The organism is uncultured Paraglaciecola sp., from assembly GCF_943787955.1.
Classification (GTDB): domain Bacteria; phylum Pseudomonadota; class Gammaproteobacteria; order Enterobacterales; family Alteromonadaceae; genus Paraglaciecola.
The window spans coordinates 115,344-230,686 of record NZ_CALSOK010000013.1; the positions used below are offsets into that span (position 1 = coordinate 115,344).

Sequence of the window (115,343 nt, forward strand, 5' to 3'; positions counted from 1 at the left end):
AGTAAACCTAACACAGTCATCGCTTTAGCCGCTGCGTTAAAGCAAGCCTGTATTTGGTTAGAAAGTATTCCAAATCGATTTGAGGCTGCACGTTTGTTGAGTTCAGAACAATATTTAGATGCGTCTGTTGATGTGATTACACCATCTTTAATTGGCAGTTGCCTAACTCATATTACTATGCCACCTCGTACCATACCTTCATATAATCAGTTCTCAAAATCTAGCAATGGCTCAATTAATGTGCCTGAATACATCCGAGGTGAATGGTTAATTAGTCAAATGAGAAGTGCAGGACAGCTGAAAAATATTAATGTTCCGGCTGAACTAGTTAGGGATGTATTTAGACCCGATATATATCAGCAAATGCGACTGAAACTTGAAGACCAAGCAGTGCAATTTTTTCGCCGCTCAGGTTAAAAAGTACTGGGTTTAGACTTGACTATTCTTGTGTGTGGTTTTTTATGATTTGTGAATGTCTTTAAAATAGAACCCTTAGAAGAAAATTGTTTATATTTCCCGTCTAAATCAGACACCACATAAATACAATGGCACTTTGATAGTGCAAGGTATGCACTCCTATGACAACAATGCTGTGTGATAAAATTGATGTGTATTCATTAAGTTATTGAAATTAAACAAAAATAATAGTTGGCATTGTTACTGCTAAACAGTGAATGAGTGACCTACTACTTATAACAATGATAATTGTCCTCAATAATTAGAAGACAATAAGTGTCATAATGCTTTAAACAAAAAATTGTAATTATACGACGTAGTGTTGTTACAAATAGGCAATGCAGCCCGCAAAGATTTTCCGTGTCCTGGAGTCTTTGTGGGTTTTTTTTTGGCTAATAAAAATAGGAGTAAGAAATGAATAACCTGACGTTATTAAGTTCGTTAAAACTAGCTGTTACATCTCTCAGGCTCGGCTTGATATCAACAATTTTAAGCGGTTCAGTGATTGTAACCGGTGTTGGTGCAAAAGATTTGGGATGGCCAGAGAAGGAAGAATTAAAATTTGGATTTATTAAATTAACTGATATGGCACCGCTAGCGATCGCCTATGAGAAAGGTTATTTCGAAGATGAAGGCCTTTACGTCACCCTTGAAGCACAAGCAAACTGGAAAGTATTACTTGACCGAGTGATTGATGGACAGCTTGATGGCGCTCACATGTTGGCTGGTCAACCTTTAGGTGCAACTATCGGTTATGGCACTAAAGCAGATATTATTACTGCGTTTAGCATGGACTTAAACGGTAATGCCATCACAGTTTCCAATGATATTTGGAAAGAGATGAAAAAGCATGTTCCCCATGAAGGCGGAAAGCCAGTTCATCCAATCTCGGCGGATTCCCTTAAGCCTGTAGTAGACGATTTCAAAAGCAAGGGTAAACCTTTCAAAATGGGTATGGTGTTTCCCGTTTCTACCCATAACTATGAATTACGTTATTGGTTAGCGGCAGGGGGTATTCACCCTGGATTTTATGCACCCCATAAAGGCGACACTAGTGGCCAAATTGATGCTGATGCTTTGTTATCTGTTACGCCTCCACCACAAATGCCTTCTACTATGGAAGCCGGTACTATCCATGGCTACTGCGTAGGCGAGCCCTGGAACCAACAAGCGGTGTTTAAAGGTATTGGTGTGCCAGTTGTGACCGATTATGAAATTTGGAAAAATAACCCTGAGAAAGTATTTGGAGTCAGCAAAGGATGGGCTGAAAAAAATCCGAATACGCATATTCGAGTGGTTAAGGCGATGATCAGAGCTGCCATGTGGTTAGACGAAAATAACAATGCTAACCGTCCAGAAGCAGTGAAAATTCTATCTAAGAGTCAATATGTTGGAGCGGATTACGAGGTTATCGCAAACAGCATGACAGGTACCTTTGAGTACGAAAAAGGCGATAAACGCGATGTGCCGGACTTCAATGTGTTCTTCCGTTATAACGCAACTTATCCCTTCTACAGCGATGCTATCTGGTATTTGACGCAAATGCGCCGCTGGGGACAAATTTCTGAGCCTAAACCTGATTCTTGGTACAAAGATATAGCCAAACAAGTTTACCGTCCTGATATTTATGCTCAAGCCGCTAAAGCTTTGATTACAGAAGGTAAAGCCAATGCGGTTGACTTCCCTGAGTTTGCAACAGAAACAGGTTTTAAACCTCCTCAGACAGAATTTATTGACAAAATTGTGTATGACGGTAGTCAACCTAATGCTTATTTAGAAAAATTTGCTATCGGTCTTAAAAATGACACTAAAATCTAACTAGCTATGTAAGCAGACTGGGGCAGGATGCCCCATCTAGCGTGGAGTGTTCCAGATGAGTAAACAACAAACGGTTCCTATTATTTTTAATCACGTGAGAGACATGAACTGGCCAACCCTTAATCAATTCTTAACTGCCACAGCACTGCCTATTGTTGGAATTGTAATATTCCTCGGGTTATGGAGCTTAATGGCAAAAAATATTGATACGTCTTTGGGTCAGTTCCCTGGACCAGGCTCTGTATGGCAGCAGACGAAAGTATTAGTGGCTGAGCACAATACGCAGATGGACAAGGCCGACAAGTTTTATGCTCGTCAAGATGACCGTAATGCCGCACGTGTTGCAAAAGACCCAAGCTATGAGCCTAAAATTAGAGCTTTTACTGGTGCGCCGACTTTTTTTGAGCAAATCTGGACCAGTTTATATACTGTGATGGTGGGGTTTATTGTGGCCTCACTGTTAGCCATTCCTCTTGGGATTTTATGTGGTTTAAGTAAAAATGCTTATACGGCTATTAATCCTCTGATCCAACTATTCAAACCAGTTTCACCTTTAGCGTGGTTGCCTTTGGTCACTATGGTGGTAAGTGCGGTGTATGTCAGCTCTGATCCCATGTTTTCTAAATCCTTTATTACATCAGCCGTGACGGTTTCATTGTGCTGTTTGTGGCCGACTTTAATTAATACTGCTGTTGGTGTATCAAGTATTGATAAAGACTTACTTAACGTAAGTAAAGTACTGCGTCTTAACGGCTTGTCTCATGTGACTAAAATAGTCTTGCCTTCTTCTATTCCAGCCATATTTACTGGCTTACGTTTATCCCTAGGGATTGGTTGGATGGTACTAATTGCTGCAGAAATGCTTGCCCAGAACCCGGGTCTAGGTAAGTTTGTTTGGGATGAATTTCAAAATGGCAGTTCCGAATCATTAGCCCGTATCATGGTGGCAGTATTAACTATTGGTGTGATTGGATTTGCCTTAGACAGATTAATGTTAGCGCTACAGAGAAAGTTTAGTTGGGATAAGAGCGCGGTATTGCGTTAAGTCACTCGTTTAGACAGCTAGTATCAAAAAGTATATTTGAGGATAAAGTAATGAGTAACAAGCATCATTTAGAGCTGACACAAGTAGGGATGGAATTCCCAACAGCTAAGGGGCCATTTAACGCTTTGCAAGACGTTAACCTACGGATCGATAAAGGGGAGTTTATTTCATTAATTGGTCACTCTGGTTGCGGTAAGTCTACAGTTTTGAACATTGTCGCGGGTTTATATGAAGCCACTAAAGGTGGTGTTATCTTGGATAATCAAGAAGTAAACGAACCAGGCCCAGAGCGAGCCGTGGTATTTCAGAATCACTCGTTATTACCTTGGTTAAGTGCTTATAAAAATGTTGAACTGGCGGTTAAACAAACCCCAAATGGTCGCTCAAAAAAGGAAATGAAAGAGTGGGTTGAACATAACCTAGAACTGGTTCATATGAGTCATGCTGCTGACAAGTTACCCGCTGAAATATCAGGTGGTATGAAACAGCGTGTTGGTATTGCACGAGCATTAGCAATGGAGCCTAAAGTATTATTGATGGATGAGCCTTTTGGAGCGCTTGATGCCTTAACTCGTGCCCACCTTCAAGACTCAGTTATGGAAATTCATGCGCAGTTAGGTAATACCGTTATTATGATTACCCATGATGTGGATGAAGCTGTGTTACTTTCAGACCGAATTGTAATGATGACTAATGGCCCTGCGGCATCTATTGGTGAGATTTTACCTATCGAATTAGACAGGCCCAGGAACCGCATCGAATTAGCGGATAACCAGCAATACAATCACTATCGTCACGAGGTACTAAAGTTTTTATACGAAAAACAGCGCAAGGTGGAATCCGTTGATGAACACCGTAAAAATCGATCCAAAAATAAGGTAGAGGCGACTCAAAGTAATGTGGCCTAGTCACAAAAGAATAACCACTTAGTCCTAACTTTTTATTTAATAAATTTAATAGCTACTTACAGAACTCGTTCTGTGACAAGAAACAGTTATGCTTAAAATTAGAGAGAGAACCATGAAAATAAACAATAATAAAATGAATAAGCAAGCTATCAACATTGCTTTAGCAACCTTAATTATTGGTAGTGCGACTAGCCAGATGGCCTTCGCTGAAGGCTTGTCTGAAGCTCTGTCATCAGGCAAAGCAAGTGTTGATTTTAATTTGCGTTATGAAGATGTTGAACAAGATAACGCCTTGGATGATGCCAGTGCACTAACATTGCGCACCTTGTTAGCCTATGACACAGGAAGCTATAAAGGGTTTTCAGCTAAAATAGAAATGGAAGATACCCGGATTGTTTTAGGCCAAGGTGATTACACAGTTGGACCAAGTGGCTATAACCTGGGTCAATATTCGGTCATCGCTGATCCTGAACACACCGAATTGGATCAAGGTTATATTCAGTATAAAAACGGTACTTTTAGCACAAAGTTAGGTCGTCAAGTTATCACTATGGATGGGCATAGGTTTGTTGGCCATGTTGGCTGGCGTCAAGATAGGCAAACCTTTGATGCTTTGTCTGCTAAATATGCTCCTGTAAAAGACCTAACCTTGCAATATGCTTATATTACTCAACGAAACCGTATCTTTGCACAAGACGCTGATTTGAATGCGAAAGACCATTTAATCAACGCGTCATATAAAACATCAGTGGGAACATTGACCGGTTATGGCTATTTGCTTGAAGTTGATAATAGTACTGCGAATGCTTTAAATACCTTTGGTGTTAGCTTTGCAGGAAGCACTAAAGCGGGAGATACAAAAATATTGTATCGCGCAGAGTATGCTAGCCAGAGCAGTGAGACTGCGGCGGCTGATTATGATGTTGATTATATAAATTTTGAAGCCGGAGCTGTGTTTAGCGGTATCACCGCTAAAGTGGGTTATGAAGTGCTGGGTTCTGATGATGGTGCTTTTGGGTTTTCTACACCTCTAGCCACACTCCACAAGTTTAACGGTTGGTCTGATCAGTTTTTAGGCACACCTTCACAAGGTTTAGTTGATACTAATATCACATTTGCAGGTAAGGCATTGGGGGGAGGGTGGAAAGTGATCTATCACAACTTTGAAGCTGATGATGCCAGTGTTACTGTCAGTGATTTAGGCAGTGATACTGTCAGTGATTTAGGCAGTGAACTCAACTTGTCTTATGTGAAAAAATTCGGCAAACATTACTCTGCAGGCATTAAATATGCCGCTTATTCTGCAGGTGATATTAAAGTCGATGCAGATAAACTTTGGGTATGGCTAGGCGCCAAATTTTAACCATTTTGAGTGGTGTATATAAAAGGGCCAACATTTCAACAATGTTGACCCTTTTTGATACCTGATTTAACAAGAAATTAGATTTATAAGAATAAACACCTTAGGGCTTATGGGTTATTCGATTATCCAGACTGAGCCAACCTGTACCTATGCTGGAAACCATTAGCAGTCCAGCCATTATTCCCATGTTTTTAAAGAAATTTTGCGTTTCGTGAGTACGTGCTAATCCTTCAGCCATAGTCCAGAAATCGTGCATGTAAATACTTATCACTAGAGTTAATCCCGCTAAAATAAAGGCTGATAGTTTGCCTTTAAAGCCAATAATAATGGCTAAACCTAAAAGAATTTGAATAACAATAGTAACAGGCAATAATAATTCAGCTGCAGGCACACTATGAGCAAGCATATAATCTGTTGTTCCTTGATAATTGGATATTTTACGCAGGCCAGGCAGAATAAAATAAGTGCCCATCAACAGACGACCTAATAACAAACAAAAATTTTCAATTATTCGCATTCTTTATCCTCAAATATAGATAATTTTAGTGCATTATTGCACTAACATCTTGTTAACATAATGCGATAAACAAGAGGAGAATACTATGAGCCAACACCATAAAATTAATTATATTGAAATCCCAGTTAAAGCTTTAGCTTCAAGTAAAGCTTTTTTTAATCACGTCTTTGGTTGGGAATTTGTAGATTACGGGGACGATTATGCAGCTATTATTGGAGCTGGAATAGATGGTGGTTTATACGTTTCAGAACATAACGTGTCTGCGGATAAGGGCAGTGTATTAGTTGTCTTATACAGTAATGACTTAGTGAAAAGCCAAGATCTAATAGTATCAGCTGGAGGCACAATCAAAACGCCTACCTTTGAATTTCCAGGTGGACATAGGTTTCACTTTTGCGATGGAAACCACAACGAATATGCGATGTGGAGTGACAAGTAGTTTTAAGTTACCTATCACATTATTAACCCGAGTTGGGATCGCTAGAGGGTTAGCCAGAAAAGCCACTATCATCGGGCATGTTTTTACCTTCTGCTGCTTGACGAGCAAGTTGGTCACAAGCTTCATTTTCAGGATGACCAGAGTGACCCTTAACCCAGAACCAACGCACTTTATGTTTACCAACTTGTTGGTCTAAACGTTTCCATAAATCGACATTTTTGACTGGTTTTTTATCTGAGGTACGCCAGCCATTTTTACGCCAATTTTTAATCCACTGATTAATCCCATTTTTAACATACTGACTGTCTGTCGTTAGGTTAACAGAGCACGTCTCATTTAAAATAGCGAGTGCCTCGATAGTCGCCAGCAACTCCATTCTGTTATTGGTGGTATGTTTAAACCCTTGACTGAGTTCTTTGCGATGTTGTTCAAAAATCATCACTGCACCATAACCACCAGGACCGGGGTTGCCTAGGCAGGAGCCATCGGTAAAAATTTCTACTTGTTTCATATTTACTTAACTCTGAGTGTATACACAGATAAAAATCATGAATTTTAAATTTAGCGCAGTATAATGCCAAGATTGTTAATGCCACAATATTTTATAAATTATAAAGAGCCTAAAATGCGCCAAATTGTATTAGACACCGAAACCACTGGACTAGATCCTAAACAAGGACACCGCATCATTGAAATTGGGTGTGTGGAAATGATTAACCGTCGTCTCACGGGTAACACCTTTCACGTTTACGTTAATCCTCAGCGGTTGGTTGAACAAGAAGCGATAGGGGTGCACGGGATCACCAATGAATATTTGGCAGACAAGCCCATATTTAAAACCATAGCCAAAGAATTTATAGATTTTATTCGCGGTGCTCAACTGGTGATCCACAATGCACCATTTGACATTGGCTTTATGGATCATGAGTTTAATAGGCTGTCAGGTTTGGCAGTCAAAGCGTCTGCTGAAATGTGTACTGTGCTTGACACGTTAGATTTGGCAAGAAAGATTCATCCTGGGCAAAAAAATAATCTTGATGCACTGTGTAGACGCTATGGTATAGATAACTCACATCGAGAGAAACATGGCGCGTTATTAGATGCAGAAATTTTGGCTGACGTGTATCTAATGATGACAGGTGGTCAAACTGACCTAAATTTAAGCGGTAAGGCTAGTGGCGAAGGTGGCGTTCAAACAGAAACTATTCGTCGGTTGTCTACACAAAGAAAACCGTTAAAGGTTGTTATGGCAACGGCCGATGAGTTAAAACAGCATGAAACTAGATTAGACTTAGTGGCTGAAAAAGGTGGCGCCTGCATTTGGCGTGAATAGAGACAAATATTGACAAAGCAGTGGGTTGAGTAAATATGTTAAAATGGGCCGTATCTGCTCTAATTTTGTGGTTTTTTGCTTACGTGAGCTTGTCTGTTCAAGCTACTGCCCAGGAACAGCAGGATATTGCACCATCTTCAATTAACCAAGAAATTCTTCAAGGTCTTGATTCGCCTATTACCCAATTAGGTTCTGATTACCAAAATAGTATTGAGTTATTGCAAAACCGTTTTAGAGTCGATTTCGAAGTTGAAGAAATTACCATGATATTTTTTCGTGACTTCGGTTCCGCACCTATCGTTCTAGTGCAGCCAGATGGCTCCAAAATTTTTAAGTCTAACGCTGATGATAGCAGTATTTTTTGGTTTGATAGCTCTACTTACGACATGATAAGCATAAAAAATCCCGTGCCAGGCCCATGGCAAGCTGTTGGTCAGATTTCGCCTGAAAGTCGAGTTATGGTGATCAGTGATCTAGCATTACATACTAATCCTTTACCCAATATAATTTTTTCTGGTGAAATCCTTAAACAAACAGCCTACTTAACCAACAATGGTATGCCAATTGATTACACTGCATTTAGAGATGTGGTTGAACTGACTATTTCATTGTCGAGTACAAATAATCCCAATTTTAATAATTTTGGTGCCAATAAAGAACGCATCGCATTTTTTGAAGACAACGGTAAAGGCATGGATGAAATACCTTTAGATGGGGTATTTACTGGGCAGTTTAATCTTGCCATTGCAGATGGAGAATGGATCCCCACATTTACTGTATCTACACCTATGTATAGCCGTGAAAAGATCCACCCCTCTATTAAGTTAATGACCAATCCAATTAAAGTGAACGTTGAGATTGATGGCGGCGGCGATGGCTACCATAAACTTAAAGTGGATGCTCAGCGTGAATTTGTGGATATGTCTACATTACTGATTGATGGGAAAATTCGCTTTCCAAATGGCGATACTCAGAGCTTTTCTATTACAGATATGTCATCTGAAGTGCGTGAATATTTATTTGCCAATTATGATTATGGCCTATATCGCATCAAGTTAACTGCTTATGGAAATACTTATGAAGGCAGAGAATTTATTTTAGATGTGCCTGAATATAGCTTTCTATCAGAAGAACCAGAGCTGGCTGTGGTTGCTGTTGAAAAAGGTGTTCTGGATACCGCCATAACAGATAGTACTAATGAAAAAAGTGTCATGCCTAAACAAGAAACAACGTTAACAGATGAGAAAATGTCAACCTCTAGTCTTGTCGCGTTGATTGTGAGTATTAATCTGTTCATTTTGGTAGTCGGTGGGGGGGTAATTTATTGGTTAACCTTAGAAAAAAAGCCAGATTTTAATTTTATCAAAAAATTTAAGATAATTGCTGATGTCAATAAGCGTGTCGATGGAAATGGTGTTGGAAAAATAGTTGGGCTCTTTGCAAAAATCTTCAAACGTAAAGCCAAACCCAAAGAATCAACATCAGAAAAAAACTGAGTCCCGCTCTAATTTAATGCATATATCCCTCCCTAAAGAATGAATGTATGCAGGTATAATCGACAATTTGTTCAATACTACAGCAATCAATGATTTTAACTGAATTTCGTGCTAAAAAGCTATTGACTAGTATGGGGTGAACCCGTATTATCTGCGCCGCGGTTGAGAAGGGATATCCTTTATTTCTTATCTAACCGCTTGATAACATTAAATATTGTGGAGTGGTAGTTCAGTTGGTTAGAATACCGGCCTGTCACGCCGGGGGTCGCGAGTTCGAGTCTCGTCCACTCCGCCAATTTTAATGTTGTCTAATTACTTAAAATAAACGCTTTTAACCGTAAAGTTTAAGTGTAGATATATAGAGTAACGTTTTGATTACGGCTGGAGTGGTAGTTCAGTTGGTTAGAATACCGGCCTGTCACGCCGGGGGTCGCGAGTTCGAGTCTCGTCCACTCCGCCAACATCAAAACAAAAATACAGTTTATATGCGGAGTGGTAGTTCAGTTGGTTAGAATACCGGCCTGTCACGCCGGGGGTCGCGAGTTCGAGTCTCGTCCACTCCGCCAATAAATTGTTTATTATCCTGTTCTTGTTTAAAACCCCTAATTGTTTCCATTAATACTACGCTATCTGCTCATGGTTTGATAAGCTTGTATTATGCCTCTTTTCCAAACCTATATGATGCTATTGACGCCATACTCTGAGATTTAATTTCTATGTTTTTGTTGTTGTTATATATCGTTATCGCGTTAGGCTTTTCATTTGTTTGCTCTATTGCAGAAGCGGTTATCCTAAGTATTTCCTCTGCTTATATTTCTGTACTAGAAAAAAGTGGTCATCCGTCTGGGAAGCTGTTAAAAAATCAAGTCAGCGATATCAACCGGCCACTTGCTGCTATTTTGAGCTTAAATACCATTGCTCATACTATGGGAGCTGCTGGTGCTGGTGCTCAGGCGGCGGTAGTGTTCGGTGATGCTTACCTTGGGATTGCCTCGGCTGTATTGACTTTATTGATATTGGTATTCTCAGAAATCATACCGAAGACTCTTGGAGCAACCTATTGGCGCAAACTTGCACCAGCTACGGCTTATTTTTTAAAGTATTTAATCATTGTTTTGTGGCCATTTGTTCAAATGGCCCAGAAAATGACATCTAAACTTCAGGACGAGTCGCCTCTTAGTGGTTTGAATAGAGATGAATTGTACGCCATGACCGCATTGTCTTTTGAAGAAGGTCAAATTGCTGCAAGCGAGGCGACAGTGATGCAGAACTTACTTAGTTTAAAGCAAGTTAAAGTTCGCCAAGCAATGACTCATAGAACCGTCGTTTTTTCGTTACCTGATACCATGTCCGTTAAACAGTTTTTAGATCACCACGCAGATGTGTCATTTTCACGGATACCTATCTATGAAGATGGTGAGCCAGAGAAAATTACCGGCTATGTGTTAAAGTCAGATTTATTATTAGCGTATACCCGTGACAATAAAGATCGAGAGCTCAAAACTTTCCAAAAGAACATGGTCACTATATTAAGCAGTATGTCATTAGCCAATGCATTTGCGCCTTTGCACTCACAACGAGGAAACATGTTACTTATCGTAGATGAATACGGGGGTTTAGAAGGAGTATTAACGGTTGAGGATTTAGTTGAGAGCTTGTTTGGTATTGATATCATTGATGAAAGTGACCAAGTGGTAAGTATGCGAAAATTAGCAAGAATATTGGCTAAAAGACGGGAAAAGAAACGTCTGCGCATGTACCAGAAAACAAACAGTTCAAATTCAAACTAGGGAAATGTGCTGATTATGAGTGAGTTACTCAGATGTACCAATCTAAGTAAAGAATACAACGATGGTGAAAATAACGTTAAGGTGCTTAAAAACATCAACTTCTTTATTAATAAAGCCGAGCAAGTTGCCATTGTAGGAAGTTCAGGCTCTGGTAAAAGTACACTACTGCACTTGCTAGGCGCTTTGGATAAACCGACATCAGGCCAAGTAACGTTTGAACAACAAGATATCTTTTCGTTTAGTAGCAACCAACAAGCTCAATTTCGAAATCAATCCCTTGGATTTGTTTATCAATTCCATCATTTATTACCCGAGTTTAATGCGTTAGAAAACGTTGCTATGCCTTTATTAATAGCCAAAGAACCCATAAAAAAAGCACATGAACTGGCGATGGCCATGTTAGACAAGGTTGGATTGTCGCATAGGTACACGCATAAACCTGCTGAATTATCTGGTGGCGAGCGTCAACGTGTGGCAATTGCCAGAGCCTTGGTAACCCAACCTAAGTTGATACTTGCTGACGAACCGACAGGGAATTTAGATCAAAAAACTGGTGAAAGTATATATCAGTTACTCAGTGACTTACGCGAGCAAATGCAAACCAGTTTTGTAGTGGTAACTCACGATACTCAATTAGCAAACAGATTAGATCGCTCTTTATACTTAGTCGATGGCTGTTTGACTGATGCACCTGCCCAATCTGTGGCGAGTCAAATTTAGTGCGTCTAGTTTGGTTGCTGGCTTGGCGTTTTCGTACAAATAAACGTCAAAACGGTTTTATTTCCTTTATTTCCGCTTCTTCAACCTTTGGTATTGGCTTGGGGTGTTTTGTGCTTATTTTATTGTTGTCGGTAATGAACGGTTTTGAAAAAGAATTAAAAGACCGATTATTGTCTGTTATTCCCCATGCAGAGTTTAAATCAGTTTATGCAAATGGTATTAAAAACTGGCCTTTGCAAGTAGATGCTTTAAAACTTCACCCTGAAGTGGTCTTTGTTGAACCCTACGTTAAAGCTACAGGTATGTTGCAAAAAGGCAATCACATGAAGGCTGTGGAAATGACGGCTTTAGATCCTCTTTACGCCGCGGATGGGGTCATACCAAGTTTAGTGACAACAGAGCAGTGGCAGCAATTCAAAACAGATGAAAGTGCCACTATGCTTGGCATAGGCATTATGCAAAAGTTAGGTTTGGTGGTCGGTGATAAAGTGCAGATTTTATTGCCTCAGTTAACGGAAGATTGGACTTTAAGTGCGCCAAAAACGTTACGACTTAATATTATAGCGAGTTTAGATATGGGCGGCGAACTCAGTAATCATATTGGCTATATGCACATGTCCTTAGCTGCACAGGCACAAAATATTAAGCATGGTGCACAGGGCATTCGTTTAAGGTATCGCGATGCTTTTGTCGCTCAGGAATTAACCCGTGAAATTGGCTATGAACTAACATCTGAAGTATATATGTCTGATTGGACTATTAACGATGGTAATCTCTATCAAGACATTCAGCTGGTACGGGCAGTGGTTTATATCGCATTAAGTTTGGTTATTGCTGTTGCATGTTTCAACATAGTGTCGACTCTGGTGATGGCGGTAAACGAAAAACAAAGTGAAATTGCCATGCTTAAAAGTATGGGCGCAAAAAATAGCCTCGTTATCTCAGTGTTCATGTTGCAAGGTACATTCAATGGCTTGATTGGCACAATAGTAGGTGTAATCTTAGGCGTTTTGACGGCGGTTAATTTGGCGGCTATTGCACGTTTTATCGAAGATTTATTAGGCGTGCAATTTTTATCTGGTGATGTTTATTTTATCAATTTTTTACCTTCACAGTTAAACTGGAATGAAGTGTATCTTACCGCTGCAATCGCCATATTATTAAGTGTTCTAGCCACGCTTTATCCTGCAATAAAAGCCGCCAGAATTAATCCCGCAAAAGTATTGGGGCATTAATTTTTTTCTCCGCAAGATCAGTAAATATTGACTTAATCATATTAGTCGCAAGGCAATATTGCTTTTTATGAGTTTGGGTTATTTTAGATGTCAAAAAATACTATTGATGTAAAAAACTTGCAGGTGACCAATCAAAAAGACTGGGCGGCAGGTGTAACAGCTGTTATGTCAGCATATAAAAATGTTAGTGCTAAAGCCGGACCTATCAGAGGCACTAAATTACTGACTCAACTAAATCAAATTGAAGGCTTTGACTGCCCCGGTTGTGCTTGGCCTGATCCCTTGTTAAAACGTTCAACCTTTGAGTTTTGTGAAAATGGTGCCAAAGCTGTCGCTGACGAGGCAACCTTAAAGCGGGCAACGGCTAATTTCTTTGCCAATCACAGTATTGAGAACTTAAAAAAGAAGTCTGATCGTTGGTTAAATGATCAAGGTCGTTTAGTTGAACCTTTATTTTTAGCCGAAGGGGCAAGCCACTATCAACCAATAAGTTGGTCAGAGGCATTTCATCTAATTTCACAAAGCTTAACTAAACTCGACTCGCCCAATCAAGCTGCTTTTTATACTTCAGGGCGCACAAGTAATGAAGCTGCATTTTTATACCAGTTATTTGTGCGCCAGTTTGGAACTAATAATCTACCTGATTGTTCAAATATGTGTCATGAATCCAGTGGTGTTGGATTAACAGAAACCATTGGTGTGGGCAAAGGTACTGTGTCCTTACACGACCTAGAAAATAGCGAAGCCATTTTTATTTTTGGGCAAAACCCTGGTTCAAACCATCCACGTATGCTGACTTCATTACAAGCAGCTAAACGCCAAGGTGCCAAAATTGTCGCTATTAATCCGTTGGATGAAGCGGGTTTACAGCGTTTTAAAAACCCTCAAGAAGTAGAAGGGGTGATTGGTGCTGGAACGGCATTAAGAGATTTGTACTTACCGGTAAAAATAAATGGTGATGTGCCTTTTCTAAAAGGATTATGTAAAGCTTTAATAACAAGAGATGATGCTGGGAAGAAAGTGTTAGATCATCAGTTTATTGCAGAATATTGCCATGGTTTTACTGCTTTTAAACAGGATATCTTAGACACCTCTTGGGCTGATATTGAAAAGCATAGTGGATTAACTCAGAGCCAAATTAATCAAGCTGCAGATATTGCTTGTGGCTCAAAAAAGACCATCTGTTGTTGGGCTATGGGTATGACCCAACATAAAAATGCAGTAGCTAATGTTCAGCTGATAACCAACTTTTTGATGTTACAAGGTAATTTGGGTAAACCCGGTGCAGGTGTCTGTCCAGTGCGTGGTCATAGTAATGTGCAGGGTGATCGTACTATGGGAATTTGGGAGAAACCGTCAGCGACTTTTCTTAATGCCTTACAACAAACGTATGATTTTGATGTACCCAGAGAACATGGCTACGACACCATAGAAACTATTCAAGCTATGTTGCAAGGACAGGTTAAAGTACTGTTTGCTTTAGGGGGTAACTTTTATCGTGCTACACCAGATCATACAGCCACGAAACGCGCTTTAGCCAACTGTGAATTAACGGTACAAGTTTCGACCAAATTAAATCAATCTCACCTTCACACTGCTAAAAACGCGCTAATATTACCAGCACTTGGTCGTACTGAAATTGATGAACAATTATCAGGAATTCAAACTGTTACTGTAGAGAATTCTATGGGCGTGGTGCAAACCTCCCATGGTAAAATACCGCCTGCTTCGAACCTACTCAAGAGCGAGGTTGCCATTGTAGCTGATTTAGCCACGTTGACTTTGCCGGGTAGCAATATTAACTGGCAACAAATGAAAAACGACTATAAGTTAATCCGCGATGGTATTGCTCAAGTAATACCTGGCTTTGAAGCTTTTAATCAACGAATCGAAGAGCTCGGCGAATTTGAATTGCCCAATATGGTAAGAGATCAACGTCAGTTTGTGACTAACAACGGTAAAGCCAATTTTGTCGTGCATAAAATAACATCCATTCATGTGCCACAAGGCTGTTTATTAATGATGACTATCCGTAGTCACGACCAGTTTAATACCACTGTGTACACTAATAATGATAGGTATCGAGGTATTCATGGCGGTCGCCGGGTGATTTTTGTAAATAGAGAGGACCTAAGAGATTTAGGTTTAAACAAAGGGCAACAAGTTGATATTCACAGTCATTGGCCAAACGAAAAGCGACAAACTAGAACTGCAGAAAATTTTACTCTAGTTCAATATGATATCCCACGAGGATGTGCAGCCGCTTATTACCCTGAAACCAATGATTTGATCCCCCTTAGCAGCGTTGCTGATAAAAGTAACACACCTGCTTACAAGTCAGTGGTGATTAGTTTGCATAAGAAAACAGACCATGAAAACTAACCACAGAGGGTAAAGAGATAAGCAAAAAGTGTTTTTGTTTATATTATTAACTTTTTAATCTGATTATCCCTCTGTGTGACAAAGTTTTGGGTGCACTTTATCCGTTATGCTGTGCGGTGGCTGGTTTTTGACTTTGAGCCTAAGAATCTGCGCGACCCATAAACTTACTTTCAGCTGTATTCACTTTTATCTTTTCACCGCTGGCAATATATTCAGGTACTTGAATTACTAAGCCTGTTGCTAATGTTGCGGGTTTAGAACGAGCACTAGCCGATGCACCTTTTATAGAAGGATCGGTTTCAGTTATAATCAAATCAACAGAAGCAGGAAGTTCAATGCCCACAGGTTTTTCTTCAACCAATAAAATTTGCAGGCCTTTAGTATTTTCGGTGATGAAAGGTAGTTCTTCGCTGATGGTTTCAGAGTTCAAAGAATAGGATGAATAGTCTTCGTCATCCATAAACACATATTCGTCACCATCCACATAAGAAAAACTCACTTTATTTCGATGAAAATCTACTAAATTGAGCATTTCATCTGCTTTAAAGCTTTCGTCTGCCTTGGCGCCTGTGCCTACTTCATACAAACGCATTCTATATAAACTGGCACCTGCGCGGCCGCTTGGTGTCATCTTATTGATATCTTTCACAATATAAGTTTTGCCATTAAGTTCAACGGCGGCATTTTTTTTAATTTCACTGGCTTTAGGCATGGAGCGCACTCTTTTATATTTTGTGGCAAAAAATACCATGAAAATAAAATTAGGCAAGGAAAGTTGTAATTTATAAGGAACAACTTTCACTCGTTAGTTGTCATGCTTTTTGGCATAATCTCCACTTACGTTTTTTCACTTTCATTATTTACTAAGGCGCTATGTCCAAAACATCATCTTTGTTTGCTGTTGATGGTAAGTTATCTGAGGCTATCGACGGATTTGTTCCGCGCCAAGCACAAACTGATATGGCAGTTGCCGTTGAAAATACCATCAAAAATAAAGCTCCTCTTATTGTTGAAGCGGGTACGGGAACCGGTAAAACCTTTGCTTACTTAGCACCTGCACTATTGTCTGAAAGAAAAACTATTATCTCCACTGGGACCAAAAACCTGCAAGAGCAACTGTTTCATCGTGACTTACCTCTGATAAAGGAGGCGTTAGGTTCCAACAGTAAAACTGCTCTGTTAAAAGGCCGAGCCAATTATTTGTGTTTACACAGATTAAGACAACATGGTGGAAATAGTACGCTAGTTGATAGACAAACACTCACCGAACTCACACAAGTTAGAGAATGGGCTTCGAGTACTAAAACCGGCGATATGGGCGATATGAGAACGCTAGCAGAAGACGCTAAAGTGTTACCATTTGTTACCTCTACAGCGGATAACTGTTTGGGTAAAGATTGCCCAGATTATGAAGACTGCTATATGATTAAAGCGCGTCGTAAAGCCTTGGATGCAGATGTAGTTGTGGTTAATCATCATTTGTTTTTTGCTGATATGGCTTTAAAGGATACCGGATTTGGTGAGCTCATCCCTGAAGCGGATCTCGTGGTATTTGATGAAGCTCATCAAATACCTGATATTGCCAGTGAGTATTTTGGCGAGACGTTTTCGAGTAGGCAAATGCAGGATATTAGCCGCGATGTTGAAGTGGTGTATCGCACTGTACTTAAAGACGCTAAACAATTACAAAGTGCTGCTGAAAAGTGCAAAATGATCGCGGCAGATTTACGTATTTTATTCCCTGAAAATCCCGCCAAGGGTAACTGGCGTCAAATGTTAACTAGGAACGACGTACAAACTCAGATCAGTAAATTAACTGATAGTCTGAACGTATTGTATGAGGTATTAAAATTACATGTTGGCCGAGACAAAGACTTAGATAATATTTTTGAACGAGTGTCAGAAGCTAGAGGTAAATTAGCGCGTTTAACGGATACCACACAATTAGGTGTGAGCCTATGGTACGAAACCACTCTTCGCCATATTGTGTTGCATTTAACCCCTTTAAGTATTTCGCAGAAATTTGCCGATTTTATTGCAGAGCCAAAACGCAGTTGGGTCTTTACGTCTGCCACCTTGATGGTAGATGGCGGTTTCACACATTTTCAACGACAAATGGGTTTAAACAATGCGACGACTTTGTCCTTAGACAGCCCATTTGATTATCCTAATCAAGCTATGCTGTGTGTTCCACGTTTTTTGCCAGAGCCTAACGCCCGTGAAATGCGCGCCACCTTGTTAGATATTTCTATCAAATTAGTTAAAGCCAGTCGTGGCCGTTGCTTTTTGTTGTTTACTAGTCATGCCACATTAAATGCCATTGCCAGCCAGCTAGTAGATGAAATCGACAATCCTATTTTGGTTCAGGGCTCAACTACCAAGCGCGCATTATTGGAAAGTTATATAGAAAACAAAGATGCGGTGTTGTTGGGCACAGGGGCATTTTGGGAGGGGGTGGATGTACGAGGTGATGATTTGACTTGTGTGTTAATTGATAAATTACCATTTGCTTCACCAGATGATCCGTTATTGCAGGCAAGGATCGAAGATTGCCGAAAAAGTGGCGGCAACCCTTTTGTACAATTACAAATTCCTCAAGCTGCTATTGCTTTAAAACAGGGGGCAGGGCGCTTGATCCGTGATGAAACCGATAAAGGTGTGTTGGTCATTTGTGATAATCGTTTGGTTACCAAAGACTATGGCAAAATCTTTATGGGGAGTTTGCCAGACATGCGCCGCACCCGAGACTTACAAAAAGCAGTGGACTTTTTACAATACATTCACAGAGACAAAGATGAAGTGGAAACTCAATCATGAATATTTTAATTATCGATACTGCTACCGAGGCCTGTTCAGTTGCCCTTGAGGTCAACAAACACGTTTTCAATCGTTTCGAAGTCTGTCCACAGCAACACAGTCAACGTATATTGCCGATGATTGATGATGTCTTAAAAGAGGCGAATGTGACACTGCAAGACTTAGACTACTTAGCCTTTGGACGCGGCCCTGGGAGCTTTACTGGGGTGCGTATTGCGACTGGTGTGATACAGGGATTAGCACTAGGTACCGGTCATAAAGTGCTTAGCATATCTACATTAGCCGCAATGGCACAGCAAGCTTATGTGCAAAATAAGAGTGAACAGGTGACTGCAGTAATAGATGCGCGTATGTCAGAAGTATATTTTGGCCAGTATAAACTTAAACAAAAAGTCATGGCATTGATTGGGGAAGAGCAAGTGATACCGCCAGAGGATGCATTAGTATTACTCAATAGTAACGTTGAAATGGCTGGCGTTGGAACTGGATGGCAGGCATACCCAGAATTAAATGCGGCAGCCAACGTTGATGTGATTTCCGGTGTTTTGTATCCTAATGCTGTGTATATGTTGCCCTTAGCTAAGGCTTTAATTGCCGATGGACATGCTGTTGAAGTAGAAGACATCCAACCGGTTTATTTGCGTGACAAAGTAACCTGGAAAAAATTGCCAGGACGAGAGTAGATAATTAATAGAACAATCTGGAACAATTCTTGTATATTTTGGATTTTTGGGTTTGTAAATTATTGTTTCTAATGATTAGGAAAAGTTGTTGAGTATAGAGTCACTATCTTCATTAAAAGCATCTGATATTCCCCGTTCGTCTCGGGACAAGCTCCGTGAGCTTAAATCAGAAAAAATCAAAGATGACAATCTAGTCACTACTCAAGCATCTATTATTCGCAGCGGTGACACCCAAATATTTGAAAAAGCAGCATCTTTTAAACAACACTCCGCCACACTTTCTAGCAATAGCTTAAATGAAAAGTCAGCTATTGCAGCTTATAAGAGTATGGATAAGGAGCAGCAACGTCAGAGCATACAATTATTATTGGGTGTCGACACCTTTGTTTGATCTATTCTCCGTTCTGATAGATACAAAATAAACAAAAAATTCAGTAATTGTTCAGTTATTATAAATAAAATAACAGATTAACTTATCTTGTTTGCTCTATCTGAGGAAAAATCATGAATATTCGTATATGTACTTTATTAGCAGCTGTGTTTCTTTTTGGCTGTTCAAATTTTCCTGATAAGCTTCAGGTTGATGATACTACCCAGTTAATCACTTATGAGGATGCTGCATCAAAGGCTGAACAGGTCAAAGGTAAGATGCTACGTTGGGGAGGAGCAATAGCAAAAGTCGAAAATAAACCTGACTCCACTGTTTTTGAAATGGTTTATTACCCGTTAAATGGTTATGGCCGACCTGTATCAAGTGAAGAAAGTATGGGGCGTTATCGTATTGTTATTGACGGTTTCATGGATCCTATGGTCTATCAAGTTGGACGTTTGATGACATTTACTGGACAGCTTAATGGTTTAGAAAATGGTTTGGTAGGTGAACATGAATATGTGTTTCCAACCGCCACTGTTGGAGCCTATTATTTATGGAAAAACGTTCAGCGAATTGATATTAGTGGTGTACATGTGTGGCCATTTCGATATTGGAATGGACATTATCCACGCCCTTATCATAGAAGTTTAATCATTCGTGGCTCAAGCGACAATAGCAGTCATAGGGTTCCGTCAACACGTCCAAGCGGTGCGATAAGTTACCCTAAACCTGTCAATATAAAAAGATCTAAAAAATAACGGATGTATTTTGCCAAGCAGGCAGAAAATAGCTGATTAAGCGGCAAAGTATTGCCGCTTTTTTGTATTTAAAAAGGAACGTACGTGCAACAAGCCCTTGAATTTCCTCTTGCCAACATTACTCTTCACGCTATTGGCTATGGAGATGCTACCAAACCAATGATTTTGTCACTGCATGGCTGGTTAGATAACGCAGTAAGTTTTCAGCCTATTGCTGAGTACCTCACTGATTATTATATTCTAGCGCTAGACATTACTGGTCATGGGCTGTCTTCTCACAGAAGCGATGGTGCTCACTACCACCTCATTGATTTTGCTTACGATTTACATGAGTTAGTAGATTCACAAGGTTGGCAGTCATTTATATTGATGGGCCACTCTATGGGGGGGATCATTTCAACTATTTATGCTAGTTGTTTTCCTGAATATGTGAGTAAACTTATCTCAATTGAGTCGTTTGGGCCTATGACCAAAGATACACAAAGTAGCCCATTCCAACTCAGGGACTCAATTCTTAGCAGGTTAAAAGCTCAACAAAGTGAAGCTAAACACCCTAGCAGTATCGAAAGAACAATCGAAGCTAGAGCAAAGATTGGGGATATTGCATTAGAGTCAGCTAGATTATTGATAACTCGAAATATTCGTGAGGAAAATAAACAATTATTATTTAACACTGATAGGCGTTTGAGAACCTTTTCATCACTTAGAATGACAGAGCCACAAGCAGAAGCTTTTATGCGTAATATTCAATGTCCCACTTTGGTCATAACGGGCGATAAAGGATACGAATCAATGCGAACCACTGTACAAAAGAGGCTGGACTGGGTTGAAAATTTAACTACGGCAGAATGTGATGGGCATCATCATTTGCATATGGACAATCCCCAGCCAGTCGCCAATAAGATTATTGTATTTTTAAACTGATCATGAGCGGGTCTTAGTTGTTAATCAATTGTTGATTTATTTTTGAAGACGCTTTAGGTAGACTCTGTTGGGATTTTATTAATTTATTATAATAATACGTTAGTTTTTGCACCCTTATCAAGGGGCCAGCTTAAAACCGACAGCTTGGAGGCACAGTGGAAAAAATCTGGTTGAAAAATTATGACCCTAGGGTTCCTGTCGATATCGATCCTGATCGTTATTCATCTATAGTCGACATTTTTGAACAATCCATTGAAAAATATTCAGATAATGTCAGTTACATCAATATGGGGAAAAGTATTACCTTTGCCGAGTTGGATGAGCTTTCTCGTGACTTCGCTGCATATTTACAACATTCGGGGCTGAAAAAAGGTGATGCGGTGGCCATTATGATGCCTAACCTTATCCAATACCCCGTGGCTTTATTCGGCATACTTCGCGCAGGTATGACAGTGGTAAATGTTAATCCTTTATACACCCCAAGAGAGTTACAACATCAATTAACAGACTCAAACGCAAAAGCTATTGTTATTGTTGAAAATTTTGCCTGTACTTTGAGTGGGGTAATGAATAATACCGCTTTAGAAACCGTGTTAATAACTTCTGTAGGTGACATGTTATCACCTCTGAAAAAAGTCATCACAAACCTCGTACTTAAACACGTAAAAAAAATGGTCCCCGCTTATGACTTACCCAACGCGGTAAGTTTTTTAAAGGCAGTAAAGCAAGGTCATAGACAACTTTATCAGCGTCCTGAGGTGACTGGCGAAGATTTGGCTTTTTTGCAATATACAGGTGGCACAACAGGTTTGTCTAAAGGGGCTATGCTAACTCATAGAAATATAGTGGCGAATTTGGAGCAAACTTCGACAATACTAGAAAACGAAGTTGAAATGGGTAAAGAGTTAATAGTTACGGCTTTACCTTTGTATCATATCTTTGCTTTGCAAGGTAATTGCCTGACATTTGTTAAATTTGGTTGTCCTAATTTATTGATCACAAATCCACGTGATATGCCTGGTTTTGTGGCTGAGTTAGCCAAGTATCCATTCACAGTTATAACAGGTGTAAATACATTATTTAATGGATTGCTCAACACTCCTGGCTTTGCTGATTTAGATTTTAGTGGATTAAAATTTGCCTTAGGTGGTGGTGCTGCTATCCAGAGAACTGTTGCTGAACGTTGGCAAAAAGTAACTGGACTTGTTTTGCTTGAAGGTTATGGATTAACCGAATGTTGCCCAACTGTGACTATCAACCCACCACAACTTCAAGCCTATAAAGGCTCAATTGGTATGCCCATTCCTTCGACTGATATAAAACTGGTGGACGAAGATGGAAACGAAGTTCCCATGGGAGATGCCGGTGAGATGTTAGTTAAGGGGCCGCAGGTGATGAAAGGTTACCTTAATAGGCCTGATGCAACGGATGAAATGATAGTCGATGGTTGGTTAGCTACGGGCGATATAGCGACATGTGATACAGATGGTTACTTTTATATTGTTGATCGCAAGAAAGATATGATTTTAGTGTCGGGTTTTAACGTCTTTCCAAATGAAATCGAGGAAGTCGCTGCCATGCACGATGACGTTGTAGAGGCTGCTGCAATTGGTGTGCCCCACGAGGTCTCTGGCGAAATTGTTAAGTTGGTAATAGTGAGTAAAAACCAAGAGCTGTCAGAGAAAGACATGATTGATCATTGTCGTAAACACCTTACGGGTTATAAAATACCAAAAATAGTTGAGTTCACAAACGAGCTTCCTAAAAGTAATGTTGGTAAGATACTGCGCAGAGAATTAAGAGATAAATAGCCCAACCGTTTACATTTATGTAAAAAGCCGGCATTAGCCGGTTTTTTTTATGGTTCTTGTTACCACTAATTTGGAAATCCATGCAATACAACTTTATAACCAGTAATCAAGCACTCGCAGATTTTTGTCAACAAGCCAGTCAGGTAGAAGCCATTGCCGTTGATACCGAGTTTGTCCGCACAAGGACTTTATATCCTCAGTTGGGGCTTATCCAGATTTATGATGGAAAACAATGTGTATTGGTTGACCCTTTAGCGATTGATGATTTTTCAAGTTTAACCGAGTTACTAACAAATCCAAATGTGGTAAAAGTATTGCATTCTTGCTCTGAGGATTTGGAAACTTTTTGGCATGCATTTAAAGTCATGCCTAGTCCAATTTTTGATAGCCAGTTTGCTGCTAGCATAGTCGGTATGGGACCCGCTTTAGGGTATGCCAAGTTAGTAGAAATAATGCTTGATGTGATAGTCGACAAAGGCGAGTCACGCACTGATTGGTTAGCTCGACCTTTACGTGATGAACAGTGTGATTATGCAGCTAAAGATGTGCTGTACTTGTTTCAACTATATCCAGAGCTTAAAGCCCGTGTAGAAGCACAAAACAAACTCTCGTGGGTGTATGCTGAAATTGACCATTTATCAGCAAAGAAACAAACATCAATACCACTAGATTCAGTGTATTTAACAATTAAAAATAACTGGAAACTATCAAATAAAGCAGTATTTATTTTAAAAAAGTTGGCTGCTTGGCGCATCTCTACCGCAAGGCTGCGTGATATGGCTTTAAACTTTGTGGTGCGTGAAGAAAATTTAGTCTCTATTGCTATGCTACAACCATCAAGTAAAAATGAATTACGCGCAATTCAAGGAATGAATTCTCACGAAGTGAGGATCCACGGTGATGTGTTATTGGCTATAGTCGCTGATTGTCAAAAAGTAAGCGAAGAGGCTTACCCGCCAATGGTAAAGCGATTAAATGATATTGAAAACTATAAAAACACTGTCGCTAGCGTTAAAAAATTATGTATTAGCATTGCCGAAAAGTATGACATTCCACCAGAATTGGTTGGTTCTAAAAAACAGATAAATCAATTGCTTAAGTGGTGCTGGTTCAATCAAGATGAAACTCGAGATATGGGATTGCAACCTGATTTATTGAGTAGTTGGAGACGAGCACTTTTTGTTAATGAACTCGTGAAAATTGAGGCTCTAAATTTGTCGAGTGAATTGCTTGAGGAACACTTATAATGTTGTGTGCGGTTTATAAGAGCAGCAAAAAACAAGAAACTTATTTGTACGTGCCAGGCAGAGACGACTTTTCTAAGGTTCCGGAGGCTTTGTTAAAAACATTTGGTGCCCCAATATTTATAATGATTATGCCCCTTAAAAAAGACCGTGAACTAGCAAGAGTGGATATTGATAAGTTGCGAACTGAGCTCAAAATACAGGGCTTTTATTTACAGCTCCCCCCTGCGACTGAAAACTTACTAAAAACGCATTTGCAACAGCAGAACACAGATTAATGTCTATAAAAAATAGCGGTCTCTTGTTGTTTATCCTAATACTTTTAGTCAGTCAAAACCTGAGTGCAAAACCTACCTTTGAACAATATTTAGCTGACCTTAAGATACAAGCCTTTGAACAAGGTTATACCACTGATTTTGTTGACCAAGTGTTTGCAGATGTCAGTTACCATAAAAAAGTTGTCACAGCTGATAAAAATCAGCCAGAAGCGAAATTAACATTAGATAAATACTTAGCTACCCGTGTACCTGATTGGAAAGTTAAAAAAGCCGTTGATTTAATGGCGCAGCATCAAGTGTTATTAGACCAAGTAGAACAACAGTTCGGAGTTCAAAAGCGTTTTATCGTGGCGCTGTGGGGCAACGAAAGTAACTTTGGCAATATTATGGGCAAACACTCGGTGATTAATTCATTAGTGACGTTGGCATACGAAGGAAGGCGAGAAGCTCTTTTTAAAAAACAGTTATTTGCCGCCTTAAAAATACTTCAACAAGGACATGTTGAACTTGAACAATTTGTCGGCTCATGGGCGGGTGCTATGGGGCAGAGCCAATTTATGCCGACTTCCTTTTTAGACTATGCAATAGACTTTGATAACGATGGTCGAAAAGATATATGGAACAGTAAAGCTGATGTATTTGCATCTATCGCTAATTTTTTAAAGTCAGAAGGTTGGAGTAATCAAATTACATGGGGGCGTCAAGTTACAGTACCTGACAATTTTGATTTTAGTTTGACGGGCCTTAAATTTTCATCAAAGCGTTTGCTATCAGGCTGGCAGGCCTTGGACGTTAGGCGTTATGATGGTGGAAATTTACCCAACTTGCCTATCAAAGCATCATTGATCGCCCCTGACGGTGAAACAGGGCGTATCTACTTGGTTTACGAGAACTTCCATACATTAATGAGGTGGAATCGTTCGAGTTATTTCGGGGTGTCGGTAAGCTATCTATCTGATCGCATTCGAAAAGGATCCTGAAGCCTTGTTTGAATATAAACATATTGATAGTGAGTGCAAAAAAATTGATTTGCCAGTAGGAAAAGTAGTCTGTGTTGGGCGTAATTATCTGCAGCACATAAAAGAATTAGATAATGATGTACCAAGTACCCCCTTGTTGTTTAATAAACCTTCAACGGCTTTAGTGCCGCTCAATAGTCCTGTTGTAATACCTAAAAATTTAGGTCCTTGCCACAACGAATTAGAAGTGGCTGTATTAATTAAGACCAGACTCTGCCAAACCTCGATAAAAGATGCAGAGGCAGCAATCTGGGGGGTTGGTTTAGGTTTAGATCTGACTTTAAGGGAAGTGCAAAACACATTAAAAAAGCAAGGGCATCCATGGGAACGCGCAAAAGCATTTGATTGTAGCTGTCCTATGTCGCAATTTATCGCTAAAGAACAACTAGACAATTTATCCAATATAGACTTCAGTTTGAGTGTGAATAATGAATTAAGACAGCAGGGTAATAGTCAAGAGATGTTGTTCCCTATATTAAAACTACTAGTCAATATTTCAAACACCTTTACTCTTCTGCCTGGAGATATAGTGATGACAGGGACACCAAAAGGTGTGGCAGCTTTATTAGTTGATGATCATATAACAATAGAATTAAATGGGCACTTTTCAATCAGGACATATGTTGTATAAATAATGAGATTTTCATTTGAGGTTATAACAGACCCAGTTAATCAATTATTTTCTGTGGAGATTTTGTCAATATTTAAGATGTATTTGATGGTGAACATACGATAAGAACTGTCGTAATATTGGTAGGAAAATAAACTGAAAAATCTTGTGATGAATAGCACTCAATTAAAAGTTTTCTGCTTTAACCCAAAAATAGCAAAGCTGTTGGAAATCACCCAAAAGAACGATTGGCTTGGTAATCTAATATCGCTATGATCATCACACTCAATCTCTTTATCTATAATGTAATGGAAAGTCTAGGCCTAAAGATATTGTTGTTGATTAAAAATTTTGTAACACCAAGCAATGTTTTGGTTGTAGTTTCATAAAGTATGAGAAGAACATAGATGATTAATAAATATAGGTACTGTCATGGATAAGTATTGGGAAACGACCCCCCTTGAAAATATGACTGAAAAACAATGGGAAGGTATTTGCGATGGTTGTGCCAAATGTTGTTTGCACAAGTTCATCGATGATGAAGCAGTCACTGAAGCAGCACCTACAAGCCATATTCAACAAGGTGAAAAGATTCATTACACTAATATTGCATGCGGATTACTGAACACCAAAACGTGTGCGTGTACACAATACGCTGAGCGAACCATACTGGTTCCAGAATGTGTCAAACTGACCAAAGACAATCTACAAGACATCTTTTTTATGCCTCACAGTTGCAGTTATCGTAGACTTTACGAGGATAGGGGATTGCCCACTTGGCACCCACTGCTAAATAAAGGCAAAAAATCAGTTATGCATAAAGCAGGCATGTCCTTAAGGGGCAAGACTGTTGCCGATCATGATGTTGATTTAGAGCAGTTTGAAGATTATATCGCAATGTGGCCAATGGAAGATTTGGATTAGAATTTTGAGCTGCGAGCTATTGTTGAGCCACAACCGAATAATTAGCATTATGCCCTACACCTTTATTATCTATTCGGGACTTTCTTGATTGAAAAATGGCTAACTGATATCACCAGAATTGTCTGTGGCACCATAATATCCTGCGGCGATTTGTGAAAAACACTTATTTCATGAATTATTAGAGTAATAGATGTAATCCATACGCTTGAGCATTTAGATTACATCTCATAAAACCTAAAACAAAGATGATTGAATCAGTCCCAATAGTGTGTATTAACTGTTTTTATCAAAATGTTCAAAATCGATTTCTTCGCTCTTTATCCCAGCATCGGGATCGTTATACACTTCAATATCTAGTTCGTTCTCACTTTTGCCCACTATGCAGGCCACCATGCAGTCGCCTGTGACATTAACGGCTGTGCGGGTCATATCTAACAACCTATCCACGCCAATAATAAGAGCAATACCTTCAACTGGTAAATTAACTTGTTGTAACACCATAGCAAGCATAATAAGACCTACACCTGGGACACCAGCAGTCCCGATAGAAGCAAGTGTTGCAGTCAAGATGACCATCATATAATCACTCAAACTTAAATCAACTGCGTAAACTTGGGCGATAAATACAGTCGCAACACCTTGCATGATAGCGGTACCATCCATGTTAACCGTAGAGCCAAGGGGAACCGTAAAAGAAGCAACAGAACGTTTGACACCAAGCTTTTTAATCGCTGTTTCCATTGTGATAGGTAACGTTGCGCTACTGCTCGAAGTGCTAAAAGCAAATAGGGCGGCATCACGCATTTTTCTGAGCAACATTAATGGGCTTAAGCCGCTTAGAGCTTTTAAAATTATAGGGTAGGAAACAAACGCGTGAATTAACAACACAAATACAACCAGTAAAAAAATACTTGATTAGACTGGCAATAGTGTCAAAACCTATGGTAGCAAATAACTTGGCCATTAAGGCAAATACGCCATAAGGTGCAAGATTCATTAAGATAGTGACAAGCTTCATAATAACAGTACTTAAGTCTTCAAATACTGCGGTTAACCTTTTACCTGTATCGCCTGTCATAGCCATGGCGATACCAAAAAACACTGCAAACACAATAATCTGTAACATGTTGCCTTGGGCCATCGCATTAATAGGATTGGTTGGCATCATATTAATGATGATTTGCCCTAGTGAAGGTGCTTCTTTTGCAACATAAGTTGATTCGGTCGACAGATTTAACCCTTCACCTGGTGCCACCAATAATGCAAATGAAACAGCTAAGCTGATAGCAATGGCAGTGGTGCCTACGTATAAAAGTATAGATTTACCCCCTAATCGACCTAACTTCGAAGGGTCAGACAAGCTCGATGTGCCACATACCAAAGAAACAAAAACCAGAGGTACAACTAGCATTTTTAAGCTGGCGATAAAAATACTTCCGACTATATTAAATATACCTTCGACTAAAAGTCCATACGTTGAAACATGCATGCCTAATACACTAAAAGAAAAATCTCCGCTATCATCAAACAGCCATTGCAATAAAGCTCCGATAATTATTCCGGCAATCATGCCTATAAAGATCCTAGCGGTTAGTCCGAGTTTTCGTGAAGCGGGTTTTTGTGATAACGAGTGCGTTGATGTGGTCATGTAAATCCTAAGCTTTATTATTGTTAAAAGTCGCGGGTATTAGTGCTATGAATTTGGTTATCTCGTATAACCTAAACCTAGATTAGCAAGATTGTTGGTCAAGCTGAACTATTAAAATGAATTTGCCATCACAGTATGGCTCATGTGCATAGGAAAGGATTATGATTTTACGTTTAAGAACGCTGTTTGGATTTTTGGCTCTGGTTAGCCTCTTCTCATGTGGAGGGGGAGGTAGTATCTCCCGTGATGACACCCCTGTCGATAATGGCGGTGGATCTGGTACGATTACCATCAGTATGCAATTGGCGCTTACCGATGCTGACGGGCAGCCATCATCGTCTCTCAGTGAGTCCACTCCTTTAACGCTCACTGCAACAGCAACAGACTCAAATGGTGATCCCGTTACTGATACTTTAGTCACTTATACTTTCCAGCCTGAAGATTTGGCTATTTTCGGTAATGATTCTGGTACTGCCTCTACAGATGCTAACGGAGTGGCAACGATTCAAATACTGGTTGGCGAAAACTCTGGCGCTGGGGAAATAGTAGCGGCTCTCAGTTCAGGCGAAGAAGCAACGACTACATTTAATTCGACGGGTAATTCCGAAGTCGGAGGCTCTCGAAGCATTCAGTTGGCATTAACAGATCAACTGAACGGTGAAGCATCAACTGAATTGAGTCCCACGAGTCCATTAAAATTAACTGCGATTGTAAGTGATTCAAATGGTGATCCAGTCACTGGTAACGTCATCACCTATACTTTTGAGCCAGAAGGATTAGCGGTATTCGGTAACGATTCAGGTACTGCGCTAACCGGAAGTGACGGTGAGGCCATTATTGATATTTTAGTTGGCGAAAACTCTGGTGCCGGTCAAATAACCGCCACGCTAAGTTCTGGTGAAACGGCTATAACCACCTTTAATTCAGCAGGTAATTCTGGAGGCGGAGGCTCTCGAAGCATTCAGTTGGCATTAACAGATCAATTGAACGGTGAAGCATCAGTTGAGTTGAGTCCCGCGAGTCCATTAAGATTGACTGCGATTGTAAGTAATTCAAATGGTGAACCTGTTGCCTCTACTTTAATCACTTATACTTTCCAGCCCGAAGGCTTGGCTACTTTTGGTAATGATTCAGGCACTGCGTCAACCGATGCGAATGGTGTTGCAACAATTGAAATATTAGCGGGAGAAAACTCTGGCGCCGGCGAGATAGTAGCCAAACTTAGTTCTGGTGAAACGGCCACTACTACTTTTGACTCAGCAGGCACAACACTCGTAGGTGAACAACCTGCTTCATTGGACTTGTTTGGCAGTTCCACTCAATTAGCTTCTAGTGGCTCAGACGAAATTGAACTTATTGCTATTGGTGAAAGATGTCAATAATGTGCTTTTGGAAGGGATTGATGTCACTTTTTCAGTTAATTCTGAGGCAACTATTCAATTGGAAAATAGCGGGAATGTTGCTGTAACTGGAGCTGACGGTATTGCCAGAGCTTTTTTGAACACTCAGAATAAACCTAAAAATAGAACGATAACCGTGACCGCCACTGCTTCAGGTTTGTCAGAGCCTAAAACCCTCGATGTAAGAGTTGTAGGAACAGGCATTTCTGTAAATGCACCCCCATCGGTTATTTTGGGTTCAGAAGCTGAATTAACTATTTTCTTATCAGACTCAGATGGAAAAGGTATAGCCAATACAACCGTGCAGATTAGTTCTGAGAATGGCAATCTATTCTATAATTTTGATAGTCCACCCGAACTTGTCACCGAGCTTGTCACTGATGGAGAAGGGCAGGCCACAGTGACTTATATGCGCAAATAACTCTGGCATAGATGTGATCACTGCGACAGGTATTAAACGGCTGAGGGTGTTCCTGAAAATGTCATGTGTTCAACATGATCAGTTTAGTTTCACTATTGTTACCAGCGACGATATTAATTTAGGTGAGTTAAGCACACTGGAGTTGGACTTGGTTAAAAGAAAATTCTCCCCTTTCCAATGGTGCCATAACCCCTAACCACTACGAGAGGTACGTTAAATACTAGCAGTGTTGCTACAGACGCAGACGGTAAAGCGAGTTTTCAAATTTCATCTGCTAACGCCGGTCGTGCTGTGGTTTCGGCGCAAGGTAAAGATATCAATGACAATATAGTCAATGCCAGTGCATTGGTAGAATTTATCGCGACTGATGTTAATAACATTATTTTATCTGCCAGCCCCAGTTCTATTGGACCATCTGGTCAAAAAAGCACTATTACCTGGCGGTATTACCGTGATTCAGACGGCAATCTAGTTAAAGGTAAAACGGTTAACGTTAATGCCGACGATTGTAAGCGGTGGTGAAATATCCCCTGCATCTGCAGTAACCGACAGTAATGGCTTGGCTTCAACCGTTATATACCTCGTTAATATGTGACAACAGAGAATGGCAATTACTATCTCAGCGACAGAGCCTAGATTCTGGAATTGATGTAAGTATTGAGCTGACAGTTGCTAACAGAGCTCAATTTATTTCAATTGGTACAGGAAATCTAATTGAGGCGCAAGATGAAACCAGTTACCTGAAAAAGTTTACTGTTTTTGTTACGGATGCCAATTCAAACCCTGGTGAGCGATGTTGAATTAAGTGTGACCGGAACCCCTGTAAAGTATACGGAACTTCTTGAACCCAATGCTGAGCCCGTCGACCCTAATTATCAAGTTATTCGTCCAGCTTTCTATAAGGGGTTCTGGAGTGCATTCCCGAGTATTGAATGACTTTGAATTATTGGGTTTGCCGTTCGCACTATTGGTTGTGCAAACGAGGATGTAGATGGCGATGGTATTGAAGACCCTAATGAGAATTTAAATGGTGATGGCGGGTTAACACCTGTTAACATTGTGTCGATTGACGGAGATATTGTTACGGATGAAAATGGTCAAGCTATTATCGAATTACGATATGCTAAAACATTCGCTGCTTGGGGGGAGATCAAGATAACTGCAAGTACCCCAGTATCAGGCAGCGAGTCACAAGCCAGTCAATTTTTCACCTTATCTGCATCCGCAGCTGATTTGGTTTTGGAAACGACTCCGCCAAACAGTAACCCCTTTGGTACTGGATTAAATTCAGTTGAAGATCCAGCTAATCCTGGAACATTTATAGATGATGGTGCAAATTTAACCTGCGATAATGCTTTGTAGATGTTTGCCATCCCAAAAAATATTGGGCTGGCTAATAAATTCTTCAACAATAAATTAGACTTGCTGAAAATGGTAAACCGAACCCAAATTTAATAACTGGGTTAACTCATCTAACGCCGTTCTGGACTCAATCAATAATTGCGGATCGCTCAAATCATCTACATGTAGAGTGTCGCGATAATGTTTGTCCACCCAAGCATTTAATCGCTCAAACTGTCTATCGTTGATTAAGGTACTTTGATTAACCGCTGCATATTCTTTGTCGATCATGGCGACTCTTAACCGCAAACAAGCCGGTCCTCCACCGTTACGCATACTCTCTTTCACATCATGGTAGTACACCTGTTTAATCGGTGTGTTTTGTGCAACCAGATTTGTTAAATAGGCCGATACAGCAGGGTTTTCTTTACAGTCGGTCGGCGCAATAATGGCCATGTCACCATTGGCCAGTGTGATAATTTGAGTGTTAAACAAATAAGTTTTGATGGCGTCTTGCACACTCACTTCATCGGTTTTTACACAAATTAAGTGCAAGTCATCACCCACAAATTTTTGTTTGATTTCGGCTATCGCATGTGATGACTGATAGAACGCTTGTTCGTGATAGAACAATACATTTTGATTACCAACAGCGATGACATCATTATGAAACACTCCCTGATCAATTAGATTGGGGTTTTGTTGAACATACACCACATTGTCATCATTAAGTCCATGTAATCTCACCACGGCCTGACTCGCCTCTATGGTCTGACGGGCAGGGAATTTTTTAGGTGCGGGTTTACTTGTATTAAAAGCATGGCGTCCGTAAACAAACATTTCGAGACCTGTTTTGCCATAGTCGCTGCAAAGGCGGGTATGGTTAGCCGCGCCTTCATCCCCAAAATGTTCGTTATCAGGTAAGTGGAGATGATGGGCAAAGTGTTGTTTGTTGGCAAAGGTTGCTTGCAGAATTCTACCTGTAACCTGAGGCTCTAGTGAACGATGATACTTATTTGTCAAATTTGCTGGAGTAAAGTGAATTTTTCCATCACTTGTATCAGCACTGGGTGAGACAGTTGCTGCATTGGCAGTCCACATACTTGAAGCTGAGCAACATGCTTGAAAAATAGCCGGTGCCTGTTTTGCAGCCATGGCTAAAACATTAGCATCGGTTCCGCTGAAGCCTAATCTGCGAAGCGAAGCAATGTCAGGGCGCTCCTGCGGCGCCAGAACACCTTGAACCATACCAAGGTCAGCTAGGGCCTTCATTTTCTTTAGCCCTTGCTTGGCGGCCTGTTTAGGGCTGCTTGATGCGCTTGCATTATTTAGTGACGCTACGTTTCCATATGATAACCCTGCGTAATTATGGGTGGGTCCTACTAGTCCATCAAAATTGGCTTCAAACTGTTTCATTTACACCTCTCCTACTTTTTATTTTTCAATGACAATTGGGTGATGTAAAACCGATATATATTGTTTGAAATCGCTTTTAAAAAACCAATGTGTGAGCATTATACTGTTTTAGTTTGTTATGCCAATCCAGCTGTTCGAAAAATGAGCGATGTAAGCTTCTGAAAAAAAAGAATATTAGATAAGTATGAAAAAGAATATTAGATAAGTATGAAGAAGAACTTGTTTTCTATTCATTTTGTCGATATATGTTATAAAGCATTTTTAAGAGATAAACGCGACTTTGCGTTTGTCTGACCAATAAATACCTGTAAAATCAAAGGTTAAAACCAATTTATGGCAAAGCATCTAGTCATTGTCGAATCACCGGCAAAGGCAAAAACGATTAATAAATATCTCGGCAAAGATTTTATAGTTAAATCTAGTGTCGGTCACGTTCGAGATCTTCCTCACAAGGCTGTGGGCAAAGTTGCGCCTAAAAAACCCGCAAAAGAGCTCAAACTTCTCTCCGATAAAAAGCGTGAAAATTATTTACGCGATTATGAATATAAAAAACTTGTTGATCGTATGGGTATCGATCCTAAACATGATTGGTATGCACATTATGATGTGCTTGAAGGCAAGGAAAAAGTAGTTAACGAACTCAAAAAGTTGGCAAAAAATGCTGATACTGTCTATCTTGCGACGGATTTGGATAGGGAAGGGGAAGCCATTGCTTGGCACTTACGCGAATTAATTGACGAACCCGGCAAAAATTTTCAGCGTGTGGTATTTAACGAAATTACTAAAAATGCAATTCAAGAGGCCTTTTCTAAACCAGGTGAATTGAATATTGAAATGGCGAATGCCCAACAAGCCAGACGTTTTCTGGATCGCGTTGTAGGTTTCATGGTCTCGCCATTATTGTGGAAAAAGGTCGCACGTGGCTTGTCTGCAGGGCGTGTTCAGTCTGTTGCTGTACGATTAGTTGTGGAACGTGAACGCGAAATTAAAGCTTTTGTACCTGAAGAATTTTGGGATCTACACGCGGATTTAAATACCTCAAAACAAACCAATTTGCGTATGCAAGTTGTCAGAGAAAATGGTGCAGCATTTAAACCCGTCAATAAAATGCAAACTCACAAGGCAGTAGATTTCTTAAAAAACGCAAGTTATCAAGTGGTGAGTCGCGAATCTAGACCGACTAAAAGTAAACCTTCGGCGCCCTTTATTACTTCTACTTTACAACAAGCCGCAAGCACCCGTTTAGGCTTTGGTGTGAAGAAAACTATGATGATGGCACAGCGTTTATACGAAGCAGGTCATATAACCTATATGCGTACTGATTCGACCCATTTAGGTAAAGAAGCGGTAGATGGCTGTCGTGATTATATTACCGACAATTTTGGTGATAATTATTTACCGGAAAACCCCATTAAATATGGGAGTAAAGAAGGTGCGCAAGAAGCGCATGAAGCCATTCGTCCGTCTAATGTATTATTAAAGTCTGAGTCGATTAGTGATGTAGAGCGTGATGCTCAACGCTTATACGAATTGATTTGGCGTCAGTTTGTTGCCTGTCAAATGACAGTTGCAAAATATGATGCAAGCACTATTAGAGTTAAAGCGGGTGATTTTGAACTGACTGCTAAAGGTCGTGTTTTGAAGTTTGACGGTTGGACTAAAGTACAAAACCCACAGCGTAAGAAAGGTGAAGAAGATTTATTGTTGCCTGATGTTAAAGAAGGCGAAAATTTAGCCCTTAAAACCCTAGATCCGAAGCAACATTTTACCAAACCTGTAGCGCGTTTTAATGAAGCATCTTTAGTAAAAGAATTAGAAAAACGTGGCATCGGTCGTCCTTCTACTTACGCCAGTATTATCTCTACTATCCAAGATAGAGGCTATGCAAGAATCGAGAGTAAGCGATTCTATGCTGAAAAAATGGGGGAGATAGTCAACGATCGTTTGATGGAAAATTTTGATGATCTAATTGGTTATGATTTCACTGCGAATATGGAACAGCAGTTAGATGCAATAGCCGAAGGAAAAGCCTCATGGAAAGGAGTACTAGACAATTTTTATGTGGATTTTGAGCAGAAATTAAGAGTTGCAGAAAAATCTCCTGAAGAAGGCGGTATGCGTTTAAATCAAGCCATACCTACTGATATAGCTTGTGGTAAATGCGAGCGTCCAATGAATGTCCGCACCGCGAGCACAGGGGTGTTTTTAGGATGTTCTGGTTACAGTTTACCCCCTAAAGAACGATGCACTGGCACCATGAATTTGACCTCAGGTGATGAAGTCACCAAGGTTGAAGATGAAGACGAATTAGAGACCGAAGTATTACGCTCAAAACGCCGTTGTGATGTCTGTGGTACAGCTATGGATAGTTATTTGGTGGATGAATCTCGTAAGATTCACATATGTGGTAACTCACCATCATGTGAAGGGATTTATGTGGAAAAAGGCACCTTTAAGATAAAAGGTTACGAGGGGCCTATTATTGAATGTGATAAGTGCCAATCTAACATGGAATTAAAGAGCGGTCGCTTTGGTAAATATTTTGGTTGTACTAACGAAGAGTGTAAAAATACCCGTAAGTTACTTAGAAATGGCGAGGCGGCTCCACCTAAGGAAGATCCTACTGACTTACCAGAGCTTGAGTGTGTTAAATCAGATGCTCACTTTGTACTAAGAGATGGTGCATCTGGTATTTTCTTAGCCGCCCACAACTTCCCTAAATCAAGAGAAACCCGTGCCCCAAAAGTTGAGGAACTTGCTAAATTTAGGAACAGGATTTCGCCAAAATTTTATTATTTGGCAGATGCGCCTGCCAAAGATCCTGATGGTAGTCCGGCTATTGTGCGTTACAGCCGTAAAACCAAACAGCAATATGTGATGTCAGAAAATGAAGAAGGCAAAGCAACTGGCTGGTCTGCATGGTGTACCGACGGAAAATGGATAGCAGAAGATAAGCGCAAGAAACCTAAAAAATAAATTTGAGTTTCGCTTTTACTCTTTTACGGCAGCTTTAGGCTGCCGTAGTATTTTAAAATTAATCAAAATGGCATTCAATTATGGCCCTCTCATTACAAGAACAATTACTGAAAGCTGGTTTAACGAATAAGAAAAAAGCTAATCAAGTTCGCCAACAAAAAAACAAACAAGTCAAAGCGCAAAAAAACCACAATGTAGAACAAACCAACGAAGCAAAATTAGCTGCTGAAAAAATAGTGGAAGCTAAAAAAGTTAAAGACAGACAACTGAACCAAAAAACCAAACAAGAAGCTGATAAAAAGGCACTTGTGGCGCAAATTAAACAGCTCATTGAAGCCAATAAACAACCAAAATTTGGTGGCTCTGGTCGCAAAGAAGAAGTTACCTGTAACTTTACTGATGGCACATTGATCAAACGTATGTTCGTCAGTCAAGTCACTCAAAAACAAATCAGCCAAGGTAAGCTCGCAATCGTAAAGTTTAATGATAGATATGAGTTAGTACCCATGCCAGTTGCCAATAAAATTGCTGAGCGAGATGGGGGTATTGTTGTTTATCGCGCCGACAATATTAGTGATGCGGATCAAAAAAGTAGCGAAGACGATGACTGGTATGCAGACTATGATATTCCAGATGATTTGAACTGGTAGGTGGACGTAATGTTTAACACCAACGTTTTTTGTAAAGGAACCTTTAGAGGAGATAATGCATGTTTTTATGTGGTTTGAATGGCAACTTTTAGTGAATAGAAGTAGTGATCATTTTTAAATTACAGCGTACTCTCAGGTTTTTTACACAATTGAAATGCGAAATTATCGTCGAAAACTTGTGATAAGTCGCTGATTGAGCTCACCAGTATCACTTGCCAGCCATTATTTAAGACAAATATTGCATGATAGCTGATAAGCGCAATATCAATTTTTAACCTTTAACCTTTAACCTTTAACCTTTTAATAGTCTTATTGTTCAAATGACTTGACTCCATTGCTCCTGAACCTAGTCATTACAAGGCGTCATAGCAACGCCAATAGATAAATGTACACACAAAGAATATTTAAAAGATCTTAATCAAAGCACTAGAATGAAGTAGATTTAGTGTGATTTTAATTGAGCAACGCTGAATAAAGTTTTTAAAACTTCACCCAAAGTAAATGTCCTAGCGTATTTCGTCCTACGTCCGCGCTTCTTAAAATACTAAGTACATTGAGGGTCTAAGTTATTTATTTTAATGTGAATAAAGAGAATAATAATAATGAAACATTTCAAAAATAAAGTAGCGGTTATAACGGGGGCTGGCTCAGGTATTGGTCAGGCATTAGCCATTGAATTAGCTGGAAAAGGATGTCATTTAGCCTTATCTGATGTGGATCAAAAGGGATTACTAAAAACAAAGTTGATCATCGATTCTGGACCATCTGGTGCAAACGTTAAAACCTACATATTAGATGTTGCTGACAAGTCATTATTTTTCGATCATGCAAAACAAGTGAGTGAAGATTTTGGTCATATTAACCTATTAGTGAATAATGCAGGTGTTGCTTTATCGGCAAAGCTAGATGAGGTTAAGCGTGAGGACTTCGATTGGCTAATGAATATTAATTTTTGGGGGGTGGTGAATGGCACTGAGGCATTTTTACCTTATTTAAAGCAAAGTGGTGACGGCCATATTGTGAATATATCTAGTGTGTTCGGCATGATCAGCTTACCTTCTCAGGGTAGTTATAATGCCTCTAAATTTGCAGTTAGGGGCTACACAGAAGCACTTATCCAAGAAATGATTGCAGATGGTCATACTGTAGGGGTGAGCTGTGTTCACCCAGGTGGCATTGCAACTGATATCGCGAGAAATGCACGGGTAAGTCATAGTGATGATAAAGAGTTGATGACCAAAAATTTTGATAAGTTGGCCAGAACAACCCCCACACAAGCAGCACAAACTATTTTAAAAGGGGTGTTAAGAAACAAAGCCCGAATTATGATTGGGGCTGATGCCCATGTGATCCACTTCTTGGTTAGGTTGCTGGGTTCTGGTTATCAAGTATTAACTCGGAAATTGATGGGCAGTATGAATCACTAATCCGTGGGTTCATTATAGGAATGTAATGAACCGTCATTGGTGAATAAAAAAGAGACTTAGCCAGCTAGTTATTGAATTATTGCCCCCACAACACTACTGCACCTCTGGGAAGCAGGTCATGTATTTATAACAAAGCGACTTATTTTAGAATAATAGAAGCCAAAGTAATCACCTGCTTGTTTTGCGTGTAGCTACCAGAGCATTAAACATTATAATAAATTTTATGTTTATTAATACCTTGAACTTGGTATTTAACAAGCAGTTATGGCAATAGCACTGCAATGCTTTAAGGAAATATTTAGTTAATCATCTGCCAATCCATCTTGTATTACTAGATGCTTTGCAACAAAAACCTCATCAACTAAAAATATCTGATGTTGTAATGTATCCCAAACCGATTTGCCAATATCCGATATAACAAGATCAATATCTTTGTATCTCCCTTGAAATAAATTTTCTATTCGGTGTTCTGATTCGCCTATTGTATAAAAACACCCTTTAATTTGCGTATCCTCTGGAGCTGCTCAGCATCCTGTGTCACAACAAAGGAGGAGGGATAAACATTAAACAACACGCTTAGATAACCCAATTGAAGCGTTCATAAAAGTCAGATGAAATCGAGGATTAAACTCAAAGTCATCATTCTGGAAATAGATTTGATGATATGTCACGATAGAACTGTCACAAGGTGAACTTGGATGGGTCATAAAAACGGGATCGGTAGCACTTTAATAACCATAGAATCTAGCTTCTGGCGCTCTTCCACAGAAACATCATCTTCAAAAGATATTTCATCAAAATACTGCGCCGGACTGCCATGACTAAGCAGATACATGGGAGTGCATTGAATTATTATTTTAGACACCGCTTTGTTAAAAATATTTACAGAATTTTGTTTAAATTTTTTCGAAACCCCCAGCTTAATCGAAGTAACATTCGGTGGAATCCGCTCTATGATGTCATTATAAAGGTGAGAGCCATGTTTGAGATCACCAAACTGTGGCTGACTATTTACTTCGCACACAATCGTATTGTTTGTTCGCCATGGTTCTGATGCATCCTCTGAAATAAGGTCAACACCACTTATATTAAGGCTTAATGTTTGAGTAGCTTGCACGCATAGCTCTGCATTCTGTGGATGCAGAAACGAAAGAAAATCTTGGGATGTACCACCGCGACTTTCGTTTGAAGTTGCTGCTAATATAATTTTTTCACCATTACTGGGAATGGAGCTTAGCGTCAGACCTAATTTTTTCAAATTTAAAGTAGTAACATTGTCGATAGGTATCGGCTTCAGAGATGTATTTATAGAATTATGCTCTGGCGTCATATTTCTAACATTGATAATATCTCTAATGGATGAATTTCCATCGCCTATGATACTAGCTGGTTCCATTTTCCATACATCCATTACCTTTCCATGATGCACATGTACACGGTAGGAAAATCCTTTAATGAATTTTTCCAGTATTAAACTTTTATAATTAGCCGAAGCATTATCGAAGCATTGCTTTAGCTCAGTTTTATCAATAATATTTGCAAATACTCCCCGACCTTGCTCTTCAGCTTCAGGCTTGAGAACGACTGGGTAACCGATTTTTTCTGCAAAGGACACTGCTTCCTCAACTGTGTTAACACGCGCCTGCTCAGCAACAGGGAAGCCAGACATTTTCAATAGACGGTTCGTATCAACTTTACTTTTTGCCAGTGTGACGCCAATGGCACTTTCTTGGTCGGTGATCGAGCTGCTGAAGATACTTGAGCCACTTCCATAGCCGAAGATGATATAGCTCTGGTTGAATATATTGAATGGAATTTTTCGCTCGGCGGCAGCAGCAATAAAGTTGCCTGCGTTAGTTCCTGCTGGTAGAAAACGGCGCGCTTGTTTCTTCTGTTTGTCTGCAAATTCAATAATATCTTCATGTATCATACCTCGGCCCATGTTTGATAATAGGGGCTGTAAGGCGTTGGCGTTAAATATACTCATGGCGGGAGAAAGTGTTGGGATGGCAAAGCATAATGCGCCTCCCTCCTCAAACAACTTAATGGGCGTAAACCTTTGGTCCCCGCAGTGGTGGTTCAATATATCAATTATTATGACATAGATTGCTGGGGCTGTGTCAAGGTCAACCAGTAAACTGTCAGCTGAAAACCGGTTGTCGTCTTTAAAGGAAGGCAGGCTTTCTCTCAATTCCGCAAGTCGTATAGTAAGTATGTCTGTTACTGATGGAGCATCACTGAAACGCAAGATAAGCGAAGGCTGTATCGCGCCATATGCGTAGCCTTTTATCTGCTGTCTTTCAATCTTCATAAACCGCGGCCCTCTAGTACATGTAAAAATAAAAAATCACTATTTTTCACAACTTGAAAATATATAATGCATCATGTTTTCCGTATTTACTTGTCTTTTATGTCTTTGAGGATGTGAAAGTTGGCTAATTTTCGTTTACTAATCATATGTTTTCAAATAATTTAGAATCTAAAATAAGCGCTTACCGTTATTACGTAGACCAGCTCTGAATATTGCTTTACGCAAATATGAAGAAACTTATCCACGCCAAGGTATCAAAAAATAAGGTAACTTTAGCTTGTTGACATGCGTCACCTCTTCAAACACCACACCAATCTGTGCCAAGGCAGCTAAAGCTAGTGAGTCAGAGCCGATGGAATGTCACCCCTTGGTAAAATCGATATTTTATTATCGACAAACCGACTGCCCGATTTCTCAGTACACTTGGTGCAGATGGCGTCGTTACTGATTGGCATCTGACCTCTCATTGTAGCGCGTCAGGCTTAATTGAGATCTATTATCAATAAGTGATAGATATTTATCTTTTCAATGAATCCGCAATTTTCTTTTTCCCTGTGTTTGTTTGTCCTTTGTGATACCAATGCTTTTAGTTTTACTTATGGATGAATATATAGAAGTCGGGGGGTATGACTGATTGCACTCACGCAACCCTTAGAATGGGTCGTGAACAGTGCTGGTAGAATGTAGAATTGAAGGTTGAATAATGAGCTTAGCTCGCTGGTTTTTGTTACTGTTATGTTTAGATGAATGATAACTTTCGCTAACCTGTTTGTTCTACCGTGAGTAAAATTGTGATTAAAATTGTATTGAGTTGTGCAGCATTCAGTGCCATGTTGTCGGTTGTGTTGGGTGCCTTTGCTGCCCATGGCCTTAAAAGTAAGTTATCCGACACCCTATTAAGCACCTTTCAAACGGGTGTGCAGTATCAGATGTATCATAGCCTTGCCCTGATTTTATTAGTCATTTTGTATCGTCAAATGCCCCAATCATTGCTGGTATACAGCGCAGGTTTTATGTTTGCGGGTATTATTTTGTTTAGCGGCAGTTTGTATATGTTGGCGCTCACCCAAATTAAATGGTTTGGCCCTGTCACCCCCCTCGGGGGAGCCTGTTTTATTATTGGCTGGGTTTTGCTGATAGCAGCGACCTTAAAAGGAGTGAATTAAACCATGGCCGGATTATTGTTGTATTGCCGCAGTGGGTTTGAAAACGATATGGCGAATGAAGTTCAGGAGAAAGCCAGTCAATTGGATGTGTTTGGTTATTCAAAAACCCAAGCCAACAGTGGTTTTGTTTTGTTTACTTGTTATCAAGAAGAGCATGCTGAGTTATTAGCGAACACATTATTGTTCGATAAACTGATTTTTGCCCGCCAGCAATTTGCTTGTCAACTCGTGATAGATAATATGGACGTGGCAGATCGTATTGGCCCACTTTTAGATGCATGTGAAGGTTTTCCGTTATGTGGTGAATTACGGGTCGAATATGCTGATACGTCTCATGGCAGAGAGCTATCGAAGTTCTGTAGAAAGATAAGCGTGCCCTTTAGACAAGCGTTGCGTAAAAAGAACAGGTTAACGACTAAAGATAATCATAAAAAACCTGTATTACATGTATTTTTTACAAAAACCAATAAAGCTTATATTGGTTATTCATTTACACACAATAATTCACCTTTGGCGTTAGGTATTTTACGTTTGAAGTTCCCCCATGATGCGCCAAGTCGTTCCACCTTAAAACTTGATGAAGCCTTTCATACTTTTATTCCTAAAGAAGAGCATGACGTGCGCCTTCAGGGAGGACTATATGCCGTTGACCTGGGGGCTTGCCCAGGTGGGTGGACCTATCAACTGGTAAAGCGAGGGATGTTTGTGCAAGCAGTTGATAATGGTGCTATGGATGTAGGGCTTATGGAAACCGGGCAGGTGACCTATTGCGCTGAAGATGGGTTTAAATTTCAGCCTAAAAAGAAAAATGTTTACTGGTTAGTCTGTGACATGATTGAGCAACCTCAAAAAGTAGCCAAACTCATGGCTAATTGGGTGGCGGATGGCCGTTGTAAAGAGGCGATGTTTAACCTTAAATTACCTATGAAAAAACGTTACGAGTCGGTTCAGGGCGCATTAAAGATAATTGAAGAGGTTATGCAGGCTCACCAAGTAGGGAAATATGTATTGCAAGCGAAACACCTGTATCACAACAGAGAGGAAGTGACAGTGCATTTAAGGTTAAAATTAAAAGTCGCATAAAGGAAAGCTTCCGATGCAACTCATCGGAAGCTATTAGATAGGAAAATAAGTTATTGATCTAACGAAATATTAAATTCATCTGATAATTCAAAATCGCCTGTTACCTCAGTCACTTTATCATCAACAAATGTAATAGTGAGATCTTTGCGAAAGTCTTCACCACGTTGTTTCATGCCTCGTTTCATTTGATACAGGTAGTACCAAGTATCGTGATCGAAAGCATCTTCTAAAACAGGTTTACCCAGAACAAATACAACCTGTTCTTTAGTCATGTCTATCCTAAGTTTCTTAACATCTTTTTCATCCAAAAAGTTACCTTGTGGTATATCAATTCGGAAAATCCAATCAGCACAAGCTGACAACATCATAGTGGCGGTTAATATAACCAGTAAATTTTTAAACTTCATTGTTACTCAATATCTCAGCGTGAAAAAGGTAAAAAAGGCAAATGTGTGAGTAATTCACACTTAATTAACGTGGCATCCTAACCCAGCCGCGTTAGCGCAATCAATGCCTAATTGTTATGAATTACTGATTTGTAGTAATTCTCTGGCATTCGCTATGGCTGACTCGGTAAGAGTATCTCCTGCTAGTAGACGCGCCAATTCTTCAATTCGTTCACTTTCCTGTAAACAAAGCATATGGGTTTCTGTGGTTTTTTTGTCACTGAACTTAGTGACAAACATCTGGTTGTGCGCTCTAGCCGCTACTTGGGGGAGGTGAGTGACACAAATAACCTGGGCACTGTCACCTAACTTACGTAATAATTGGCCTACCACAGATGCTGTTGAACCACTTATACCACTGTCAACTTCATCAAAAATCATGGTCGCAATATCATTATTCCTTGAGCTAATCACTTGAATGGCCAAACCAATCCGTGACAATTCTCCGCCCGAGACGACTTTTTCAAGGTTGTCCAAGGCTTGCCCTTTGTTAGTCGATACCACAAATTGTACTGTATCCAAGCCAAGTTTATTAGGTGTGCCTTGCGTCTGATGTTCAACATTAATTTTAAACACTGCATCAGCCATGTTCATTTGGTGAATATGCTGTTCGACTTGTTTAGCGAAAGATTTTGCGGCTTTTTGTCTTGATTGGCTGAGTTTGTTGGCGGCCTGATGATATTGTTGTTCAAGTTGGCATAGTTGAGTTTTTAATTCTTCTAACAATGAGTCGTCTTTGACTAACTCATTAAATTCTGTGGTGAGTTGTTGATGAAACCCATATAACGTCTCAGGTTGAACATTATGCTTTCTGGATAAATCTAATGCTTGAGAATATCGAGCTTCGACGTTTTGCATACGCATTGGGTCGATTTCAAGCTGTTCGGTATAAGCTCTCAATTCATTAGCCGCTTCGTCTATTTGAATACAAGCTTCAGCTAACATAGTCACAATAGGTGCGAGACTAGGATCATGCTGTTGTAACTCAGTTAACCGGTCAACACTGCTTTGTACCGCCGACAAGGCATTAAAATCCTCTGCCTCGTAAAGTTGGTGAAAGCTAATTTGGCTTTGTTCGAGTAACGTTTGGCTATGGCTGAGTTTTTTATGTTCTATTTCTAGGGCAACAAATTCGCCCTGTGCTAAGGCATATTCGTCTAGTTCTTGGATTTGATAAGACAGTAATTGACTGCGGTCTTCACGTTGTTGCTGACCTTCTAATAAATTTTGAAAATGTTGTCGATGGGTTCTCAGTGTTTGATAACAATCTGCAACCTTGGTTAATAAAGTGCCATGCTCAGCATACTGATCAAGTAAGTCGCGCTGACTGTCACCTTTTAAAATCTGTTGATGGGCATGTTGCCCATGAATACTCAATAAAAATTGACCAAGGTGTTTCAATTGTTGCAAGGGTACGGGGGTGCCATTAACAAAAGCTTTAGAACGTCCCTCAGAGGATATAACACGCCTAATCAATACTTCGTCATCGTCTTTCAGTTCATGCTCTTCAAGCCACTTCAGAGCGCCAGGTAGCTGCTTGACATTAAAACCTGCAGATACTTCGGCTTTATCGGCGCCGGTACGCACCATGCTACTGTCTGCTCTATCGCCTAAACATAAGCCTAATGCGTCAACCGATATCGACTTGCCGGCTCCCGTTTCACCAGTAATGGCGGTCATACCTTGGCTAAAATCAACGTCTAGAGTTTTAACAATGGCGAAATTACGAATGGATAAATGAGTAAGCATTTTTGATTCTCAATAAAGACATACAAAAGCATGTTTATATATACAGTACTTATAAATATAAACATGCTTTTGCTCAGTGTCTAGTTTTCTCTTACAAAAAATACTGCAAGTGACTAGTAAAGTTTACTGCCCCAGCCAAGTTTTGTGCGTAAAACATTGAAATAGTTGTAGTTTTTTGGGTGTATCAGAGACAGCTTTGCGGGGTTTTTACATATGACAATCTCGTCACCGGGTAATACCGTTAGCACAATATGACTATCACAACTGACTTGCATATTATCGGTGTTTTCAGGCGATACTTTCAATTTGATTGTGCTATTTGCATCTACCACTATGGGACGACTACTTAATGTGTGTGGAAACATGGGTACTAAGGTTAAAGCATCTAAGTTAGGCGTAAGAATCGGACCTCCACCGGATAATGAATAAGCTGTAGAGCCTGTGGGAGTCGCGACAATTAAACCATCAGAGCGCTGACTGAATACAAAGTTATCATCAAGATACACTTCAAATTCCATCATATGGGCTACTTTACCATGGTGAATGACGACTTCGTTTACCGCAGAGTCCTTGCTTTGTACTTTACCATCTCGATAGACTTCCACTTCTAGCAAAAAGCGTTGTTCTATTTGGCATTCGCCATCAAAAATACTATCAAGTTGCGGTTCAAAGTCATCGGGATTGATGTCGGTTAAAAAACCTAAATTACCCCGGTTAACGCCAACTACAGCTACATTGAACTCTGCCAGAACCCTAGCTGCGCCGAGCATATTACCATCCCCCCCCACAACTATGGCTAAGTCAGCTTGTTTACCAATTTCTGTTATATCTGCAGATTCAAAACCATTAGTATCTAATTTTTGTGCCGTTTTAGTTTCGACCAGCACCCGACAACCGCGTTTAGTCAAATAGACTATTAACGCCTTGAGACTTAAATTTGCACCTTGATGTGCTTGTTTGCCAATTAAACCTACGGTTTTAAACTTCATTGAGAACAACATAAATAAAGATTTTCCAGAGTATAACCACGGGAGTGTTTGAAAGTCATATTTTTCGTTTTGATTAATTGATTGACTGCGGGTTTTGATCGTCTCTATAGTATGTCTATTAAATTTGTATTTTACCAAGAAGAGCGCTAATTGATGGGGCCAATTATGTTAGATGTGTCAGGCTTTGAACTGACACATGAAGAAATAGATATCCTCGACCATCCTTTAGTGGGAGGGCTCATCTTATTCAGCCGTAACTATCACGACCAAAAACAACTTTTTGACTTAGTTCGGCACATAAGAAGTGTTACGCGTAACGATGTTATTATTGCAACAGACCATGAAGGCGGCAGGGTGCAGCGCTTTCGTCAAGGATTCAGTGACATTCCTGCAATGGGTAGCATTAACCGTCAAACAAATGAAAACATACAACAATCAGGCTATTTGTGTGAGCAATTTGGTTGGTTAATGGCAGCAGAACTATTAGCGTTCGATATTGATATTAGTTTTGCCCCTGTGCTTGATATACAGGGTGTGTCAGAGGTGATTGGTGATCGTAGTTTTCACCAGCAACCGCAGATAATTGTGCAATTAGCCAGCGATTTTATTAAAGGCATGCACCGAGCGGGTATGTCTGCAACGGGGAAACATTTTCCAGGACACGGTAATGTACTTGAGGACTCCCATGTTGCTATGCCGATTGATAAACGCAGCCGTGAAGATATCTTTAACCTTGATATGGCAATATTTAAGTCTATTCATCAACAAGGGTTATTAGATGCTGTGATGCCAGCTCATGTTATTTATCCTGAAGTAGATGATTTACCCGCAGGTTTTTCAGAAACCTGGATTAAACAGATTTTGCGCCAAGAACTAGACTTTGATGGAGTGGTATTTTCTGATGATTTGTCGATGCAAGGTGCGGTACAAATGGGCAATATTGTAGAGCGTGCTGAGCTGGCTATAACTGCAGGCTGTGACATGGTGTTGGTATGCAATGATCCAATGGGGGCAGTTAAGGTGATTGATGGTTTACCTTCAGGTATGAGCCTGCATAAAATTAGTATAGATAGAATTAAACGCCTTAAAAAAACGTCTAGTCTCGATTTCTCTAACCTGAAAAAGACTTCTGAATATCAAATCGCTAGCAAAGTATTAGACCAATTTTATGCAAACTAACAACAAACTAATTCTACTATCGGCTATTAGCTCAATTGTGCTGTATTTTGTTCTAATCGCTATTGGACAGCCCCACCTGATTGCTTCCACAGCCTCTATCACTCTGTTTACTGCCATGTTATGGGTCACTGAAGCGCTACCTATTCCTGTTACCTCGCTTATCCCCTTTTTTGGTTTTCCTATGGCAGGGGTGTTGACCCATAAAGAATCTGCATCAGCGCTTGGCAGCCATATTATTTTATTGTTGATGGGCGCGTTTATGCTCTCCAAGGCGTTGGAGAAGTCAAACGTACATAGTCGATTGGCGTTTTACTTAGTCAATCTCACCGGCGGTAAAAGTGCTAAACGCTTGGTCTTCGGTTTTATGTTGACTGCCGCCATTTTAAGTATGTGGATTTCCAACTCGGCCACTACTTTAATGTTATTACCTATTACTCTGGCAGTATTGCAACATGTAAGAGATCCCAAGTTGACTATTGCTATGTTACTGGGCATTGCGTATGCCGCTAGTTTAGGAGGGGTAGGTACACCCGTAGGTACGCCACCCAATATTATATTTATGAGTGTTTACCTTGAAACACAAGGTAAAGAAATTAGTTTCCTGGAGTGGATGAAAACTGGTGTACCTATAGTCGTCATTGGTATTCCTGTTATTGCTTGGTGGTTAACCCGCAACTTAACAGATACGCAAGAGTATATTTTGCCGAAATCTGGGGCTTGGCAACCAGCTGAAAAGCGCGTGTTGGTAACCTTTGTGATGGTCGCCTTGGCTTGGATGTTTAGGCCTTATTGGACGGTATGGTTGAATATGCCCAGTATTGGCGATAGCAGTATTGCTTTGGCCGGTGTGGTATTGATGTTTCTTATTCCAAGTGGCAACAAAATTGAAGAATCAGCACCCTCTGCAAAAGAAAGTAAATTTGGTGAAGTGGTCCAAAAAGCCAAATCAGATAAGTTACTCGATTGGGAAACGGCAGTCTCCATTCCATGGGGTATGCTGTTGTTATTCGCAGGTGGTATTTGTATTGCAAAAGCGTTTTCTGCCTCAGGATTAAGTACCTTAATGGGGGAGGGCTTAACAGGGTTATCTGACTTACCTGTACCCTTATTAATATTATGTATTTGTTTGTTTGTGACTTTTTTAACTGAAATTACTTCAAATACCGCTACCGCAACGTTATTGATGCCAATACTGGCCGCTGCGGGTGTTGCTGCGGGTATTGATCCCGCGCTGATGATGATGCCTGCAGCCATCAGTGCTAGTTGCGCTTTTATGTTGCCTGTCGCTACTGCACCTAATGCAATCGTTTATGGTATGGATAAATTCAGTATTAAAACTATGGCCAGAGAAGGCCTAATGCTGAATATATTTTTGGCGTTTATCATCACTGCTGTGAGCTACGTGACCTTATCCTAACTTAATACTTTGTTTACTGAGCTAAGTTATATCTTGGTAATAATTGCTATTTTTAATCGATGTGTTGTCCGTTACTAAAGTAATAACATATTTCCTTTTGCATCATTTTTGCGCACTAAATGTCTAGTTTAGTGCAGTTTGATATTAGATGCTGTCCTGCACCCCATAAATAGTGGCCTCTCAAAGCTGGCATTAATTCTGCTAAATACTTTAAGTACAGCATTTCTTCTGTATTCCCAATTATTGAAATTATGCTAAGGGGTGTTATGGAAGTTGAACTGTTGTTGTTTGTAGGCACATTATGTGTAGCGGGGGCAATTGCGGGTATTACAGCTGGATTGTTTGGAAATGGTGGTGGATTTGTGGTGGTACCGGCTTTATTAGCAGTTTTTCCATTTTTTACTGAATCATCGGGAGAATTAATAAAAGTCGCTATTGGTACCTCTTTAGCATCAATTGTCATCTCAAGTGCTCGCTCTGTGCAAGCACATAAAAAAACAAATACTGTTGATTTTGCAATATTAAAAGACTGGTCAGTTTGGTTGGTTATTGGGGTGTTGATTGGTTTATTTATAGCCTCCAAAACAAGCCCAGAAAGTTTGATCCTTGTGTTTGCGACGGGGGTGTTATTTTATTCAATCTATTTTTTGTTTCCAGGACTTTTTAATGGCTCTTCAAACACATTAACTATGCCGCAAGGTGCATTTAAAGTAGGGCTAGCCTCTTTTTTAGGTGGATTTTCAGCTCTGCTTGGAATAGGTGGCGGGACGATTACTGTAATGACAATGGTCATTTGTAACCGTAGTGTCCATCAAGCAGTAGCAACGGCTGCAGGTGTCGGTTTTATTATTGGTGTACCTGGCGCAATTGGTTTTATGCTGATGGGGCACAACGTCAATAATCTTCCATACGGTACGTTTGGCTACATAAATGTACCTGCGCTTGTTGCCATCAGTGCGGGTTCAATATTGACAGCACCTATTGGTGCTAAATGGGCACATAGTTTGGACGAGGGCAGTCTGAAGCGAATGTTTGGACTTTATTTAGTCGTGGTTTCCATTTCTATGTATTACAAAGCATTTTAAAATTTAATTAGAGACAACTAAAGGACAACGACATGACAGACAATGTAAGTAGACGATTATTTTTACGTGGCAGTATAGCAACAGTTTCTGCAGTGGCAGCAAGCGGATTGGTTTCTTTGTCGGGTAACGCCCTCGCGAGTCATCATAGCGCTCCAGTGATTAACTATGGGCCAAGTGCGGGCATTGCCAAACTTAACGCCAATGAAAATCCTTATGGTCCAAGCCCAAGTGCAATGAAAGCTATCATGCAAGCTAGTGCTAAAGGGGCATATTATGCTGCTGAGCCTTATAAAGTACTGGTTGATATGATAGCCGAGAAAAATGGTTTAAATAGTAGCCAGATATCATTGAGTGCCGGCTCCAGTGGTGTATTATCTTATGCTGCTAACGCTGCTGCTACAAAAGGTCTAATACTAGGGCCTGATTTATTTTGGGATACTACTGCTAAGGCTCCACAGAAAACTGGTGGTGCAAAAATCAAACGCATAGCCAAAACCACTGATTTAAGTATTGATTTAGACGCCATGTATGCCGCCATTGATGCTGATGTCGCTATGGTACACATAACAAATCCGAATAATCCTACTGGGTGTTTATTGGATGCTGGAAAGTTAAGAGATTTTTGTATTAAGGCGTCTAAGAAAACATTAGTTTTGGTAGATGAAGCTTATAACGAAGTGACCGATATGCCCGAGAAAAACTCAATGGTTTCTTTGGTCAGAGAAGGGCATAACGTGATAGTGGCTAAAACTTTCTCTAAAATATATGGCTTAGCAGGCATGCGTGTAGGTTACATGATGGGATCTGAAGAAAATACCGCCAATATCAATCGCTTTAGTTTAGGTGGGTATGCTATGAACCAAGCTGGATTAGCGGCGGCTATTGCGAGTTATAACGATGAAGCCTTTTTAAACATGTCCAAGTCAAAAATTGTAGAGGGACGCGAAATGGTGTTGGATGCAGTTAAGGCAAATGGGTTAACGGCTCTGCCTTCTTCGACTAATTTTGTATTTGTAGATTTGGCCCAAGGCAATGCAGAAATATTTCGGCAAAAAATGGCTGAACAAAATGTGTTAATTCGAGGCATTTATCAAGACTATAATCATTGGTCTCGTGTGAGTATGGGCCTGATCCCTGATGTACAAAAATATGTAAATGCACTGCCCAGGGCATTAGAACAAACCTTAGCCTTGTCTTAAACGCATATAATCAATAGATGATGCATTACTCAAAAAAGTAATTTTCCTCTCCAATTGCCCATGGAATGGGCTTCTTTTGTTAGTCCTAATATTGTTTTACTGACAATTTGCATGGCAATACTGACCGGTCGTTTTGAATTATTCACTAACAGTACATCTCGGTTAAGTTCAGGTTGTGTAATAGTAATCGTTTTGATTTGTTTGGATTTTTCTAAATGAAATACTGCACAAGACGGCAGTATCATCAAGCCTAATCCATCGGTTACATAACGTAAATTGGTCATCAGCAATCCAAAATTTTGTTTATTCCAAATTCGAATCCCCGTCTGCGTTTCATAACGATTAAGCATTTGCACTAGGGGGTCATTTTGGTTGGGCAAGATGATTTCAAATTCAGCGAGCTGTTTAAACGCGATATTGTCTTGTTTGGCAAGTTGCTCATATGCCTTTGTATTGTGTTCAGTACCAACCACCAAATAGATATTCTCTTTAATTATAGGAGTACTGCAAAAATTTTTGTCTGTAACGGTGCTTTTATAAGTAATCGATAAATCAATTTGCCCATTGCTAAGGCATTGGTTTAGAAAGTCAGTACTGCCAAAATGTAATGTGAGCTCTACATTTGGATAGTTTTTTTGAATGGCTTGTGTAAGTGGTATAGCTAACACATTAGAGACTGATTGGGCCATACCAATGGATATTTGACCAGAGGGATTCGATTCAGTATTGTCAATTTCGCTTTTAGCTAAACCCATTTGATGGATAATAGATTGAGCTCTAAGGTAGAATTTCCCCCCACTTTTCGTAAGTCTCACTCCTCTAAAATCACGTTCGAATAATTGAACAGATAATTCGTGCTCCAAACTAGAAATTTGCTGGCTAATAGCCGGTTGAGCGATCCCCAGCTCTTTTGCAGCACCTGTAATACTGCCTTTATCTGCTGTTTTGAGAAAGTACTGAAGTTGTTTGCTATTCATTTAGATCTTATTTCTGCCAATCGAGCTTTGCAACATAATTGTGCAATCGAGTCATTAATGCGCATTTAATTATTCGTTCTCATTCATGTAGCCTGTGTTGCCAATATATTTGATTTAGGTAATTCAACTATCGTGCCATTAAATCAATAATAAGTCAGTGTTAACGGGGTCTCCATAAGGCATAAGGAAAGTATAGGGGGGGTATATTAAATTTACATTTCTGATTGGCATTTGTGTTGCTATTCAATAATTGAGAAGCGAGGTGTATTGCTGTTTTTGCTACCTAAAAAGGTGCATTGCACTTGTACAGACCCCTTCGTTTACAAATTGTGTATGAATCGCCTATTTAGAGCGTTGAAGCACTCAGTTTTAGGTTTTACAAATATCGCTCACTATAAGAGGTTAAACATGCTTAAACTACACAAACTTAGTCTATCCATCCGTCGGACGCTGCCAATTTTAGCGGCTACGTCTGGGTTAGTCATGATATCACCAAGCATTTATGCCCAAGATGCAGAAAAAACAGATGAAACCAATTTAGAACAAATCGTTATCACAGGTTCAAGGGGTGTTCCAAGATCAATAGCTGACTCTGCTGTGCCAGTGGATGTATTTAGCGAAGAGGATTTAGTGTCTGTTTCTTTTACCGATACTAATGACATATTAAAAACTTTGGTGCCTTCGTATTCTTTGTCCCGTCAGCCTATTTCTGATGGTGGGTCCTTTATACGACCAGCAAGTTTACGCGGCATGCCAACGGATAAAACCTTGGTTTTGATTAATTCAAAAAGGCGACATCGTTCTGCATTAGTGCAAATTGGTGGATCGGGTACGCAAGGGCCTGATATCGCGACTATTCCATCATCGGCACTAAAAGGCGTGGAAGTACTTCGTGACGGTGCTGCTGCTCAGTATGGTTCAGATGCTATCGCGGGTGTAATAAACTTTCAGTTGAAAGACAACGACGAAGGTGGCTCATTGTCAGTCGATATGGGCCAATATTATGAGGGTGATGGAGAGCAATTCACTGTAACGGGTAACATTGGTTTTGCCCTTGGTGATAAAGGCTTCTTTAGTCTTTCAGGTGAAATTTCAGATTCAGCCTCAACTTCTCGTTCAGAACAGTATTGTGAAGGTTGGGCTTGTGTCGATTCCAATGATGCTAATTTCTTAAGCGGCGGTTCTTTTGACAATACATTAGCTGGTTATTCTGATGAAACTTATGTTGCTGGTCTGAGCACCGCCAATTTAGGTGGAGAGAGTGTCGTTCAACCTTGGGGACAACCCAACGCTTCAGCTACCCGATTGTTCTTCAACTCGGGCTATGAACTTAGCGATACAATGAAGTTATATGCCTTTGGTAATTATTCTGACAGTGAAGGTGATGGGAGTTTTTATTATCGCTATCCAGGTAACGGAACCATTGAAAATATTCGCTTGGACGACGGTTCACTTTACTCACCGCTTGTGAAATTCCCTGGTGGTTTTACACCTAGATTCACTGGTGAAATTACTGATTTCTCCTTATTAGGTGGGATAGAAGGAGAATTTACTAATGGTATGAAGTATGACTTTAGTGGTCGATATGGTTCAAATGAAATTCAATATACATTAGAAAATACCATCAACCCTTCTATGGGCCCAGATTCGCCTACGTCATTTCGCCCTGGTGATTTGATTAATGAAGAACTTCAATTTTCAGCTGACTTCACACAATTCATAGATGTGGGTTTTTCATCGGAATTAGTCTTTGCTTTTGGTCTAACGTATATGGAAGAAAGTTATGAGTTAGTGGAAGGAGATGCAGATTCGTATAGTGTTGGAGCATATTCAAGTCCTGACCCCCATGGTTTCTGTAATGATGATGGTTCAGCTACCGATAATGGTATGGCAGTGATTTCAGGTGGTTCTACCTTAGACTGTTCAGATTCTTCTGACGCTGTGTACCGCGCTGTAGGCGTAGGCTCTAATGGCTTTCCAGGGTATTCACCGGAATATTCCGGGTCATACGAACGTGATATGGCAGGAATTTATGTAGACCTAAGTTCCGATATTACGGATGAGTTTTTTTTACAAGGTGCCTTACGATACGAAGATTACTCTGATTTTGGTTCTGAGTTAGTTGGAAAAATAGCCTTCAAATACAGTTTGACTGATGATGTTAACTTACGCGGCTCTGTGGGCACTGGTTTTAGAGCACCTACCCCTGGCCAGCAAGGTACCACTAATGTTTCTACTCGATTACCTAATGGTTTTCCAGTGGCTACGGGGCTTTTCCCCGCATTGAGTGATGTGGGGCAGGCTCTTGGCGCAGAAGAGTTGAAACCTGAAACTTCTTTGAACTATAGCTTAGGTATTTCTGGTAGTTTTGATGCATTAAATCTAACTGTCGATTTTTATCGCATTGCAGTGGATGATCGTTTTTATGCTGTATCCACAATAGATGTATCTACTGATCCAGAATCAGGCGATGCGTATGACAAATATTTGGCTTTGGTCGCTGCAGGTGTTGATGGAGCCAATACTATAGGTGGAGTAAATTACTTCCAAAATGCTTTTGATACTGTTACTAACGGTATGGACATTGTCGCAACCTACACCCTAGATGATACAGTTTTGACGGGGTCATTAAACTACAACTCTACTAAAATTGATTCAGATGCATCGGCGTATTTAAATGGTGAAGATGAATTCGATTTAGAAAATGCTCTTCCTGCATGGCGTGGCGTTTTATCTGCTAAGCATAGCTTTGACATGTTAAGTTTATTGATACGTGCTAATTTTTACGGCGCTTATGAAAATGCAATAAACTCTTCTGCAACTACAACACAAGAATACGATGCTGGTGTGATGATTGATTTAGAATTGAAATATCAACTCAATGATAGTATGTCTTTGGCTGCTGGTGCGCGTAACTTGTTTGATACTTACCCAGATAAAGATGACGGAGACACCTGTTGTGGTGCAGTTTACTGGTCTGGTAATAATGTAGACTGGCAAGGTGGTTATTATTATGTGCGATTGAACTATGTATTTTAATATATAAATGGTTTGTTAAATTAAAAAGCCGTCATAAATGACGGCTTTTTTGTGCTCTTTAATTTAGGTAATACTGCTTTGGTGATAACTAGCTTAGACCCGCTTTACATAAATAGTGTAACGCTTGATAGGGGGCTCAAATAAAATCAAGGCACTTATTCAGAGTCCACTATTGATTGTGTCGGTTTCTAGTTCTGGCTCTGGCCAACGATGACGGTTAATACGCACTATCATACCAAACAAAGGATGGTCAAAATAATGCACTTGTTTACTGATCACTCGTCTTAATTGGTTAAAATTAACACTTTGTAGAAAGTTTGGTCGTTGAAATGGGTTAACCACTATTGCACCTTGCTCTGATAAATTAGTCGACAATCCCTCTAGTGACAGAGCTTTGTTTGGGTCGTATATTGGTTGTCTGATATCTAAATTACTGTCGATGTGCAAGTAGGGGATGCGCCCAACGTTACGCAGATATATGGTTATTCCACCGTCTAATCGCCATAGCTCTTTAAGGGTTGAGGGAGCAGTCTTGGTTGTTTGGTGTTCTGTTAGCCACTCAGTTTTAAGAAAGTTGATGGGTGTGTCATCTGCTAACGCAGCATCAATTCTTGCAAATAAGTCTCCAGTAACCGCTTCTGATGTTGTCCCATTAATACTCACTAAATGTGCTTGTTGTTCTGGCGTTAAACCCTCTAGCACTTGTTCAGGTATATATAACTCGTCTGTTGATTTATTCAAAGTATCAAATAAACTATCTGTGTCGTTCATTAAAGGTAAACCATTGGCATCAAATTTTTCTGCAAAGTTTTCACCAGCAAACAATCTAAATATTTGTGCATTTTCACGCCCAAATTTAACTTCTTGCCTCCAATTTATATGTAATATTGGGGTGATATCTCGTTGCCTTTTAATTTTCTCATACAGTTCTGTCATATACATGGTGGATGTGGGTAACAGAAAAGACCCGCGGTTTTGTTGCCACTCATTACCATTAATGATCTGTGGAATGAGTTTAATTTTATTAATTGTCGACGTGCTAGATAGCTCATCTTGTAGCCATATAATTGATGCAAAAGAGGGATCAATCTGTTCAGCGTAGGCACAGAGGAATTCGCTAGGCATTTGCCATTCGATAAATTCAACCTGAATAGAAGGTCTTATTAAAATAGACTTTGCAGTTGATTTTATGCCAGCTGACTTAACATCTTCGTTGTCAGTTGTTTGGGCTAATGACAGGGTTTCATAGAGTTTTACAAATTTATCTGTTGTAGCATCTTGAAATTGGAAATTTTCTTCAGCGATATTATCAGGATCAACCGTTAAAACTTGTTTATTTTGAGGTGTTTGTTTTGATTGATCATCTGTCTGCGGAGAGTACGACTCATTTTTTTTGACCTTTGGCAAAGGAAAGGCAAAATCTTGTTCATATTGTGTTTGTACTTTGAGACGGTTTGATGCTCGGCAATATGGTAGTCCGGCTCTTAGATAGCTTAAATCGGGTTTTAAATAAGGTGTTAACAAATCAAGAGTGTTGCTCGCTGGTTCTTCAAGTATAGATTGTTTGAATTTTTCAGATAAGTTGGTTACCTCTGCATTACGCTCAAATAAAATCACTTCAACATCGAACCACCACTGTTGATCCACCGCATACGTAGGTTGTGCAAAAACACTGACAGTGAGTAATGCGGCAAAAATACTTTTTGTAAATAAAGTACTTACACGCATCTGTCTAAGAGGATGAACTGAAATTTTATCTGTCATTAAGCCGCTCGTATTTGTTGGTTAAATTCGGTTAGCATATTGTTAAACAATTCAAGTCTATCTTTGGCGGATTCAGTAGGCACGTTAAATCTCAGTTTTTGTGGCCCATCCAATTTGTAAATTCGCGGTTGCGATTGAATTAACTTGATAATAAAGCTTGGGTCAATCTGTGTTTTCTGGGAAAACTCGACAAACCCTCCTTTACTGGTACCTTCTATTTTAGATATACCAATTAGCTTAGCTTTTAATTTGAGCATGGCCATATCTAACAGGTTTTTAGCGCTTTGAGGTAATAAACCAAACCTGTCTATCAGTTCTATTTGTAACTCATTGACTGCTCTTTCATCTTTGCAACTCGCCAAATTTTTATACAAAGATAAACGCATGTTCACATCTGGAATGTAATCATCTGGGAACAGAGCCGGCAAACGTAAATCAATATCAGTTTGCTCAGAAAGTGCATCTTCCAAGGAAGGCTCTTTGCCTTCTTTTAATGCTTCAACAGCTTGGTCCAGCATCTCCATATATAATGTAAAACCAATACTGGAAATCTGCCCTGATTGTCCATCACCCAATAATTCCCCCGCGCCACGGATCTCTAAGTCATGGGTTGCAAGGGCAAAACCTGCGCCTAACTCTTCTAAGGATGAAATAGCATCTAGGCGTTTGGCTGCATCTTTACTTAATCGTCTTGGATGCGGCGTTAACAAGTAGGCATAGGCCTGATGATGTGAGCGCCCAACGCGACCACGCAATTGATGAAGTTGGGCTAACCCGAGATGATCCGCACGGTCCATCACTATGGTATTGGCCGATGGCACATCAATACCTGTCTCAATAATAGTGGTACACAACAACACATTAAAGCGCTGATGATAAAAATCTGCCATGACTTTTTCAAGTTCACGCTCACGCATTTGACCATGGCCTATAGCGATCCGCGCTTCTGGTACTATTTCTGCAATTTCTTGTGCCGTGTGCTCAATGGTGTCTACTTCGTTATGTAAAAAGTAAACCTGTCCACCACGCAAAATTTCACGCATGATAGCTTCACGTATTAATCCTTTATTTCTTTGCTGCACAAAGGTTTTGATTGGCAGACGTTTAGCTGGCGGTGTAGCGATGATAGACAAGTCACGCATACCACTTAACGCCATGTTCAGCGTTCTTGGAATAGGCGTGGCGGTTAACGTTAGTATGTCTACATCTGAACGAAGTGCTTTAAATTTTTCTTTCTGTCGCACACCAAAGCGGTGTTCTTCATCGATAATGACTAGACCTAAATCCTTAAACTTAAGACTATCTTGTAATAAAGTATGGGTACCAACCACTATATCCACTTTACCTTCACCGATAGCTATTACCGTTTCTTTTGCATCTTTGGCACTAACAAATCGAGACAATACTTCAATTCTAAAAGGGCAGTTGACAAAACGTTCTTTAAAATTTTCAAAATGTTGACTGGCAAGTAAAGTAGTAGGAACCAATATAGCGACTTGTTTACCCTGATTAGCAGCGATAAAGGCTGCACGCATCGCCACCTCAGTCTTACCAAAACCTACATCACCACAGACTAACCTGTCCATGGCATTGGCTGAGCCCATATCTTGGAGCACCGCGTTAATAGCTTTTTGCTGATCTATGGTTTCTTCAAAGGGGAAACTGTCACTGAAAGATTGGTATTCATCCCATGTAATTTTAAACGCATAGCCGGGTTTAGCTGCACGTTTGGCATACACATCTAATAATTGTGCTGCTACATCACGGACTTTTTCAGCGGCTTTTTTCTTGGCTTTTGCCCAAGTGTCTGTACCAAGGTGATGCAGAGGTGCATGGTCAATATCACCGCCGCTATAACGGCTAATTAAATGCAGAGACGCAACAGGTACATATAGCTTTGCTTGTTTGGCATATTCTATAGTCAGATATTCAGTAGTAATACCGCCAGCATCTAAGGTTTGTAAACCTAAATAACGGCCTACGCCGTGTTCAAAATGCACAACTGGCTGGCCAGTTTGTAATTCTGCCAAATTACGGATGATAGCATTTTCGTCAGTGCCTTGGCGTTTATCTCGTTTGCGACGATGACTAATTTTATGCCCGAGTAATTCGGTTTCGGTAATAAAAGCAATGGCGCGTTTAGGCTCATTAAGTAAAAAGCTAAACTCTGCGGCACCTATCGAGATACCGATAGGTTCAGCACTTTCCATGAAGTCATTAAAATCTTTGAAAACTTTGGGTTTGATCTCAGCTTTTGAGAGTATTTCTAAAAGACCTTCACGGCGACCTGCAGACTCCGCGCTAAACAACACTTTGATTTTTTGCTTTCGCCACTGGTCTACTTGTTGTTTAAGTGACGCCCATGGGATTTTATTTTGAGGTTTTAGTGCAACATCATTCAACGACGCAGTGGCAAAGTTAATACTACCACTTTTTTGTTCCACTACTTTATTATGTATCTGAACCCTTGGCCAATCCTTTAAAGCGCCAAACAGCTCTTCATAACGCATAAATATGTCAGATGGATGTAATAGGGGCCTAGCAAGGTTATATCGCAATTGTTCGTATCTGTGATTGACATCTTTCCAATGATTTTCATGTGCTTTTTGCAAATCACCGTGCATTAATACTGTGGTGTCTTGATTAAGGTAATCAAATAAAGTGGCCGTTTTTGCAAAAAACAAAGGTAAATAATATTCTATGCCACCAGGCATCAGGCCTTTACCTACTTGATAATATATCGATTCTTTGCTGTTATTTGAATCGAATTTACTGAGATATTGCTGCCTAAACAGCAAGCTTGCTTCTCTATCTGTTGGGAATTCTCTGGCTGGTAACAGTTTGATTTCATTTACTTTGTCACCAGAACGCTGCGTTTCTGGATCAAAATGCCTGATGGTATCTACTTCATCATCAAATAAATCTATGCGATATGGATACTGACTGCCCATAGGAAATAAGTCGATGATACTGCCACGAATAGAGAACTCACTGTGCCCCATTACTTGGTTTACATGTAAATATCCTGCACGCTCTAACCCTGAGCGAAAACTATTGATATCTAATTTTTGATTAATCTTCAATATTAGTAAATATTTACTAATATAATCCACCGGGGCCATGCGCATCATTAACGTGTTGATGGGTACAATAAACACTCTGCGTTCGTTTTGTGTGAGTTGGTATAGTGTTTCTAGGCGTTGTGAAACGATATCCTGATGGGGTGAAAAGTTATCATAGGGGAGGGTTTCCCAATCAGGAAATAGTTGTACATCAACAGATTGATCCTGCAAAAAATAATCAAGCTCTTTTTCAAGTTTGATAGCACTGGGGGTATCTGCTGTGACTAACAATACTGGGCCAGTAGCCAGTTTTGTTGCATTGGCTAAAACAAGGGCCGTACTGCTTCCTTGAAGATTGCCCCAATGGCGAATATCATTTTTAGTTTTTAAGGCATTGTTTGGTAAAGGCGGTGAAAAAATACTCTGAGTCATTGGTCGCTTTCGTTTTAGTTCTTTTAGGTTTTGTCTTGGTGCTTGCGTTTGCGAAGATTAGCCGCTTGCAAATGTAAACTGGCTCTGACTAATAAGTCTTGGTCTTCTTCGCGGATACAGGTAAAAATCAGGAATACATGGTACTTATCATCTACAGGCTTACAAGCAATAACTTCAGCAAAACAAAAAATGGCAGAAGCTTCTTCTCTTAGGAATAATTTTAGTTCGATTGTGCTGCCTATTAAAAATTCGCTTTCACTTCCAAGGACTATGCCGCCACCAAATTGTATCGATTGATAAGTGTGTTCATGTTTTGTGTGTTGTTGTAAAATAAGAGACATCATTAAGTCAATTTTTCGAGATTGATGATTCAGAAATTCAGCTAACTCAACAGCGTGTTCGCCTAAGCGGCGAAGTGGTCTTAATGCTTTTGTATCAAGTGCTGATAGTTCACTGGCTATTTGAAACTCGTAAGGCATATGCTGATGTAAATCATCCTTTTCGGGTAAAACAAAATCATCTTCCAATAAACGCATATTGACCGGGATATTATGCTTTATCATAAAAAATTCATCAAATTGTTGATGCTTTTGAAGATGCGTTAAGTTCTGCATATTTTCCCCCAGTTTTGCTGTGCTTGTGAGATTTACCTCAGGCACGTATTATTCAACATCATTCATCACTATACCAACAGTTAAACCTTTATTTTTTTAACTGTTTTGTTGTTATAAGAGTTTCTTTTTATGTTTTATCCCCTCTCAGTCTTTATTGGTTTACGTTATGCCAAAGCTTCTAAAGGTAATCACTTTATTGCATTCATTAACTTTTTTTCTGTTGCAGGCATTGCTCTTGGCTTAATGGCATTAGTCACTGTTTTGTCAGTGATGAATGGTTTTGAGGGTGAATTAAAGTTGCGCAATTTAGGCATCACCCCTCATGTGTTAGTTCAAAAAAAGCCTAATGATAACATCGCCCATGATATGTTTACTCACATTGAAGGTGTTATTACCAGTGCCCAACAAATAGACTCTGAAGGTATAATTCAATCCTCCCAAGGACTTAAAGGTGTCATGTTCCAAGGAATTCAACCTGATGTTATGCAGCGCTCGTCAATCATTGCCGATAATATGTTGGTTGGGCAGCTGACCGATTTAGTCAAAGGTGAATATGGCATTGTTATCGGGCGAGCACTGTCTATTAAACTGAATTTACGGATGGGTGAAAAAGCCCGTCTGATCGCTTCTGAAAATAGTTATTTTGGACCTTTTGGGCGTATCTACAGCCAGAGAGTATTTCGCGTGGTTGGTATATTTGATATGGGCTCTGCTTTGGACGATAAAGCAGTGTTAATGCATATTGATGATGCTGCTAGGCTATTAAGAAGTAAAAAATCTAAGTTGGCCCAAACACGTTTATTTTTAGCAGATGCTTTTAATTATAAAAGTGTGGTTCAAGCACTAGAGACACAAGGTTATAGCTCAACAAACTGGCGAGACCAACAAGGTGTGCTATTTGACGCCGTGAAGATGGAAAAGAATATGATGTCTCTGATGTTGCTACTGATTATTTCTGTGGCTGCTTTTAATATAGTCTCGGCTTTGGTCATGGTGGTGACCGAGAAACAAGGTGATATTGCTATACTTTTAACGCAAGGCATGACCCGTAATAATATTATGGGTATTTTCCTGTTTAATGGCATTTACAATGGTATAAAAGGCACGTTGATTGGAATTGTTAGTGGTGTATTGTTGGTGAGTCAAATTAATAATTTGATCAAACTATTTAATTTCCCAATATTTTTAAGTCCACAGGGGCAAGGTGTACCCACAGATTTACAATGGCAACAAATCGTATTTCTTATTATTACATCACTTATTTTGTGTTTTCTGGCCAGCCTTTATCCTGCTTATCGTGCGGTAAGAATGAATCCGGCAGATGCTTTAAAATATGAATAAGTTGCGCTTCGGTATATAATCAAAAGTTCAAAGTTTTATCTTGCGACACCCGTGTCGGCAATTTCATTTTACCCGCACCCTAAATTTTAAGGTTTATTTAATGGAAAAAACGTTTATCACTGCACAACAGCTACTTGAAGATTCATTTCGAGTAGCAGCTCAAGTTTATGAAAGTGGCTTTCGCCCACATTTTATAATCGGTATTTGGCGTGGCGGCGCGCCTATCGGTATTGCAGTGCAAGAGTATTTTGATTTTAAGAAAGTGGAAACCGATCATATTGCGGTGCGTACATCGTCTTATTATGGGATTGGTCAACAATCAAAAACCATTAAAGTACACGGTTTACATTATCTGATTGAAAACGCCAATTCTGAAGACAGTCTTCTAATTGTTGATGATGTATTTGATTCAGGCCGCAGTGTTGAAGCTTTGATGAAACAAATTAAAAAACTGTCTCGGGCAAATATGCCAAAAGATGTTCGTATCGCTTGTCCCTATTACAAACCACAAAATAACAAAACTGACATCGTACCTCATTATTATGTGCACGAAAGTGACGAATGGTTAGTGTTTCCCCATGAAATATCTGGACTAACACCTGATGAAATTATCAAAGGTAAAACAGATTTAAAAAACGTAATGCATTTGTTAAAGCAATACTAATTCTCAATGAAAATAAGTTTAAAGGTTAGGGTAGGTGACTACTCTTTCATTATTTAAGGAAAAGTGGATGGATCATCAACAAATTAGAGAATATTTATTAAGCAAACCTTTTACGGTGGAATCCTTTCCTTATGGTGATGGCGTATCAGTTTTTAAAGTCAAACATAAAATGTTCGCAACTTTGACCTTAGGTAAGATGAGTAAGGATGATAATGAGTCCGTTGATACAGGTAATGATATTTGCTGGGTAAACCTTAAATGCGATCCTCAAGAAGCCACGATGCTTCGAAACACCTTCCCATCCGTTATTCCCGGTTACCATATGAGTAAAGTTCACTGGAATACCGTTAAGCTTGATGGAACAGTGCCTGAGGGGGAAATGCGCAGGATGATGGATAATTCTTTTAATTTAGTGGTAAGTAATATGGTTACACAAGATCAACAATCGATTTTGCTGCATCTTTAGCTATCTTTATTTAGCAAAAACTTACCTTCAAATTAATCATACTGAAGTTAAGTTAATATTACCTATGGATTGACGGGGCGTTCTTTCCAATCATCCTGAATTGCGTAAAGACATCTTTGCTGCGGTTTAGACTTTAGGTCCAAATAATCAACTGCGTGTGGAATAAATATAATCACACAAAAATTGTCGCTCATATCGGTCAGATTACTAACAATATTAGTTGGTGTGGTGTTGTTGCTGTCAAATTTATTTTTGAGATCCGCGCCTTTATTAACAAGCCTATTCTGTGGCATCGACGGCATCGAATCTTCATCAAATGGTGCTTTAGGACTGTTTGAGTAAAAAGGCTCCCTAGCGTTTGTTGATAAATTTGACCATTGTTGTTTCAAAATGCTTTGTTTTGTCTGTTTTCCTAACACCCAATTTTCATAGCTTGAATCTAATGAGTTAGATATTAATGCTACCTCTCCAGCCAAACGGAATTGTTCTCTAGATTCAGAAAAATACCAGCAAATTTCAAACCGCGACTTATTGTCACCTTGCCATTCTTCTATCTTCTCGCTCCTTGAGTCAGTTACAGACAAAAGACTCTGCGTGCCCGACAAGAAACCTCTAAATACCATCGTTCTGTTTTTGGGTTCCCCATTTGAGCAGACACTCGCCACTTGATAATACTTTGATTGCACTTGACTACTATTTACGTGCAAACTCTTCGTTAATTGCTGCTGCCATACTGGATCTAATATTTCAGTCATTTTACTTCTTAGTAATCAATAAAAATAAACGACAAAAATCGTCAGTCGTTGCGCTTGTTAGTCGAGTAACAAAGTACGGAATATTGGCGTATACCTGAAATAAAACAAGCAATATTCACACCTTTGTTTTCTGAGTATTCTAAGAATAAACACTATACTAGATCTATACAACAGATCTGAATTGCGTCAACGCTAACTTTATCCCTCTGTCAACGCGTATGTATGTGTAATCCCATATCTTTAAAAAAGTCTTGAGTGTGGCTCAAAATTATCATAGTCAGCTACATTTTTATTTTTCTGAGACACTTTGCCATTAAAATAGTTTATCAGTCTGCGGTTACCCATTTTATTTTGTCATGATATTACTGCAGTTTATCCTCACCATATCTAACCATGATGATGTGTAATTAGGTGACTTCATTTCTCTGCGCATTTGCCATTTACCTTGAATACCTTTTGCAGCCAGTGATAAAGAGTCAGGGCCAAAACGTTGGTTGATGGTGTCTAGTGCAGCCATAACACGAGGATCACGCCCTTGTGATGAAAACATATCTCGTTGGTACATAGCGCCATCTACCAGCTCTATGGCTCCCACACCTGATTTATGAAATAACACACCGGGACGATATATTTGTTTTGCCGCAGCGCTGGCTGCAATGGCTAGATCTCGGCTATCTGCGGTAGCATCAAAAAAACCGTGATGTATATTGCGCCGATAAATTTGACCATCTGAAAATGGACTAGAATGAGCAAATGCCACCATCATTTTTATTAAACTCCCTTGTTTACGCGATTTTTTAGCTACTTTTTCACTGTGCATCACTAGGCTTTGTTCTAGTGATGCATAGTCAGTGACTTTTTCACCAAATGCTCGGGTAGAGAATATTTGCTGTTTGGGGCTCTTTACTTCATCCCATGTCAAACATGGCTCACCTTGTAACTCCCTTACTGTGCGCTCAATATTGACAGAAAATTGCTGGCGCATTAACTTGGCTGGTTGTTGAGAAAGCTTCCACGCATTATCAATGGCCATAACCCTTAATTTTTTACCTAAGCGACTACCGATACCCCACACATCCTCCACTGTCATTCCTTGTAACACGATCATGATATTTTGTTTATCAACGACACTAACGCCACCTGTATTTTTATTCTTCTTTGCGTAATGGTTTGCAGCCTTAGCCAGTGTCGCAGTTGGTCCCATACCCACACACACTGGTAGCCTCACTTCTTGCCATATTACCCGCCTTATCTCTTTTCCTAGGTGCCACCAGTTTTCTTTAGGTTGGGTTTGAAAGCGAAGAAATGATTCATCAATTGAGTAAATATGTTGCTCGGGTGAGTATCGACTGAGGATGTCCATTATTGATGCGGATAAGTCTGAATATAATTCATAGTTAGAACTGCGCACTATCACACCAGATGCTTCGACTTGTTTGCTAATTTTGAAGTATGGTTGAAACTTCACATTACCTAGTTTTGCTTTGGCTAACTTACACATAGCCACGACACAACCATCATTGTTACTTAGCACAATAACGCCTGTTCGCCTGGCAAGTGGATCGAAAATTTTCTCGCAACTTGCATACATACTATTGACATCAACTAACGCAAACATTTTGCTAGCTTTGTTGATTGACGGTGATTTCTAACTGAGCGAATGACAATGCCTTCTTCTAAAAAGTCATCCCCCTCTTTTAGATGATAAGTCTTGTAAATATCGCTTCCTGACAATAAACACTGTTTTTTACGCTCATAGAGTTTACACATGAAAACACCATTTAATGTAGCTACTATAATGTCCATGTTGGTCTGTCTGGCTGCTCGGTCAACGATTAACACATCACCATCGAATATGCCGTGGCTTATCATACTATCCCCTACAGCAAGCCCTACAAATGTCGCAGCGGGGTGGTCAATAAGTATTTCATCGAGAGACATGGGCAGCGTTTGGTATTCTGACGCGGGCGACTCAAAACCGGTTATGCCAGCCTGAGCCTTGATCGGTATAATATTCATTACATCTCAATGCTGTATATCTATACAGTATTATAGCGCGATCTATATGCTAGATAGCAAGCACATTCATTAATAGTTAGCGTGATTTTGAATTCATACTTCCTAAACGTTGTTTATTTTAATATTGCAATTTGCATATATATCGCTGAAAATGAGATGTGCAAGTGAAACGGCCGGGTAATCGGCAAGGAATGACAGGTAAATTGTTTTTTGTATTTCAATAACAAAATAATTGAATATTTTACATGCTTTTAATGGATCTAATTTTTTATTACACAAGTATAAGTATATGAACTAACAATAACGTTAGCCCTAAGAACTCGCCATAATAGCGAGTTTTTTGCATTTTAGGGGTAATGTAAAAGAGAATCATTATTATTTTCGTCTACCAATTAGGATATCAACTATGAACAATGTGAATCGCCGTGACTTTTTAAAAATATCAGGTTCATCTCTTATCGGATTGACTTTGGGTGGGGTGGCATTAAGCGCTAACGCACAAGAGCAAGTGGCGCTTGATGATCCAACAGCCGCTGCCCTTAAATATGTGCATGCTTCAGAGGTTGAAGGCCAATACTGCGACAATTGCCAATATATTCAAGGTGAAGAGGGTAAGGAGTGGCGACCATGTGCCTTTTTCCCTGGCAAAGTTGTTAATGCCAAAGGTTGGTGTGCAGGCTGGATGAAGAAAGCAGGTTAATTTATTGGATTATCGCTGTTGTTCTAATCAATTCCAACCAATGAGGGCTGCATCGTTATGCTGCCCTCATTAATCACTCATAAATAATACAATCATAAAACTGATTTTGTATCGTTGTTGATGATGTCTAAATTGTCTTACAAGCCAGTGTGATACTGACTCATTGTTGACTCTGTCACCATAGCGTTTAAGGTCACTTCTACCTTTGAGTCACCAGCCAACAACTGTTCGAACTGGCTGATCAATGCTAGCTTATCTGGTGAAAGGTTATCACCAGCTCCAATTTTGGTTAAATCAATTAGAAAACCGTCAAATAAGTCAGCCAAATCATTTATCACCTGCATATTTAAAAACTGATCCTGATTATAAATACTCGGGTAACCGGCCTTTTGTTTATCAATCGCAAATGACACACCTTTAAGATTAGTAATTGTGGTTGATTTATCACATGACAGCATACAACCATTATCTATTCTGGGTTTTTCACAGCCCACACTTTGCTGGAAGAAACATTGTCTGCTGGTCATTAATAAGATGGGATGATAGATGCTGTAAAATAATTTAAAGTTTGCAGGGCGGGCAATATTTTTCATTTGTTGTTGGTTAAGCTCGTTAGATATAAAAGCGCCGCTGCAATCAAACTCCTCTTTCATGGCCATTAAAGCATAAGAATTGGTGGTATTCAAAAAGGGGCCTGCTATCCATTTAATTCCTAATTGATTGGATCTGTAAGCGATACCTGTATTGTTCGTTACGATTAATGGCGGTGCTACCTGTTCTAAAATATTAATCGCCACATCATAATCTTTACCTATTAATACCGCAGGAAACCAAGGAATTAAACGCGGGTTTGCGGTTAAAAAAGTAATGTATCTAGTGCAGTCACGTTTATAGGCGTCGGGTAACTTAAAATAAACATCAGCAGTGGTGGCCTCGGTTAAATAAGTGTCTGCCTCGTCACTAATTAATATGGACAGTTTGGCCTGAGTATCAGTTTGGCCTTCAGCCCCCTTGGCATGTCTGTCCAGTGCAGGTAATGTGACGGCAGGTATCAATGCCTTATCATTATTTAATAAACGGGCAGCTTCATTCTTTAGGGATGTTAGCTCGCTAAAAGGCACACTGAGCCCGGCGGACAAATGCTGTAAATCGATTGTTTTAAGCACATATTCAGCATTGCCCAAACTTCTGAAACGTTTATCAAGGGTGAGCTGATCGATCCCATTGTGTTCGCTCTTGGTTAATAGGCTAGTGGATTGTAATACAAAGTTATTTACTGCAGCCTCGGGCATACTAAGTGCTGGGGTCTGCAGAGGAGATAATGCTTCTGTGTTATTTTCTGTGCTAACCGTTAGACTTAATGGACTGCCTGCTTCACCAGAAAAACGTAAGGTTAAAGGTACTTTATCGATACTTAAATATTGGATTTTGTCTTTTACCGCATCATTGATTTCGTTTTTTTCTTGATAAAGTGTGTGTTTGACTTCTTGAATTTGCACTACGGAAATTAGATTGTTGTCGGTAGTACTGCTGATGTTATCGATGGCATGATTTTTTGAGTTATCTCGGGGATTATCAATAAACATCGACTGATTTAAATCACCACGCAAAAAAGCATTTGAGAAGTCCCGATTAAATACTTTATAGAGGCGCTCACCGTCTTCAAGTAATTGACCTGTTTTGATAAAACCATCTATTTGCTTGCGAAAGCTATCTACCACTGTATGCACATAACTTGCACCTTTTATTCGCCCCTCTATTTTAAAAGAGGTCACGCCAGCCTCTATTAACGCAGGTAAATCAAAAAATGCAGAGTTATCTTTTATATTTAGTGGGAAATTATGACCCGTTGCTGTGGTTTCATATTCTTCACGGCACGCCTGACTACAACGACCACGGTTACCTGAATTACCCACACTAGCTGAAGTGGAATAACATAAACCAGAGAAGGCAACACAAAGTGAGCCATGCACAAACACTTCAGTTAATATCTCGTGTTCGCGACTCACTGCGGTTAACTCAGTTATTTCCCTTAAGTTTAGCTCTCTGGATAAATTAACTCTTGAAGCACCTAGTTTTTTAAGAAAACCAATTTGGCCTGCATTGTGGGTGGTGAGCTGTGTTGATGCATGGATATCTAAGCTAGGGAAATGTTTCTTGATCAGGTTAAACATACCGATATCTTGAACAATCACGCCATCTAGTGTGGTGTTCACCAGCTTACTTAATAACTTGGCTAAAGTGGTAAATTCCCGTTCTAAAATCACAATGTTTAAAGTCAGAAAAATTTCACATTGATACTGATGAGCAAGTCGAATTACCCCTACAAGTTCAGCAAATGAAATATTAGACGCACGATTACGGGCATTAAAGGTATCTAAACCACAATAGACGGCATCGGCACCGGCAATAATGGCCGCTTTAATGGCATCAACATCACCGCCTGGAGCTAACAATTCAATTTTATGCTTCATGTAGATAATATATATTCGGTTAATTTTAAAGCGCGGATATTACCCGTATATTTAGCCAATGAATATCGCTACAGTAGATTATTATAAGTAAACACTGCAAAGTAGCCGTTTTAGCGAGTTAGTCAGTAAAAATAGCGATTTATATAAACATGCCACTCCTTATACCAATGCCCATACTGTACTCATTACGAAATTGCCCTTATGCGATGCGAGCGAGGATAGGCATACATAAAGCCCAGCTTCAGATTGATTTAAGAGAGGTTAATCTCAAGCAAAAGCCTGCTGAAATGATCGCAGCCTCCGCCAAAGGCACAGTGCCCATTTTAGTCTTAGATAACGAACAACCACCACCTACTGTAATTGACGAAAGTTTAGACGTGATGTTGTGGGCGCTGGCAAAAAACGACCCTGATAATTTGTTGCACCCGTTTGATCGAAGCGCGTTACCCAAGATGTTGGTGTTAATCAGACTATTTGATCATGAATTTAAAACCTGTTTAAACGCCTATAAGGCAGCCAAACGCTATCGTGAAGATAACGTCACCGAATACAGACTGGCCTGCGAGGTCTACATACAAGAATTAGAAAGTCGCTTGGCAGCTACCACAGCTCGACAACCCTTTCTTATGTCAGCCCAAGAAAGTTTGGCAGACATTGCGTTGTTACCCTTCATTCGTCAATTTGCCAAGGTAGAACGTCAATGGTATCAGCAATCGCCTTACCCAAAGGTTAAACAGTGGCTCAATTATTACCTGCAAAGTGCTATGTTTACAAAAGTGATGGCTAAGCATGAGTTGTGGGTGAAAATGGGTGAATGAAAACTAATAAGACATCAGTGCTAAATGCTTTTAGATGGATAGTGTCACTATCAAATTTAACATATACAGAAATCAAAAGTGGGCAAATTATTAATATCAAAAAGAAGTGATAAATATGCAAGATTTTAACCTTATTCCCCGAGTAACCATTTCACACACACCAACATTGCTAGAACGGTTACCTAGATTATCTAATGAATTAGGATGCAATTTATTTATAAAACGTGATGATTGTACAGGTCTCGCTGGAGGTGGAAATAAAGCGCGTAAGCTTGAATATTTGATAGCAGATGCCCAACAAAAAGGTGCTGATATCTTAGTAACTGTTGGCGGTTTTCAGTCAAATCATGCAAGACAGACTGCAGCAGCTGCAGCCAAATTTGGTTTTGATTGTGAATTGGTATTGGAAGATGTCACAGGCACTCCAAAAACGGATTATTACAACAATGGCAATATGTTACTCGATAGTTTACTTGGGGCTAAAATTCATAGATTAAACTTAGGTGAAGACTGTAATTACTATGCTGAAGCTTTAATCCATACACTAAAAAGTGAAGGGCGAAAACCTTATTTTATTCCAATGGGTGGCTCGAATGTGATTGGTAGCTTAGGTTACGTGCGCTGTGCTAATGAAATTCTACAGCAGATAGTCACAGAAGATATTCAGATTGATCAAATTGTTTTAGCTACTGGCAGTGCTGGTACACAAGCGGGTTTATTAGCCGGGCTTATTGCTGCAAAAGTGAATATACCGGTACTTGGCATTACGGTGAGTCGAACAACTGAAGATCAGCAGCAATTAGTAGATACGTTGCTGAGGGAAATATTAACGCAACTTGGTATAAACCCTAATGAAGCTCAGGGGAGAGTTGTGACTAATGGACATTATTACGGCGAAGGTTACGGTATACCAACATCATCAATGATTACAGCAGTTAAGCGCTGCGCGCAACTTGAAGGAATTTTGTTAGACCCCGTTTATACAGGAAAAGCAATGGCAGGTTTTATCGATTTGTGTGCCAAAGGTGTGATTAAAAAAAATAGTGATCAGTTATTTTTACACACTGGCGGCAGTCAAGGACTCTTTGGTTACCGTGAAATGTTTTTATCGTAATGATAATTTTTTTTAGCTGATATCTAGTTTATATTCTCAGCTGATACTAAGAACACAATTAATAAGTTACTAGCCATAAATGAAGTAGCAACACTTTAATTTAAATCTCGATAAAATAGTAATAGATACCCAGCTAAGTTTACTCTAAAGGTTTACCAAAATGGTGGTTGCCTTGCATCAGTATTCTACATAAATTGAAGCATGTAGCACCCAATATGAGTTTGGTGATTTTCATCACAATCTGGCGATAAAACGTAATAACTCGTTTTATATATATTTTACAGGGATATGGTGTGTTTAACCCGCTGATTTTATTGGGGTTTTTTTTGGCTTTAAACTTGCTTAGTTTAACTGAAGCGTATAACTCACAACATTTTCATCAGGAGAATCAAATGAACGAAAAAACTAAAGCAACATTAACTAATCTGGATACTTGGAAAAGAGGTTTATTTATGATCGTTTTTGCCATCATTTCTGGGGTGGCAAAACTGGTCGTCACCTTAGTGGCTGTTTTTCAATTTATCACACTTCTCTTTAAAGGGCAGACGAATGAAGCAGTGATACCTCTGGGCCAGAATTTGAGTACTTACCTGTATCAAATTACTTTATTTCTAACCTTTAAAACCGATGAAATGCCATTCCCTTTTATCCCTTTTCCAGATGGAACACCGGGATCAAAAATTAATAAGGATAATATTACCACTACTGAAGCTAGTACAAAAGATGATGGAGCGTTTATTGATGACGCAGATAAGGATGATATTGAGATGGAAAAAGGTACAAAAACTGAACCATCTAATGAGTGAAAACTATCAATAGAAAACAGTGAATCTAAAAAAGGGTAGGGGCTGCCTCTTTATGACGTTATTAATTACATATCTGCATTATATTTTTTGTATGAATTAGAACTTCCATGCTGTTGCCGACACGTTTCAAATATCATCTTTTATAGTTGATTATTCAATTGTTCTTTTTAATAAAGTTAATATCTGAATAGGAGTAATAAACTGCTCCTAATTTTTTGATGGTTACACACTTTTTAAGCGCTTAGATATTAGCCAAGATAGTATCGATACATATCAGATCAAAAATATTTTAACAACCTAGCTCAATGCTAAACTTGTTATTATCTGCTTTGCAAACCTCGGTTACATGATGAAAGTAATATTCAAAATATGTATGTTTGATAGATCAGATTTATTTAGCACACATGGACTCTAGTGGAAGCCGATTTCATTTATACGTTGCTATGGGTATTTAGGACAAGATTGACGGGATTAGAATGAAGGAGTTTAATTTTCTGATAAGATACTGCAAAATTTTTAACAGTTATATTTATGTCGTTAGTAACACTACAAACCTGCCATGCTACTTTTGCCAATCATTTTCATTTAAATATTGATTCTCTTACGTTAAAACCGTTACAACACACCGTTGTCTTAGGGTCAAACGGCAGTGGGAAATCTGCACTGGCGGCATTGGTTGCTGGTGAGGGGGAATTGTTAAATGGGCGCCACCAAGTGACGGCTAACATTGCTTGGGTGTCGGTTGAGCAACAACAAGCGTTAATCGAAGCTGAGAAGCAAAAAGATTGCGCTGACATTTTAGATATCATTCCTATTGCGACCACAGTAGAAGAAATATTATTGGAAGGTTTACACCTTGATGTCATCGAGCAAAAATTACTGGCACGAGTGAGTGAAGTTTTTGCTCTTAAAGACATGTTACAGCGGCCATTTCGGGCTTTGTCTACTGGGGAAACCCGCAAGTTACTGTTAGCCAAAGTATTAATGAGTCAACCTGAATTATTGATTCTGGACGAACCATGGGATGGATTAGACAAGCAAGCTTGCATTGACTTTAATGCGCTACTTCAGGAAATATCCACAGAAACTACATGTATCTTAGTACTCAATCGTTTGAGCGAGGTGCCTAGCTTCTGTCAGCAGTTAGTGTTGATGCAATCAGGAGCTATTCAATGGCAAACACCCATTAATGACGATTTAACTGAACAACTCACCCATATCAGTCAGCTGCAACATATGCAGCAACAAGACTTAGTATTACCAGACAAAGACAGCGAAAGTTTTGCACCTCATCCGTTAGATGCCAATGCGCCTTTGGTGAAGTTAATCAATGTAAAAGTTAACTACACTGAAAACATTGTATTTAGTGGGCTGAACTGGACCATTCAACCACAACAACATTGGCAAATAAGCGGCCCAAATGGTTCTGGCAAAACCTGTCTATTAAATTTGATCACTGGAGATCACCCACAGTGTTATGCGAATGATATTTATGTGTTTGGTTTTCAGCGTGGTAGTGGTGAAAGTATTTGGCAGATAAAACAGTACATAGGGTATTTATCTAACGCGTTTCATTTAGATTATCGGGTTAATTGTTCATTGTTACATGTTGTATTGTCAGGCTTTTACGACAGCATAGGTATGTATCACCAAGCCACTAAAAATCAAATAGTACTAGCTGAACAATGGTTGGCGTTAATGGGGTTAGAAAAACACACTGCTGCACCTTTTCAAGAATTATCTTTTGGTGATCAACGTTTAGTTTTACTTGCTCGCGCCATGACCAAACACCCAGCCCTACTAATTTTGGATGAACCTTGTAATGGCTTAGATGATATCAATCGACTAAAAGTATTAGCTTTAATTGAATTACTGGCCAAAGAAGGGCGCACCACTTTATTGTATGTGAATCATCATCAAGAAGATGCGATCCCAAGTATTAAAAACCATTTGTCGATGGCAGATTTTAATTCTTAAAGTGTATTCGATAAAACTCGAACTGAGACTTGTAAATAATAAGTTCTGACTTTGTCTAATAGGAATCTATGTTCTGGTCAAGTCCAACCGGACACTTTTCTAAAGGAGTTTTCAAATTCAATTGGCGATTGATCCAAATTAGCTGAATGTAGTCGCTCAACATTATAATATTTCATGTACCTAGCAACATCTTCTCGCATATGTGTTCGAGTGGGCTGCGGTACTTTAAACAACCAATCATGCTTTAAACTTCCAAAGAAGCGCTCCACAACAGCATTATCCCAGCAAGCTCCAACATCTCCCATACTAGCTCGACAACCTAATCGCGACAGTAGATTTCTAAAGCCTTTACTCGTGTACTGAGAGCCTCTGTCACTGTGAAACACCAAACCTTTGACTGGCTTGCGTAAGTTATGAGCCTTTGTCAGTGCTTGCTCGACCAAATCACGCGTCATGCGTTTTGATATATGCCAACCTACAATCCGGCGTGAATACAAATCCATGACAATGGCTAAGTACAACCAGCCCTCACCAGTCTTTAAATAGGACACATCACCCGCCCAAATTTGATTGGGTCCAACAGGATTGAAATTCATATTTAGCAAGTTGTCAGCCACAGCATCACTGTGTTTGCGCTTGGTTGTCACTTTATAAGCTATTCGCTGAGTCACAACTAATTTAAGCCGTTCCATTAACTTAATGGCGCGATACCGCGTTATTTCAAAGCCTTCTTTGCGTAGTGCTTTAGCAAGCTCTCTGCTGCCTAAACTGTTTCGACTTGCCTTGAATAATGCTTTGGCTCGTCGATACAGTCTAAGCGTTTGAGCGCTAATGAGTTCACCAGGTTTTTTTAGCCATGCGTAGTATGCTGACGAACTCACTTCCATCACTTTACAAGCAACTGACACCGGATACTTCGCATCAAGCTCACTTATAAAAGAATATCTTACTTCATTTCTTTCGCGAAGAAGGCACTGGCCTTTTTTAGGATTTCACGCTCCATTTGTAGACGTTTATTATCCTTCCTGAGTTGAATTAACTCTGCTCGTTCATCGCCAGACAACACGTCACCTAGTGCCTGTTTCTTATGCTTAGCTACCCAGTTGTAAAGTAGTTTGTCTGTCACACCCAAAGATGCAGCAGCTTGTACGATTGGATAGTCTTGCTCTATTACCAGAGCGACCGCTTCTTGTTTAAATTCTGCGGGATAATGTTTATTTGTTCGTTTAGTCATATTCACCTCAATTAACAGGATTATAATCCTTTATTGAAGTGTCCGGTTAATTCAACCACAACACTATATGCGATTAGCAGAGCAAAGACTAAGTCATTCAAAATATTAGCATGACTGAATTAGTAAATATTCGAAGCGTTGAATATCAAACATAAGTTAATGGCATTTACTTCATAACGCACATTGTCAAAACACTGGGTTAAATGAAAGGCATATACACATTTCATTTGATACTGACTATGTTTTAACTTTTTTATTCCTTGAACGCGTTTCAAACTAAAGACGTTATGGAAATTACCGGCTATTCAGCTCTATATGCTCTTGCAGTAATGAAGCAATCGATGTGGTGTGAAGATTTCAACCCAATATTGATTAGGATTTTTGATAAATACAATACCTTAAGTGATGTGGTTATCAAGCTTACTAAATAGTTGCTTATCGAGACATTGAGTTTTGTTGACTTCGATATACACCTGAGGTTTGGTGAGTTAACGTTCAATCAATTGAGGTCTATCAATTGATTAACGCTACAAGTGAATCAGTTCTCATTAAGATACTTTTCGGGCTTCTATTTTCAAATAGATTGTTTGCAAAAAAGGGAGCCACTGTGAAGTTAGCCAAAAAATTCTGAATATAAAAGAAGGGTAGATACGAGTTTTATTTTTTTCTAATCCTGAAAAAATACTTCGGGCAACTGTTTCAGCTGTTTGGCTTGGAAATGGTGCCTTACTGCCGGCAGACCGAAAGAATTCTGTTCTAGTCGCAATGGGGTACACTAAAACAACCTCTTGCTTGCTTGTCGATTCCCACTTCTGGGTTTCAGCGAAAGAGTGTAACGCTGCTTTTGTTGCTGAGTACAACGCATATCCGGGTAGGCCTAAGTAAGCCATTGCAGATGAAGTCATCACAATTCTAAAGGGATGATCTTTATTTAATTGCTTCAGCTTTTGCCAACTATATATAGGCGATAGGGTATTAAGAGAAAATATTTTTTCATTTCTTAGCCAATCGGGCTCAGCTCGTGAAGATAAATTCTCAAAGTAAGCAAAACCTGCATTTGCAAAAAACAAGTCACAACTATCCCAACGCAATGCTATTTTTGTGAAAAGTAAATCTGATCCAGTTTGAGTCGATAGGTCTGTGTCAATAAACTGTAATTTTTCGTTCTGACTAAATCGAGATTGAATAGTATCGGTATTTAAGTCAACGGCAATAATATCATGTTCATTTTCAATTGATTGCTCTAACAGTGCTAACCCTATACCTGAATTTGCCCCAGTAATGACAGTACGTTGATTACGACCCATTCTACTATTTTACCTTTATATTATTTTTTCTTGGATCGCTTCTGGAAAACCCATGGAAAACCCATCAACAATAGATGCAGCCAAGATAGTTTGGTTACTAAGATCAGGAAAACTGTGCCCATCTTCATTATTAGAGCCGCCTAAATGACTGACAGTAGCAAATTTTGCTTGGCCTTTAGTTTTTGGTTTTGTCCAAAAGTGGTGATTATCTCGTTTCTGGTAGAGGGTAATGGGCAGCATAGCTTCAATAATAGGTATGGACGGACCTAATCTTTTAGCTTTTAAGGTAAAGCAGGAATGCCCTTCATGTTTGATAGCGACTTGGACAGATTTTCCGTCATCTTGCCAATCGAATTGGGCCATTTTTTTTGGAATACCCCAGTTTTTTTGCCCTGCTTTCATACTGTTTTCGGAGTCGACAAATATATGACTAATTGATAAATGCTTGCCTTTTGGATTTTTCAGGGTGCCCGGAATAAGTAAAATTTCGTAGTAAGGTCCAACGGGGGATGTTTGATAATTAACCAAACAAATAGAGGCAATTAACCCTTTATAGTCAGAAAGCCCGTAACGTGCTTTCCATGATTTTGACAAACGCATTACTAAAACAACGCCGCTACCCTTTAGCTGCCAAGGTGCAGGGTGATTGTACTCTTGTTCTGACATAAAAAGTTCCTCCACTTTATTTAAAGAAATATATCAGATAGAAGATGCTTTTAAAATCTTGAATTTATTAGTTAAGTCTATTGATTAGTATCAATAGACTTTGTTGAGTTGGTTACGCTTTAACGACTCTAAAAAGAACGGGTGAAGGTCTTTCATTGTGCTCACATTGAAAGACCCGTCACCTAAATAGTTCTAAATAGGTTTTAAGGCGAAAGTCTGTAAAAAACTATTAGTGCACTAGTATTTGAAAATCTTCATTGTCCGTTGAAAGCTTATGCTTAAATGAAAATAGTGATCCAATTCTGGGTATCCTCCTTCTACTGATAGCCGTCGTCCAATGAGTATTGCAAAAACGGTAGAAATTAGCCCATCGAGCCTTGTCAGATTGAATGTTTTGTCACTCAGCAGAAGCGATGTAAAATTGAACACTTTATTACGTTGTTGAATCTAGCTTAAATACCTTGCTAATCTGCTTTCGATTGACAACAATCATCAATAGTAAATCACTTGTTTTAAAACCGATGCAATCAAAGATATCCAATACTTTACGTCAATACTTTCCCTTTTTTACCAGCCTTGAGTCACAAAGCTGTATATATTTGGATAGTGCTGCTACCAGTCAAAAATTACAGTCGGTTATCGATATTACGCGACATTTCTACCAAGAGCAGTCTGTTAATGTGCATCGTTCTAGTCATCAGTTGGCCGCCAATGTTACAGAACAATTTGAACAGTCGCGCAGGACCATCCAACATTTTATTGGTGCTAGGAGCCACAAAGAAATTGTGTGGACTAAAGGGGCTACCGAAAGCATAAATCTTGTCGCCAGTAGTTTGGCTAAAAGTCACTTTAAAGCGGGTGATAGTATTGTAGTCTCTGCTCTAGAACATCACGCTAATATTGTGCCTTGGCAGCAAATAGCCCAAGCTAATAATTTACAATTACAGGTAATGCCAGTTGATAATAATGGAGTATTAAAGCTAACAGAATCATTGCAATTAATGACTTCAAATACCGCAATGGTGGCTTTAGGGCATGTATCAAATGCTCTAGGAAATATTAATCCAATAAAAGCTATTATTAACAAAGCCAAAGAATTGGGCGCATTAACACTAATAGATGGCACACAAGCAGTTAGTCACTTGGCTGTGAATGTGCAACAGTTGGATTGTGACTTTTATGTGTTCAGTGGTCATAAAATGTTTGGCCCCACTGGCATAGGTGTATTGTACGGTAAGTACGATTTGCTCGAGCAATTACCGCCTTATCAACTAGGCGGTGAGATGATCAAACACGTTAGCTTCACACAATCCACCTTCCAACCACCGCCATTAAAATTTGAAGCCGGTACGCCAAATATTGCAGGTGTACTAGGTATAGCAGTTGCCAGTGAGTTTATTCAACAACATAGAGCGACGCTATTAGCACTTGAACATAACTTGTATCAACAATTACTCGATTCTTTGTCAGCTATTCCACAAGTAAAATTATGGGGTGATTAGAGTTAACAGTATCTGTCTGTTGTCTTTTACCTTAGAAGGTGTCAATCATTACGATCTCGCAGTGCTATTAGATAAGCGCAATGTTGCAGTGAGGGTAGGGCATCACTGTGCTATGCCTTTAATGAATGAGCTGGGTATAGATGGGACCATTAGAGTGTCTTTAGCGCCTTACAATAACAACGATGACATCCAGACCTTTCTCTCGGCGTTAGTCGAATGTATTCGTTTATTAACTGAACCAACAACTCAAACGGCAACTGTTGAAATGTTATTGGATGAGAAACAAGCTCTGCTTTTTCCCATTGCAGAGTCAATAAAACAGGCAAAAAAGCTGGGATCAGACTTACCGGCAAATGATGTTAGCGGGTAAAAGTTTAGCCAGATTACAAGACCATTATAAAACGCAAGAGTCTGCAGTAACTGGCTGTGAAAGCGAAGTTTGGATAAGGTGTTTAGTAGATAAAGGCCTAGTAGTGTTGGAGGGGGACTCGCCTAGCAAAATTATTCGCGGCTTATTGGCTGTGCTGTTCGAAGCCCTGTCAGGCAAAACAGCTAAACAAGTTTTGGTGTTTAACTTAGTCGATTATCTAGAAACATTACATTTGGGTAAACACTTAAGCCAATCCAGAGGCAACGGACTGTCTGCTGTAATGGAAAAAATTATTGAATACTGCCAACTTCAATCTGCAAATAAAGAGAGTTAGATATTTATCAATAAACAGCAAGATAAAACAGGTTCATCAGTTAGAAAAGTCTTAAATATTTTTAGGAGCATTATTTTATTATCAGTTTTGGGGTATTACGGCAATAAAACTGTTCAGACGTATCTTGGGCAACAAGCCATAGATGAAATTGGGTTAGAAATACTTGCCTTAGAGCAAGCCCCAGAAGTGGCCAATAATACTAAATAAATTAGTATTGGCGGATATGTCAGCCATTTGGTGCCCAAGCTGTCGTAAGTTAGATAAACAAGTGTTCTCATATAAACAAGTGTTCTCATATAAACAAGTCATTTCACAGAACAATCAAACTTTGTTTATGTCCGCATAGAGTTTGACTCGCCGGAAGGTAAATCCTTTATGCCAAATTACCATGTCACTGGTTTTTCCACATTGTTGGTATTAAATACTAGGGGTGATAAATAGTACAATTACCAATAAGCTATGTGCCGATACCTTTTTTGGCAACATTGGCAATGGTCGTTGCGGTGAGTCGTTAATCAATCGGTTTTAAACATAATTTAAATGAAAAGGAATGCTTATGAAACCATACAAAATATTAGTGTTAATTTTACTTTGCTCAATTACACTGACTAGTCAGGCGGCCATAAACAGCAAGCCAATTCATGTCAAAGTTTTTATCGCAGCCATGTTTGAAATAGGTGAAAATTCTGGTGATAAATCAGGGGAGTTTCAGTACTGGTATCAACGTTATTTTAAAAACAGTCAGCCTATAGATGTAAAAGGCGCACTCAACCCCGTTTATTGTAATAAAAATGGTGTGTGTGGCGGTGTGTTAGGTATGGGAAAGGTCGCTTCATCTGCTTCAATGCAGGCCATTTTATTAAACCAACAATTCGATTTTTCACGCAGCTTTTACATTCTCAGCGGTGTGGGAGGCACGCCTCCATCAAAAGGCACAATAGGTGATGTGAGTTGGGGCAGTTGGCTAATTGATTACGATTTAGGTCATCGCTGGTCACCAGAAGAAGGTGAAGTAGGTGCCCCCACTTTTATGCCCCGTAAAGGGTATGAAAACATTCGCCGTTATCAACTTAACCCCTTATTAGTCGATTGGAGCATGGCGTTATCTACTGATACAAAGCTCAAGGACTCACCAAGCGCTCAAGCTTATAGAACTCGTTACCCACAAATTGCAGCCAGGCGACTGCCCAAAGTGTTAAAGGGCACACATATGACGGGGTGATACGTTTTTTCATGGGCCAGGATTGTCTAAACAAGCACAATATATCACTGAATTATATGGTGCAGATGATTACATAACCACTGAAATGGAAGCCGCGGCTATTACACAGGTGATCAGCCGGATTCATGGGACACAACGCATTTTGAGTTTACGTGGGTCAGTCAACTTTGACCAAGGTCACCCAAATGAAACAACCTTAGAACACTTAGATCCAGCACCCGGAGAAACGGCTGGTGGTTTTACCGAAACGGTAGAAAATATTGTTTTAGTCGGGGCTAAAGTAACCGATCATATTACCAACAATTGGCAAATCTGGCAGCAGGGAGTGCCACAGCTAAAATAAGGTGTCTAGCGGTTCTTCGCCTCAATCCACTGGGCCATATACTGAGTGCTTTTTAGTTGGTGGTGATGCAACATCTGTCCAATAAAGTTATTTGCACGATGACTTTCAAGGTTGTCTTGTATCTCACCGATACGGGCGAGTATCTTTGGTTGGATTTTATCTTTATCAAAATTAGCATTAATAAGTCGATACCCATTTTGTTGTTTTTGCTGCCATAACTCTTCGTTTTGATAAAGCTGTATGGCATGTTCTGCAAAATGTTCGGCACTGTTTTTATGATTATCAAATTTATCTAAATCTGTGGACAGCCCAGACCAGTCTAATCCCATTGTCATGCCCTCAATACCAATGTTGGTAGTAACATTTGGCGTTCCACAAAACATTGCCTCAGCTAACTTACCTTTTATACCTGCCCCAAAACGTAACGGGGCTAAACATACCCTTGCTTGTTGCATTTTGTGCTTGGCATCCTCAGCCCAGCCTTTAACTAAAAAACCTTCCTTGAGATTATGCAATTGGGTGGCTTTTGGCGGTGGATAGGCTCCGTAAATATGTAACTCGACTTTGGGTAATTTTTTACGGATCAACGGCCATATAATTTGATTTAAAAACAGTGTCGCGTCCCAGTTAGGCTCATGGCGAAAGTTACCAATACTGATGAAATGTTGCCTGTCTGAGTAGTTTTTTTTCTGCGTATGTAAAGTGCCGTAAGTCCAGCATAAATGGACAGTGATGTAGAATATTTTCAGGTATGGAAAAATGATTTTTGAGCAAACTTAATTCATAATCAGATATAATTAAACTCAAATCACAGCGAAAAATCGCTGCGATTTCACGTTTTGCAATATCATTATTCAAATCAAGATTTGTTAAGTGTCTGTTTTGTTTTAATGCTTGATGCCTAGCATGGCGCAGTGAGTGCAAATCTTCAGTGTCTAAAATGCGCAGTGCATCAGGACAATATTTTGCCACCCGCCAGCCAAATTGCTCCTCAAGCATAAAGCGGTCGAATAACACCATGTTGGGATTGAGTTCACTGATGAAGTCATCAAAGCTGCTGCAATTAAGTGCCACGGTTTTTTCGTCGATACCCAACTCAGTTAAGTCTACCTTGTGTTCGCCTTGCTGGGCAGGGCTAGCAAAAGTAATCTGCCAACCTTGGTGGTTAAAGAAGGTCAGTAAACTTAGCATATGGCTGCCAGCAGCTGATGAATTAGGCTCAGGCCATACGTAACCAAGCACTAGTAATTTTTTAATACTTTTAATATTCACAAGCTAAAACTCATTGTTTGGCAACCTTTACACAATTTCTTCCCGCTTTTTTTGCGGCATACAGGGCAATGTCAGCTTGTTTCATTATGATTTCAAAATCAGAATGTTCTTTTGTTCGCTGTGCAACACCCAAGCTGGTGGTGACTGTAACTACTTTTTCTTTAGATACTTTTTTAGCTGGAAATTTATTTGGTAAATGTTTTGGGGTTTAGGTGGGCGAGGGTTGGCTCCAACAGTAATATTGTAATCAGCGATGGTTTTGCGCACTAATTCCACAAAAGGCATCACCTCTTTAGATATTTTACGGTGAAGAATTATAATAAATTTTTCACCGTGAAATCGAAGTTTTTTTCCTCCTTCTGTTACTTTATCTAATTTACTGGCTACTAATTTTAAGACTTCATCGCCTACATGATGGCTGTAAGTATCGTTAACCTTTTTGAAATGGTCAATATCATACATCACCACAGTGTATTTTCGCCCAAGGGTTTGCACATACTGCATCAATGTTCGCCTAGAGGTAATACCTGTTAGTTCATCCTTAAAGACCATAGTAAATCTATCTTTGAGTACTGAATAACAAAACAAGCCTGCAAAACTCACTATTGTGTTCAAGCCAAAATTGACATTGCTATAGATATGCATAAATGCACTTAATGCCAAAGCAAAATACAATGCGTTATGGGTGTTATCTATTTTTAACCATAACCTAATCATGCCAAGCATTAACCCAACTATTAGCAGTAAACTATTAAAGGGTGTAACGAAGGAACGTATATCAGGAAATAGTCGGAATAATTGGCTGTCTATAGAGGTTAACCACGTGTGGCTGACGAACTGTAATGATGGAATGGATAACCAACTCAATACAAATAACACCAATAAAACAACTAAACTGAAACATAAGTTATGGGCAGAAAATCCTTTATCTTTGCTATATAACAAAAATACAAAACCAAATAAGGTACCGCTGTATGTCACTTCCAGCAATTCTGGTGATAATGTTAATTCTTTGTTGGCGACGACAGTAAAAAGTAGTAAACAAGCATATACCAGTCGGCTGCGTCCAAATTGCCATGCAATCATCGCCGCAATGACCGAGATGGCATAACTCATCCACCAAAGGTTTACTAACAAGTTTACCATCAATTCAGTGTTGAAAAAATAAATGAAGCACTAAAGATAAGTAATGAAGGAAAGAATAACCAACAAAAATAAGTCAATCTAGACAATAAGGGTGACGATTTAGTAGTCAATGATAACACCTGCTTCAATTAAAAATGAATAAACAAACGACGATATTATAAGTGAAAATATCCAGTGACTGAAAGCTTTGTGATAAAGAATTATAAACATTAATACTTAAACCAGAAAATACCGTTCATCAATGACATGTTTTTTCCAACGGGAGCAACGTACTTATGGCAGAGTCATCGTTCTACTGATGTTCTAGCAGGCATTTTTTAAAGCTTCTATGGCTTTTATGATTTTTGTTTATGCTGTTCTTTGCTTGGTTTTTTGATTCTAGTAAGCAAACAGGTAATACCTGAACGGTCATGAAATACGGAATGTTGTCTTTGATTAGAGGTAAACTAACACTAATGACCCCAGTAATATTTTAGATGTTCATTGTACAACTATTAAGAACTAAATAACGTTACTTTAAACCTGCTCTTTCAACTCATCGACCCATAAAGCGGTTGCACCGCAAACTGCTACTGGCATCACTAAAAAATTAACAATGGGGATCAGCGAAAATATACTGACAATGATCCCAAAACTAAAACTTTGAGAGCGGTTGTTTTGTAATACCCGTTTCATATCTTTAAACGACACTTTGTGATTATCAAAGGCATAATCACAATACTGAACGGCCATCATCCAAGCAGAGAACAAAAACCATATTACTTGTCCGAATACAGGCAATATAAAAAACAATAACAAAAAGCCAATGGCTCTTGGTATGTAATAGGTGAACTTTGACAGTTCACGCCATAATGTGCGTGGTATGTCTTTAAATACATCAGTTAAACCGGAGTTGTCCATACGTTGGCCTGTAAGGTGTTGTTCTACTTTTTCAGCTAACAACCCATTAAAAGGAGCGGCAATCCAGTTCGCTAAGGTACCAAATATTAAAGCAAAGACTAACAAAATAGTGATCACGGCGATCGGCCAAATGATGTAACTTAAACCGTCTTTTAACCAACTCAACCATTCCCAATCGGGAATGAGATCCGTTAACCACAAAATACTGCTGCTGATCTCACCAAACAAATAGTAAAAACCTGCTGAAAACAAGATAAGATTAATGGCCAACGGGAAAAATACGAAGCGTTTCAATCCTTTGGTGGTGATTAATCTAAAACCTTGAAAAAAATAATCCATATGACACCTGTGATGTTAGTTATTTTTGATGTTTTATATGAATGAAAAACACCTTTTTTTATTAAATGTAATTTTTACACTATACGTAACTATAGCGATGTGGCAAAACGTCATTTGTTACACTTGATGACTTTTGGTACATTCAACCTAAGAAGTAAAAAAATAATTACAACTTTCGGAACGACTTCATTTTTATATGCGCTTAAAAAAAATAAAGTTGGCTGGGTTTAAGTCTTTTGTTGACCCAACCACTATCCCTTTTCCAGACGATATGACTGCGGTTGTCGGGCCAAATGGCTGTGGCAAATCCAATGTGATTGACGCTGTACGTTGGGTATTAGGTGAAAGCTCTGCTAAAAATTTACGCGGCGCTTCCATGACAGACGTTATTTTTAACGGTTCCACTTCTCGTAAACCTGTATCACAATGCAGTGTTGAATTAGTGTTTGATAATACATCAGGGCGTATTCAAGGTGAATATGCGGGTTACAACGAGTTGTCGGTTAAACGTATTGTAACTAAAGAAGCACAATCGAGTTATTTACTAAACAACACAAAGTGTCGCCGCCGTGACGTGACGGATTTATTTTTAGGCACAGGTTTAGGCCCCCGTAGTTACGCGATAATCGAACAAGGCATGATCTCCCGCTTGATTGAGTCTAAGCCTCAAGAGCTAAGAGTCTTTATTGAAGAAGCTGCAGGCGTTTCTAAGTACAAAGAGCGGCGCCGAGAAACTGAAACCCGTATTCAACATACTAAAGAAAACTTAGAGCGCCTAGAAGACGTTCGTGGTGAATTAGGCCAGCAATTAGAAAAACTACAACGTCAAGCCACTGCCGCTAAACGATACAAAGAGCTCAAGCAAAATGAGCGCCGTTACAAAGCTGAATTAGCCGCTATTCGCTGGTTACAGCAGAGTGCAAAAATCGATACGCTAGAATTAACTATCGCCCAAAAAAATGCCGATATCGATGCTTACGTGGCCATACAGCGTAATGAAGAAAAAGACATTGTTGAATTTAAACAACAGCAACAAGATTCTAAACAACAGCTAAATGATATTCAGCAACAAATGTTTAAAGTGAGTACCGATATAACCCGTATTGAACAGAATCAGATCCATACCAAACAAAGACGTCAGCAAATTGAACAAGAATCCAACGCCCTGCAAGTCGCTGTTACTGATAATGAAGCCCATCATCAGCACAACTTTGAAAAAATTGAGGTGTTATCAGAGCAGATTTTATTGGCTGAACCAGAAAAACAATTATCTGAAGATCAGGTAGAGCAAGCAAAAAGTGACTTGCTTGAAGCAGAAGAGCAATTTAGCCAGCAACAACATCAATGGCAAAAGCAAGATCTATATTTTAATCAAGTTAAACAACAAGCACAAAGTTGTCATGGCAAAATTCAGTCTTTGATGTCTATGCAAATGCGAACTAAGCAGCGTATTAACGAGCTGAAAGATGAGCTATGTGAAATTTTGGCCGATGAGTTAGCTTCGCAGATAGAAGCTTGCCAAAAAGAAATATTGACGCTTGGATATCAGGCACAACAAAGTTCTGAAAATGCACAGCAAAGTCTGTCCAAACAGAAGAGTGCTCAACTTAACTTGAAACAAGCTGAGCACAACCAAATGAGGGTAATAGGTGACTTACAAAGCATTGAAGCTCAGCTGGCGGCTTTAAATGCATTACAACAAATTAATGAGCTTGATACTAGCTCACAAGAATTTATTCATAAACATCAGCTTAGTAACCAGTCGTGGATACACTCTTTAGATATTCAAAGTGGCTGGGAGGATGCATTCGAAACCCTTACTCAGCTATGGCAGCGTGCCATTGTGCTGCCTGAAAACACTGGTCAGGGTAAGTTAGTTGAATTGTCTGGTTCTGCTTGGTTGTTTCAAGATAACTACATTGATAAATGCACTGCCACCAAACCAGAAAAAAGCATTACGTCTAAATTAAATAATGACACTGTACCCAAATGGTTAACTCATATTATGTATGCTACCGACCTTGAACAAGGTCTGGAAATATTAGCTGACTTGACTAGTTATCAAAGTGTTGTGACCCTCGAAGGTTATTGGTTAGGCCAAGGGTGGATGATTGTAGGTAGTAATGACCAGCAAACAGGCTTGTTAAAACGCGCTAATCAAATTAAACTGCTTGATGCTCAACTTGTAGATGTCAAAAGGAACCTTTTAGATGCAGAGTCATCGGTCAGTGACGCCGAAGGTAAGCTTGGTGTTGCTAAACAAATAGCAGAAACTGACAAGCAGCAATATGAACATCTAAATCTCAATTTACAGCAAACAAAGAATAAAGAGCAATTACTGGCTCAACAACACCTACAAAAAATGGGCCGCAATACTAAATTATCACAAGAATTACTGCGCCAACAAGTTACTTTAGAACAGGAACAGCAACAGCTTGAAGATTTGTCGAAGCAATCAGAAGAGCTGGAACTAACAGTCGACTTGTTACAAGAGCAGCAACTTGAGTTTGAGCAAAACCGAGAGCAGCAACAGCAAAAAATCTCTGATGGTCGTACTAAGCTAGAATCTGTTAAAAATAATTTACATCAATTAGCTTTACACTTACAAAGTATACAAAGTCAATATCAAGGGTTAACCACTAATCAGCAGCGTGAAGCACAATTTTTACATAACATGCAACAAAAGTTGGTATTATTAAAATCTGAGTTTGTTGAATTGACTCTACCACTGAAAGCCCAACAAGGATCGTTACAACAGCTGTTACAACAAAAAAACATTTTGGACATTCAGCAACAAGAGTTAAATGACAAACTAGCCATAATAGATGAAAATTTAACAATGGCTGAAAAAGGTCAAAAAGGTATTACGGATAAAATTCAGGTTATGCAAAGTGAACTGCAAATTATTAAACTTGAATGTGAAGGTTACCGTGTTAGAGCCAATGGTGTATCAGAACAACTCCAAGAGATGCAGCATAACCTTCAATCAGTTTTAGACACCTTACCTGATAACGCAGATGAGAAAAGTTGGCAAATACTATTAGATAAAACCATCACGTCTTTGGATAGACTAGGTGCGGTTAACCTTGCAGCTGTTGAAGAATATGATATCCAGGCTGAGCGTAAACAACATCTTGATGACCAAAATGATGACTTGGTTTCTGCTTTAGAAATACTAGAGCAAGCTATACGTAAAATTGATAAAGAAACCCGCACACGTTTTAAAGAAACCTTTGATCAAGTTAATGAAGACCTAAAAGTGTTATTCCCTAAGGTATTTGGTGGTGGTACGGCTTATCTTGAACTAACCGATGACGATTTACTCGATACAGGTGTCACTATTATGGCTAGGCCACCAGGGAAGAAAAACAGTACCATTCACCTACTTTCCGGTGGAGAAAAAGCATTGACCGCTTTATCATTGGTGTTCGCTATTTTTAGATTGAATCCCGCGCCATTTTGTCTCTTAGATGAAGTTGATGCGCCTCTGGATGATGCAAATGTAATTCGATTTTGTAAGTTGGTGTCAGAAATGTCAAAAACAGTACAGTTTATTTTTATCACGCACAATAAGATAGCCATGGAAATGGCAACACATTTAACTGGTGTTACAATGGCTGAGCCAGGAGTGTCACGAATGGTTGCAGTAGACGTTGATGAAGCTGTGGCAATTGCCCAGGCCTAAGCAAAAATACATTAGCCCTTTTAATCATTATTAAAGAAGTACGAGTAATTTAATGGAAGCAGATGGTTTACGATGGTCGTTATTAGTAATAGGCAGTTTGGTGATTGTTAGTGTTGCCATTCATGGTATTTGGTTGTCTCGAAAAAATAGCGAGAAGAAATTAACCGCGAGTAAACACAAAAACGAACAGCAGTATCAACCTTCTGGTTGGCAGACTGATTCTGATGATTTTAACGAGGAGGTCCATTACGAGAGTGGCGGCACTGATGACGATTTGGATATCAAATCCGATATTGGAGTAGATGAAATTGCAACTGATATAGTTGAAGCAACGTCATCAATAAATGAACTTGATGAATTGGGTTTAAGCGCAGTGCGAGTTGTGCCTGATGCCGAAAAAGTTAATGCAGATACAGAAGCACCAACAAGCAAAATTTATGCGTCTGTAGTGACACAGCCAAAGCCTGAGTATGCTACTAAATACACATCTTCAAAAGTAGAATCCTTATCTATTTCACAGCAACAAGACACATCAAACCATAGTAGTGTATCCCCTAAAGATGTCTCTTCAGATTATTCAGTGTCCTCTCATCATAGCTCAAAAGATAATTATCAAACGCCAGAACCTCCACCATTTTTATTAAAAAAAGAAGGGCCAGAATCTGAAGTTGATAGTGATTCTAGCGTTTTAGCAGAGCAGCCAACTAATGAAAATCCCTCTGGGGTCTCCGTGCAAAAAGAAGCTGAGAATATACCTAATACTGCCTTAGTTGAAAGCATTAGTTTGACAGAAAAAGCACGTAATTTAGTCAAAATTAAAAAAGTTGCTTCAGTAAAAAAACATCGAGATCCTAAGATTGCTGAAGATCAAATGCATATTGATTTTGATGAACAACCGACTGCTAAACCTGAGCCCAAAGAGGAACTAAAAACTAAGCCAGTAGAGTCAGAGCAACCACAAGTGGTGTTAGTGCTTAATATTAAGTCGGCAGATGATAACCCTATTCTAGGCTCTGCGTTACTTCCTATGTTACTTACTTTGGGCTTTAAATTTGGTGATCAGGATATTTTTCACCGCCATGTGAACTCAAATGGCAAAGGACCGGTATTGTTTAGCCTAGCCAACATGTTTAAGCCAGGTAATTTCGATATAGATAACTTAGAAAACTTTACCACTCACGGCATTTCGTTATTTATGATCTTACCGACTGAAGGTGAGCCTCATCAAGTATTTAACATGATGCATAATGCTGCACGCAAAATTGCTGAAGAGTTTTCAACACAAATATATGATGGCAAGCGCACCTTATTAACAAATCAAAGCTTGCAGCAATATGTGGAAAAAATTCGAGAATTCGAACGTCAACGCCTATTAAGAGACTGACCCATACCACACTATTATTTTTTTACCTTTGGATTAATTTTAGGGTAAATATCACTTATTTTTTACTGGAATGCTTTTATGGCAGCCTCGCAAGATATTATTAAGCATCTCGCTTCACTTAAAATCATTATCTCAGAATATAACTATCAATATTACGTGTTAGACAACCCTAGTGTGCCTGATTCCGAATACGACAGGCAGATGAAAGCGTTACAAGCAATCGAACTAAAATATCCAGAATTGTTGACAGGTGATTCACCAAGCCAAAAAGTCGGAGACATGCCATTACCTGAATTTGAACAGGTGACACATGAATTGCCAATGCTGTCTTTGGATAACGCCTTTGATAAAGAGTCATTTTTAGCCTTTGAAAAGCGTATGCAAGACAGGCTCAAAAACGATGCTGAAATTAGTTACAGCTGTGAACCCAAGTTAGACGGATTAGCTGTCAGTTTGTTATATGAACACGGTATATTAGTTCGCGGAGCGACTCGTGGTGATGGCCGTGTGGGTGAAAATATTACTGCCAACGTGCGTACTATTCGTAATATTCCATTATCCTTGCGTGGTGTTAACTATCCCCAGCGTTTGGAAGTGCGCGGCGAAGTGATCATGACCAGAGACGGCTTTGTGAAGTTAAACAAAACTCAGGTAGAGCAAGATAAGAAAGTCTTCGCCAACCCTCGCAATGCTGCTGCTGGAAGCTTACGCCAATTAGACTCTCGTATTACTGCTAAGCGCCCGTTATTATTTTTTAGTTATTCTTTAGGTTTAGTTGAAAACGAACAATATCCTTTAGCTGATAGCCACTCAGCAAGATTAAAGCAACTCAGCGATTGGGGCTTACCTTTAAGCAAGGAATTACAAGTCGCTCAAGGGGCACAAGCGTGTTTGGATTATTATCAGCATCTAGGTGATATTCGTGACTCACTTAATTACGATATTGACGGTGTTGTTTTTAAAGCCGACAACATTGAATTACAGCAAAAGCTTGGCTTTGTAGCCAGAGCTCCACGATGGGCCATTGCTCATAAATTCCCTGCTCAAGAAGAAATGACTGTGGTGCAAGACGTGGAGTTCCAGGTTGGAAGAACAGGGGCCATTACACCTGTCGCAAGACTAGAGCCAGTATCTGTTGGCGGGGTGACCGTGTCTAATGCTACTTTACATAATGCTGACGAAATTAAACGCCTTGGTTTAAAAGTTGGCGATACCGTGATTATAAGGCGGGCAGGGGATGTAATCCCTCAAGTCGTCTCGGTGATTGTTGATAAACGCCCTGAAGATGCACGAAACATTGTGTTTCCAAAAATGTGTCCAGTTTGTGATTCTGCTATCGAAAAACTCGAAGGTGAAGTGGTAGCCAGATGTACTGGCGGATTATATTGTGCTGCCCAGCTTAAAGAGTCAATGAAACATTTCGCCTCGCGCAAAGCGTTTGATATTGATGGCTTAGGTGACAAGATAATCGAGCAATTAGTCGACCAAAAATTAGTTAAAACCCCAGCTGATTTTTTCAAATTAGAGTTTATGCAAATTTCGAACTTAGAACGTATGGGAGAAAAATCGGCGGCCAACCTTATTAGGTCACTTGAAAAGTGTAAGCAAACCACTCTTGCTAAGTTTATATATTCGTTAGGTATTCGAGAGGTTGGCGAAGCGACTGCAGCTAATCTAGCAGCACATTACTGTGAGTTGGAAGCCATTAAACAAGCCAATATAGACAGTTTGCAAGAAGTGAGTGATGTAGGTGCGATAGTAGCTCAACATTTAGTCAATTTTTTTGCAGAAGATCATAATGTTCAAGTGGTTGATGAGTTATTAGCGTCAGGCATACACTGGCCTAAAATTGAAAAAATCGAGGTGGACTTTTTACCGCTTTCAGGACAAACATTTGTACTGACAGGTACTTTAGAAAAAATGGACAGAAACGCAGCTAAGGCCATGCTTCAATCCTTGGGTGCAAAAGTAGCGGGCAGCGTGTCTGCTAAAACTAGCTGTGTTGTGGCAGGAGAAAAAGCGGGTTCTAAATTGGCAAAAGCCGAAGCATTAGGTGTTAAGGTACTGAATGAGCAAGAAATGATAGATATGTTCGTTGAGCTAGGAGGGATTATCTAGATGCACTGGCCCTGTCGGTGTTAACTCAGATTAGCCAATAGACACAACCCTATTATAATGAAATTTCCTTAACGATTTTGACCACTATTTTAGTGGTGTATGGGGATGTTTTTAAATACACATATTAAACGTATGATCAGTCCTTACCATTTTGTTATTCGCACCTTAATATTTATACTGATTCTGTGTTTTTGGATACGGGTTGTGAGTCGTATTTGCCACGTCATATGTAAAACAGCTTATATTATGGGTTCCTTATTTGCATCGGGGATTGACTGTTATTCTGGTGTTTCTAATCTTAGGGTATTTGGCTGAGCACAAGCGTTATATTTAATTTAGCTTTATAGATCAAGGCTTGGGAGAGTATTGTATGTTTGGTTTGTTAATAGTATTTATATTCGAAATGTGGGAAAACTTTATGCAACCGTCAGTGCCTTTGGGCAACATTTAACCTCTAGCTTACAGACCTGCCTGAATAAATAGTACCTAACTGTCTTACCTATCTAAAAGAGACAAAGGCAAATCTCTATTTTAAGCATTATTTTTAAGTAAAAATATAAGCTAAACAATCTGCTCAGTAATATTTTAGGTCAAATCGTTTTCGATATTCAGTTTTTTAGATTTTTAAATTTTAAATTTTTAAAATACACGTTGAAACGCCGAATTTGTTGCATTAAAAACCGATCTTTGTGTACCTTAAGCATGTTAATTTTCGATAAAGTTATTAACTCTTTGTTAACATTGGTTGGAATTATGCTTCATAATAATTCATAAAATTCACGTTGAAGGCTGGGTGCCCGCACTTAAAAATTTATAAAGTTTTTCTAATCTTCTGTACTTTATTATCCAGCTCAAAATTCACTTGTTTTCGGCCAGGTTTATGCCTGTTATATTTGCCATATTATTACTGGCATCAAATAAAAGAAGGTGACCATTAATGAATAATCCACGTCGAAATCTGCTTAAAGGTATCGCTTTAACTGGTGCAGCTCTGGGCTCTAATGTCGCTCTTAGTTTTAGTGGCAGAGCATATGAGTCCAAATTATTATTACTTAAAGGTCATATCAATCATTCTGTTGCACGCTGGACATATGGTGATTTGTCAATCGAAGATTTATGTAAGGCGGTGAATACAATAGGTTTTTCAGCGATTGATTTAGTTGGGCCTAAAGACTGGCCAATGCTTAAACGTTATGGCATCGATTCGTCTATGTGTAACGGTGCAGAAATAAATTTAGTTGATGGCTGGATCCATCCGCAGTTTCATGACGAATTAGTCGAACGCTACACCCAGCATATTGATCTGGTTGCCAAGGCTGGATATACAAATTTAGTTTGTTTTAGTGGAAATGCCAGAGGCATGGCAAAAGAAGTGGGACTTAAAAATGCGGTAATGGGTCTTAAACGGATATTACCCCTCGCTCAACAAAAAGGCGTAGTGATACAAATGGAGTTATTTAATAGCAAAATTGATCATCCAGATTACATGGCTGATTCCTCAGATTGGGGAGTGGCTTTGTGCCAAGAGTTGGACTCACCTAATTTTAAGTTGCTATATGACATCTATCATATGCAAGTTAATGAAGGCGATATTATTAGGACTATTAGAGAGCATCACCAATATTTTGGCCATTACCATACAGCCGGTGTACCCGGAAGGCACGAAATTGACGACACCCAAGAGTTGTATTATCCCGCTATTGCTAAAGCGATACGTGATACCGGTTTCACCGGTTTCTTGGCACAGGAATTTATTCCCACAGCAGAAAGTCAGACAGGTCAAATTGAATCGCTACGAAACGCCATTCAAATTTGTGATGTCTGAATAAGACATTACTTTAATCGGTCAACAAAGAACAGGGGCTAACAGTGGCGAATAATTATTATGACGCAATAGTTGTTGGATCAGGTATCAGTGGTGGTTGGGCTGCCAAAGAACTGACCGAGAAAGGACTTAAAGTCTTAATGCTTGAACGTGGCAAAAATATAGAACACGTCAAAGATTATAAAAATATGCACAAGGAAACGTGGAATTATCCACATCGTGGTCGGCCTACCCAAGAGATGAAAAAAGACTTTCCTGTGCTGAGCAGAGACTATCCATTAAATGAGGCTACTTTTGGCATGTGGGCCAATGAAAATGAATCGCCTTATGTTGAAGAAAAACGTTTTGACTGGTATCGCGGTTATCATGTTGGTGGACGCTCATTATTGTGGGGTCGTCAGAGTTATCGCTTAAACACCGAAGACTTTATGGCTAATGCCAAAGAGGGGATTGCCGTTGACTGGCCAATTCGTTACGAAGACGTTGCTCCATGGTACGATTATGTTGAACGTTTTGCTGGGATCAGTGGCAACCGTGACGGTCTGGATGTTCTGCCTGACGGTGAATTTCAACCTGCCATGTTGCTAAATTGTGTTGAAAAAGATGTATCAGCACGGATTGAAAAAGCCTTTAAAGGCTCACGCCACTTAATTTCTGGTCGCACCGCAAATATGACTGAGCCTAAACCAGAACAAGGACGCACCAATTGCCAGTACCGCAATAAATGCTGGTTAGGCTGTCCCTTTGGCGGATTTTTCAGTACCCAATCATCCACTTTGCCCGCCGCATTAAAAACCGGTAACTTGACAGTGCGTCCCTTTTCGATAGTAAAAGAAATTCTGTATGATAAAGATACAAAACGCGCCACAGGTGTGGTGGTAATTGATGCCCAAACCAATCAAAATTATGAGTTCACTAGTAAGATTATTTTTGTCAACGCTTCGTCTTTTAATTCAGCGTGGTTACTGATGAATTCGGCTACAGATGTTTGGGAAGGGGGGTTGGGAAGTAGCAGTGGTGAATTGGGACACAATGTCATGGATCATCACTTTCGGGTAGGGGCTTCTGCGACAGTGGAGGGGTTTGATGACAAATATTATTATGGACGTCGACCCAGTGGCTTTTATGTGCCGCGCTTTCGCAACTGGGGTGATGATAAACGTGATTATTTACGTGGCTTTGGTTATCAAGGCTCTGCAAGTCGTCAGGGTTGGCGACGAGATGTAGCAGAAATGGGAATCGGCGCTGACTTAAAAAATGCGATGAGCGAACCTGGTCCTTGGCAAATCGGTATGACTGCTTTTGGTGAAATGTTACCTGAACATAGCAATCGCATTTATTTAAAACCTAAAGAGACTGATAAATGGGGACTGCCCGTACTGGCCATGGACGTTACTATTCGAGATAACGAACTGCGTATGCGAAAAGATATGCAGCAGGATGCTATGGATATGTTTGAAGCTGCTGGCCTGAGTAATGTACAAGGGTTTGAAAACGAGTACTACCCTGGAATGGGTATTCACGAAATGGGTACGGCGCGCATGGGCCGAGACCCCAAAACCTCGGTACTTAATCGATACAATCAGGTTTGGGATGCGCTTAACGTATTTGTAACCGATGGCGCTTGTATGACGTCTGCTTCTTGTGTTAATCCCTCTTTAACCTATATGGCTCTAACCGCCAGAGCAGCAAATTTTGCGGTAGATGAGCTAAAAAAAGGTAATCTTTAATTATGAAAAGACGAGATCTGCTATCAATGATTGCCGCCGCAACAGGTACTGCATTTGTAGGCTCCAATGTGTTGGCTTACACGGTCATGCCGATACAAGATAGTAAAGACAGCGGTTATTCCAATGACGAAGTGGCGTTTTTTAATGAAGTGGGTGAGATCATTATTCCCCGCACTGATTCGCCTGGAGCAAAAGATGCCAATGTGGGCAGTATAATGTCCATATTGCTGGCTGACTGTTATTCACCAGTCCAGCAAAAAGCAGTCAAAAGTGGCATTGAGTCTTTAAAGTCAAAGGCTAAGACGCGTTATGCTAAAGATTTCTTATTGTTGACCCATGAACAACGCACAGCTTTGCTCTCATCGATAGATGAAGAGGCCGATATGCAAAATAAAAAAACAGTATTTGCCAATAGCTCGTCTAACGAAAAAGAATTAGTGCTGCCTCACTACTTTACGATAATTAAACAATTAGTTTTATTTAGCTTTTTCTCCTCGGAAGTAGGCGCAACTAAGGTACTCAGGTATGAGGCGATACCTGGCTCTTACGACGGCGACCTGCCTTATAAGAAAGGAGACAAGGCTTGGGCTACATAAATCTTTAGTTTTAATAGAGTGAAAAAAAGCTAGAAAAATAATTTAAATTTCGCATTATAGAGGAACTAAATTGATAAAGTTGATGAAAAATACAAGCCTCGGAATTCTATTTATATGCATGACGACCATCATCAGCGGCTACAGTATTGCGCAAGAAGAACAGACGCTGCGGGAAAAGATGGCTCAAAAAAGTGAGATTTGGGAGCCTGTTCCAATGGTAGTATCCGCTCCTGATGGACAACCCCCTTCAGATGCGATAATACTATTTAATGGTAAGGATCTAAGCGGTTGGCTGGCTTTAAAAGGTGGTGAAGCCCCCTGGTTTGTGCAAAACGGTAGTTTTATGGTGAAACCTGGGTAGTGGTGATATTAAGACCAAACAAAGTTTCTGCGATATACAATTACACATGGAATGGAAAACGCCTACTGATGTAGAGGGGCTTCAAGGTCAGCAACGTAATAATAGCGGGATTTTTCTGCAACAGCGTTATGAAATCCAAGTGTTAGATTCATACAATAACCCGACCTATGCCAATGGTCAGGCAGCTAGTGTCTATAAACAGAGTATACCGTTGGCAAATGTTATGCGTCCTGCTGGTCAATGGCAGTATTACGATATTATTTAATACGGGCCCGCGTTTTAACGGTAAAGCTTTGAGTGAACCTGCTTATGTTACTGTTTTGCATAATGGGGTACTGGTGCAAAATCACGTTGAAATTCAAGGCAAAACTGAATGGATAGGAGCTCCTAGCTATAAAGCTCACGAGTGCGCTCCACTGCAACTTCAAGATCACGGCAACCAAGTGAGCTTTCGTAATGTATGGGTAAGAGAGCTTAAGACTAATAATGAGTGAGTTATTGAGTCTATTCGCTTAAGACTGACTTTCCAATTGGGATAATTGTGAGGTAATCAACCCAATTGGAATTATTATGATGTCTCTTGTATCTAAAGTTTGTTGTAGTTACTTTTATTGGGGAGCTTGATTACTCTCATGTGCAACTTCGTGTTTTAAGGTCATAGCAATCAATATGATGGCACAAATACAACCCCCCTACTAAGAGTATAAAACCACCGTCCCAGCCAAAGTGGTCAACGGTGTAACCTAGAACAATGTTGGCCACTACTGCTCCCCCTAAATACCCAAATAAGCCGGTTAACCCTGCAGCGGTGCCAGCAGCTTTTTTAGGGACTAATTCTAAAGCAAACAGGCCAATCAACATCACGGGACCATAGATTAAAAAGCCAATCGCCATCAGCGCAATAATATCTACACTAGGGTTACCCGGTGGATTAAACCAATAGACAAGAACAGCTACCAACACCAACACCATATATAATATTGCAGGCGGCGCGCGACGGCCCTTAAACCAAGCATCACTGATGTAACCACATAATAAGGTCCCCGGAATACCAGCCCATTCATATAGAAAATACGCCCATGAGCTTTTGTTAAAAGAAAAATCTTTTACCTCATATAAGTAGGTAGGTGCCCAATCTAAAACGCCGTATCGGATAAGATAAACAAAAGCATTAGCCGCAGCGATAAACCACAGTAATTTATTATTAAGTACATATTTTAAGAATATTTCTTTAGCGCTAAACTCTTGCTCGTGTGATGCATCGTAATCTTTGGGATAATCGTTGCGGTATGCCTCTATGGGAGGCAATCCACATGATTGTGGCGTATCGCGCAGAGTAAAAAAGATAAATACTGCTATTAAAGACGCGGCAAAGGCGGGTACATAAAAAATGCTGTGCCATTCATTAAACCAAGCCATACCTAATATAGAAAGAGGTCCGATTAAACCGCCACCCACGTTGTGAGCAATATTCCAAAAAGAAACCGTTTTACCCCGTTCATTACCTGAGAACCAATGCACCATAGTACGGCCACAAGCAGGCCAGCCCATGCCTTGCGCCCAGCCATTTAAAAACAATAAGATAAAAATGGAACCGATACTTTGGGTTGCCCAAGAGGTAAAGCCAAATATAAACATCACGCCTGAAGATATAAGCAGTCCGGTCATCAGAAAAAAACGCGGGTTGCTTCGGTCTGATACGCTACCCATTAAAAACTTACTTAAGCCATAGGCAATAGAAACCGCTGATAGGGCTATACCTAACTCACCTTTGCTAAAACCTTGCTCTTCAATTAAAAAAGGCATGGCTAATGAGAAATTTTTTACGTACTAAGTAATAACCCGCATAACCGACAAAAATGCCGATAAAAACCTGCCACCGCAGTTTTTTATAATCATTGTCGACTTGGTCTTGTGGTTTTGATGGAAGGTGCGGAGCGGGTTTAAAAATACCGAACATAAAGCTTAACCTAATTGGGTTTGTGCAATTAAAACAGATAATTAACATCATATATATCAATTATTTAACATTAGTGAGTTATTTAAAGATAAGGTCTAGTGCCTAGAAGTGGATTGGCTGGTAGTCTTAGTGTCTAATCTAGAGGTTTCAGATTTGGAGATACATTTTTTATTATGAAAATTGCATATTTTGGTTATGATCCATTATCTTCATGTCTTGAGGTGTTTCAGCATCTGGGACATGAATTTACTGTCATTTATACAGGGGAAAGTAGTTCGTTTTCAGACCAGGTTATTCACTTCGCACAAAAAAATAATATCCAGCTTTGTTTTGGTAGGCCGACATTAGACGCGATGCAAACCTTAATTGAGCAGGGAGTCGAGCTGTTTTTCAGTGCTGAATACCCTTGGAAGATACCCGTTCCATCTACTCTAAAATACGCTATCAATGTGCATCCCACCATTTTGCCACAGGGGCGAGGCATGACACCTTTGCCTCACTTAATTTTAAAACAATCAATTTACGCTGGGATCACGTTACACAAACTTATTAATGAATTCGATGCTGGTGATGTTCTGCTGCAAAAACCATTTACGTTAGATGAAGATGAAACATTTGATAGTTTGAGCTGTAAAGTCTTCCAGCAAACACCTGGCTTATTATTCACCTTGTTATCAAATATTGATGATTACTATCAAAATAGCCAAGCACAAGGTCAGGGTAGTCACTGGCCTTCCATTACAGTGGACGAACAAACTCTTGATTGGCAGCAAACCACGGCTCAATTATTAACTACATTACGTGCCTTTAGCAGTTTAGGCACTTATGCCGATATTGCAGGAAAACCCTGCGTAGTAACATCTGCACAAGGCAGATGTTACTCACACCATTTCAGTGCTGGGCAGGTCATACTGGATAACAAGCTACACATCACTGTTGCAACACTTGACGGTGAGATGTGTATCCCAAAAAAATCATTGTTTTGGCGATCTCTTAATCAGACGATAAACCCTTAAACCAGTTTCCTATAATTTGCCTATCTGCTTCAGTCATCCCCGTTTTATTCATCATGGGCATGTCTCTAGTTACAACGGCTCGATTATGAATAACCGCCGCACGTTGCTCTATTTGCTGCCATGTATCGAACATTAATCCTACAGGTGCAACCACAAAAATTTCATCTGTTGGTTTAGCTGCATGACAATTGGCACAGTGGGTTTGTATAACATCGAATACTTGTTGTTGCTGGGCATTGAGTTCAATGGCAGGTGCTTGTTCTGTTGTTAACATGTCTTCTTTAACTGTAACAGGCATGGATACCCAGCCAGCAATAATTACCATACCAATCGCGCCTGTGACCAAAATAGAGGGGCGAGAAATACCAATATGTTTTAGGTTAAAATAATGACGTATCCAAGCTGAAACTAATCCAATTGCCATCAATACCAACCAAGCATTATGATGTTGGTAAGTCATAGGGTAATGGTTGCTGATCATAATAAATAACAAGGGTAGGGTAAGGTAGTTGTTGTGCACCGAACGTAATTTGGCACCCAGTCCCCAACTAGGATCAATCTCTGTTTTATTGGCCACTGCGTCAACCATTAATCTTTGAGCAGGCATAATTTTAAAGAATACATTACCGGCCATGATGGTACCGATTAACGCACCTACATGAATGAAAGCGCCCCGTCCACTGAACCAATGAGTGGCCAAGTAACTGGCTGCCGCTAGCATCACTAAAAACATGATGCCGAAGACTTTTGGGTATTTTGACAGCGGGCTACGACAGGCGGCTTCATAAATAAATAACCCGCCAAAAATCAGGGCTAAACCTCTACTTATTGCTTGGGTAGGGGTTAAATCCATAACATTACTATCAATCAAATAAATCGCAGCACCGTGGTAATACACTAAACTGAGTAACAGAAAACCACTGATCCATGTGGTGTATGCTTCCCATTTAAACCAGTGAAGTTTTTCTGGTATGACTTCTGGGCCATATTCGTATTTAGATACTTCATAAAAGCCGCCGCCATGCACCGCCCACAAATCACCCTTGATACCTTTTTGTTTTTTCCAGTCAGGTGGAGTGCGTAAATTATTATCTAGCCATATAAAATAAAACGATGCGCCTATCCATGCCACACCAGTGACAACGTGAAACCAGCGAAGAAATAATGAAATCCAATCAAGCAACATTAATGTGCCCCTTTTAATACTTGTTTATCGGCTTGGTAGACAACTTTGCCTGCTACATAAGTGGCTATTATGGCTCTATCATCAGCTAACATGCTAAGTGCAAAAATAATATCTTGAGGTGTGCGGTGATTTTCAAAGCGTAACGCACTGAGTTCGTCAAATTCTGGGTCAAGGATAACAAAGTCTGCATCTGTGCCGGGATTAAGGTTACCAATATCATTTTCTAGTCCTAATCCTACTGCAGCACCTTGAGTCATAAGATACAAGCCATGCATAGGATCCATCTGATTACCTTTAAGTTGGCAAATTTTATAAGCTTCGCCCATGGTTTTTAACATACTAAAACTAGTACCGCCGCCTACATCGGTTGCTAGCATTACAGGCACATTTTGTTGTTCGGCCTTGGCTAAATCGAATAGACCGCTGCCTAAAAATAGGTTTGAAGTGGGGCAAAACGCAATACTTGCCTGGGTTTCTTGTAAGCGTTGCCATTCAGCTTGTTCTAAATGGATACCGTGACCAAACACTGCGCCTTTTCTGAGTAAACCATAATGATCGTAAACATCTAGATAATTTTTACGCTCAGGGAATAAGCCTTTTACCCAAGCAATTTCTTTATGATTCTCAGACAGGTGAGTTTGTATAAATACATCAGGGTATTGCTGTGCTAATTCTCCCAAAGCGTGTAATTGTTCAGCACTACTGGTAGGCGCAAAACGCGGTGTGATGGCATATTTGAGCCGCCCATTATTATGCCATTTTTCGATGAGTGCGGCGCTGTCTAGTTGGGCACTTTGTGGCGTGTCTTGTAGCCAATCTGGGCAGTGTCTGTCCATACAAACTTTACCAGCAATGAGTAACATGTTGTGACTCGCTGCTTCTTCAAAAAGCGCATCGGCTGCTTGTTTATGCACCGACGAATACACCATACCCGTGGTTAGTACCATGGCGATGTAATTGTTTAATAAATATGTTGGCAATGTGACTGGCGTATTCGTAGTTAGCAAATTTACGTTCTACAGGAAAAGTGTAATCTTTTAGCCAGTCAAGTAGCTGTTGGCCAAAGCTAGCCAGCATTTCTGTTTGTGGAAAATGTAAATGACTGTCAATAAAGCCAGGTAAAATTAACTTGTTTGAATAATCATTGATATTTGCTTCAGGATATTGATTTATATGGTTTTTATACTCGCCAATAAATTCAATTTTTCCGTTACGCGTAACCAGAATCCCATCATCAAAGTACACATAGTCCTGTTTGGGACTATAACTCTTTTTCGGAAAATGTAATATCGAAGCGCGATACGCTTGAGTTGTCATAAATAAGGCTTTCTCTTTAATTGCAACAATAAATACCAGACTAGCTGCCGCGATAACTGCTAAAACCAAAAGGTGAAATAAGCAGTGGCACATGATAATGCCCACCGTTTTCGGTAAGTTCAAAATGCACATCTACGAAGGGATAAAATGCACTGCTGTGATGGGTCAGTAAATAGTCTTTGGTAAAAAAACGTAAACAATATTCGCCGGCTTGAAAATTATAATCTTGCCATTGATTACAACGGCCATCGCTATCAGTTTGTGTAACAATGACCTGCCCATCTAGAGTCGTTAGGGCTAATTTCATATTGGCAGCGGGTTTACCTAATGTGGTATCTAACACATGGCTGGAAAGGCTAATGCTCATGATGCTTGTATTCCTTTTTCTAGTTTATTGACTAATCCCTTCTCTAATCTTAGTAAGGTGATTTTAATTTGTTCTGCTGCGGCAAGTGCAATTTCTGTCGCGGTATCATTTGCTAAACGTAACATAAGGGCATCCAGCATAATGTTGGCACTCAAGCCGCTGGCACAAATTATAAAAATAAAGCCATGCTTATTCAGGTATTCATGATTGGCTGATGCTAAATTCTGTAACGTTTCATCGTCTGCATCGTTTGCCCCTTGTTGTTCATTACTGGCCATATTTTTCGTTGCTGCATACTTTTTACGTAAGCTATTCACGTCGCCTATCATTGGATGGGCTTCAAATGCGGTTAAAAATTCTGATGTAGGGCATTGTTGCCATATGTCTTTTGCGGCTTGAACGACGCTTTCAATATTAGCGTAGGGTCTAGCGTGTTCCATGCCTTTAAACCATTTAGGTGAGGCACAACATTGGCTGAACCATTTTTCAGCTTGTTGACTTTCTAGGCTATTTAACGTGAGTAATGACAATGTGTTTTTCTGATTCATTCAGCTGTTACCAAAGATTGTATAAGTTGCTTATTGTCTCGCCATGCCTGTTTTTGTTGAGATTGACTGGTTTTTTCTGGCTCTAAAAGTTGGATTAATTGCGCCGCCATTGATACGGCTACTTCAATTGGACGTTTGCCTGGAATGTCTAATAAACCAACAGGAGAAACAAGTCGTTGAATATTTTTGTGTTCAAACTCACGGTGTGACAGTCGAGTTCTAAAGCGCCTTGCTTTGGTATCTGAACCTATCATGCCAACAAAGGTCATATCTTTTCGGCGCAGCGCTGCTTCGACTATGTCAAAGTCCAATTGATGGCTATGGGTCATGATCATCGCCCAAGACTTGTTAGGTAAAGTGGCAATGGTATCTGCGGGGTGTTCACTAGTCAGTAACTTCACGTTATTTGGTTGTCTTTGTTGAGCGATTTCTTCAAGCATATCTTGGCGGTTGTCTATCCAGCTAATTTGCAACGGTAATTGCGCTAATATAGGTACTAATGCTCTGGATACATGTCCTGCACCGTAAATAGCAATATGTTGGCTATGCTGAGTGAGTGCTTCAAACAATACATTGGTCGCACCACCGCAACACTGACCTAATTTACTCGAAAGGGGGTAATGTTCTACTTTTTGACAAGTGATATTTTCATACAGCAATTTCCGAGCTTGTTTAATTACTTCAAACTCAAGATGTCCACCACCAATGGTGTCAAAAACACTGTCATCACACACTACCATCTTTGTACCGTCATTTCTGGGAGTAGAGCCTGCAGTGGCAAGTAATGTGACTATCACATAACTTTTGCCCTGCTGTTGGCATTGGTAGAGTGCGTCAAACCATGTATTTTCTGGAGGCTCATGCTTGGTTCTCCATCCAAGCTTGTGCTTGTTCAACTGCGTTGTAGACCTTTTCAGGCGTGGCGGGTGGATGCAGCAGCGGTTCAATTTGATAATCAGTAATACTGGATATTGCATCTTTTAATGCACACCAAACCGAGTTAGCAAGCATAAAGGGCGGTTCGCCCACCGCTTTCGAATGATAGATACTATCTTCGTCGTTTGCTCTGGGGTATAAGTCAACATTGAAAATTTCTGGTGTATCACCAATAGCCGGGATTTTGTAGGTTGCAGGGTTGTTACTGATAAGTTTACCGCTAGTGTCCCATAACAATTCTTCGCTGGTTAACCAGCCCATACCTTGGATAAAGCCCCCTTCAATTTGGCCAATGTCAATGGCTGGATTCAGGCTTTTGCCTACATCATGCAATATATCAACACGGTTAACCTTGTATTCGCCAGTTAATGTATCAACAGACACCTCTGAACAACTTGCACCGTAGGCAAAGTAGAAGAATGGTCTGCCATTGCCTTTAGAACGGTCATATTCAAGTTTTGGTGTTTTATAAAAACCTGAAGCTGATAACGAGATACGATCCATATAAGCTTGTTGAATTAATTCCGTAAAGGCAATTTTATGATCATCTAAACACACCGATTGATCTGTAAAGGTAACGAGTTTAGGGTTGCCTTTGACCTGTTTAGCATAAAACTCCGCCAGCCGTTGTTTGATAATCAAACAAGCGTTTTGTGCAGCCTTACCATTTAAATCTGTGCCACTAGAAGCTGCTGTAGGCGATGTATTTGGGACTTTATCGGTTCGAGTTGAAGTAATTTCAACATGGGACAAGGGTACGCCAAACTCATTAGCCACTATTTGACCAATTTTGGTATGTAAACCTTGGCCCATTTCAGTGCCGCCATGATTAATTTGCATACTGCCATCGGTATAAATATGCAGTAAAGCACCTGCTTGATTAAGATGTTTTGCGGTAAATGAGATGCCAAATTTTACAGGTGTTAAGGCTAAGCCTTTTTTAATAATTAAGCTGCCTTTATTGAACTCTGTAATTTGTTTACGGCGCAGTTGGTAATCGCTTGATGCTTCTAACTTATCAATTAGGTCAGCTAATAAATTGTGCTCAACCTTCATGCCATACTGGGTTGTGTTTCTACTATCTTTGCCATATAAGTTGAGTTTACGAATAGCTAAAGGGTCTTTACCTAACTTGCGAGCAATCGCATCCATCATGGATTCAGCAACTATCATGCCTTGCGGGCCACCAAAGCCACGATAGGCAGTATGAGATACTTGATTAGTTCGACACCTATGCCCTTCTAAATAACAATCTGCCAGAAAATAACCGTTATCAGCATGGAACATGGCGCGGTCTACTATGGCATCTGACAAGTCGGGTGAGTGACCACAATTACCGTTTATGTCTATATGGGTTGCTTGTATTAGCCCTTGATTGTCAGTGGCTACTTTAAATCTATTTTCAAATGGATGACGCTTACCTGTTGCCATCATATCCATCATGCGTGGCAGTCGAAGCTTGACTGCTACTTTATTACGACTAGCAAATAGTGCTGCTATGCAAGCCCATTGAGCAGCCTGTGTTTCTTTACCACCAAATCCACCTCCCATACGTCGCATGTCGACGACTACTTTGTGTAATTTAATATCTAATACTTCAGCAATCAGTTTTTGTACTTCACTGGGATGTTGGCTAGAAGAATAAACTAACATTCGGTCTTCTTCTTCGGGGATGGCCATAGACACTTGGCCTTCAAGGTACATATGCTCTTGGCCACCTATGATCAATTCACCTTCAATATGAATAGGGCTCTTGGCAAAACTCTGTTCAAAATCTCCGCGGCGCATAAAGTGTGGTGGTCGCACAAAATTTTCTTGCTCCTTGGCCTGACTCACCGACAAACAAGCTTCTGTAGGCGAGATAATAATGTTTGCTTTTAATGTTGCTTGACGAGCTAAATTTACGCTGGTCGCTAAAACTGCAAATATAGGTTGGCTGTGGTACAAGATTTTCGGGCCGGCTAACAATGGGTCACCCGGGAAAACTGGACCTATGTCTGAATGGCCAGGTATATCATCTACTGTGATCACATCTATCACGCCCCTCACTGGTTTTTACCTGTGACAAGTCAACGGATATTATTATGCCACTGGTTACATGACTAACGCCGACTGCAACATGATGGATGTTTGCAGCCTCTGGCATATCGTCAATGTATCGAGCTTGACCACTGACCTGACGCTCTGCACTTTCATGATTATGTGATTTGCCTGCAGCAGCTTGATTTTTGGCATCAAATGTAGGCTGCTCAATAAGTTTACGCATGTCGTATTTCTTTCCTTAATAGAGGAATATGTACCACACGAGTTGCAATTTTCTGGGTACTTTGGTTTGTTTCTAACCAAAAACGTTTCCATAAATTAGTCAACATACTAATTCTATACATCTTACTTGCCCGCACATCATCTAAAGGCGTGAAAGCTTGTTTGAGGATATCTTTGCCTATATCAAATGTTTCACTACTAGACCAAGATTTGCCTTTAAGCTGAGTATTGAGCTCTAAAACTGTTGCTGGGATAGCCGCTACACCGCCAAAACCAGCATTGATGTTGCGTACTTTTCCATCAATGATTTGTAAATTGAACACGGCACAAACTGCTGAAATATCATCTTCATAGCGTTTTGATACCTTGTAGGCGCGAACGAGATTTTTGTGATCTGTGTAAGGGATAAAAATCGCTTCTATCCATTCAGATTTATATAATGCGGTTTTGCGGTAATCTAAAAAGAAATCACTTGCTGCAATGGATCTTTTTTGAAGCCCATTGTCGATATGTATAACGGCATTGAGGGCTAACAATGCAGGTGGCATATCGCCTATAGGCGAACCATTGGCGACGTTTCCACCAAGACTGGCTTGATTTCGAATAGGCGTGGCAGCAAAGCGCCAAAAAAGCTCGGATAACTCTGGGAAATGTTTTAACAAGCTCGATTCCATTTTACCAAAGGGAAGGGCGGCACCAATTAATAATCCCAACTCTTGTTCAACGAGCTGGTTTAAATCAGGCATCGCACTTAAGGCAATAAGCTTATCGAAGGATTTTAACTGTTGTGTGACTTGTAACGCTAAGTCAGTGCTACCTGCAAATATACCAGCTTGGGGATACTTAGCTTTCGCTGCTGCTAGCTCTTGTCTTGAAGTCGGAACCAGTAAATTATCTGTACTGATATTTTGACTTTTAATTTCTTCTAAACGTTTAGCAGTCTGGATCTCTGCTTGTTCGAATTTATCAATCTGCTTATTTTGGCATGCACTTAATGCGGCATCGATAATGGGACGATACCCTGTACAGCGGCATAAATTGCCAGAAAGTGCTTGGATAACCGTTTCTCTGTCTGGTTGTTCTTGTTGCTGATAAAGTGCAAACATCGACATAATAAAACCTGGAGTACAAAAACCACATTGTGAGCCATGATGATCTACCAAGCTTTGTTGTACTGGATGTAAAACTTTTTCATCTTGTAAATGCTCAACGGTAATCAATTGTTTGCCATGTAATGCGGATAAAAATGTCACACAACTATTAATAGCTTTATATTGAAGATTTCTCTTTGGTGTATTATTTGGAGAGACGACTTCAGCTAATACTACTGTACAGGCGCCACAATCCCCTGAAGCGCAGCCTTCTTTAGTACCTGTCAGATTTTTTTGTTCCCGTAAATACTCAAGCAAAGTTAAGTCAGCTCTGGCTTGACTTATGTGGATTATATCGTTGTTAAGTAAAAAGCTGATCATGTGACGCTCCATTAAAGAGACCTAATATAATTATTATCCCGATTAGCGATGTTAAATACAATAAATAGTAGACTAAATGGTCAGTTTTTTATAATTTAAACGTTAATATCATAATATGTATAATTTTCAGTCAGATCCAAATGCTCTGGCCATTCATTTTGTTATGAGTTTAAAATTAGTTAAGCAATTAAAATGCCGATTGTTGAGCGTTATAGTAATTTCAATGTAACTGCTTATGGTTATATTATTCCCCTAGATTGGGTGATATTTTCAATGTTAATCAAAGCATATGAAATTTTATACAACGGAAATTAAATATTAAATGTGTGCAAGTAAGAATCACAAAGAAATCAGTATTGGGGAGTTTAACCGCTGTAAAATATTAAATGCTGCTGAAAAGGAATTTGCTCTGCACGGTTATAAAGGAGCTCGGGTTCAGCAAATAGCAAATAGAGCTAAATTACCTAAAACCAATGTGCTTTATTATTTTAAATCTAAAGAGTTACTTTATATGGCTTTGTTGGAAGATATTCTTCGGTTATGGAATAGTCGGTTTGATGAAGCAACTGTGAGTGACGATCCAGCTGAAGTACTAGCACATTATATTGCTGACAAAATGGAGATATCTCGTTGTCGACCAGACGCATCCAAAATGTTTGCACTAGAAATTATCAATGGCGCACCTAATTTAGACAAGTTTTTTAAAGACCAGCATGCAAATTGGATGGCGGGCCGCGTAGATGTGATAAAACAATGGATTGAGCAAGGTAAACTAGTTGCAACAGACCCTCATTATTTGCTCTTTAATATTTGGGCAACATCACAACATTATGCTGACTTTTCTGTGCAAATTAATGAACTCAGAGGCAAATCAATGACTCAAACTGATTTTACTGAAGCTACAAACAATTTGGTGAGGTTAATATTAACTGGCTGTGGTTTATCAGTTCCAACAGAATTTGAAGGTAGTTGATGAAACATGCATACCCAAGGGATTTAATAGGTTATGGCCAATATCCCCCACATCCTAAATGGCCTAATCAAGCTAGGATAGCCGTGCAATTTGTTCTTAATTATGAAGAGGGTGGTGAAAACTGTGTGTTGCATGGTGATCAACAATCAGAAACTTTTTTATCAGAAATTATAGGCGCGCAGGCATACCCAGATAGACATTTAAGTATGGAGTCGATGTATGAATATGGCAGTCGTGCTGGCTTTTGGCGGCTTTATAATTTGTTTATTCGTTATAATTTACCGATTACCGTATTTGGTGTCACGATGGCATTGCAACGCAATCCAGAAGCAGTAGCAGCTATGAAAGAGGCAAACTGGGAGATAGCGAGTCACGCAATGCGCTGGATTAATTTTCAAGATATGCCTGAACCACAAGAAAAGAAAATGATGAATGCTGCGGTGCAGTTACATCAAGCTATCACAGGTAGTAAGCCTAAGGGATGGTATACCGGAAGAACAAGCCCTAACACCCTTAAATTGTTAGCTGAAAGAGATGACATTTTATACTGCGCCGACTCCTATGCAGATGACCTGCCGTATTACGATACTCAATACGCTAAACCTTTATTAATGGTGCCTTACACGTTGGATACTAACGATATGCGCTTTGCTACGCCACAAGGATTTAATAGTGGCGCACAGTTTTACGAGTATCTTAAAGATGCATTTGATGTGTTATATGCAGAGGGTGCAACAGCACCTAAAATGTTATCTATTGGTTTGCATTGTCGAATTATCGGTCGCCCTGCACGTATGGCAGCATTGCAACGATTTATAGAATATGTGCAAAGCCATGATAAAGTGTGGTGCTGCACTAGAGAGCAGATTGCCTTGCATTGGAAAGAGCATTTTCCGGTGTGATGTTTAAGGCAGCTGTGTGTGAAAGCACGCCCAATAAAGTATATTCAAAACACCTTGTATTGGTCGTAAATTTACAGAAAATCGAGCGGGTATATACGAATTTTATTTAAACATGTTGGCTTGAAATTCACCTTACTAATTTTTAAATGATTTGTTATAATAATTTTCGTAGAAGCATAGGTTTCTGATTAGCGGTAACAACAGAGAGAATAAAATTGAGCTTTTATGTGGCACGCCAACCTATCTTAGATAAGAATAAAAACTTATTTGCATATGAATTATTACTCCGTGACAGCCTTGATAATATATTTCCCAAAAATATTAATGAAGATGAAGCCACTGCAAAAATAATTGAAGGATTAGAATTTAATTTAGGTTTGGAGAGTTTGACCAAAGGCTCATTAGCCTTTATCAATTTTACCCATGACTCCATTATAAATGGTTATCCATTTTTATTGGACAAAGATAAAATTGTGGTTGAAATTCTTGAAACAGCCAAACCCAGTAAAAGGTTGTTAGATGCTTGTATTGATTTAAAAAATAAAGGTTATTCCATTGCGTTAGATGATTACGAACATGATTCAGTGTGGAAATATTTTTTTCCATATGTTGACATCATAAAGCTCGATTATTCTTTAACAACTGAACAACAATTTCAGGAGATCATAACGGCTTTAAAACCGTTTCCTCATATCAAACTACTGGCAGAAAAGATTGAAACTTATTCTCATTTTCAACACGGATTAAGTATTGGCTGTGAGTATTTTCAAGGCTATTTTTTTAGTCGGCCTGAAATTATTAAGACGATTGCTTTTAATCCGTCTCAGATTGCTGTCGCTAACCTGTGGACCGAATTCAATAGAGCCGAAATCGATATTAAAAAGGTCACTTCAATATTTGAAGATGATATCAACCTGTCTTTTAAGTTATTACGTTATGTGCAATCTCCAATCTTTAAACGCGATGCTGTTATACAGAGTATTAAACAAGCAATAATTGTGCTCGGGAGCCAAGAGCTAAAACGTTTTATTAGTTTGTTGTTTACAGCTCAATTCTCAACAGGTAAACCACAAGCCTTGACTGCCATGGTATTATCTAGAGGTCGTTTCTGCGAGTTAATGGTGAATGCAACCATGCCGACTAATTCTCAGCCCTCTGCATTCTTGATCGGATTATTATCTTTAATTGATGCCATGGTGGATGGTGACATACATGAACTTATGGATAAATTACCTCTTCACAAAGATATGAAAGATGCGATCATTAATCGTACAGGTGAGTCTGCATATTTTTTAAGATTATGTGAGCTATTTGAAAAGGCAGATTGGCAAAATATTGAACTGTTTTGCAAACAGATAAACATTGACCATGAACAATCTTATCGTTTATTTCAAGATGCTTTAAATTGGGCTGACAAGAGAGTCTCTGCCATTCAATGATTATTGTCACATGGAAAACTCGAACCAGTGAAGTATTTGCGGCTCACTGGCGAAGATATCCTTATTGATTTTCAAAGCTTAAAGTTATCATTAGTGTGCCAGTACTCTTTATTATCGACGCAATTAAAGTTTTATAAATTTCTGAGTTTCACTCAGTTATTACTCATTGTTACATTATCACACTGGTAACTTGGTATTTCTGCATCTGAAGAATGCATTTGATTCTAGTGACATGACTGTCACATCATGTTGATTCACAATTTCATAATTCACACAAATTAGACCAACGTCGGGTTTACTTTTAGACAATCTACACTGTGTCACACAACTTTTCACACTTAAAATATACCCCGGATATACAGGTTTTAGCCACTTGAGATTGTTGATGCCGGGTGAGCCAAGTGACCCATGTTCTTCAGGAAGATTATCAATTAGCATACGCATGAACATAGCCGAAGTATGCCATCCACTGGCACATAAGCCCCCAAAGAGTGAATCTTTAGCCGCTTCATCATCTAAATGAAAATACTGGGGATCATATTTGCTCGCAAATTCTATTATTTCACTTTCTGTTACTTGATAAGCGCCAAACCTAGATGTGTCACCCGGTTGATAATCTTCAAAATACATATGATGTCCTCAAATTAGGGTGAAGTGTTGAAATATAAATTAATAAAAAGTGAGAAGAATAACTGCACAAACTATAATTGAACAATTATTAATAAATATATCATTACGCATTATTTAATTTCAACACACAAAGCACACAGGGATTAAAGAATGAGCAAGCATTATGATTTAACAACAATTTATGTCTTCCATCTTCAATTTTATTGTACTAGCTTGAATGTGTTTGGTGCTATTGACCGATTGATTATTACTGATGAGACCCTATCAAAATCATCTCTATTATTATGAGCAAAGAAACTACAACTCTCGCTAATCCCAAATGTAAATTGACTACTTCCATCAAATCCTAGTGAAACTTAATGCCTCTGAAAGCGTATCTCTTATAAAATTTATTGTAATTCATAGGGTTTAGTATTTTACCTCTAAACATTTAATGAATAGCCATACTGGTAGTATGGCTTTCAAATAAAAAGTGCTAACAGTTGCAATGTCTTCAAAATGTTGGATTTACTTCAAATCCAACGCATATCTCAATACAAACACCGCGGCCATAATATAAGTGATCATTGTCACTTGTTTATATCGTCCTGTGCCTAGCATTATGCCCACGTAAGTAATAAAACCAAGAGCAATACCTTCGCTGATGCTAAAGGTGAGTGGCATAGCGAGCAGGGCGACAGTAGCAGTCGCTAGGGAAGTTAAGTCGTCAAAATCGAGCTGTCTAAAGGAGTCCATCATCAGTATACCCACCATGATTAGTGCCGGGGTAGTCGCCATTAAGGGGATGACTTTCATAAGGGGAGTGAGGAACAATGCCAGCATAAAACACAGGGCAACAAATACCGATGTCAGTCCTGTTCTGCCGCCTGCTGATACGCCTGCAGCCGATTCTACGTATGAGGTTACGGGTGACGTACCTATAGCAGCGCCCATAACGCTAGCCACTGCATCTGCCGTCATGGCTTTGCCCATTTTAGGTAATTTTCCTTGCTCATCTAGCAGGTTAGCTCGACGGGATACACCTATTAAAGTGCCGATGGTATCAAACATATTCACGAATAGTAGTGCAAAAATAAGATCCCATGTTTCAGCAAAATATTCGATGGGGTACATAATGTCCATGGCAAAAAATGTACTACTTATATCATCAGGTAGACCGATAAACTGGCTAGTATGTTGTGTTAAATATCCGTCGCCAACAGGTATGAAAGCCCCTATTAGGCTTAACACAACTACTGAAATGAGAATAGCACCGGTGACTTTTCTAATGACTAATACAATCGTTAAGATGATGCCTGCCAAGGCCAATAAAGTGGCAGGTTCAGATAGGTCGCCAATAGAAACGAAGGTGGCAGGGTTATCAACTACTAGGCCCGCATTCTTTAAACCTATGAAGGCAATAAATAACCCAATGCCGCACTGCACTCCAATTTTAAGAGCTGCCGGTATGGCCTCGGCTATTTTGGTTCTGACGCCTGTGACAGACAACAGTAAAAATAAAATACCATTCCAAAATACTATGCCTAATGCTGCGTCCCATGGTATTTCTCGGGTTAAACATATAGTAAAGGCAAAAAAGGCATTGAGGCCCATACCTGGCGCCATAGCGATGGGGTAGTTGGTCATCAGTGCCATTAATAAGGTACCGAGACATGCTGCAATCGCAGTGACGGTGATCAGCCCTTCGATTGGCATACCACCTGCACCTAAAATACTAGGGTTAACGACAAGTACATAAGACATAGCTGCAAAGGTCGTTAAGCCTGCTATAAATTCCGTTTTGAGATTGGTACCTTTTTCTTTTAGTTTAAAAAAGTGTTCAAGAAAATTAGACATATTTATCGCTCTGGTTTTGATGTGACATCATTTTTATTTTTATGGTTGTTTTACAAAAGTATACAGCAAGAAGCTGACCATCTAGTCTGGCATTGCTCTGATTTATATTGTAAAAATACTTATCATGTCATCAAATGTGATAAAACAATAATAAAAATTGTGCTGTAGCTTTTTGATTTGAGATATACATATATGTTTGATCTAGATAACTTCGTTATTTTTGCACCAATATTTAACAAAGTTATATGTTTTGGTGCAATTATAGGCGCAACTCTAGGGGCTGAATGTTATACAAGATAGGTGGAGAAATGACTAAAAAAAACTTAAAGCATTGGGTAGCATCATTACCAAAAGTAGAATTACACTTACACATAGAAGGTTCGTTAGAGCCTGACTTAATGATGGCTCTAGCAAAAAAGCATCGGGTTGACTTACCTTATGCAAATATTGAAGATGTAAGAAAGGCTTATGATTTCGAAGATCTTCAAAGTTTTTTAGACCTATACTACTTCGGTGCTTCAGTACTTAAAGACGAAGACGATTTTTACCAGTTGATGTGGAATTATTTGCTCAGGTGCAAAGATGATAATGTGGTACACGCCGAAATAATGTTTGACCCGCAGACCCATACTCAACGCGGTATTGGATTTGAAATATTTATGTCAGGATTTAAGCGGGCTATCAAACAAGCACAACAAGAATGGGGGCAATCCTGCTTATTGATTATGTCTTTCTTGAGGCATTTAACAGAACAAAGTGCTATTGAAACGCTAGAAACTGCAAGACCTTATTTAGACGACATTACTGCCGTTGGTCTGGACAGTAGCGAATTAGGTAATCCACCTGAAAAATTTGCTCAAGTGTTTAAAATGGCCAAATCGTTAGGATTGAAGCGGGTGGCACATGCAGGCGAAGAAGGTCCAACAGAGTACATTTGGGATGCACTGAAAGTATTGGATGTGCATCGAATCGACCACGGTGTACGGTGTATTGAAGACCCCGAGTTAATTGCGTTTTTAATCCAATCACAACATCCACTTACCGTGTGTCCCCTGTCTAATACTAAGTTAAAAGTGTTTAAACATATGCAAGAGCATAACGTATTGCAATTACTCGACTTAGGACTAATGGCCACCATTAATGCCGATGATCCTAGTTACTTCGGGGGGTATTTAAATGATAATTTTTTTGCAATTATCGATCATTTGCCTATAGAAAAACATCATTTAGAACAGTTAGTAAAAAATAGTTTTAACGCCAGTTTTTTAGCAGAAGATGTTAAACAACATTGGTTGCAAAAAATCATTTAAATAGAGAACGAACTTTTATTTACAATACATATTTTGAGTTTAAGTTAAGAGATATCAATTGGGTTATTTAAAGGAAGTTGAGGCTTTTGATGATGCTAATTTACTAAAAGTGTACTAGTTTTTTCTGCCATTTAGCCTAGTTTTCATTTTTTTGCATCATATTCACCAATGAAAAATAGACATTTAACAGGGTAATGCAATAAAGATTATTAATAAAAGTTTAAATATAAAACCTATTCATTAATAACTACTCTACATATCAGGTTATTTACTGAACTATTCAAAGCGAAGATACTGTATCTAAATTACTAGATAAATCTCAAAAACCACTCATAGTCTTATTTTTTCAATCGATATACATAAATAAAAAGAAAAGTTTATGGTTGCTGTATTTATCGATATCTCACCAATTTGAGATAAGCTAACTGTTTTTTTTTCGTCAATAGTTACAAATTCATCCACCATATTAAATAAAATATTTTTAGGTGTTTTTAGATATCTCAGGTCCTACTAGGTCTAAACAAAGAGGTCATGATGCTATCAGCATCAAGCATTTTAAAACTCAGGTCTTCAGGCACAACATTATCCGACACATGTTCGTTCATAACCCTTTGATGCATGCATATAGGTAAAATACGCCACGACCTCTTATTGTTAACATTTACATTGAAGAGAATGAATGTTGTCGAGTCGTATTTTAAGTCTTATATATTATTGTTGATGTTGCGAAGCCATCGCAATAACAAGCTGCAGTGCTTCGTCTTTACTAAATCCACTTTGCACTAACGCGTCATAGTGTTTACGTAATAATTCTGCTTAGAGCTTTAACCTAATTTTGGCTCGCTAAGTGCAACGGTTTGATTCAATAACTGCTCTGATAACTGCTCGGTCATAAAGTTGGGTGGTGTTGTTTCCTGTGCGCTAATGCTGGAGATCAAAAAAGCTAAGCTTAATGTTACTGGGATGCATATTTTTTTTCATGTT

At 39.5% G+C, this 115,343-nt stretch carries 91 protein-coding genes, 3 tRNA genes and 6 pseudogenes (1 of these 100 only partly in view); 65 read left to right on the forward strand and 35 right to left on the reverse strand.

The annotated features are described in order from the left end of the window. The 5 genes from Q0Y52_RS12555 to Q0Y52_RS12575 form a co-directional block, all read left to right on the forward strand. Window positions 1–417, forward strand: partial view of a CmpA/NrtA family ABC transporter substrate-binding protein gene (locus Q0Y52_RS12555; RefSeq protein WP_297822059.1) — the final stretch only. It extends 693 nt beyond the left edge of the window; only the last 417 of its 1,110 coding nucleotides appear in the window; its start codon lies off the left edge, out of view; its stop codon occupies window positions 415–417. A gap of 453 nt (window positions 418–870) precedes the next feature. Further along, window positions 871–2,274, forward strand: coding sequence for a CmpA/NrtA family ABC transporter substrate-binding protein (locus Q0Y52_RS12560; protein ID WP_297822061.1), 1,404 nt, complete (start codon window positions 871–873; stop codon window positions 2,272–2,274). Window positions 2,275–2,377: 103 nt separating this feature from the next. Continuing rightward, window positions 2,378–3,319 (forward strand): ABC transporter permease, encoded by a 942-nt coding sequence (locus tag Q0Y52_RS12565; protein ID WP_297822412.1) that lies wholly within the window; start codon window positions 2,378–2,380, stop codon window positions 3,317–3,319. A gap of 50 nt (window positions 3,320–3,369) precedes the next feature. Then, on the forward strand, window positions 3,370–4,227 hold the full coding sequence (locus Q0Y52_RS12570) for an ABC transporter ATP-binding protein (RefSeq protein ID WP_297822063.1): 858 nt from the start codon (window positions 3,370–3,372) through the stop codon (window positions 4,225–4,227). A gap of 196 nt (window positions 4,228–4,423) precedes the next feature. After that, window positions 4,424–5,590 carry an alginate export family protein gene (locus Q0Y52_RS12575; protein ID WP_297822414.1) on the forward strand — a complete coding sequence of 389 codons (1,167 nt, stop codon included), beginning with the start codon at window positions 4,424–4,426 and terminating at the stop codon, window positions 5,588–5,590. Between the two features lie 100 nt (window positions 5,591–5,690). On the opposite strand, the gene Q0Y52_RS12580 is transcribed toward Q0Y52_RS12575, so the two are convergent. After that, window positions 5,691–6,107, reverse strand: a complete 417-nt coding sequence (locus Q0Y52_RS12580) for a DoxX family protein (protein ID WP_297822066.1) — start codon at window positions 6,105–6,107, stop codon at window positions 5,691–5,693. Window positions 6,108–6,192: 85 nt separating this feature from the next. On the opposite strand from Q0Y52_RS12580, the gene Q0Y52_RS12585 reads away from it, so the two are divergent. After that, entirely contained in the window at window positions 6,193–6,546 is a 354-nt protein-coding gene (locus tag Q0Y52_RS12585) for a VOC family protein (RefSeq protein ID WP_297822067.1), read from the forward strand. Between the two features lie 49 nt (window positions 6,547–6,595). On the opposite strand, the gene rnhA is transcribed toward Q0Y52_RS12585, so the two are convergent. Then, a complete protein-coding gene (gene rnhA, locus Q0Y52_RS12590; protein WP_297822070.1) occupies window positions 6,596–7,057 on the reverse strand; it encodes a ribonuclease HI in 462 nt (153 codons plus the stop codon). Window positions 7,058–7,171: 114 nt separating this feature from the next. Between rnhA and dnaQ the strand changes: the two genes are divergently transcribed. From dnaQ to Q0Y52_RS12635, 9 genes are all read left to right on the forward strand, one after another. Further along, entirely contained in the window at window positions 7,172–7,879 is a 708-nt protein-coding gene (gene dnaQ, locus Q0Y52_RS12595; protein WP_297822072.1) for a DNA polymerase III subunit epsilon, read from the forward strand. Window positions 7,880–7,914: 35 nt separating this feature from the next. After that, the gene (locus tag Q0Y52_RS12600) at window positions 7,915–9,375 is read left to right on the forward strand and encodes a TIGR03503 family protein (RefSeq protein WP_297822074.1); all 1,461 of its coding nucleotides are present in this window, start codon (window positions 7,915–7,917) and stop codon (window positions 9,373–9,375) included. Between the two features lie 218 nt (window positions 9,376–9,593). Continuing rightward, window positions 9,594–9,670, forward strand: a tRNA-Asp gene (locus Q0Y52_RS12605). Between the two features lie 88 nt (window positions 9,671–9,758). Further along, window positions 9,759–9,835, forward strand: a tRNA-Asp gene (locus Q0Y52_RS12610). A 29-nt stretch (window positions 9,836–9,864) separates the two neighbouring features. Continuing rightward, a tRNA-Asp gene (locus Q0Y52_RS12615) sits at window positions 9,865–9,941 on the forward strand. A 150-nt stretch (window positions 9,942–10,091) separates the two neighbouring features. Then, complete coding sequence (locus tag Q0Y52_RS12620) at window positions 10,092–11,165, forward strand: CNNM domain-containing protein (RefSeq protein ID WP_297822076.1); 1,074 nt, start codon at window positions 10,092–10,094, stop codon at window positions 11,163–11,165. Window positions 11,166–11,180: 15 nt separating this feature from the next. Continuing rightward, entirely contained in the window at window positions 11,181–11,885 is a 705-nt protein-coding gene (gene lolD / locus Q0Y52_RS12625) for a lipoprotein-releasing ABC transporter ATP-binding protein LolD (RefSeq protein WP_297822078.1), read from the forward strand. Then, window positions 11,885–13,120 carry a lipoprotein-releasing ABC transporter permease subunit gene (locus Q0Y52_RS12630; RefSeq protein WP_297822081.1) on the forward strand — a complete coding sequence of 412 codons (1,236 nt, stop codon included), beginning with the start codon at window positions 11,885–11,887 and terminating at the stop codon, window positions 13,118–13,120. The genes lolD and Q0Y52_RS12630 overlap by 1 nt, the downstream gene beginning before the upstream one ends. 87 nt (window positions 13,121–13,207) lie before the next feature. Beyond that, a complete protein-coding gene (locus Q0Y52_RS12635) occupies window positions 13,208–15,502 on the forward strand; it encodes an FdhF/YdeP family oxidoreductase (RefSeq protein ID WP_297822083.1) in 2,295 nt (764 codons plus the stop codon). Between the two features lie 139 nt (window positions 15,503–15,641). Here the strand turns inward: Q0Y52_RS12635 and yeiP are convergent, their stop codons facing one another. After that, entirely contained in the window at window positions 15,642–16,214 is a 573-nt protein-coding gene (yeiP, locus tag Q0Y52_RS12640; RefSeq protein WP_297822085.1) for an elongation factor P-like protein YeiP, read from the reverse strand. 161 nt (window positions 16,215–16,375) lie between these two features. Between yeiP and Q0Y52_RS12645 the strand changes: the two genes are divergently transcribed. The 11 genes from Q0Y52_RS12645 (at window position 16,376) to Q0Y52_RS12695 (ending at window position 26,943) form a co-directional block, all read left to right on the forward strand. Beyond that, window positions 16,376–18,319: an ATP-dependent DNA helicase gene (locus Q0Y52_RS12645; RefSeq protein WP_297822087.1), complete on the forward strand. Its 1,944-nt coding sequence runs from the start codon at window positions 16,376–16,378 to the stop codon at window positions 18,317–18,319. Then, a complete protein-coding gene (gene tsaB, locus Q0Y52_RS12650) occupies window positions 18,316–19,002 on the forward strand; it encodes a tRNA (adenosine(37)-N6)-threonylcarbamoyltransferase complex dimerization subunit type 1 TsaB (protein WP_297822089.1) in 687 nt (228 codons plus the stop codon). Before Q0Y52_RS12645 ends, tsaB begins: the two co-directional genes overlap by 4 nt. A gap of 88 nt (window positions 19,003–19,090) precedes the next feature. Continuing rightward, window positions 19,091–19,393, forward strand: a complete 303-nt coding sequence (locus Q0Y52_RS12655; RefSeq protein WP_297822091.1) for a hypothetical protein — start codon at window positions 19,091–19,093, stop codon at window positions 19,391–19,393. Window positions 19,394–19,506: 113 nt separating this feature from the next. Beyond that, a complete protein-coding gene (locus Q0Y52_RS12660) occupies window positions 19,507–20,133 on the forward strand; it encodes a Slp family lipoprotein (protein WP_297822094.1) in 627 nt (208 codons plus the stop codon). 84 nt (window positions 20,134–20,217) lie between these two features. After that, window positions 20,218–21,057 (forward strand): alpha/beta hydrolase, encoded by an 840-nt coding sequence (locus Q0Y52_RS12665; RefSeq protein WP_297822097.1) that lies wholly within the window; start codon window positions 20,218–20,220, stop codon window positions 21,055–21,057. A 155-nt stretch (window positions 21,058–21,212) separates the two neighbouring features. Next, entirely contained in the window at window positions 21,213–22,868 is a 1,656-nt protein-coding gene (gene fadD, locus Q0Y52_RS12670) for a long-chain-fatty-acid--CoA ligase FadD (RefSeq protein WP_297822100.1), read from the forward strand. 80 nt (window positions 22,869–22,948) lie between these two features. Continuing rightward, entirely contained in the window at window positions 22,949–24,115 is a 1,167-nt protein-coding gene (gene rnd, locus Q0Y52_RS12675; RefSeq protein ID WP_297822103.1) for a ribonuclease D, read from the forward strand. Continuing rightward, window positions 24,115–24,390 carry a YcgL domain-containing protein gene (locus Q0Y52_RS12680; RefSeq protein ID WP_297822106.1) on the forward strand — a complete coding sequence of 92 codons (276 nt, stop codon included), beginning with the start codon at window positions 24,115–24,117 and terminating at the stop codon, window positions 24,388–24,390. Before rnd ends, Q0Y52_RS12680 begins: the two co-directional genes overlap by 1 nt. Then, entirely contained in the window at window positions 24,390–25,370 is a 981-nt protein-coding gene (locus Q0Y52_RS12685; protein WP_297822108.1) for a lytic transglycosylase domain-containing protein, read from the forward strand. Before Q0Y52_RS12680 ends, Q0Y52_RS12685 begins: the two co-directional genes overlap by 1 nt. A gap of 4 nt (window positions 25,371–25,374) precedes the next feature. After that, window positions 25,375–26,040, forward strand: coding sequence for a fumarylacetoacetate hydrolase family protein (locus tag Q0Y52_RS12690; RefSeq protein ID WP_297822109.1), 666 nt, complete (start codon window positions 25,375–25,377; stop codon window positions 26,038–26,040). A gap of 411 nt (window positions 26,041–26,451) precedes the next feature. Next, window positions 26,452–26,943 (forward strand): YcgN family cysteine cluster protein, encoded by a 492-nt coding sequence (locus Q0Y52_RS12695; protein WP_297822111.1) that lies wholly within the window; start codon window positions 26,452–26,454, stop codon window positions 26,941–26,943. A 273-nt stretch (window positions 26,944–27,216) separates the two neighbouring features. Here the strand turns inward: Q0Y52_RS12695 and Q0Y52_RS12700 are convergent, their stop codons facing one another. After that, window positions 27,217–27,762, reverse strand: a complete 546-nt coding sequence (locus Q0Y52_RS12700; protein WP_366939291.1) for a cation:dicarboxylase symporter family transporter — start codon at window positions 27,760–27,762, stop codon at window positions 27,217–27,219. Beyond that, entirely contained in the window at window positions 27,740–28,591 is an 852-nt protein-coding gene (locus Q0Y52_RS12705; protein ID WP_297822116.1) for a cation:dicarboxylase symporter family transporter, read from the reverse strand. Before Q0Y52_RS12705 ends, Q0Y52_RS12700 begins: the two co-directional genes overlap by 23 nt. A 161-nt stretch (window positions 28,592–28,752) precedes the next feature. Here Q0Y52_RS12705 and Q0Y52_RS12710 point away from each other — a divergent pair, with 161 nt between their 5' ends. The 5 genes from Q0Y52_RS12710 (at window position 28,753) to Q0Y52_RS12730 (ending at window position 31,774) form a co-directional block, all read left to right on the forward strand. Beyond that, window positions 28,753–29,973 carry a hypothetical protein gene (locus Q0Y52_RS12710; protein WP_297822118.1) on the forward strand — a complete coding sequence of 407 codons (1,221 nt, stop codon included), beginning with the start codon at window positions 28,753–28,755 and terminating at the stop codon, window positions 29,971–29,973. Next, window positions 29,939–30,412, forward strand: a complete 474-nt coding sequence (locus tag Q0Y52_RS12715) for a hypothetical protein (RefSeq protein ID WP_297822120.1) — start codon at window positions 29,939–29,941, stop codon at window positions 30,410–30,412. Before Q0Y52_RS12710 ends, Q0Y52_RS12715 begins: the two co-directional genes overlap by 35 nt. Before the next feature lie 291 nt (window positions 30,413–30,703). After that, complete coding sequence (locus tag Q0Y52_RS12720) at window positions 30,704–30,934, forward strand: hypothetical protein (RefSeq protein ID WP_297822122.1); 231 nt, start codon at window positions 30,704–30,706, stop codon at window positions 30,932–30,934. A gap of 32 nt (window positions 30,935–30,966) precedes the next feature. Next, complete coding sequence (locus Q0Y52_RS12725) at window positions 30,967–31,212, forward strand: hypothetical protein (protein WP_297822124.1); 246 nt, start codon at window positions 30,967–30,969, stop codon at window positions 31,210–31,212. Window positions 31,213–31,471: 259 nt separating this feature from the next. After that, window positions 31,472–31,774: a hypothetical protein gene (locus Q0Y52_RS12730; RefSeq protein WP_297822126.1), complete on the forward strand. Its 303-nt coding sequence runs from the start codon at window positions 31,472–31,474 to the stop codon at window positions 31,772–31,774. A 54-nt stretch (window positions 31,775–31,828) separates the two neighbouring features. Here Q0Y52_RS12730 and astB read toward each other — a convergent pair whose 3' ends face one another. Then, window positions 31,829–33,169: an N-succinylarginine dihydrolase gene (astB, locus tag Q0Y52_RS12735; protein ID WP_297822128.1), complete on the reverse strand. Its 1,341-nt coding sequence runs from the start codon at window positions 33,167–33,169 to the stop codon at window positions 31,829–31,831. A 333-nt stretch (window positions 33,170–33,502) separates the two neighbouring features. Here astB and topA point away from each other — a divergent pair, with 333 nt between their 5' ends. The 3 genes from topA (at window position 33,503) to Q0Y52_RS12750 (ending at window position 38,222) form a co-directional block, all read left to right on the forward strand. After that, window positions 33,503–36,145, forward strand: a complete 2,643-nt coding sequence (gene topA / locus Q0Y52_RS12740) for a type I DNA topoisomerase (protein ID WP_297822130.1) — start codon at window positions 33,503–33,505, stop codon at window positions 36,143–36,145. 80 nt (window positions 36,146–36,225) lie between these two features. Continuing rightward, window positions 36,226–36,795 carry a DUF2058 domain-containing protein gene (locus Q0Y52_RS12745; RefSeq protein WP_297822132.1) on the forward strand — a complete coding sequence of 190 codons (570 nt, stop codon included), beginning with the start codon at window positions 36,226–36,228 and terminating at the stop codon, window positions 36,793–36,795. 602 nt (window positions 36,796–37,397) lie between these two features. Then, complete coding sequence (locus tag Q0Y52_RS12750) at window positions 37,398–38,222, forward strand: SDR family oxidoreductase (protein WP_297822134.1); 825 nt, start codon at window positions 37,398–37,400, stop codon at window positions 38,220–38,222. 703 nt (window positions 38,223–38,925) lie between these two features. On the opposite strand, the gene Q0Y52_RS12755 is transcribed toward Q0Y52_RS12750, so the two are convergent. Beyond that, entirely contained in the window at window positions 38,926–40,533 is a 1,608-nt protein-coding gene (locus Q0Y52_RS12755) for an acetate--CoA ligase family protein (RefSeq protein ID WP_297822136.1), read from the reverse strand. An 830-nt stretch (window positions 40,534–41,363) separates the two neighbouring features. Between Q0Y52_RS12755 and Q0Y52_RS12760 the strand changes: the two genes are divergently transcribed. Further along, window positions 41,364–41,699 carry a DUF423 domain-containing protein gene (locus Q0Y52_RS12760; RefSeq protein WP_271862113.1) on the forward strand — a complete coding sequence of 112 codons (336 nt, stop codon included), beginning with the start codon at window positions 41,364–41,366 and terminating at the stop codon, window positions 41,697–41,699. Between the two features lie 3 nt (window positions 41,700–41,702). Continuing rightward, entirely contained in the window at window positions 41,703–42,782 is a 1,080-nt protein-coding gene (rlmM, locus tag Q0Y52_RS12765) for a 23S rRNA (cytidine(2498)-2'-O)-methyltransferase RlmM (protein ID WP_297822138.1), read from the forward strand. Between the two features lie 50 nt (window positions 42,783–42,832). Here the strand turns inward: rlmM and bamE are convergent, their stop codons facing one another. From bamE to nadK, 3 genes are all read right to left on the reverse strand, one after another. Continuing rightward, complete coding sequence (gene bamE, locus Q0Y52_RS12770) at window positions 42,833–43,189, reverse strand: outer membrane protein assembly factor BamE (protein WP_271862109.1); 357 nt, start codon at window positions 43,187–43,189, stop codon at window positions 42,833–42,835. A gap of 114 nt (window positions 43,190–43,303) precedes the next feature. After that, a complete protein-coding gene (gene recN, locus Q0Y52_RS12775) occupies window positions 43,304–44,977 on the reverse strand; it encodes a DNA repair protein RecN (protein WP_297822141.1) in 1,674 nt (557 codons plus the stop codon). Between the two features lie 113 nt (window positions 44,978–45,090). Further along, window positions 45,091–45,966 (reverse strand): NAD(+) kinase, encoded by an 876-nt coding sequence (gene nadK, locus Q0Y52_RS12780; protein ID WP_271862112.1) that lies wholly within the window; start codon window positions 45,964–45,966, stop codon window positions 45,091–45,093. A gap of 165 nt (window positions 45,967–46,131) precedes the next feature. Here nadK and nagZ point away from each other — a divergent pair, with 165 nt between their 5' ends. From nagZ to Q0Y52_RS12800, 4 genes are all read left to right on the forward strand, one after another. After that, on the forward strand, window positions 46,132–47,145 hold the full coding sequence (nagZ, locus tag Q0Y52_RS12785) for a beta-N-acetylhexosaminidase (RefSeq protein WP_297822143.1): 1,014 nt from the start codon (window positions 46,132–46,134) through the stop codon (window positions 47,143–47,145). Further along, entirely contained in the window at window positions 47,135–48,562 is a 1,428-nt protein-coding gene (locus Q0Y52_RS12790; RefSeq protein WP_297822145.1) for an SLC13 family permease, read from the forward strand. Before nagZ ends, Q0Y52_RS12790 begins: the two co-directional genes overlap by 11 nt. 266 nt (window positions 48,563–48,828) lie before the next feature. After that, a complete protein-coding gene (locus Q0Y52_RS12795; RefSeq protein WP_297822147.1) occupies window positions 48,829–49,647 on the forward strand; it encodes a sulfite exporter TauE/SafE family protein in 819 nt (272 codons plus the stop codon). Between the two features lie 32 nt (window positions 49,648–49,679). Continuing rightward, entirely contained in the window at window positions 49,680–50,846 is a 1,167-nt protein-coding gene (locus Q0Y52_RS12800; RefSeq protein ID WP_297822150.1) for a histidinol-phosphate transaminase, read from the forward strand. A 29-nt stretch (window positions 50,847–50,875) separates the two neighbouring features. On the opposite strand, the gene Q0Y52_RS12805 is transcribed toward Q0Y52_RS12800, so the two are convergent. Beyond that, a complete protein-coding gene (locus Q0Y52_RS12805) occupies window positions 50,876–51,823 on the reverse strand; it encodes a LysR family transcriptional regulator (protein ID WP_297822152.1) in 948 nt (315 codons plus the stop codon). A 408-nt stretch (window positions 51,824–52,231) separates the two neighbouring features. Between Q0Y52_RS12805 and Q0Y52_RS12810 the strand changes: the two genes are divergently transcribed. Further along, window positions 52,232–54,862 (forward strand): TonB-dependent siderophore receptor, encoded by a 2,631-nt coding sequence (locus tag Q0Y52_RS12810; protein ID WP_297822154.1) that lies wholly within the window; start codon window positions 52,232–52,234, stop codon window positions 54,860–54,862. A 159-nt stretch (window positions 54,863–55,021) separates the two neighbouring features. On the opposite strand, the gene Q0Y52_RS12815 is transcribed toward Q0Y52_RS12810, so the two are convergent. Genes Q0Y52_RS12815 through Q0Y52_RS12825 form a run of 3 tightly spaced genes read right to left on the reverse strand, consistent with a single transcriptional unit; the run spans window position 55,022 to window position 60,734 of the window. Next, window positions 55,022–56,626 (reverse strand): CsiV family protein, encoded by a 1,605-nt coding sequence (locus Q0Y52_RS12815; protein WP_297822156.1) that lies wholly within the window; start codon window positions 56,624–56,626, stop codon window positions 55,022–55,024. Then, window positions 56,626–60,120 carry a transcription-repair coupling factor gene (mfd, locus tag Q0Y52_RS12820; protein ID WP_297822158.1) on the reverse strand — a complete coding sequence of 1,165 codons (3,495 nt, stop codon included), beginning with the start codon at window positions 60,118–60,120 and terminating at the stop codon, window positions 56,626–56,628. Before mfd ends, Q0Y52_RS12815 begins: the two co-directional genes overlap by 1 nt. Before the next feature lie 23 nt (window positions 60,121–60,143). After that, window positions 60,144–60,734 carry a PilZ domain-containing protein gene (locus Q0Y52_RS12825; protein WP_297822160.1) on the reverse strand — a complete coding sequence of 197 codons (591 nt, stop codon included), beginning with the start codon at window positions 60,732–60,734 and terminating at the stop codon, window positions 60,144–60,146. A gap of 129 nt (window positions 60,735–60,863) precedes the next feature. Between Q0Y52_RS12825 and Q0Y52_RS12830 the strand changes: the two genes are divergently transcribed. The 3 genes from Q0Y52_RS12830 to Q0Y52_RS12840 all read left to right on the forward strand — a co-directional run bounded on the left by Q0Y52_RS12830 (window position 60,864) and on the right by Q0Y52_RS12840 (window position 63,205). Continuing rightward, a complete protein-coding gene (locus Q0Y52_RS12830) occupies window positions 60,864–62,075 on the forward strand; it encodes a lipoprotein-releasing ABC transporter permease subunit (RefSeq protein WP_297822162.1) in 1,212 nt (403 codons plus the stop codon). Between the two features lie 100 nt (window positions 62,076–62,175). Next, a complete protein-coding gene (locus Q0Y52_RS12835) occupies window positions 62,176–62,739 on the forward strand; it encodes a phosphoribosyltransferase (protein WP_297822164.1) in 564 nt (187 codons plus the stop codon). Window positions 62,740–62,806: 67 nt separating this feature from the next. Further along, complete coding sequence (locus tag Q0Y52_RS12840) at window positions 62,807–63,205, forward strand: MmcQ/YjbR family DNA-binding protein (RefSeq protein WP_297822416.1); 399 nt, start codon at window positions 62,807–62,809, stop codon at window positions 63,203–63,205. Between the two features lie 62 nt (window positions 63,206–63,267). Here Q0Y52_RS12840 and Q0Y52_RS12845 read toward each other — a convergent pair whose 3' ends face one another. The 3 genes from Q0Y52_RS12845 to Q0Y52_RS12855 form a co-directional block, all read right to left on the reverse strand. After that, window positions 63,268–63,960: a pyridoxamine 5'-phosphate oxidase gene (locus Q0Y52_RS12845; protein ID WP_297822167.1), complete on the reverse strand. Its 693-nt coding sequence runs from the start codon at window positions 63,958–63,960 to the stop codon at window positions 63,268–63,270. Window positions 63,961–64,306: 346 nt separating this feature from the next. Continuing rightward, complete coding sequence (locus Q0Y52_RS12850) at window positions 64,307–65,578, reverse strand: Y-family DNA polymerase (RefSeq protein ID WP_297822169.1); 1,272 nt, start codon at window positions 65,576–65,578, stop codon at window positions 64,307–64,309. Further along, window positions 65,566–65,979: a S24 family peptidase gene (locus Q0Y52_RS12855; RefSeq protein ID WP_297822171.1), complete on the reverse strand. Its 414-nt coding sequence runs from the start codon at window positions 65,977–65,979 to the stop codon at window positions 65,566–65,568. The genes Q0Y52_RS12850 and Q0Y52_RS12855 overlap by 13 nt, the downstream gene beginning before the upstream one ends. Window positions 65,980–66,385: 406 nt before the next feature. Between Q0Y52_RS12855 and Q0Y52_RS12860 the strand changes: the two genes are divergently transcribed. Next, window positions 66,386–66,679 carry a high-potential iron-sulfur protein gene (locus Q0Y52_RS12860; RefSeq protein ID WP_297822174.1) on the forward strand — a complete coding sequence of 98 codons (294 nt, stop codon included), beginning with the start codon at window positions 66,386–66,388 and terminating at the stop codon, window positions 66,677–66,679. A 137-nt stretch (window positions 66,680–66,816) separates the two neighbouring features. Here Q0Y52_RS12860 and Q0Y52_RS12865 read toward each other — a convergent pair whose 3' ends face one another. Next, complete coding sequence (locus tag Q0Y52_RS12865; protein WP_297822176.1) at window positions 66,817–69,153, reverse strand: peptidase U32 family protein; 2,337 nt, start codon at window positions 69,151–69,153, stop codon at window positions 66,817–66,819. Between the two features lie 149 nt (window positions 69,154–69,302). On the opposite strand from Q0Y52_RS12865, the gene Q0Y52_RS12870 reads away from it, so the two are divergent. The 4 genes from Q0Y52_RS12870 (at window position 69,303) to modF (ending at window position 73,868) form a co-directional block, all read left to right on the forward strand. Continuing rightward, window positions 69,303–69,971: a glutathione S-transferase gene (locus Q0Y52_RS12870; protein WP_297822178.1), complete on the forward strand. Its 669-nt coding sequence runs from the start codon at window positions 69,303–69,305 to the stop codon at window positions 69,969–69,971. Window positions 69,972–70,086: 115 nt separating this feature from the next. Next, complete coding sequence (locus Q0Y52_RS12875; protein WP_297822180.1) at window positions 70,087–71,085, forward strand: D-cysteine desulfhydrase; 999 nt, start codon at window positions 70,087–70,089, stop codon at window positions 71,083–71,085. 293 nt (window positions 71,086–71,378) lie between these two features. Beyond that, entirely contained in the window at window positions 71,379–71,891 is a 513-nt protein-coding gene (locus Q0Y52_RS12880) for a DUF4389 domain-containing protein (protein ID WP_297822182.1), read from the forward strand. A gap of 531 nt (window positions 71,892–72,422) precedes the next feature. Continuing rightward, the gene (gene modF, locus Q0Y52_RS12885) at window positions 72,423–73,868 is read left to right on the forward strand and encodes a molybdate ABC transporter ATP-binding protein ModF (protein WP_297822184.1); all 1,446 of its coding nucleotides are present in this window, start codon (window positions 72,423–72,425) and stop codon (window positions 73,866–73,868) included. 77 nt (window positions 73,869–73,945) lie between these two features. Here modF and Q0Y52_RS12890 read toward each other — a convergent pair. The 3 genes from Q0Y52_RS12890 to Q0Y52_RS12900 form a co-directional block, all read right to left on the reverse strand. Then, a protein-coding gene (locus Q0Y52_RS12890; protein ID WP_297822186.1) for an IS3 family transposase occupies window positions 73,946–75,102 on the reverse strand; the annotation gives its coding sequence in 2 pieces (ribosomal slippage) (window positions 73,946–74,856 and window positions 74,856–75,102; 1,158 coding nt in all). 548 nt (window positions 75,103–75,650) lie between these two features. Continuing rightward, on the reverse strand, window positions 75,651–76,409 hold the full coding sequence (locus Q0Y52_RS12895) for an SDR family NAD(P)-dependent oxidoreductase (RefSeq protein WP_297822189.1): 759 nt from the start codon (window positions 76,407–76,409) through the stop codon (window positions 75,651–75,653). Between the two features lie 15 nt (window positions 76,410–76,424). Then, on the reverse strand, window positions 76,425–77,075 hold the full coding sequence (locus Q0Y52_RS12900; protein WP_297822191.1) for an acetoacetate decarboxylase family protein: 651 nt from the start codon (window positions 77,073–77,075) through the stop codon (window positions 76,425–76,427). Window positions 77,076–77,596: 521 nt separating this feature from the next. On the opposite strand from Q0Y52_RS12900, the gene Q0Y52_RS19545 reads away from it, so the two are divergent. From Q0Y52_RS19545 to Q0Y52_RS12910, 4 genes and pseudogenes are all read left to right on the forward strand, one after another. Further along, entirely contained in the window at window positions 77,597–78,577 is a 981-nt protein-coding gene (locus Q0Y52_RS19545) for a cysteine desulfurase (protein ID WP_366939292.1), read from the forward strand. After that, window positions 78,570–78,947: an aminotransferase class V-fold PLP-dependent enzyme gene (locus tag Q0Y52_RS19550; RefSeq protein WP_366939293.1), complete on the forward strand. Its 378-nt coding sequence runs from the start codon at window positions 78,570–78,572 to the stop codon at window positions 78,945–78,947. The genes Q0Y52_RS19545 and Q0Y52_RS19550 overlap by 8 nt, the downstream gene beginning before the upstream one ends. Further along, the gene (locus Q0Y52_RS19555) at window positions 78,931–79,281 is read left to right on the forward strand and encodes a SufE family protein (RefSeq protein ID WP_366939294.1); all 351 of its coding nucleotides are present in this window, start codon (window positions 78,931–78,933) and stop codon (window positions 79,279–79,281) included. Before Q0Y52_RS19550 ends, Q0Y52_RS19555 begins: the two co-directional genes overlap by 17 nt. 556 nt (window positions 79,282–79,837) lie before the next feature. After that, window positions 79,838–80,846: pseudogene (locus tag Q0Y52_RS12910) on the forward strand (purine nucleoside permease). A gap of 5 nt (window positions 80,847–80,851) precedes the next feature. Here the strand turns inward: Q0Y52_RS12910 and Q0Y52_RS12915 are convergent. The 4 genes and pseudogenes from Q0Y52_RS12915 to cysZ all read right to left on the reverse strand — a co-directional run bounded on the left by Q0Y52_RS12915 (window position 80,852) and on the right by cysZ (window position 84,503). Then, window positions 80,852–82,103 (reverse strand): annotated as a pseudogene (locus Q0Y52_RS12915) (glycosyltransferase family 4 protein). 25 nt (window positions 82,104–82,128) lie between these two features. Further along, window positions 82,129–82,251: a diguanylate cyclase gene (locus Q0Y52_RS12920; protein WP_297822193.1), complete on the reverse strand. Its 123-nt coding sequence runs from the start codon at window positions 82,249–82,251 to the stop codon at window positions 82,129–82,131. Window positions 82,252–82,268: 17 nt separating this feature from the next. Next, window positions 82,269–83,255 carry a GGDEF domain-containing protein gene (locus tag Q0Y52_RS12925; protein WP_297822195.1) on the reverse strand — a complete coding sequence of 329 codons (987 nt, stop codon included), beginning with the start codon at window positions 83,253–83,255 and terminating at the stop codon, window positions 82,269–82,271. Between the two features lie 525 nt (window positions 83,256–83,780). Further along, window positions 83,781–84,503, reverse strand: a complete 723-nt coding sequence (gene cysZ, locus Q0Y52_RS12930) for a sulfate transporter CysZ (protein ID WP_297822197.1) — start codon at window positions 84,501–84,503, stop codon at window positions 83,781–83,783. A 196-nt stretch (window positions 84,504–84,699) separates the two neighbouring features. Here cysZ and smc point away from each other — a divergent pair, with 196 nt between their 5' ends. The 7 genes and pseudogenes from smc to Q0Y52_RS19560 all read left to right on the forward strand — a co-directional run bounded on the left by smc (window position 84,700) and on the right by Q0Y52_RS19560 (window position 96,696). After that, complete coding sequence (gene smc, locus Q0Y52_RS12935; protein ID WP_297822199.1) at window positions 84,700–88,188, forward strand: chromosome segregation protein SMC; 3,489 nt, start codon at window positions 84,700–84,702, stop codon at window positions 88,186–88,188. Window positions 88,189–88,240: 52 nt separating this feature from the next. Next, window positions 88,241–89,572 (forward strand): cell division protein ZipA, encoded by a 1,332-nt coding sequence (zipA, locus tag Q0Y52_RS12940; protein WP_297822201.1) that lies wholly within the window; start codon window positions 88,241–88,243, stop codon window positions 89,570–89,572. 78 nt (window positions 89,573–89,650) lie between these two features. Beyond that, window positions 89,651–91,690 carry an NAD-dependent DNA ligase LigA gene (gene ligA, locus Q0Y52_RS12945; protein ID WP_297822204.1) on the forward strand — a complete coding sequence of 680 codons (2,040 nt, stop codon included), beginning with the start codon at window positions 89,651–89,653 and terminating at the stop codon, window positions 91,688–91,690. A 937-nt stretch (window positions 91,691–92,627) separates the two neighbouring features. Then, window positions 92,628–93,515: a TIM barrel protein gene (locus Q0Y52_RS12950; RefSeq protein ID WP_297822206.1), complete on the forward strand. Its 888-nt coding sequence runs from the start codon at window positions 92,628–92,630 to the stop codon at window positions 93,513–93,515. Between the two features lie 44 nt (window positions 93,516–93,559). After that, window positions 93,560–95,245: a GMC family oxidoreductase gene (locus tag Q0Y52_RS12955; protein WP_297822208.1), complete on the forward strand. Its 1,686-nt coding sequence runs from the start codon at window positions 93,560–93,562 to the stop codon at window positions 95,243–95,245. Between the two features lie 2 nt (window positions 95,246–95,247). Continuing rightward, window positions 95,248–95,841, forward strand: coding sequence for a gluconate 2-dehydrogenase subunit 3 family protein (locus Q0Y52_RS12960; protein ID WP_297822210.1), 594 nt, complete (start codon window positions 95,248–95,250; stop codon window positions 95,839–95,841). Window positions 95,842–95,959: 118 nt separating this feature from the next. Beyond that, window positions 95,960–96,696: pseudogene (locus Q0Y52_RS19560) on the forward strand (DUF1080 domain-containing protein). A 114-nt stretch (window positions 96,697–96,810) separates the two neighbouring features. On the opposite strand, the pseudogene glpT reads toward Q0Y52_RS19560, so the two are convergent. Then, window positions 96,811–98,162 (reverse strand): annotated as a pseudogene (gene glpT / locus Q0Y52_RS12975) (glycerol-3-phosphate transporter). Window positions 98,163–98,335: 173 nt separating this feature from the next. On the opposite strand from glpT, the gene Q0Y52_RS12980 reads away from it, so the two are divergent. Then, the gene (locus Q0Y52_RS12980; RefSeq protein ID WP_297822214.1) at window positions 98,336–99,178 is read left to right on the forward strand and encodes a formyltransferase family protein; all 843 of its coding nucleotides are present in this window, start codon (window positions 98,336–98,338) and stop codon (window positions 99,176–99,178) included. Here the strand turns inward: Q0Y52_RS12980 and Q0Y52_RS12985 are convergent. From Q0Y52_RS12985 to xdhA, 7 genes and pseudogenes are all read right to left on the reverse strand, one after another. Then, on the reverse strand, window positions 99,156–100,364 hold the full coding sequence (locus Q0Y52_RS12985) for a urate hydroxylase PuuD (RefSeq protein ID WP_297822215.1): 1,209 nt from the start codon (window positions 100,362–100,364) through the stop codon (window positions 99,156–99,158). The two genes, Q0Y52_RS12980 and Q0Y52_RS12985, sit on opposite strands and share 23 nt — an antisense overlap. Beyond that, window positions 100,364–101,681 (reverse strand): annotated as a pseudogene (gene guaD / locus Q0Y52_RS12990) (guanine deaminase). The gene Q0Y52_RS12985 and the pseudogene guaD overlap by 1 nt, the downstream one beginning before the upstream one ends. A gap of 40 nt (window positions 101,682–101,721) precedes the next feature. Then, a complete protein-coding gene (uraH, locus tag Q0Y52_RS12995) occupies window positions 101,722–102,048 on the reverse strand; it encodes a hydroxyisourate hydrolase (protein ID WP_271862289.1) in 327 nt (108 codons plus the stop codon). Then, window positions 102,045–102,596: a 2-oxo-4-hydroxy-4-carboxy-5-ureidoimidazoline decarboxylase gene (uraD, locus tag Q0Y52_RS13000; RefSeq protein ID WP_271862288.1), complete on the reverse strand. Its 552-nt coding sequence runs from the start codon at window positions 102,594–102,596 to the stop codon at window positions 102,045–102,047. Before uraD ends, uraH begins: the two co-directional genes overlap by 4 nt. Then, window positions 102,593–103,492: a xanthine dehydrogenase accessory protein XdhC gene (gene xdhC, locus Q0Y52_RS13005; RefSeq protein WP_297822220.1), complete on the reverse strand. Its 900-nt coding sequence runs from the start codon at window positions 103,490–103,492 to the stop codon at window positions 102,593–102,595. The genes uraD and xdhC overlap by 4 nt, the downstream gene beginning before the upstream one ends. Further along, a pseudogene (xdhB, locus tag Q0Y52_RS13010) lies at window positions 103,455–105,798 on the reverse strand (xanthine dehydrogenase molybdopterin binding subunit). Before xdhB ends, xdhC begins: the two are co-directional and overlap by 38 nt. Further along, window positions 105,791–107,269, reverse strand: coding sequence for a xanthine dehydrogenase small subunit (gene xdhA / locus Q0Y52_RS13015; RefSeq protein ID WP_297822222.1), 1,479 nt, complete (start codon window positions 107,267–107,269; stop codon window positions 105,791–105,793). Before xdhA ends, xdhB begins: the two are co-directional and overlap by 8 nt. Window positions 107,270–107,591: 322 nt before the next feature. Here xdhA and Q0Y52_RS13020 point away from each other — a divergent pair, with 322 nt between their 5' ends. The 3 genes from Q0Y52_RS13020 to Q0Y52_RS13030 all read left to right on the forward strand — a co-directional run bounded on the left by Q0Y52_RS13020 (window position 107,592) and on the right by Q0Y52_RS13030 (window position 110,583). Continuing rightward, window positions 107,592–108,242, forward strand: coding sequence for a TetR/AcrR family transcriptional regulator (locus Q0Y52_RS13020; RefSeq protein WP_297822224.1), 651 nt, complete (start codon window positions 107,592–107,594; stop codon window positions 108,240–108,242). After that, window positions 108,242–109,144, forward strand: a complete 903-nt coding sequence (gene puuE, locus Q0Y52_RS13025) for an allantoinase PuuE (protein WP_297822226.1) — start codon at window positions 108,242–108,244, stop codon at window positions 109,142–109,144. Before Q0Y52_RS13020 ends, puuE begins: the two co-directional genes overlap by 1 nt. 215 nt (window positions 109,145–109,359) lie before the next feature. Then, a complete protein-coding gene (locus tag Q0Y52_RS13030; protein WP_297822228.1) occupies window positions 109,360–110,583 on the forward strand; it encodes an EAL domain-containing protein in 1,224 nt (407 codons plus the stop codon). A 177-nt stretch (window positions 110,584–110,760) separates the two neighbouring features. On the opposite strand, the gene Q0Y52_RS13035 is transcribed toward Q0Y52_RS13030, so the two are convergent. After that, the gene (locus Q0Y52_RS13035; RefSeq protein ID WP_297822230.1) at window positions 110,761–111,213 is read right to left on the reverse strand and encodes a MaoC family dehydratase; all 453 of its coding nucleotides are present in this window, start codon (window positions 111,211–111,213) and stop codon (window positions 110,761–110,763) included. A gap of 507 nt (window positions 111,214–111,720) precedes the next feature. Then, on the reverse strand, window positions 111,721–113,049 hold the full coding sequence (locus Q0Y52_RS13040) for an NCS2 family permease (RefSeq protein WP_297822232.1): 1,329 nt from the start codon (window positions 113,047–113,049) through the stop codon (window positions 111,721–111,723). Between the two features lie 308 nt (window positions 113,050–113,357). Between Q0Y52_RS13040 and Q0Y52_RS13045 the strand changes: the two genes are divergently transcribed. After that, a complete protein-coding gene (locus Q0Y52_RS13045) occupies window positions 113,358–114,359 on the forward strand; it encodes an adenosine deaminase (RefSeq protein WP_297822234.1) in 1,002 nt (333 codons plus the stop codon). Window positions 114,360–115,343: the final 984 nt, after the last annotated feature.

Coding starts and splice junctions, on each gene's coding strand:
- Q0Y52_RS12560 (WP_297822061.1), top strand. CDS start 871: ATGAATAACCTGACGTTATTAAGTTCGTTAAAACTAGCTGTTACATCT.
- Q0Y52_RS12565 (WP_297822412.1), top strand. CDS start 2,378: ATGAACTGGCCAACCCTTAATCAATTCTTAACTGCCACAGCACTGCCT.
- Q0Y52_RS12570 (WP_297822063.1), top strand. CDS start 3,370: ATGAGTAACAAGCATCATTTAGAGCTGACACAAGTAGGGATGGAATTC.
- Q0Y52_RS12575 (WP_297822414.1), top strand. CDS start 4,424: ATGGCCTTCGCTGAAGGCTTGTCTGAAGCTCTGTCATCAGGCAAAGCA.
- Q0Y52_RS12580 (WP_297822066.1), bottom strand. CDS start 6,107: ATGCGAATAATTGAAAATTTTTGTTTGTTATTAGGTCGTCTGTTGATG.
- Q0Y52_RS12585 (WP_297822067.1), top strand. CDS start 6,193: ATGAGCCAACACCATAAAATTAATTATATTGAAATCCCAGTTAAAGCT.
- rnhA (WP_297822070.1), bottom strand. CDS start 7,057: ATGAAACAAGTAGAAATTTTTACCGATGGCTCCTGCCTAGGCAACCCC.
- dnaQ (WP_297822072.1), top strand. CDS start 7,172: ATGCGCCAAATTGTATTAGACACCGAAACCACTGGACTAGATCCTAAA.
- Q0Y52_RS12600 (WP_297822074.1), top strand. CDS start 7,915: ATGTTAAAATGGGCCGTATCTGCTCTAATTTTGTGGTTTTTTGCTTAC.
- Q0Y52_RS12620 (WP_297822076.1), top strand. CDS start 10,092: ATGTTTTTGTTGTTGTTATATATCGTTATCGCGTTAGGCTTTTCATTT.
- lolD (WP_297822078.1), top strand. CDS start 11,181: ATGAGTGAGTTACTCAGATGTACCAATCTAAGTAAAGAATACAACGAT.
- Q0Y52_RS12635 (WP_297822083.1), top strand. CDS start 13,208: ATGTCAAAAAATACTATTGATGTAAAAAACTTGCAGGTGACCAATCAA.
- yeiP (WP_297822085.1), bottom strand. CDS start 16,214: ATGCCTAAAGCCAGTGAAATTAAAAAAAATGCCGCCGTTGAACTTAAT.
- Q0Y52_RS12645 (WP_297822087.1), top strand. CDS start 16,376: ATGTCCAAAACATCATCTTTGTTTGCTGTTGATGGTAAGTTATCTGAG.
- tsaB (WP_297822089.1), top strand. CDS start 18,316: ATGAATATTTTAATTATCGATACTGCTACCGAGGCCTGTTCAGTTGCC.
- Q0Y52_RS12660 (WP_297822094.1), top strand. CDS start 19,507: ATGAATATTCGTATATGTACTTTATTAGCAGCTGTGTTTCTTTTTGGC.
- rnd (WP_297822103.1), top strand. CDS start 22,949: ATGCAATACAACTTTATAACCAGTAATCAAGCACTCGCAGATTTTTGT.
- Q0Y52_RS12680 (WP_297822106.1), top strand. CDS start 24,115: ATGTTGTGTGCGGTTTATAAGAGCAGCAAAAAACAAGAAACTTATTTG.
- Q0Y52_RS12685 (WP_297822108.1), top strand. CDS start 24,390: ATGTCTATAAAAAATAGCGGTCTCTTGTTGTTTATCCTAATACTTTTA.
- Q0Y52_RS12695 (WP_297822111.1), top strand. CDS start 26,452: ATGGATAAGTATTGGGAAACGACCCCCCTTGAAAATATGACTGAAAAA.
- Q0Y52_RS12700 (WP_366939291.1), bottom strand. CDS start 27,762: ATGTTGCTCAGAAAAATGCGTGATGCCGCCCTATTTGCTTTTAGCACT.
- Q0Y52_RS12705 (WP_297822116.1), bottom strand. CDS start 28,591: ATGACCACATCAACGCACTCGTTATCACAAAAACCCGCTTCACGAAAA.
- Q0Y52_RS12710 (WP_297822118.1), top strand. CDS start 28,753: ATGATTTTACGTTTAAGAACGCTGTTTGGATTTTTGGCTCTGGTTAGC.
- Q0Y52_RS12725 (WP_297822124.1), top strand. CDS start 30,967: ATGGCTTGGCTTCAACCGTTATATACCTCGTTAATATGTGACAACAGA.
- astB (WP_297822128.1), bottom strand. CDS start 33,169: ATGAAACAGTTTGAAGCCAATTTTGATGGACTAGTAGGACCCACCCAT.
- topA (WP_297822130.1), top strand. CDS start 33,503: ATGGCAAAGCATCTAGTCATTGTCGAATCACCGGCAAAGGCAAAAACG.
- Q0Y52_RS12745 (WP_297822132.1), top strand. CDS start 36,226: ATGGCCCTCTCATTACAAGAACAATTACTGAAAGCTGGTTTAACGAAT.
- Q0Y52_RS12750 (WP_297822134.1), top strand. CDS start 37,398: ATGAAACATTTCAAAAATAAAGTAGCGGTTATAACGGGGGCTGGCTCA.
- Q0Y52_RS12755 (WP_297822136.1), bottom strand. CDS start 40,533: ATGAAGATTGAAAGACAGCAGATAAAAGGCTACGCATATGGCGCGATA.
- Q0Y52_RS12760 (WP_271862113.1), top strand. CDS start 41,364: ATGTTGTCGGTTGTGTTGGGTGCCTTTGCTGCCCATGGCCTTAAAAGT.
- rlmM (WP_297822138.1), top strand. CDS start 41,703: ATGGCCGGATTATTGTTGTATTGCCGCAGTGGGTTTGAAAACGATATG.
- bamE (WP_271862109.1), bottom strand. CDS start 43,189: ATGAAGTTTAAAAATTTACTGGTTATATTAACCGCCACTATGATGTTG.
- recN (WP_297822141.1), bottom strand. CDS start 44,977: ATGCTTACTCATTTATCCATTCGTAATTTCGCCATTGTTAAAACTCTA.
- nadK (WP_271862112.1), bottom strand. CDS start 45,966: ATGAAGTTTAAAACCGTAGGTTTAATTGGCAAACAAGCACATCAAGGT.
- nagZ (WP_297822143.1), top strand. CDS start 46,132: ATGTTAGATGTGTCAGGCTTTGAACTGACACATGAAGAAATAGATATC.
- Q0Y52_RS12790 (WP_297822145.1), top strand. CDS start 47,135: ATGCAAACTAACAACAAACTAATTCTACTATCGGCTATTAGCTCAATT.
- Q0Y52_RS12795 (WP_297822147.1), top strand. CDS start 48,829: ATGGAAGTTGAACTGTTGTTGTTTGTAGGCACATTATGTGTAGCGGGG.
- Q0Y52_RS12800 (WP_297822150.1), top strand. CDS start 49,680: ATGACAGACAATGTAAGTAGACGATTATTTTTACGTGGCAGTATAGCA.
- Q0Y52_RS12805 (WP_297822152.1), bottom strand. CDS start 51,823: ATGAATAGCAAACAACTTCAGTACTTTCTCAAAACAGCAGATAAAGGC.
- Q0Y52_RS12810 (WP_297822154.1), top strand. CDS start 52,232: ATGCTTAAACTACACAAACTTAGTCTATCCATCCGTCGGACGCTGCCA.
- Q0Y52_RS12815 (WP_297822156.1), bottom strand. CDS start 56,626: ATGACAGATAAAATTTCAGTTCATCCTCTTAGACAGATGCGTGTAAGT.
- mfd (WP_297822158.1), bottom strand. CDS start 60,120: ATGACTCAGAGTATTTTTTCACCGCCTTTACCAAACAATGCCTTAAAA.
- Q0Y52_RS12825 (WP_297822160.1), bottom strand. CDS start 60,734: ATGCAGAACTTAACGCATCTTCAAAAGCATCAACAATTTGATGAATTT.
- Q0Y52_RS12830 (WP_297822162.1), top strand. CDS start 60,864: ATGTTTTATCCCCTCTCAGTCTTTATTGGTTTACGTTATGCCAAAGCT.
- Q0Y52_RS12835 (WP_297822164.1), top strand. CDS start 62,176: ATGGAAAAAACGTTTATCACTGCACAACAGCTACTTGAAGATTCATTT.
- Q0Y52_RS12840 (WP_297822416.1), top strand. CDS start 62,807: ATGGATCATCAACAAATTAGAGAATATTTATTAAGCAAACCTTTTACG.
- Q0Y52_RS12845 (WP_297822167.1), bottom strand. CDS start 63,960: ATGACTGAAATATTAGATCCAGTATGGCAGCAGCAATTAACGAAGAGT.
- Q0Y52_RS12850 (WP_297822169.1), bottom strand. CDS start 65,578: ATGTTTGCGTTAGTTGATGTCAATAGTATGTATGCAAGTTGCGAGAAA.
- Q0Y52_RS12855 (WP_297822171.1), bottom strand. CDS start 65,979: ATGAATATTATACCGATCAAGGCTCAGGCTGGCATAACCGGTTTTGAG.
- Q0Y52_RS12860 (WP_297822174.1), top strand. CDS start 66,386: ATGAACAATGTGAATCGCCGTGACTTTTTAAAAATATCAGGTTCATCT.
- Q0Y52_RS12865 (WP_297822176.1), bottom strand. CDS start 69,153: ATGAAGCATAAAATTGAATTGTTAGCTCCAGGCGGTGATGTTGATGCC.
- Q0Y52_RS12870 (WP_297822178.1), top strand. CDS start 69,303: ATGCCACTCCTTATACCAATGCCCATACTGTACTCATTACGAAATTGC.
- Q0Y52_RS12875 (WP_297822180.1), top strand. CDS start 70,087: ATGCAAGATTTTAACCTTATTCCCCGAGTAACCATTTCACACACACCA.
- modF (WP_297822184.1), top strand. CDS start 72,423: ATGTCGTTAGTAACACTACAAACCTGCCATGCTACTTTTGCCAATCAT.
- Q0Y52_RS12895 (WP_297822189.1), bottom strand. CDS start 76,409: ATGGGTCGTAATCAACGTACTGTCATTACTGGGGCAAATTCAGGTATA.
- Q0Y52_RS12900 (WP_297822191.1), bottom strand. CDS start 77,075: ATGTCAGAACAAGAGTACAATCACCCTGCACCTTGGCAGCTAAAGGGT.
- Q0Y52_RS19545 (WP_366939292.1), top strand. CDS start 77,597: ATGCAATCAAAGATATCCAATACTTTACGTCAATACTTTCCCTTTTTT.
- Q0Y52_RS19555 (WP_366939294.1), top strand. CDS start 78,931: ATGATGTTAGCGGGTAAAAGTTTAGCCAGATTACAAGACCATTATAAA.
- cysZ (WP_297822197.1), bottom strand. CDS start 84,503: ATGGATTATTTTTTTCAAGGTTTTAGATTAATCACCACCAAAGGATTG.
- smc (WP_297822199.1), top strand. CDS start 84,700: ATGCGCTTAAAAAAAATAAAGTTGGCTGGGTTTAAGTCTTTTGTTGAC.
- zipA (WP_297822201.1), top strand. CDS start 88,241: ATGGAAGCAGATGGTTTACGATGGTCGTTATTAGTAATAGGCAGTTTG.
- ligA (WP_297822204.1), top strand. CDS start 89,651: ATGGCAGCCTCGCAAGATATTATTAAGCATCTCGCTTCACTTAAAATC.
- Q0Y52_RS12950 (WP_297822206.1), top strand. CDS start 92,628: ATGAATAATCCACGTCGAAATCTGCTTAAAGGTATCGCTTTAACTGGT.
- Q0Y52_RS12960 (WP_297822210.1), top strand. CDS start 95,248: ATGAAAAGACGAGATCTGCTATCAATGATTGCCGCCGCAACAGGTACT.
- Q0Y52_RS12980 (WP_297822214.1), top strand. CDS start 98,336: ATGAAAATTGCATATTTTGGTTATGATCCATTATCTTCATGTCTTGAG.
- Q0Y52_RS12985 (WP_297822215.1), bottom strand. CDS start 100,364: ATGTTGCTTGATTGGATTTCATTATTTCTTCGCTGGTTTCACGTTGTC.
- uraH (WP_271862289.1), bottom strand. CDS start 102,048: ATGAGCATTAGCCTTTCCAGCCATGTGTTAGATACCACATTAGGTAAA.
- uraD (WP_271862288.1), bottom strand. CDS start 102,596: ATGAATCAGAAAAACACATTGTCATTACTCACGTTAAATAGCCTAGAA.
- xdhA (WP_297822222.1), bottom strand. CDS start 107,269: ATGATCAGCTTTTTACTTAACAACGATATAATCCACATAAGTCAAGCC.
- Q0Y52_RS13020 (WP_297822224.1), top strand. CDS start 107,592: ATGTGTGCAAGTAAGAATCACAAAGAAATCAGTATTGGGGAGTTTAAC.
- puuE (WP_297822226.1), top strand. CDS start 108,242: ATGAAACATGCATACCCAAGGGATTTAATAGGTTATGGCCAATATCCC.
- Q0Y52_RS13035 (WP_297822230.1), bottom strand. CDS start 111,213: ATGTATTTTGAAGATTATCAACCGGGTGACACATCTAGGTTTGGCGCT.
- Q0Y52_RS13040 (WP_297822232.1), bottom strand. CDS start 113,049: ATGTCTAATTTTCTTGAACACTTTTTTAAACTAAAAGAAAAAGGTACC.
- Q0Y52_RS13045 (WP_297822234.1), top strand. CDS start 113,358: ATGACTAAAAAAAACTTAAAGCATTGGGTAGCATCATTACCAAAAGTA.